At 74.6% G+C, this 111,784-nt stretch carries 116 protein-coding genes and 1 riboswitch (2 of these 117 only partly in view); of the genes, 78 read left to right on the top strand and 38 right to left on the bottom strand.

Annotated features, from left to right (window positions below; genetic code table 11):
- From FJQ57_RS13790 to FJQ57_RS13780, 3 genes are all read right to left on the bottom strand, one after another.
- Positions 1–667 carry the beginning of an Ig-like domain-containing domain gene (locus FJQ57_RS13790; protein ID WP_170219438.1) on the bottom strand. 2,840 nt of this gene lie to the left of the window's left edge, so 667 of the gene's 3,507 nt are visible here — the first part of the coding sequence; it begins with the start codon at positions 665–667; the stop codon falls past the left edge of the window.
- 121 nt (positions 668–788) lie between these two features.
- Positions 789–1,067, bottom strand: coding sequence for an Lrp/AsnC family transcriptional regulator (locus tag FJQ57_RS13785; protein WP_139981195.1), 279 nt, complete (start codon positions 1,065–1,067; stop codon positions 789–791).
- A gap of 4 nt (positions 1,068–1,071) precedes the next feature.
- Positions 1,072–2,832, bottom strand: coding sequence for a DEDD exonuclease domain-containing protein (locus FJQ57_RS13780; RefSeq protein WP_139981193.1), 1,761 nt, complete (start codon positions 2,830–2,832; stop codon positions 1,072–1,074).
- 121 nt (positions 2,833–2,953) lie between these two features.
- On the opposite strand from FJQ57_RS13780, the gene FJQ57_RS13775 reads away from it, so the two are divergent.
- The 3 genes from FJQ57_RS13775 (at position 2,954) to FJQ57_RS13765 (ending at position 5,771) form a co-directional block, all read left to right on the top strand.
- The gene (locus FJQ57_RS13775; protein ID WP_139981191.1) at positions 2,954–3,169 is read left to right on the top strand and encodes a hypothetical protein; all 216 of its coding nucleotides are present in this window, start codon (positions 2,954–2,956) and stop codon (positions 3,167–3,169) included.
- Between the two features lie 146 nt (positions 3,170–3,315).
- A riboswitch (cyclic di-AMP (ydaO/yuaA leader) is annotated at positions 3,316–3,485 on the top strand.
- Positions 3,486–3,496: 11 nt separating this feature from the next.
- The gene (locus FJQ57_RS13770; protein ID WP_139981189.1) at positions 3,497–4,480 is read left to right on the top strand and encodes a C40 family peptidase; all 984 of its coding nucleotides are present in this window, start codon (positions 3,497–3,499) and stop codon (positions 4,478–4,480) included.
- A 64-nt stretch (positions 4,481–4,544) separates the two neighbouring features.
- Complete coding sequence (locus FJQ57_RS13765; protein WP_139981187.1) at positions 4,545–5,771, top strand: hypothetical protein; 1,227 nt, start codon at positions 4,545–4,547, stop codon at positions 5,769–5,771.
- A gap of 19 nt (positions 5,772–5,790) precedes the next feature.
- Here FJQ57_RS13765 and FJQ57_RS13760 read toward each other — a convergent pair whose 3' ends face one another.
- The 11 genes from FJQ57_RS13760 to FJQ57_RS13700 all read right to left on the bottom strand — a co-directional run bounded on the left by FJQ57_RS13760 (position 5,791) and on the right by FJQ57_RS13700 (position 17,880).
- Complete coding sequence (locus FJQ57_RS13760; protein WP_170219437.1) at positions 5,791–5,961, bottom strand: Flp family type IVb pilin; 171 nt, start codon at positions 5,959–5,961, stop codon at positions 5,791–5,793.
- A 113-nt stretch (positions 5,962–6,074) separates the two neighbouring features.
- The gene (locus FJQ57_RS13755) at positions 6,075–6,269 is read right to left on the bottom strand and encodes a Flp family type IVb pilin (RefSeq protein WP_139981183.1); all 195 of its coding nucleotides are present in this window, start codon (positions 6,267–6,269) and stop codon (positions 6,075–6,077) included.
- A 372-nt stretch (positions 6,270–6,641) separates the two neighbouring features.
- Entirely contained in the window at positions 6,642–6,836 is a 195-nt protein-coding gene (locus tag FJQ57_RS13750; protein WP_139981183.1) for a Flp family type IVb pilin, read from the bottom strand.
- A gap of 149 nt (positions 6,837–6,985) precedes the next feature.
- Positions 6,986–7,636, bottom strand: a complete 651-nt coding sequence (locus FJQ57_RS13745) for a response regulator transcription factor (protein ID WP_139981181.1) — start codon at positions 7,634–7,636, stop codon at positions 6,986–6,988.
- Positions 7,637–7,685: 49 nt separating this feature from the next.
- Positions 7,686–9,209, bottom strand: a complete 1,524-nt coding sequence (locus FJQ57_RS13740) for a sensor histidine kinase (RefSeq protein WP_139981179.1) — start codon at positions 9,207–9,209, stop codon at positions 7,686–7,688.
- Between the two features lie 4 nt (positions 9,210–9,213).
- Complete coding sequence (locus FJQ57_RS13735; RefSeq protein ID WP_139981177.1) at positions 9,214–10,128, bottom strand: type II secretion system F family protein; 915 nt, start codon at positions 10,126–10,128, stop codon at positions 9,214–9,216.
- Between the two features lies 1 nt (position 10,129).
- Complete coding sequence (locus FJQ57_RS22575) at positions 10,130–12,076, bottom strand: VWA domain-containing protein (protein ID WP_170219436.1); 1,947 nt, start codon at positions 12,074–12,076, stop codon at positions 10,130–10,132.
- A complete protein-coding gene (locus FJQ57_RS13715) occupies positions 12,073–13,707 on the bottom strand; it encodes a TadA family conjugal transfer-associated ATPase (protein WP_246081804.1) in 1,635 nt (544 codons plus the stop codon). The genes FJQ57_RS22575 and FJQ57_RS13715 overlap by 4 nt, the downstream gene beginning before the upstream one ends.
- On the bottom strand, positions 13,704–14,936 hold the full coding sequence (locus FJQ57_RS13710; RefSeq protein ID WP_139981175.1) for a CpaE/TadZ family protein: 1,233 nt from the start codon (positions 14,934–14,936) through the stop codon (positions 13,704–13,706). Before FJQ57_RS13710 ends, FJQ57_RS13715 begins: the two co-directional genes overlap by 4 nt.
- Before the next feature lie 3 nt (positions 14,937–14,939).
- Positions 14,940–15,782: a Flp pilus assembly protein CpaB gene (cpaB, locus tag FJQ57_RS13705; protein WP_170219435.1), complete on the bottom strand. Its 843-nt coding sequence runs from the start codon at positions 15,780–15,782 to the stop codon at positions 14,940–14,942.
- Between the two features lie 229 nt (positions 15,783–16,011).
- Positions 16,012–17,880 carry an AMP-dependent synthetase/ligase gene (locus FJQ57_RS13700; protein WP_139981171.1) on the bottom strand — a complete coding sequence of 623 codons (1,869 nt, stop codon included), beginning with the start codon at positions 17,878–17,880 and terminating at the stop codon, positions 16,012–16,014.
- A gap of 169 nt (positions 17,881–18,049) precedes the next feature.
- On the opposite strand from FJQ57_RS13700, the gene FJQ57_RS13695 reads away from it, so the two are divergent.
- The 5 genes from FJQ57_RS13695 to FJQ57_RS13675 are packed head-to-tail and all read left to right on the top strand — an operon-like array spanning position 18,050 to position 22,438.
- On the top strand, positions 18,050–18,499 hold the full coding sequence (locus FJQ57_RS13695; protein ID WP_139981169.1) for an SRPBCC family protein: 450 nt from the start codon (positions 18,050–18,052) through the stop codon (positions 18,497–18,499).
- A gap of 19 nt (positions 18,500–18,518) precedes the next feature.
- Entirely contained in the window at positions 18,519–19,703 is a 1,185-nt protein-coding gene (locus FJQ57_RS13690; protein ID WP_139981168.1) for an ArsA family ATPase, read from the top strand.
- Positions 19,703–20,299, top strand: a complete 597-nt coding sequence (locus tag FJQ57_RS22990; RefSeq protein ID WP_211348922.1) for a hypothetical protein — start codon at positions 19,703–19,705, stop codon at positions 20,297–20,299. Before FJQ57_RS13690 ends, FJQ57_RS22990 begins: the two co-directional genes overlap by 1 nt.
- The gene (locus FJQ57_RS13680) at positions 20,296–21,342 is read left to right on the top strand and encodes an ROK family glucokinase (RefSeq protein WP_139981166.1); all 1,047 of its coding nucleotides are present in this window, start codon (positions 20,296–20,298) and stop codon (positions 21,340–21,342) included. Before FJQ57_RS22990 ends, FJQ57_RS13680 begins: the two co-directional genes overlap by 4 nt.
- A 16-nt stretch (positions 21,343–21,358) precedes the next feature.
- Positions 21,359–22,438 (top strand): ROK family protein, encoded by a 1,080-nt coding sequence (locus tag FJQ57_RS13675; RefSeq protein ID WP_425465426.1) that lies wholly within the window; start codon positions 21,359–21,361, stop codon positions 22,436–22,438.
- Here FJQ57_RS13675 and FJQ57_RS13670 read toward each other — a convergent pair.
- Complete coding sequence (locus FJQ57_RS13670) at positions 22,386–22,826, bottom strand: hypothetical protein (RefSeq protein ID WP_139981162.1); 441 nt, start codon at positions 22,824–22,826, stop codon at positions 22,386–22,388. The genes FJQ57_RS13675 and FJQ57_RS13670 overlap by 53 nt on opposite strands.
- A gap of 10 nt (positions 22,827–22,836) precedes the next feature.
- A complete protein-coding gene (locus FJQ57_RS13665) occupies positions 22,837–23,604 on the bottom strand; it encodes an alpha/beta hydrolase (RefSeq protein ID WP_246081803.1) in 768 nt (255 codons plus the stop codon).
- A 42-nt stretch (positions 23,605–23,646) separates the two neighbouring features.
- Here FJQ57_RS13665 and FJQ57_RS13660 point away from each other — a divergent pair, with 42 nt between their 5' ends.
- The 5 genes from FJQ57_RS13660 (at position 23,647) to FJQ57_RS13640 (ending at position 27,654) form a co-directional block, all read left to right on the top strand.
- Entirely contained in the window at positions 23,647–24,393 is a 747-nt protein-coding gene (locus FJQ57_RS13660) for a GNAT family N-acetyltransferase (protein WP_139981149.1), read from the top strand.
- A 60-nt stretch (positions 24,394–24,453) separates the two neighbouring features.
- Entirely contained in the window at positions 24,454–25,185 is a 732-nt protein-coding gene (locus tag FJQ57_RS13655; RefSeq protein WP_139981358.1) for a lysophospholipid acyltransferase family protein, read from the top strand.
- Entirely contained in the window at positions 25,182–26,351 is a 1,170-nt protein-coding gene (macS, locus tag FJQ57_RS13650) for a MacS family sensor histidine kinase (protein WP_211348936.1), read from the top strand. The genes FJQ57_RS13655 and macS overlap by 4 nt, the downstream gene beginning before the upstream one ends.
- On the top strand, positions 26,348–26,875 hold the full coding sequence (locus FJQ57_RS13645) for a flavin reductase family protein (protein WP_139981146.1): 528 nt from the start codon (positions 26,348–26,350) through the stop codon (positions 26,873–26,875). Before macS ends, FJQ57_RS13645 begins: the two co-directional genes overlap by 4 nt.
- Positions 26,876–27,006: 131 nt before the next feature.
- Positions 27,007–27,654, top strand: a complete 648-nt coding sequence (locus FJQ57_RS13640; RefSeq protein WP_139981357.1) for a response regulator — start codon at positions 27,007–27,009, stop codon at positions 27,652–27,654.
- On the opposite strand, the gene FJQ57_RS22985 is transcribed toward FJQ57_RS13640, so the two are convergent.
- The gene (locus FJQ57_RS22985) at positions 27,621–28,082 is read right to left on the bottom strand and encodes a hypothetical protein (protein WP_211348921.1); all 462 of its coding nucleotides are present in this window, start codon (positions 28,080–28,082) and stop codon (positions 27,621–27,623) included. The genes FJQ57_RS13640 and FJQ57_RS22985 overlap by 34 nt on opposite strands.
- A gap of 204 nt (positions 28,083–28,286) precedes the next feature.
- Here FJQ57_RS22985 and FJQ57_RS13625 point away from each other — a divergent pair, with 204 nt between their 5' ends.
- Complete coding sequence (locus FJQ57_RS13625) at positions 28,287–29,177, top strand: hypothetical protein (RefSeq protein ID WP_139981144.1); 891 nt, start codon at positions 28,287–28,289, stop codon at positions 29,175–29,177.
- Here the strand turns inward: FJQ57_RS13625 and FJQ57_RS13620 are convergent.
- Complete coding sequence (locus tag FJQ57_RS13620) at positions 29,174–29,794, bottom strand: acetate and sugar kinases/Hsc70/actin family protein (protein ID WP_139981142.1); 621 nt, start codon at positions 29,792–29,794, stop codon at positions 29,174–29,176. The two genes, FJQ57_RS13625 and FJQ57_RS13620, sit on opposite strands and share 4 nt — an antisense overlap.
- Positions 29,791–30,609: a DUF1028 domain-containing protein gene (locus tag FJQ57_RS13615; RefSeq protein ID WP_139981140.1), complete on the bottom strand. Its 819-nt coding sequence runs from the start codon at positions 30,607–30,609 to the stop codon at positions 29,791–29,793. Before FJQ57_RS13615 ends, FJQ57_RS13620 begins: the two co-directional genes overlap by 4 nt.
- A gap of 44 nt (positions 30,610–30,653) precedes the next feature.
- Here FJQ57_RS13615 and FJQ57_RS13610 point away from each other — a divergent pair, with 44 nt between their 5' ends.
- Both FJQ57_RS13610 and FJQ57_RS13605 read left to right on the top strand, forming a co-directional pair.
- On the top strand, positions 30,654–31,310 hold the full coding sequence (locus FJQ57_RS13610; protein ID WP_139981138.1) for a hypothetical protein: 657 nt from the start codon (positions 30,654–30,656) through the stop codon (positions 31,308–31,310).
- Between the two features lie 91 nt (positions 31,311–31,401).
- Complete coding sequence (locus FJQ57_RS13605) at positions 31,402–32,430, top strand: 6-phosphofructokinase (protein WP_139981136.1); 1,029 nt, start codon at positions 31,402–31,404, stop codon at positions 32,428–32,430.
- A gap of 210 nt (positions 32,431–32,640) precedes the next feature.
- On the opposite strand, the gene FJQ57_RS13600 is transcribed toward FJQ57_RS13605, so the two are convergent.
- Both FJQ57_RS13600 and FJQ57_RS13595 read right to left on the bottom strand, forming a co-directional pair.
- The gene (locus FJQ57_RS13600; RefSeq protein WP_139981134.1) at positions 32,641–34,131 is read right to left on the bottom strand and encodes an MFS transporter; all 1,491 of its coding nucleotides are present in this window, start codon (positions 34,129–34,131) and stop codon (positions 32,641–32,643) included.
- Positions 34,128–34,685: a TetR/AcrR family transcriptional regulator gene (locus tag FJQ57_RS13595; protein WP_139981132.1), complete on the bottom strand. Its 558-nt coding sequence runs from the start codon at positions 34,683–34,685 to the stop codon at positions 34,128–34,130. Before FJQ57_RS13595 ends, FJQ57_RS13600 begins: the two co-directional genes overlap by 4 nt.
- Positions 34,686–34,855: 170 nt before the next feature.
- On the opposite strand from FJQ57_RS13595, the gene FJQ57_RS13590 reads away from it, so the two are divergent.
- The 4 genes from FJQ57_RS13590 to FJQ57_RS13575 all read left to right on the top strand — a co-directional run bounded on the left by FJQ57_RS13590 (position 34,856) and on the right by FJQ57_RS13575 (position 40,058).
- On the top strand, positions 34,856–36,322 hold the full coding sequence (locus FJQ57_RS13590; protein ID WP_139981130.1) for an APC family permease: 1,467 nt from the start codon (positions 34,856–34,858) through the stop codon (positions 36,320–36,322).
- Between the two features lie 70 nt (positions 36,323–36,392).
- Positions 36,393–37,760: a class II 3-deoxy-7-phosphoheptulonate synthase gene (locus tag FJQ57_RS13585; RefSeq protein ID WP_139981129.1), complete on the top strand. Its 1,368-nt coding sequence runs from the start codon at positions 36,393–36,395 to the stop codon at positions 37,758–37,760.
- 109 nt (positions 37,761–37,869) lie between these two features.
- Positions 37,870–38,877 (top strand): threonine aldolase family protein, encoded by a 1,008-nt coding sequence (locus tag FJQ57_RS13580; protein ID WP_139981127.1) that lies wholly within the window; start codon positions 37,870–37,872, stop codon positions 38,875–38,877.
- Between the two features lie 74 nt (positions 38,878–38,951).
- On the top strand, positions 38,952–40,058 hold the full coding sequence (locus tag FJQ57_RS13575) for a hypothetical protein (protein ID WP_139981125.1): 1,107 nt from the start codon (positions 38,952–38,954) through the stop codon (positions 40,056–40,058).
- A 13-nt stretch (positions 40,059–40,071) separates the two neighbouring features.
- Here the strand turns inward: FJQ57_RS13575 and FJQ57_RS13570 are convergent, their stop codons facing one another.
- On the bottom strand, positions 40,072–40,659 hold the full coding sequence (locus tag FJQ57_RS13570) for an RNA polymerase sigma factor (protein ID WP_139981123.1): 588 nt from the start codon (positions 40,657–40,659) through the stop codon (positions 40,072–40,074).
- A gap of 50 nt (positions 40,660–40,709) precedes the next feature.
- Between FJQ57_RS13570 and FJQ57_RS13565 the strand changes: the two genes are divergently transcribed.
- Positions 40,710–41,789 carry a serine/threonine-protein kinase gene (locus FJQ57_RS13565; protein WP_170219434.1) on the top strand — a complete coding sequence of 360 codons (1,080 nt, stop codon included), beginning with the start codon at positions 40,710–40,712 and terminating at the stop codon, positions 41,787–41,789.
- Between the two features lie 7 nt (positions 41,790–41,796).
- On the opposite strand, the gene FJQ57_RS13560 is transcribed toward FJQ57_RS13565, so the two are convergent.
- The 3 genes from FJQ57_RS13560 to pknB all read right to left on the bottom strand — a co-directional run bounded on the left by FJQ57_RS13560 (position 41,797) and on the right by pknB (position 46,356).
- Positions 41,797–42,921 (bottom strand): NADase-type glycan-binding domain-containing protein, encoded by a 1,125-nt coding sequence (locus FJQ57_RS13560; protein ID WP_139981119.1) that lies wholly within the window; start codon positions 42,919–42,921, stop codon positions 41,797–41,799.
- Positions 42,922–42,999: 78 nt separating this feature from the next.
- Positions 43,000–44,037, bottom strand: a complete 1,038-nt coding sequence (aroF, locus tag FJQ57_RS13555) for a 3-deoxy-7-phosphoheptulonate synthase (RefSeq protein ID WP_246081802.1) — start codon at positions 44,035–44,037, stop codon at positions 43,000–43,002.
- A gap of 360 nt (positions 44,038–44,397) precedes the next feature.
- Positions 44,398–46,356 (bottom strand): Stk1 family PASTA domain-containing Ser/Thr kinase, encoded by a 1,959-nt coding sequence (gene pknB, locus FJQ57_RS13550; protein ID WP_139981115.1) that lies wholly within the window; start codon positions 46,354–46,356, stop codon positions 44,398–44,400.
- A gap of 126 nt (positions 46,357–46,482) precedes the next feature.
- Between pknB and FJQ57_RS13545 the strand changes: the two genes are divergently transcribed.
- The 3 genes from FJQ57_RS13545 to FJQ57_RS13535 are packed head-to-tail and all read left to right on the top strand — an operon-like array spanning position 46,483 to position 47,769.
- Complete coding sequence (locus FJQ57_RS13545; RefSeq protein WP_170219433.1) at positions 46,483–46,869, top strand: helix-turn-helix domain-containing protein; 387 nt, start codon at positions 46,483–46,485, stop codon at positions 46,867–46,869.
- A 10-nt stretch (positions 46,870–46,879) separates the two neighbouring features.
- The gene (locus FJQ57_RS13540; RefSeq protein WP_246081801.1) at positions 46,880–47,377 is read left to right on the top strand and encodes a guanyl-specific ribonuclease; all 498 of its coding nucleotides are present in this window, start codon (positions 46,880–46,882) and stop codon (positions 47,375–47,377) included.
- Entirely contained in the window at positions 47,374–47,769 is a 396-nt protein-coding gene (locus FJQ57_RS13535; protein ID WP_170219432.1) for a barstar family protein, read from the top strand. The genes FJQ57_RS13540 and FJQ57_RS13535 overlap by 4 nt, the downstream gene beginning before the upstream one ends.
- A gap of 19 nt (positions 47,770–47,788) precedes the next feature.
- Here the strand turns inward: FJQ57_RS13535 and FJQ57_RS13530 are convergent, their stop codons facing one another.
- Positions 47,789–48,886 (bottom strand): polyprenyl synthetase family protein, encoded by a 1,098-nt coding sequence (locus FJQ57_RS13530; RefSeq protein ID WP_139981111.1) that lies wholly within the window; start codon positions 48,884–48,886, stop codon positions 47,789–47,791.
- A gap of 30 nt (positions 48,887–48,916) precedes the next feature.
- Between FJQ57_RS13530 and metF the strand changes: the two genes are divergently transcribed.
- Positions 48,917–49,804, top strand: coding sequence for a methylenetetrahydrofolate reductase [NAD(P)H] (metF, locus tag FJQ57_RS13525; protein WP_139981109.1), 888 nt, complete (start codon positions 48,917–48,919; stop codon positions 49,802–49,804).
- A 40-nt stretch (positions 49,805–49,844) separates the two neighbouring features.
- Entirely contained in the window at positions 49,845–50,462 is a 618-nt protein-coding gene (locus FJQ57_RS13520) for an SIMPL domain-containing protein (RefSeq protein ID WP_139981107.1), read from the top strand.
- On the opposite strand, the gene FJQ57_RS13515 is transcribed toward FJQ57_RS13520, so the two are convergent.
- The gene (locus FJQ57_RS13515) at positions 50,459–51,799 is read right to left on the bottom strand and encodes a phytoene desaturase family protein (protein ID WP_139981105.1); all 1,341 of its coding nucleotides are present in this window, start codon (positions 51,797–51,799) and stop codon (positions 50,459–50,461) included. The genes FJQ57_RS13520 and FJQ57_RS13515 overlap by 4 nt on opposite strands.
- A 44-nt stretch (positions 51,800–51,843) precedes the next feature.
- Here FJQ57_RS13515 and FJQ57_RS13510 point away from each other — a divergent pair, with 44 nt between their 5' ends.
- A complete protein-coding gene (locus tag FJQ57_RS13510) occupies positions 51,844–52,323 on the top strand; it encodes a P-loop nucleotide/nucleoside kinase family protein (protein WP_139981104.1) in 480 nt (159 codons plus the stop codon).
- A gap of 174 nt (positions 52,324–52,497) precedes the next feature.
- Here FJQ57_RS13510 and FJQ57_RS13505 read toward each other — a convergent pair whose 3' ends face one another.
- Positions 52,498–52,989 (bottom strand): YbaK/EbsC family protein, encoded by a 492-nt coding sequence (locus FJQ57_RS13505; protein ID WP_139981103.1) that lies wholly within the window; start codon positions 52,987–52,989, stop codon positions 52,498–52,500.
- 67 nt (positions 52,990–53,056) lie between these two features.
- On the opposite strand from FJQ57_RS13505, the gene FJQ57_RS13500 reads away from it, so the two are divergent.
- The 7 genes from FJQ57_RS13500 (at position 53,057) to FJQ57_RS13470 (ending at position 57,959) form a co-directional block, all read left to right on the top strand.
- The gene (locus tag FJQ57_RS13500) at positions 53,057–53,542 is read left to right on the top strand and encodes a hypothetical protein (RefSeq protein WP_139981101.1); all 486 of its coding nucleotides are present in this window, start codon (positions 53,057–53,059) and stop codon (positions 53,540–53,542) included.
- Between the two features lie 111 nt (positions 53,543–53,653).
- Entirely contained in the window at positions 53,654–53,974 is a 321-nt protein-coding gene (locus tag FJQ57_RS13495; protein ID WP_139981099.1) for a DUF6504 family protein, read from the top strand.
- A 2-nt stretch (positions 53,975–53,976) separates the two neighbouring features.
- Positions 53,977–54,393 carry an SAV_6107 family HEPN domain-containing protein gene (locus FJQ57_RS13490; protein WP_139981352.1) on the top strand — a complete coding sequence of 139 codons (417 nt, stop codon included), beginning with the start codon at positions 53,977–53,979 and terminating at the stop codon, positions 54,391–54,393.
- A 73-nt stretch (positions 54,394–54,466) separates the two neighbouring features.
- Positions 54,467–55,270, top strand: a complete 804-nt coding sequence (locus FJQ57_RS13485; protein ID WP_139981097.1) for an endonuclease I family protein — start codon at positions 54,467–54,469, stop codon at positions 55,268–55,270.
- Positions 55,271–55,423: 153 nt separating this feature from the next.
- Complete coding sequence (locus tag FJQ57_RS13480) at positions 55,424–56,146, top strand: methyltransferase domain-containing protein (RefSeq protein WP_139981095.1); 723 nt, start codon at positions 55,424–55,426, stop codon at positions 56,144–56,146.
- 33 nt (positions 56,147–56,179) lie between these two features.
- Positions 56,180–57,412 (top strand): DNA polymerase IV, encoded by a 1,233-nt coding sequence (dinB, locus tag FJQ57_RS13475; protein WP_246081800.1) that lies wholly within the window; start codon positions 56,180–56,182, stop codon positions 57,410–57,412.
- 106 nt (positions 57,413–57,518) lie between these two features.
- Positions 57,519–57,959, top strand: a complete 441-nt coding sequence (locus tag FJQ57_RS13470) for a DUF3040 domain-containing protein (RefSeq protein ID WP_139981093.1) — start codon at positions 57,519–57,521, stop codon at positions 57,957–57,959.
- 262 nt (positions 57,960–58,221) lie between these two features.
- On the opposite strand, the gene FJQ57_RS13465 is transcribed toward FJQ57_RS13470, so the two are convergent.
- The 3 genes from FJQ57_RS13465 to FJQ57_RS13455 are packed head-to-tail and all read right to left on the bottom strand — an operon-like array spanning position 58,222 to position 62,952.
- Positions 58,222–60,654 (bottom strand): transglutaminase TgpA family protein, encoded by a 2,433-nt coding sequence (locus tag FJQ57_RS13465; protein WP_139981091.1) that lies wholly within the window; start codon positions 60,652–60,654, stop codon positions 58,222–58,224.
- Positions 60,651–61,946: a DUF58 domain-containing protein gene (locus tag FJQ57_RS13460; protein ID WP_139981089.1), complete on the bottom strand. Its 1,296-nt coding sequence runs from the start codon at positions 61,944–61,946 to the stop codon at positions 60,651–60,653. Before FJQ57_RS13460 ends, FJQ57_RS13465 begins: the two co-directional genes overlap by 4 nt.
- A complete protein-coding gene (locus tag FJQ57_RS13455; RefSeq protein ID WP_139981087.1) occupies positions 61,939–62,952 on the bottom strand; it encodes an AAA family ATPase in 1,014 nt (337 codons plus the stop codon). Before FJQ57_RS13455 ends, FJQ57_RS13460 begins: the two co-directional genes overlap by 8 nt.
- A gap of 328 nt (positions 62,953–63,280) precedes the next feature.
- On the opposite strand from FJQ57_RS13455, the gene mraZ reads away from it, so the two are divergent.
- The 23 genes from mraZ (at position 63,281) to FJQ57_RS13345 (ending at position 86,009) form a co-directional block, all read left to right on the top strand.
- On the top strand, positions 63,281–63,700 hold the full coding sequence (mraZ, locus tag FJQ57_RS13450) for a division/cell wall cluster transcriptional repressor MraZ (RefSeq protein ID WP_139981085.1): 420 nt from the start codon (positions 63,281–63,283) through the stop codon (positions 63,698–63,700).
- Between the two features lie 320 nt (positions 63,701–64,020).
- Complete coding sequence (locus FJQ57_RS22570; RefSeq protein WP_170219430.1) at positions 64,021–64,188, top strand: hypothetical protein; 168 nt, start codon at positions 64,021–64,023, stop codon at positions 64,186–64,188.
- A 1-nt stretch (position 64,189) separates the two neighbouring features.
- Entirely contained in the window at positions 64,190–65,188 is a 999-nt protein-coding gene (rsmH, locus tag FJQ57_RS13445; RefSeq protein ID WP_139981083.1) for a 16S rRNA (cytosine(1402)-N(4))-methyltransferase RsmH, read from the top strand.
- On the top strand, positions 65,185–65,646 hold the full coding sequence (gene ftsL / locus FJQ57_RS22565; RefSeq protein WP_170219429.1) for a cell division protein FtsL: 462 nt from the start codon (positions 65,185–65,187) through the stop codon (positions 65,644–65,646). The genes rsmH and ftsL overlap by 4 nt, the downstream gene beginning before the upstream one ends.
- 107 nt (positions 65,647–65,753) lie before the next feature.
- Positions 65,754–67,475, top strand: coding sequence for a peptidoglycan D,D-transpeptidase FtsI family protein (locus FJQ57_RS13435; protein WP_139981081.1), 1,722 nt, complete (start codon positions 65,754–65,756; stop codon positions 67,473–67,475).
- Between the two features lie 20 nt (positions 67,476–67,495).
- The gene (locus FJQ57_RS13430) at positions 67,496–69,022 is read left to right on the top strand and encodes a UDP-N-acetylmuramoyl-L-alanyl-D-glutamate--2,6-diaminopimelate ligase (protein ID WP_139981079.1); all 1,527 of its coding nucleotides are present in this window, start codon (positions 67,496–67,498) and stop codon (positions 69,020–69,022) included.
- Positions 69,019–70,377, top strand: coding sequence for a UDP-N-acetylmuramoyl-tripeptide--D-alanyl-D-alanine ligase (locus FJQ57_RS13425; RefSeq protein WP_139981077.1), 1,359 nt, complete (start codon positions 69,019–69,021; stop codon positions 70,375–70,377). Before FJQ57_RS13430 ends, FJQ57_RS13425 begins: the two co-directional genes overlap by 4 nt.
- Complete coding sequence (mraY, locus tag FJQ57_RS13420) at positions 70,374–71,483, top strand: phospho-N-acetylmuramoyl-pentapeptide-transferase (protein WP_139981075.1); 1,110 nt, start codon at positions 70,374–70,376, stop codon at positions 71,481–71,483. Before FJQ57_RS13425 ends, mraY begins: the two co-directional genes overlap by 4 nt.
- A 589-nt stretch (positions 71,484–72,072) precedes the next feature.
- The gene (gene murD / locus FJQ57_RS13415) at positions 72,073–73,575 is read left to right on the top strand and encodes a UDP-N-acetylmuramoyl-L-alanine--D-glutamate ligase (RefSeq protein WP_139981073.1); all 1,503 of its coding nucleotides are present in this window, start codon (positions 72,073–72,075) and stop codon (positions 73,573–73,575) included.
- A 51-nt stretch (positions 73,576–73,626) separates the two neighbouring features.
- Positions 73,627–74,916 carry a putative lipid II flippase FtsW gene (gene ftsW / locus FJQ57_RS13410; RefSeq protein ID WP_246081799.1) on the top strand — a complete coding sequence of 430 codons (1,290 nt, stop codon included), beginning with the start codon at positions 73,627–73,629 and terminating at the stop codon, positions 74,914–74,916.
- 45 nt (positions 74,917–74,961) lie between these two features.
- Positions 74,962–76,041, top strand: a complete 1,080-nt coding sequence (murG, locus tag FJQ57_RS13405) for an undecaprenyldiphospho-muramoylpentapeptide beta-N-acetylglucosaminyltransferase (protein ID WP_139981071.1) — start codon at positions 74,962–74,964, stop codon at positions 76,039–76,041.
- Positions 76,038–77,384: a UDP-N-acetylmuramate--L-alanine ligase gene (gene murC, locus FJQ57_RS13400; protein WP_139981069.1), complete on the top strand. Its 1,347-nt coding sequence runs from the start codon at positions 76,038–76,040 to the stop codon at positions 77,382–77,384. Before murG ends, murC begins: the two co-directional genes overlap by 4 nt.
- Positions 77,377–78,156, top strand: coding sequence for a cell division protein FtsQ/DivIB (locus tag FJQ57_RS13395; RefSeq protein WP_139981067.1), 780 nt, complete (start codon positions 77,377–77,379; stop codon positions 78,154–78,156). Before murC ends, FJQ57_RS13395 begins: the two co-directional genes overlap by 8 nt.
- Positions 78,157–78,384: 228 nt before the next feature.
- The gene (ftsZ, locus tag FJQ57_RS13390) at positions 78,385–79,578 is read left to right on the top strand and encodes a cell division protein FtsZ (protein WP_139981065.1); all 1,194 of its coding nucleotides are present in this window, start codon (positions 78,385–78,387) and stop codon (positions 79,576–79,578) included.
- A gap of 6 nt (positions 79,579–79,584) precedes the next feature.
- Complete coding sequence (gene pgeF / locus FJQ57_RS13385) at positions 79,585–80,316, top strand: peptidoglycan editing factor PgeF (protein WP_139981063.1); 732 nt, start codon at positions 79,585–79,587, stop codon at positions 80,314–80,316.
- Positions 80,313–81,020 (top strand): YggS family pyridoxal phosphate-dependent enzyme, encoded by a 708-nt coding sequence (locus FJQ57_RS13380; protein ID WP_139981061.1) that lies wholly within the window; start codon positions 80,313–80,315, stop codon positions 81,018–81,020. Before pgeF ends, FJQ57_RS13380 begins: the two co-directional genes overlap by 4 nt.
- Positions 81,021–81,072: 52 nt before the next feature.
- Positions 81,073–81,630 (top strand): cell division protein SepF, encoded by a 558-nt coding sequence (locus tag FJQ57_RS13375; RefSeq protein WP_139981059.1) that lies wholly within the window; start codon positions 81,073–81,075, stop codon positions 81,628–81,630.
- Positions 81,631–81,921: 291 nt separating this feature from the next.
- On the top strand, positions 81,922–82,209 hold the full coding sequence (locus FJQ57_RS13370) for a YggT family protein (protein ID WP_246081798.1): 288 nt from the start codon (positions 81,922–81,924) through the stop codon (positions 82,207–82,209).
- 166 nt (positions 82,210–82,375) lie between these two features.
- On the top strand, positions 82,376–83,140 hold the full coding sequence (locus FJQ57_RS13365; protein ID WP_139981057.1) for a DivIVA domain-containing protein: 765 nt from the start codon (positions 82,376–82,378) through the stop codon (positions 83,138–83,140).
- A gap of 164 nt (positions 83,141–83,304) precedes the next feature.
- Positions 83,305–84,057 (top strand): TraR/DksA family transcriptional regulator, encoded by a 753-nt coding sequence (locus FJQ57_RS23620; protein WP_139981055.1) that lies wholly within the window; start codon positions 83,305–83,307, stop codon positions 84,055–84,057.
- On the top strand, positions 84,030–84,626 hold the full coding sequence (gene lspA / locus FJQ57_RS13355) for a signal peptidase II (protein WP_139981053.1): 597 nt from the start codon (positions 84,030–84,032) through the stop codon (positions 84,624–84,626). Before FJQ57_RS23620 ends, lspA begins: the two co-directional genes overlap by 28 nt.
- Entirely contained in the window at positions 84,623–85,558 is a 936-nt protein-coding gene (locus FJQ57_RS13350) for an RluA family pseudouridine synthase (RefSeq protein ID WP_281284270.1), read from the top strand. Before lspA ends, FJQ57_RS13350 begins: the two co-directional genes overlap by 4 nt.
- Positions 85,545–86,009, top strand: coding sequence for a GNAT family N-acetyltransferase (locus FJQ57_RS13345; protein ID WP_139981051.1), 465 nt, complete (start codon positions 85,545–85,547; stop codon positions 86,007–86,009). Before FJQ57_RS13350 ends, FJQ57_RS13345 begins: the two co-directional genes overlap by 14 nt.
- An 11-nt stretch (positions 86,010–86,020) precedes the next feature.
- On the opposite strand, the gene FJQ57_RS13340 is transcribed toward FJQ57_RS13345, so the two are convergent.
- Together FJQ57_RS13340 and FJQ57_RS13335 are read right to left on the bottom strand one after the other, a co-directional pair.
- Positions 86,021–87,148 carry a hypothetical protein gene (locus FJQ57_RS13340; RefSeq protein WP_139981049.1) on the bottom strand — a complete coding sequence of 376 codons (1,128 nt, stop codon included), beginning with the start codon at positions 87,146–87,148 and terminating at the stop codon, positions 86,021–86,023.
- A 7-nt stretch (positions 87,149–87,155) separates the two neighbouring features.
- Positions 87,156–87,365 carry a hypothetical protein gene (locus tag FJQ57_RS13335; RefSeq protein WP_139981047.1) on the bottom strand — a complete coding sequence of 70 codons (210 nt, stop codon included), beginning with the start codon at positions 87,363–87,365 and terminating at the stop codon, positions 87,156–87,158.
- Positions 87,366–87,585: 220 nt separating this feature from the next.
- Between FJQ57_RS13335 and dnaE the strand changes: the two genes are divergently transcribed.
- From dnaE to FJQ57_RS13320, 3 genes are all read left to right on the top strand, one after another.
- Entirely contained in the window at positions 87,586–91,143 is a 3,558-nt protein-coding gene (gene dnaE / locus FJQ57_RS13330) for a DNA polymerase III subunit alpha (RefSeq protein WP_139981045.1), read from the top strand.
- The gene (locus FJQ57_RS13325; RefSeq protein ID WP_139981043.1) at positions 91,140–91,742 is read left to right on the top strand and encodes a hypothetical protein; all 603 of its coding nucleotides are present in this window, start codon (positions 91,140–91,142) and stop codon (positions 91,740–91,742) included. Before dnaE ends, FJQ57_RS13325 begins: the two co-directional genes overlap by 4 nt.
- 101 nt (positions 91,743–91,843) lie before the next feature.
- Positions 91,844–93,637, top strand: coding sequence for a DUF3352 domain-containing protein (locus FJQ57_RS13320; RefSeq protein WP_139981041.1), 1,794 nt, complete (start codon positions 91,844–91,846; stop codon positions 93,635–93,637).
- Positions 93,638–93,671: 34 nt separating this feature from the next.
- Here FJQ57_RS13320 and ybaK read toward each other — a convergent pair whose 3' ends face one another.
- The gene (gene ybaK / locus FJQ57_RS13315; protein ID WP_139981040.1) at positions 93,672–94,166 is read right to left on the bottom strand and encodes a Cys-tRNA(Pro) deacylase; all 495 of its coding nucleotides are present in this window, start codon (positions 94,164–94,166) and stop codon (positions 93,672–93,674) included.
- Positions 94,167–94,179: 13 nt separating this feature from the next.
- Complete coding sequence (locus FJQ57_RS13310) at positions 94,180–94,845, bottom strand: LON peptidase substrate-binding domain-containing protein (RefSeq protein ID WP_139981038.1); 666 nt, start codon at positions 94,843–94,845, stop codon at positions 94,180–94,182.
- A gap of 82 nt (positions 94,846–94,927) precedes the next feature.
- Here FJQ57_RS13310 and hisD point away from each other — a divergent pair, with 82 nt between their 5' ends.
- From hisD to FJQ57_RS13250, 12 genes are all read left to right on the top strand, one after another.
- A complete protein-coding gene (hisD, locus tag FJQ57_RS13305; RefSeq protein WP_139981036.1) occupies positions 94,928–96,229 on the top strand; it encodes a histidinol dehydrogenase in 1,302 nt (433 codons plus the stop codon).
- Positions 96,226–97,317 (top strand): histidinol-phosphate transaminase, encoded by a 1,092-nt coding sequence (locus FJQ57_RS13300; protein WP_139981033.1) that lies wholly within the window; start codon positions 96,226–96,228, stop codon positions 97,315–97,317. Before hisD ends, FJQ57_RS13300 begins: the two co-directional genes overlap by 4 nt.
- Before the next feature lies 1 nt (position 97,318).
- The gene (gene hisB / locus FJQ57_RS13295; protein ID WP_139981032.1) at positions 97,319–97,933 is read left to right on the top strand and encodes an imidazoleglycerol-phosphate dehydratase HisB; all 615 of its coding nucleotides are present in this window, start codon (positions 97,319–97,321) and stop codon (positions 97,931–97,933) included.
- Positions 97,930–98,595, top strand: coding sequence for an imidazole glycerol phosphate synthase subunit HisH (gene hisH / locus FJQ57_RS13290; RefSeq protein ID WP_139981030.1), 666 nt, complete (start codon positions 97,930–97,932; stop codon positions 98,593–98,595). The genes hisB and hisH overlap by 4 nt, the downstream gene beginning before the upstream one ends.
- Positions 98,595–98,930, top strand: a complete 336-nt coding sequence (locus tag FJQ57_RS13285; RefSeq protein ID WP_139981028.1) for a hypothetical protein — start codon at positions 98,595–98,597, stop codon at positions 98,928–98,930. Before hisH ends, FJQ57_RS13285 begins: the two co-directional genes overlap by 1 nt.
- Before the next feature lie 5 nt (positions 98,931–98,935).
- Entirely contained in the window at positions 98,936–99,676 is a 741-nt protein-coding gene (priA, locus tag FJQ57_RS13280; RefSeq protein WP_211348920.1) for a bifunctional 1-(5-phosphoribosyl)-5-((5-phosphoribosylamino)methylideneamino)imidazole-4-carboxamide isomerase/phosphoribosylanthranilate isomerase PriA, read from the top strand.
- Entirely contained in the window at positions 99,673–100,446 is a 774-nt protein-coding gene (gene hisF, locus FJQ57_RS13275; protein ID WP_139981024.1) for an imidazole glycerol phosphate synthase subunit HisF, read from the top strand. Before priA ends, hisF begins: the two co-directional genes overlap by 4 nt.
- A gap of 350 nt (positions 100,447–100,796) precedes the next feature.
- Entirely contained in the window at positions 100,797–102,599 is a 1,803-nt protein-coding gene (locus FJQ57_RS13270) for an ABC transporter ATP-binding protein (protein ID WP_246081796.1), read from the top strand.
- Positions 102,596–104,443, top strand: coding sequence for an ABC transporter ATP-binding protein (locus FJQ57_RS13265; RefSeq protein ID WP_139981022.1), 1,848 nt, complete (start codon positions 102,596–102,598; stop codon positions 104,441–104,443). Before FJQ57_RS13270 ends, FJQ57_RS13265 begins: the two co-directional genes overlap by 4 nt.
- Entirely contained in the window at positions 104,440–104,820 is a 381-nt protein-coding gene (hisI, locus tag FJQ57_RS13260; protein ID WP_139981020.1) for a phosphoribosyl-AMP cyclohydrolase, read from the top strand. Before FJQ57_RS13265 ends, hisI begins: the two co-directional genes overlap by 4 nt.
- A complete protein-coding gene (locus FJQ57_RS13255) occupies positions 104,813–105,394 on the top strand; it encodes a Trp biosynthesis-associated membrane protein (protein WP_139981018.1) in 582 nt (193 codons plus the stop codon). The genes hisI and FJQ57_RS13255 overlap by 8 nt, the downstream gene beginning before the upstream one ends.
- A 40-nt stretch (positions 105,395–105,434) precedes the next feature.
- Positions 105,435–105,635 (top strand): HGxxPAAW family protein, encoded by a 201-nt coding sequence (locus tag FJQ57_RS13250; protein WP_139981016.1) that lies wholly within the window; start codon positions 105,435–105,437, stop codon positions 105,633–105,635.
- Between the two features lie 16 nt (positions 105,636–105,651).
- On the opposite strand, the gene FJQ57_RS13245 is transcribed toward FJQ57_RS13250, so the two are convergent.
- Positions 105,652–105,996, bottom strand: a complete 345-nt coding sequence (locus FJQ57_RS13245; RefSeq protein WP_211348919.1) for a DUF4190 domain-containing protein — start codon at positions 105,994–105,996, stop codon at positions 105,652–105,654.
- A gap of 100 nt (positions 105,997–106,096) precedes the next feature.
- Here FJQ57_RS13245 and FJQ57_RS13240 point away from each other — a divergent pair, with 100 nt between their 5' ends.
- On the top strand, positions 106,097–106,546 hold the full coding sequence (locus FJQ57_RS13240) for a DUF2752 domain-containing protein (protein ID WP_211348918.1): 450 nt from the start codon (positions 106,097–106,099) through the stop codon (positions 106,544–106,546).
- Between the two features lie 24 nt (positions 106,547–106,570).
- Here the strand turns inward: FJQ57_RS13240 and FJQ57_RS13235 are convergent, their stop codons facing one another.
- Both FJQ57_RS13235 and FJQ57_RS13230 read right to left on the bottom strand, forming a co-directional pair.
- Positions 106,571–106,957 (bottom strand): DUF2752 domain-containing protein, encoded by a 387-nt coding sequence (locus FJQ57_RS13235; protein ID WP_211348917.1) that lies wholly within the window; start codon positions 106,955–106,957, stop codon positions 106,571–106,573.
- Positions 106,958–107,028: 71 nt separating this feature from the next.
- The gene (locus tag FJQ57_RS13230; RefSeq protein ID WP_139981012.1) at positions 107,029–107,340 is read right to left on the bottom strand and encodes a CD225/dispanin family protein; all 312 of its coding nucleotides are present in this window, start codon (positions 107,338–107,340) and stop codon (positions 107,029–107,031) included.
- 113 nt (positions 107,341–107,453) lie between these two features.
- Here FJQ57_RS13230 and trpC point away from each other — a divergent pair, with 113 nt between their 5' ends.
- The 5 genes in view from trpC to lgt are tightly spaced (at most 22 nt apart) and all read left to right on the top strand, a layout consistent with a single transcriptional unit that may run on beyond the window.
- Complete coding sequence (gene trpC, locus FJQ57_RS13225) at positions 107,454–108,236, top strand: indole-3-glycerol phosphate synthase TrpC (protein ID WP_139981010.1); 783 nt, start codon at positions 107,454–107,456, stop codon at positions 108,234–108,236.
- Positions 108,233–109,450 (top strand): tryptophan synthase subunit beta, encoded by a 1,218-nt coding sequence (gene trpB / locus FJQ57_RS13220; protein WP_139981008.1) that lies wholly within the window; start codon positions 108,233–108,235, stop codon positions 109,448–109,450. The genes trpC and trpB overlap by 4 nt, the downstream gene beginning before the upstream one ends.
- A gap of 10 nt (positions 109,451–109,460) precedes the next feature.
- Positions 109,461–110,261: a tryptophan synthase subunit alpha gene (trpA, locus tag FJQ57_RS13215; RefSeq protein WP_139981006.1), complete on the top strand. Its 801-nt coding sequence runs from the start codon at positions 109,461–109,463 to the stop codon at positions 110,259–110,261.
- Positions 110,251–110,862 (top strand): SCO family protein, encoded by a 612-nt coding sequence (locus tag FJQ57_RS13210; RefSeq protein ID WP_139981004.1) that lies wholly within the window; start codon positions 110,251–110,253, stop codon positions 110,860–110,862. The genes trpA and FJQ57_RS13210 overlap by 11 nt, the downstream gene beginning before the upstream one ends.
- 22 nt (positions 110,863–110,884) lie before the next feature.
- Positions 110,885–111,784, top strand: partial view of a prolipoprotein diacylglyceryl transferase gene (gene lgt / locus FJQ57_RS13205; protein ID WP_246081795.1) — the 5' portion only. It continues 75 nt past the right edge of the window; 900 of the gene's 975 nt are visible here — the first part of the coding sequence; the start codon lies at positions 110,885–110,887; its stop codon lies off the right edge, out of view.

The raw sequence follows: 111,784 nt of genomic DNA, 5'->3' as shown, positions 1-111,784 counted from the left end.
GCGTCGCCAGTGCGCCGACGCTGAAGGAGCGCGCAGCGGAGAACGCTGACTCGATGCCCGTGCTCCGCACAGCCTTGACCCGCCAGAAGTAGTCCTTGCCGGGTGACAACGGGTCCGCAACGACCATCGACCCGGCCTGCGTGTCGTACTCCTTCGCACCAGCGAAGCCGATCTCGTCGTCGAGCTGGACGACGTACCGGACCGCGCCGGGGACGGTCGTCCACTGCAGCAGCGGGGGCTCATCGGGCTGGGGGAGCGGCGCACCGTCGGTGGGGGCCGTCAGCGTCGGGGTCGGGGTGCGGGCGACGGTCAGCTCGTCGGTCGACCAGGCCGAGCCCGACCGGTCGCTACCGACGGCACGGACCCGCCAGTACTGGGTGCCGGCCGCGAGCACCGAGGTGTGGGCGTAGGAGGTGTTTGCGGTTCGTGCGGTGACGTCCGGGGCGCTGAAGTCGGGGTCGGCGTCGATCTGCACCTCGTACGTCGTCGCGGCGGCGCTCGGACGCCACTGGAGCACCGGCAGGCCGGCCTGGACCTCGCCCACGGCTTGGAGTCCCGAGGGGGAGGCCGGCGCAGCCGAGGCCGTGGGGAACGAGACCAGGAGCGAACCGACAGCGACGGTCAAGCTGGTGATGCCGGCGACGGCCGGGCGTGGGGGGAGCGGCACGGGTGATCCCTCGAGAGACGACGCGAACGCCTCACGGTAGGTCGGCCGCGGGGTCCATGGGGGCCCGCTAGTCCCAAAGGACTACGGAAAAGGGCTGGTCGGGCACCGACCGCCCGGGAGCTCAGTCGAGACCGAGGGAGAACGCCGACTCGAGGTCGTGCCGGGAGTAGGCCCGGAACGCGATGTGGGTCTCGGTCTCGCGGACGCCGTCGACCTTGTTGACCCGGTCGGCGACGACGGCGGCGACGTCGTCGTGGTGGCGGACCCGGACCATCGCGATCAGGTCGATCTGGCCGGTGACGGAGTAGACCTCGGTCACGCCGTCGAGGGCCGCGATCGCCTCGGCGACCTCGGGGATCCGGTCGACCGCGGCCTTCACGAACACGATGGCGGTGATCATGGCGTCACCCTAGTGCGAAGGCGGCGGGCTCGACCGCGGCGCGTTGGCCGTGCCGGGGGAGCTCGCGGCCGGCGCCGGCGACGGGGCAGGTCCACTCGCCGTCGACGTGGACCAGCCGCACGCCGGGAGCCTCGAGCCAGCGCAGGACGCGCTCGGTCTCCTCGGCGGTCGCGACGGGGGTCGGCCCGGCCGTGCCGTCGGGCGGGAGCACGGTCTCGGCGCCGTCGCGCAGCGCCGCCACCCAGGCGTGGGCGTCGGCCCCCGGCGGGATGACGCCGGCGGCGGCGAGCCGGCCCCAGCGCACGACGTGGACCGACCAGTGGCCGTCGTCGTCGCGACGGGTGGCGACGAGCTCGGGGCAGCGGGTCAGGGAGGTGAGCCGCTGGGTGCGGGCCGCCGCACGGACGAACGAGGCGAGCCGGTCGCGGTGGACCCCCGCCTCCTCGAACCGCTCCTCCGCGGCCAGCGCAGCCATGCGCTCGTTGACCACGTCGACGACGTCGTCGGGGCGCTGCAGGAGGGTCTCGCGGAGCTGCCGGACGACGGCGGCGTAGGTGTGCTCGTCGACGCTGCCGTCGCAGGGCGACAGGCACCGACCCATCTCGGCGAGCACGCACGGCGCGCGGCTCGGTCGCCGTCCGAGCCGGCCCGTGCACTGCCGGACCGGGAAGGTGTCGTGCAGGGCCGCCAGGCACTTCTCGGCGCTGCTGCGGGAGGAGAACGGCCCGAGGTAGTCGGCGTCGTCGTCGAGGACCCTCGGCACCATGGACAGGCGGGGCCACGCCTCGCGGGTGAGCTTGACGAAGGTGGTCTTCTCCGGGAACTTCGAGCGCCGGTTGTAGGGCGGCTTGTGCTCGGCGATCAGGCGCAGCTCCCTCACCTCGGCCTCGAGGGGCGTGGCGCACTCCACGGCGTCGACCCGGTCGGCGAGACGCACCATCTCGCCGATGCGCGAACGGGTCTCGGAGGCGGTGAAGTAGGACCCCACGCGCTTGCGCAGGTCGCGCGAGGTGCCGACGTACAGGACCTTGGCGGAGGCGTCGCGGAAGAGGTAGACGCCCGGAGCGTGGGGGAGCGCCGCGGCGAGGTGACGCTTGCGCCGCTGCTCCGGGTGGACCCGTGACGAGAACGTCTGCAGCTCCTCCAGCGTGCTCACGCCCTGGGCGCCGACGCGCTCCATCAGCCCGTGGAGCACGTCGACGGTGGCCCGGGCGTCGGAGAGCGCCCGGTGGTTGGGCGTGGTGGCGGAGCGGAAGACCCGCGCCAGCGAGGACAGCTTGTGGTTGGGGGACTCGTCGCGGGTCACCACGCGGCGCGCGAGTACCGCGGTGTCGAGGACGTCGAAGGCCGGCCAGGGGCGCTGCTGCTGCTCGGCGAAGTGGCGCAGGAAGCCGACGTCGAACGGCGCGTTGTGGGCCACCAGCACGCACCCCTGGGCGAACTCGAGGAACGCCGGCAGCACCGACTCGATCGGCGGGGCGTCGACGACCATCGAGTTGCTGATGCCGGTGAGGACCGCGATGAACGCCGGGATCTCGGCGCGGGGGTTGACCAGGGTCTGGAACTCCCCGAGGACCTCGCCGCCGCGCACCTTGACCGCGCCGATCTCGGTGATCATCGACCCGCCCTGGGCCGAGCCCCCGGTGGTCTCGAGGTCGACGACGCAGAAGGTCAGGTCGTGCAGCGGACGACCGAGCTCGTCGAGCGTGCGCTGGGCCTCCCAGCGCACCGCGGCGGCTGCGGAGGGGGCGCTCGCCGTGGTCATGCCCGGGACGGTAGGCGGGACCGCCGACAGTCCTGGTGGCGACACCCCGCTCGGGACGGATGGGGCGGGTGGGACGGCCGTGGCAACGGGTTGTGTCGGAGGTCGGTGCCAGCCTCGGGGCATGACGACGAGGATCGACTGCGACTCCTGCTTGGTCCGGGGCCTGGCCTGCCACGACTGCGTGGTCACGGTGCTGCTCGGACCACCCCCCGAGATCGCGCCGCTGACCATCGACGACGACGAGCAACGCGCTCTCGACGTGCTCGCCGACGGCGGACTGGTGCCGCCGCTGCGGATGGTCCGGCCGGTCGCCGGCCCCGAGGTGGAGTCCGCCTGACCTGGGGTCCGGCCGGTGATCCGTGGGGCTGGTGGGACGTGTGAGGTGGGCCACGCCGACGATGGGACGGACATTTGGCGGGGTCCCGACCGGCGGACTACCGTGCTGCTCCAGGTGTTCGTGGAGCTGGGCCCGACCGGGCCCACGCGGACACCGCGCTGAGTCCCTGGTCGCGAGCGGCCGGGGAGCCGGGGAACCACACTTCTGGGGTGAATCTCCCGCAAGGCACCACCGCGAGCGGTGGTGAGGAGCGGGAGTAGGGCAGGTCGTGCCCGAATCCGTCAGCTCACCCGGTAGGCGTACGACTCGCAAAGGAACCACCACGCTGTGACCAGCCCCCGGGTGCGCCTCGCCTCCGTGGTCTCCGGCCTCGCGGTCGCCGCGACGCTGGGCCTCGTGCCCAGCTCGCCCGCCCAGGCCGAGCCCGACATCGACGACGTGCAGTCGCGCGTCGACCGGCTCTACCACGAGGCCGAGCAGGCCTCGGAGCGGTTCAACGACGCGCGCATCGAGCTCGCCGACCTGCGCAAGGACCTCACCTCGCTCCGGGCCGACGAGAAGCGCGCCGAGGACTCCCTCGACACCCTCCGCACCCAGGCCCGCCGCGCCGTCCTGCGCCAGTACGGCGGCCCCGACCTCGGTGTGCTCGGCGAGGTCGTCTCCGCGGGCAGCACCGACGACCTGCTCGACGACGTCTCGACGATGGCCTCCTTCCAGGAGGTCCAGCAGGGCATGTTCGACGACTACAGCAACGGTCTCGAGGCGCTCGACATCCGTCGCGACGCGACCGAGAAGCGGATCGGCCAGGTCGCCGAGCTCGAGGAGCAGCTCGCGGACGAGAAGGAGACGATCGACGACAACCTCGCCGACGCCAAGGCCCTCCTCGACCGGCTCAAGGAGGAGGAGCGCCGCAAGCTGCTCTCCCGCGGCAGCACCCGTGTCCCCTCCGACGTGCCCGCCTCCGGCCGCGCGGCCGCCGCGGTCGAGTACGCGATGGCGCAGGTGGGCGACGCCTACGTCTTCGGCGCAGCCGGTCCGAGCGCCTTCGACTGCTCCGGCCTGACCATGATGGCCTGGGCGCAGGCCGGCGTCGGCCTCCCGCACTCCTCGAGCATGCAGTACGGCACCGGCACCCGGGTGGCGGCCTCCGACCTGCAGCCCGGCGACCTCGTCTTCTACTACAGCCCGATCAGCCACGTCGGCATGTACATCGGCAACGGCATGATCGTCCACGCGGCCAACCCGAGCAGCGGCGTCCGCGTGGCCCCGCTCAACTCGATGCCGTACGTCGGCGCGGTGCGCCCCGGCTGAGGGTGCCGTCCTGAGCGACACCCCGCCCGGTTCCAGCGACAGGACCGGCCGCCCACGTTGGTGGGTGGCCGGTCCTTCGCTGTTGCTCGTCGCCGTCGTCGGGCTGGTCGCCTGGTGGGCCTGGCCCTCCGACGAGCCGTACGTCGCCGCGCCCCCGCCCCGCGCGGGCGCCGAGGTCGACCCGGCGGGGGCCGCCACCACCCTGCAGCGGCTCGTGGCCGCGATCGGGGACTACGACCGGGACGCCGCCCGGGCGCTGGCGGCCCCCGACGACACGGCAGCCGCCGCCCTGCTGGGCGACCTCACCGACACGGCCGAGTCGACCCGCCTGACCGACCTCACCATGCGCTACGTCGACGCCGACGGGGCGGTCGCGGCCGACGGCACCTGGTCGGCTGCGGTCGACGTCGGCTGGGCCTACGGCGGGTTCGACACCGCGCCGACGACGACCGAGGTGCGCCTGCGTTTCCGGTCCACCCCCGACGGCGTGGCCGTGGCGGGCGTCGGCGGCGGGCCAGCCGGGGGAGGACAGCGCACCCCGGTGTGGATGAGCGGGCCGATGCAGGTGAGCCGGAGCGACGACGTGCTCGTCGTCGCCGCCGCTGGGACCGACCTGGCGACGTACGCCCGGCGGGCGCGGGCGGCCATCCCGACGGTCTCCCGGGTGCTCACCGAGTGGACCCCTCGCCTGGTCGTCGAGGTGCCGGCCGACGGGGCAGCCCTGGAGGCGGCGCTCGGCACCGAGGCGGGCTACTACGCCCAGATCGCGGCGGTCACGGGGTCCGGCGGTGACACCGAGGCCGGCGCCCCCGACCACGTCTTCGTCAACCCGAGCGTCTTCAACGGCCTTGGGCAGCAGGGACAACAGGTGGTGCTCGCCCACGAGGCCGTGCACGTCGCGACCGACGCCCCGCAGAGCCAGGCTCCGACGTGGCTCGTCGAGGGCTTCGCCGACTACGTCGCCCTGCGCGAGACACCCCTGCCCCTGCGGCGTACGGCGCGCCAGGCGGCGGCGCAGGTGCGCGACGAGGGCCTGCCCACGGCACTGCCGACCGCGGCGGAGTTCGACACCCGAGGACCGCACCTCGGGGCCGTCTACGAGGCGTCGTGGGTGTTGTGCACCGCGCTGGCCGACCGGGGCGGCGATGCCGACCTGGTGCGCTTCTACGACGCGGTGAGCGGCGGAGCGCCCGTTGCGGGGGCGCTGCGGGCGGACTTCGGGTGGGACGAGCGGCAGCTGGTGGCGGCCTGGCACGACCGGCTGGCGGCGCTGCCCGGGGCCTCGGCGTGAGCTGGGGAGGCCGGCGGCCCTAGCGGCCCAGGGAGGCGAAGGCTTCGACGGCCGACTCGTAGAAGCCGCGCACGTCGTCGCCGAGGGTGAACACGGTCGCCGCAATCACGACGGCGATGCCGAAGGCCAGGAGGGCGTACTCGGACGCCGTCGCGCCGCGCTCGCCGGCGTTCGGCCGGGTGGGGGTCATGACGCTCCTCGCGGGGGTCTGGCTGTGAGGACAGGGTGGGCTTGAAGACCGACGAGGCGGACCCCCATTGCAGGGTGTCCGCCTCGTCATGACTCGGGGAGAGCGACCTGAGATCAGGGGGTGCGCTCGCCGACCTGGCCCTCGACGCCGTCGAACATCCCGGAGAGGGTGTCGCCGAGGGCGAAGACGGCGATGATGATGGCGATGGCGATGCCGGCGACGAGCAGGCCGTACTCGACGGCGGAGGCGCCGCGGTCGTCGGTGTTGGCGAGGCGGGCGCGGAGCTGGATGCGGGCGTAGTCGAGCATGGTGGTTCTCCTGGTCTGTGCTGGTGGGGGGCGGCCCCGGCGCTGGTGTGCCGGTGTGGCCTGACATGGAGAACTCTGCCGGGTCCGGGGGCTCGTCACATCGGGTCGCCGTACGGACCGGGGTAGCCCCTTCGGGCCATGGGGTGCGTGCGCTTGTCGGGCCTGGCCGGCGCGGGTCTGGCCGGTTCGGGTCTGGCCGGTTTGGGCCTGGCCGGTTCGGGCCTGGCCGGTTCGGGCCTGGCCGGCTCGCTGGCTGGGTCAGGTGGTCGTCGGGCGAGGTTGTGTTGCTGATGTCTGGAAAAACGTCAGGAGGCGGGCCCGGGTGGGGTCCGCCTCCTGGTGGATCTGGTGGATCTGGTGGAGCTGGGTTGATCAGGGGGTGCGCTCGCCGACCTGGCCCTCGACGCCGTCGAACATCCCGGAGAGGGTGTCGCCGAGGGCGAAGACGGCGATGATGATGGCGATGGCGATGCCGGCGACGAGCAGGCCGTACTCGACGGCGGAGGCGCCGCGGTCGTCGGTGTTGGCGAGGCGGGCGCGGAGCTGGATGCGGGCGTAGTCGAGCATGGTGTTCTCCTGGGTGCTGGTGGGGGGCGGCCTGCGGGGCTGGTGTCCCTGGCCTGACATGGAGAACTCTTCCGGTTCCCGGGCCCCGTCACATCGGGTCGCCGTACGGACCCGAGTAGCCCGTCCGGACTACCGTCGCTGCGCGTCCGTCACCGCTCGGTGGGTTGGATCGACGACAGCAGGCCGATGCGCATGGCGGTCACCAGGGCCTGGGCGCGGTTGGCGGCACCGAGCTTCTGGTAGATGCGGGCGATGTGGGACTTGGCGGTCGACTCGCTGAGGTAGAGACGTTCGCCGATGGCCGCCGCGCCGAGCCCGTCGGCCAGCAGGAGGAGGACGTCGTGCTCGCGCTCGGTGAGGCTGGTGGACTCGCCCGACGCCCGCCGCATCATCGCGCCCACGAGGCCCGCGCAGACGAACGCCCGTGGCGACACCTTGGCGTGGCGGGCGGCCTTGACGACCTCCGAGGAGGGCGCGTCCTTGCCGACGAACCCGGACGCTCCGGCCTGCATGGCGGCGAAGATCTGGTCGTCACCCGAGTGCATGGTCAGCACGATGACGCCGGTCTCGTTGCTCGTCTTGCGGATGCTCCGCACGATGTCGAGCCCGGTGCCGTCCTGCAGCTGCAGGTCGGCGATGACGACGTCGGGCGTCAGCGCCTCGTACTGGGCACGGGCCTCGGCCACGGAGCCGGCCGTGCCGACGACGTCCATGTCGTCCTCGAGGTCGATGACGGCGCCCAGGCCGCTGCGGATCAGCTCGTGGTCGTCGACGAGCAGGACGCGGATCGGCTCACTCATGTTGTCACTCTGTCCTCGGGATCCCCTTCAGGGAAGGGGTGGGGGGCGGTCACCGGGGGGACCCGATGCGGACGGCGACGGAGAGCCCGCCGCCGGGGGAGTCGTCGATGGCGAGCTCCGCGCCGACGAGACGGGCGCGCTCGCGCATGATCTTCAGGCCGTGCGAGTCGCTGCGGCCCTTCTGCAGGCCGCGCCCGTCGTCGGTGACGGTGATCAGGGCGGCCGGTGCGTGCACCTGGCAGTTGACCTCGATGGTGCTGCACTGGGCGTGCTTGATGGCGTTGTTCATCGCCTCCTGGGTGATCCGGAACAGCTCGGCCTCGACCTCGGGCCGCAGCCGGGTGGAGTGCTCGTCGAGCGTGACCTGGATGGGGATGCGGGAGGACTCGCTGAGGTGACGGGCCACGGTGCTGATGGCAGCGCCGAGGCTCTCCGACTCGCCGATGCTGGTGCGCAGGGTCAGGACGGACTGCCGGACCTCGGCGACGATCTTGGTGATCCGTTCGCGCAGCATCGCGAACGCCTTGGCCTGCTTCTCGTCGGCCGGACGCGCTGCCAGGGCGTCGACGAGGTAGCCGAGAGAGGCGATGTCCTGCGCGACGCCGTCGTGCATCTCGCGCGCCAGACGCTTGCGCACGTCGGCCGAGGCCGCGTCGCGAAAGTCGGAGAACAGCAGGGCGGTGTCGAGCTGGACTGACTTGGCCCGCAGGTCCTCGGGCAGCCGCAGGATGGTCCGCTCGACCTCGGGGACGTCGAGCTCGGCCTGCTCCGCCAACCGACCCGCGGCCACCACGGAGTCCCCGATCGGGAAGGCGAAGGTGTGGTCGTGCAGCACCGGGGCCGACCGCGCCCACGACTCCACGGCGAGTTCCTCCGCGTCGTCGAGCACGTGGGAGTCGCCGTGGTCACCCGAGACCAGGGGCACCAGGGACTCGCCCCGCGGCCGGTAGATGCCCACCGCAGTGGTCGGCAGGTGGTCGCCGATCTCGGCCAGCAGCGACCCCGCCAGGGTGCTCACGTCGAGGCCCGAGCTGAGGTCGGTGGACAGGTCGAGCAGCTGCCGGATGAGGCGCTGGGCGTCGAGGTACGGCGCCAGCTCGTCGACGGCGGCGCCGACACCTGCGCTGACGAAGGTGCCGATCATGCCCAGCCCCAGGCCCGCCAGGACCCAGGTGAAGATGGCGAAGCCCTGCTCGGCGGTGATGGTCTGGTGAGCGACCAGCGCGGAGACCACGACGGTGACCAGCTCGGCACTGATGGCCAGCCAGGTGCCGAAGAGGCCACGGACCACGCCGCCGACGAACGGCGGCAGGGCGAGGGCCAGGAGGAGCGTCTGCGTGCTGGCCAGCGCCGCCCCGCAGATCACGCCGATGGCCGCCGCCTCGAGGATCGAGACCGAGTAGGTCAGCCCCGGACGGCGCTCCAGCAGGCTGGCCGCCAGCCACACCACCGCCGCCGCGCCGAGGCACGCGAGGCCGACGCCGTCGCGGTACCAGAGGATCGGGCCGACGAGGGCGAGCACCGCGAAGCCGCGTGCCCCCGCGGTGACGACCCAGAGCCGGCTCGTGGTCATCGGCTCAGAAGTTGTCGAGGAACTGGAGCACAGCAGGCCCCAGGATCACGATGAACAAGGTCGGCAGGACGCAGAAGATGAGCGGGACGGTGATCTTGACCGGGACCTGCTGCGCCTTGGTCTCGGCCCGCTGGCGCCGCTTGACCCGGATCTCGCCCGACTGCACGCGCAGGACCTGGCTGATGGGCACGCCGAAGCTGTCCGCCTGCACCATGGCGCCGACGAAGGAGTGCACCTCCTCCACGGTGGTGCGCTCGGCCAGGCTCTTGAGGGCCTCCCGGCGCGACCGGCCGATCTGCATCTCGGCCAGCATCCGGGCGAACTCGTCGGCCAGCGGACCGTCGGTGTTGCGCGCGACCTGCTGGCAGGCCGCGTCGAACCCGAGACCGGCCTCGACCGAGATGGTGAGGAGATCGATGGCGTCGGGCAGGGCCCGCGCGATCTTCTCCGACCGGTCGTACGCCGCCTGGTAGAGGTAGGCGTTGGGGGCGAAGAAGCCGAGCACCAGGCCGCCGAGCGCCATCAGCAGCAAGAGTGGGGCGCTGACCCCGAACACCAGTGCGAGGAGCAGCCCGGCAGGTCCCCCCACGAGTGCGGCCAGCACCTTCAAGGAGGTGACCCGCTCGACGCTCCAGTCGTTGGGGTTGCCCGCGAAGTCGAGCTTGCGCCGAAGCCGCGCGTCGGTGTCGGAACCGGTCAGACGCTTGCCGATGCTCAGCATCTTGGCTTGGACCGGCTCGACGACGCGCTCCGAGAACGGCCGGTCGAGCTCCTTGGTCAGCTCCGCGGGGGCGGCGGTCATGGCCTCCAGGACGGCGAGGGACTTGTTCACCCCGCGGTCCGACTCGGGCGTCATGGCGGCGTAGGCGATCCCGATCGCGCCGATGACGAGGACCATTCCCAGGATGAGGAGCAGCACGTCAGACCTCCACCTTCACCAGGCGACTCATCCAGAAGATGCCGACGCCCAACCACAGCGAGCCGCCGACCAGGATGAACAGCCCGCGGGGGTCGGTCAGGAGGACGCCGGCGTACTCGGGCTGGGTCAGCATCACGTACAGGAGGAACATCGGCGGCAGGCCCGAGAGCACGATCGCCGAGAGCTTGCCCTCCGCGGCCAGCGCGTTGACCTGGCGTCGCATGTACTCGCGCTCGCGCATCGTGCCGCCGACCGTCTCGATCAGGCTGGCCAGGTTGCCGCCCACCTGCCGCTGGATCCGGATGGCCATCACCACCCAGGAGAAGTCGCGGCTGTCGAACCGCGCGGCGACACCCTCGAGCGCGTCCTCCAGCGAGACCCCGATGCGGGTCTCGACCAGCACCCGGCGGAACGCCGAGGCGACGGGCTCGGCGCCCTCGCGGGTGATCGTGTCGATGGCTTGGGCGAGCGACAGGCCGGCCGAGAGCGAGCTCGCCATCATCTGCAGGGTGTCGGGGAGGGCGGCGTTGAACTTCTTGCGACGCCGGGTGCGCTTGAGTCCGAGGTAGACCCACGGGCCCACGACGCCCGCGGCCATGGCGATGAGGCCGACCACCACGTTGCCACGGCCGAGCAGCAGCCCGACGAGGGAGACCGCGACGAAGGTGCCGAAGTGGGCAAGGAGCCACTCGCTGGGCTTCAGCTCGCTCCCGGCGCCCTCCAGGCGGGCGGCGATCTTGTCCTCCAGGCCCCGGTTGCGCTTGAGCACCTCGGCCAGCGCGTCGCTCGCTTGGGCGGCGAGGGGTTGTTCGGGCGCCTTGGAGGGCTGCATCGGATCCGGCCCGCCCCGGGTCGAGGAGGTGTACGTCGTCACCCGCTCCTCGACCGACATCGTGACCGGTCCGCGGGGAACGAGCACGAGCGCGGCCCCGAGCAGGCCGGCGCCGACCAGCAGCACGCCGGCGTACATCAGCCAACCGGGGACGCCAGAGCCGCCCGAGGCTCCGGCGGCCTGGGGGATGTCGCTGAGCGGGTCGGCGGTCTCGGTCGAGGTGATCGGGTCGGGCACCGAGGCGCGGGCGACCACCTCGCCCTGGGGCGAGGGGAGCGTCACGACCACGTCGAAGCCGCCGGCCACCGCGTCGGTGGGGACGTCGATGCTGACCGCGACCTGGCGGGCGAGCACCTCGGCCTGCTGGTCGAAGACCTGGGCGAGCTGCTCGGCGCCGGCGTCGATCACCTCGCCGTCGGGCTGGGTGATCTGCTCGAGCTTGGCGCGGGCCTCGGGGCCCTGGTCGAGCGCGACGACGTCGACGACGACCCCGGGGGCGGCGGCGACGGCGTCGTTGACGACCTGGGGCTCGGCGCCGGAGGTGTCCTCGCCGTCGGAGAGCACGAGCACGGAGCGCTGGCCCTCGGTGCCCGCGAGCTCGATCGACCGGACGACCGCGGAGTACAGCTGGGTCTGCTGGCGGAGCTGCAGGTCGGCGAGCACGCTCTCGGCGGCGCCGCGGTCGGTGGTCGGCTCGAGCTCGGTGGTGACCTCGGAGTTGAAGGTGACGATGCCGACCCGGACGTCGTCGGGCACGGTGTCGAGGAAGGTGCGGGCGGCCTCCTGGGCCGCGGCGAACCGTGCGCCCTCCATCGAGTTGCTGGTGTCGATGGCGACCACCGTGGTGCGCTCGACCCGGGTGTCACCCGCGTCGAACGGCTCCGCCGTCGCGTCGTACGACGTCCCGTCGATGCTCGCGGTGACGCCGTCGAGCTGCACGTCGACGTCGGGGGGCACGTCGACGGAGACGACGAGCCCGGAGCCGGTGCGCTCGACGCCCGCGACGGTGCCGTCGACGGCCGAGGCGCCGGCGGCGGAGGCCAGCAGCAGCAGGCCGGTCGCGGTGACCAGCCCGAGGGCGCGCCTGGCGGCGCGGGGGAGCAGGCCGGCGCTCACAACCGGTCCGCGTGGAAGATCAGCGGGTCGACGGTGACGTTGACGTCGGCCATCTTCTCCAGGAACTTCGGCCGCAGGCCGGTGGCCCGCATGCGGCCGAGGTTGCGGCCCTCGGCGTCGAAGCCCGCCTTGGTGTCGAAGACGAAGACGTCCTGCATGGTGATGATGTCGCCCTCCATGCGCTCCACCTCGGTGAGGTGGGTGATCCGCCGGCTGCCGTCCTTCAGCCGCGTCTGGTGCACGACGAGGTCGACCGCGGAGGCGACCTGCTCGCGGATCGCGCGGATCGGCAGGTCCATGCCGGCCATCAGCACCATCGTCTCCATGCGCGACAGCGTGTCGCGCGGGCTGTTGGAGTGCAGGGTGCAGATGGAGCCGTCGTGACCGGTGTTCATCGCCTGCAGCATGTCGAGCGCCGAGGCGTCGCGGACCTCGCCGACGATGATGCGGTCGGGCCGCATGCGCAGGCTGTTCTTGACCAGGTCGCGGATCGAGACCTGGCCCTTGCCCTCGATGTTGGCCGGCCGCGACTCCAGGCGCACGACGTGGTCCTGCTTGAGCTGCAGCTCGGCGGCGTCCTCGATGGTCACGATGCGCTCGTCGGTGGGGATGAACGACGACAGCACGTTGAGGGTCGTGGTCTTCCCGGAGCCGGTGCCGCCCGAGACGATGATGTTGAGCCGCCCGCGCACGCACGCCTCGAGGAAGTCGGCCGTCTGCGGTGAGAACGACCCGAACGAGATCAGGTCGTCGACCGTCAGGGGGTCGGCGGAGAACTTGCGGATCGTCAGCGACGACCCGTCGATGGCCAGCGGCGGGACGACGGCGTTGACGCGGCTGCCGTCGGGCAGGCGGGCGTCGACCATCGGGCTCGACTCGTCGACGCGGCGGCCGATGCGGGAGACGATCTTGTCGATGATGCGGCGCAGGTGCGCCTCGTCGGTGAACTGGGCGTCGGCCGGCACCAGCCGGCCCTTCTTCTCCAGGTAGATCTGGCGGTGCCCGTTGACCATGACCTCGGAGACGTCGGGGTCGCGCAGGTAGGGCTCGATCGGGCCGTAGCCCAGGATGTCGTCGCTGATCTCCTGGGTGACCCGGGCCCGGTCGCTCGCGCTGAGGGGCCGGTCCTGCGACCCCAGCACGTCGGTCAGCACGACCCGGACCCGCTGGTCGAGGTCGGCCTGGTCCATGTCAGCGTCGTACAGGTGGGGGCCGAGCTGCTTGAGCAGCTCGACGTGCACGCTGCTCTTGAGCTCGTCGAGCCGGTCGGTCTGGCCGGAGGCGAGCGTGCGGCGGCCGTTCTCGGCCCGGGTGCTGGCCACCTTGCTGAGGGTCGGCGAGCCGTTGGCCGGGGCGCCGGCGGGAGCCGGGACCGGGGCAGCGGCCGGGGCAGCGACCGGGGCAGGGGCCGCGGGAGCGGCCGGGATCGGTGCCGCGGTGCCGGGCAGCGGGTCGCTCAGCGGGTCGTGGGGTACGCCGCCCTCGGGCTCGCGCGGGGCGGCGTGGGCCCCGCCGGCCGGGGTCGGGGCGGGCTCGGCGGCGCCAGCGGCGGCCTCGGCCTCGCGGCGGGCCTGCTCGGCCTCCTCGGCGGCCCGGCGGGCGGCGGCGAGGCGCTCGGACAACGTGCTCACGACGAGGCTCCCTTGCGACGGCGGAACAGCCCGCGCTGGCGGTCGTCGGCCGCGTGCGCGGCGCCGGTCGGCCCGGCGGGCTCACCCGGCGCGGCGCGGTCACCCGCGCCGGTCGGCGGCGCCACGGGCTCGCCGGTCAGGGCGGCGGCGAGCGCCTTGATGGCCTGGCTGGAGGGGTGGCGCGGGTCCTGCAGCACGATCGGCGTGCCGGCGTTGGTGGCCGCGGCGATGTCCATGCTGGTGGAGACCTGGGTGGCCACGGGCATCCCGAGGATCGACTCGACCTTGTCGGCTCCGATGCCGACGGCGTCGTCGGCGCGGTTGAGCAGGAGGTGGCGGTGGCCGCTGGCGATGTCGAGCATCTCGAGGGTCTCCAGGGCGACCTTGACGTTCTTCAGCGTCGGCACGTCGAGGGTGGCCACGATGACGCACTCGTCGGTCTCGTCGAGGGCGGTCAGCACCTGGTCGTCGAAGGTCGGCGAGGTGTCGACGACCACGTAGTCGAAGCCCTCGCGCAGCGTCTTGACGATCCGCGAGACCAGGACCGGGCTGACCCGCTCGCGCACGTCGGGGTGCGGGGGCGCGGCCAGGACCATGAGCGAGTCCTGGTGGCGGGTCAGCAGCCCGTCGAGCATGGTCAGGTCGAGGGAGTCCTCCGCCCCGACGGCCTGCTCGATGGAGTGCGTGGGGAAGAGCTGCATGGTGATGGCCACGTCGCCGAACGCGAGGTCGAGGTCGACCAGGCACACCTTGCGGGCGCCGCCCTCGGTGAGCGCGAGCGCGAGGTTGACCGCCATCGTCGTCTTGCCGACGCCGCCCTTGGGCGAGAACACCGTGATGACGCGGCCGAGGTGGCGCGCCCCGGCGGGTCCCCGCAGGGCCTCGAAGAGCTGGTGGGCCTGGCGGACCGCCTGGGCCACCGCGTCGGGGTCGTCGGCCTGGACGACGTCACGGGCGCCGGCCTTCATGGCCCGCGTCAGCAGCGTGGTGTCGAGCGCGCGGGCGACCAGCACGACGCTGACGGTCGGCCGGGCGACCCGCAGCTCCTCGCAGACAGCGAGGGTGTCGTCGAGGGCCAGGTCGGGACCCAGCACGACGACGTACTCGTCGGGGTGCTGGTCGAGCCACGCCTTCATCCGGTCGGCGTTGTGGACCGCGTGGGAGCCCGGCGGCATGGCCTTGAGCAGCGACTCCACCGTGGGGTCGTCGGGTTCGACGAGGACCGGCATCGCTCAGCCGTTCGCGTTCTCGCCCTGGACGGGGGCCAGCTCGAGCTGCTTGTCCAGGCCCTTGAGGAAGTCGTCGCAGACCCGGGTGTTCTGCACCTGGCTGTCGCCGTTGCGCAGGGCGAAGGAGAGCAGGGTGCTGTTCTCGCGCTCGGCGGCGATCTGGAAGCCGACCAGGGTCGAGGCCTGCTTGGAGTCGACGGCGACCGTGATCAGGGCGACGTCGTCGTCGGCGGCGGCCTCGGCCTCCTCGGCCGCCGGGTCGGTCTGCTCGTCGACGGCCTCGGTGCCGACACCGAGGACCAGCAGGTTGTCGTCGATGACGCACGCGGGGGTCACGGCGGCGAACCCGTCGCTCGGCGCGGCCTGGCTGCCGCCGAGCTGGGCCGGGTCGGGAGCGAAGTAGACCGCCACCCGCGAACCGGGCTGGGTGAATGACGAGACCCGTCCGGTGTCGCTGAGGCGGAGCGTGATCGCGGTCTGGCCCTCGGGGATCGGCAGCGTCGAGCGGCCCTCGAGGGCGCCGATGTTGCCGAACTTGTTGGTCGTGACCTGCTCCCCGGGGTAGATCGTGGTCAGCGCGACCGTGTCCGCCAGCGCCTCGCCCTGGTCGACGTGACCCTCGAGCAGCTGGTCGTTGGGCACGTCCTTGAGGAGCAGCTTCTCCTGGTTCGCGGCGTCCGCGGCGCTCTCGCCGGCCTGGATCTCCTGCACGGCGACCAGGACCCGGGTCGTGGCGATGTCGTCGCGGGCGCGGTCCTCCGCACCCTGGGCGTAGACGAACACCAGTCCGGCGCCGAGCGCGGCGACCACGACCGCAGCGACCAACAACAGCTTTCGACGGTCCACAGGACCCGCCCCTCCCTCACGTGTCACCAGCACGCGGCGACGACGACCTCCCAGTCGGTCCTCACCCTAGGGGTGTGGACGGGGCCGGGACGGAGTTCATCGGTTTTGTGCTTGCGTCGGTGCCCTGCCCCCGGGTACGGCGGGGCGGGGCTGCCCGTCCGTACCCGATCGCCACCCGGTCAGACGTGGTCGGACCAGGTCAGCCCGCATGTCGTCCCGCCGGGTGGGGTCAGCGACCGGGACGCGAGCCCTCGTCGTACAGGGCCGCGATCTCGTCGCGGAACTCGCGCAGCACGACGCTGCGGCGCAGCTTGAGGCTGGGGGTGAGCTGGCCGCCCTCCTCGGTCCAGTCGGTCGGGAGGACCCGGAACCGGCGGATCGACTCGGCCCGCGAGACCGCGGTGTTGGCCTCGTCGACGGCGGCCTGCAGGTCGGCGAGCAGCTCGGGGTCCTCGACGAGGTCGGCGGCGGTCGGACCGCGACCCCGTCCGGACCGGCCGTGGGCCTCGGCCCACAGCGGCAGGGCGTCGGCGTCGAGGGTGACCAGCGCCCCGATGAAGGGGCGGCCGTCGCCCACGACGAGGGCCTGGCTGACGAGCGGGTGGGCGCGCAGGCGGTCCTCGAGCACGGCCGGGGCGACGTTCTTGCCGCCCGCGGTCACGAGGATCTCCTTCTTGCGACCGGTGACCCGGACGAAGCCCTCGTCGTCGACCTCGCCGACGTCGCCGGTGTGGAACCAGCCGTCGGGCTCGAGCACGGCGGACGTGGCCTCCGGGTCGTTCCAGTAGCCGGTGAAGACCTGGCCGCCGCGCACCAGCAGCTCGCCGTCGTCGGCGACCCGGACCGCGGCACCGGGCAGGGGTCGGCCGACGGTGCCGACCCGCTGGGCCTCGGGCAGGTTGACCGTGATGGCGGCGGTGGTCTCGGTGAGCCCGTAGCCCTCGAGCACGGTGATCCCGCAGCCGCGGTAGAAGTGCGCGAGCCGCTCCCCGAGCGGCGCCCCGCCCGAGACCGCGAACGTGCAGTCGCCGCCGAGGCTCTCGCGCACGCCGCGGTAGACGAGCCGGTCGAAGGCCGCGTGCCGGGCGCGGACGGCGATGGAGGCGCGCCCGTTGGGGGAGTCCAGCCCCCGCGACCAGGCGATGGCGGCGTCGGTCGCCCTGTCGAAGACCGGCCCGCGGCCGTCGGCGGCGGCCTGCTGCGAGGCGGTGTTGACGATCTTCTCGAACACGCGCGGCACGCCGAGCACGAACGTCGGGCGGAACTCCTGCAGGGTCGGCACGAGGCGGCGTACGTCGGAGCTGTGGCCGAGCCGCACCCGGGCCCGCACCGCGCCGACCTGCAGCACGCGCGCGAAGACGTGGGGCAGGGGCAGGAAGACCAGCGTCGCGGGCTGCCGCCCGCGCTCGCCCTCCTCGTCGGCGGGGGTGGAGAAGAGGGCGCCGAGCTCGGCGACGGTGACCTCGACCTCGGTGCGCAGGTTGCCGTGGGTGACCATGCAGCCGCGGGGCTCGCCCGTGGTGCCCGAGGTGTAGATGAGGGTGGCCAGGTCGTCCGGACCGGCTGCGGCGCGGCGCTCCTCGAGCACGGCGTCGGGCACGTCGGCGCCGAGCCGGGTGAGGACGTCGAGGCCGTGCTCCTCGAGCAGCCAGACGTGCCGCAGGTCGTCGAGCCCGTCGCCGCCGGTCCGCACCGCGGTGACGCGGTCGAGGTGCGCCTGGGTCTCGGCCACCACCGCGACCGCCCCGGAGTCGCGCAGCACGTGCCCGAGCTGGTCGGCGGTGGTCGACTCGTAGACGGGGACGCCGACGGCCCCGGCGAACCACACCGCGTAGTCGAGGACGGTCCACTCCCAGCGGGTGCGCGACATCAGCACGACGCGGTCGCCGGCCTCGACGCCGGCGGCGAGGAGGCCCTTGGCCACGCCGGCCACGAGGGCGAGGAAGGCCGCGGCGTCGACGTCCTCCCACGACCCGTCACCGACCGGCCGGGCGAGGGTGGCGGTGGTCGGCGCCTCCCGGGCGTTGCGCACGACGTCGTCGGTGAGGTTGCCGGTGGCGGGCAGGTCGACCGTCAGCGGCGTCGAGTACTCGCGCACCCGCGGCACGCTACCGGGGTGGCGCGGTGCGGGACGCACCCGTCCAGTAGCCTCCACCGAGGCCCCCGCACGCCGCCGTACGACGGAGCCCGGCGGGCCGCCCGCCATCCACTCCGTCATCCACGCCGCCCGCCACGCCGTCACCTCGCACCGCCGGAAGAGGCCCCCAATGCCCGACCAGACCACCTCCTCGATCGTGGTCGACGCGGCGCCGGCCGCGGTGATGGACGTGATCGCCGACTTCCCGGCCTACCCGGTGTGGGCCAAGGGCGTGAAGGTGGCCGAGGTGCGCTCGTCCTTCGGCCCGGAGCAGGACGGCCGGGCGCGCGAGGTCTTCTTCGCCCTCGACGTCTCGCCGGTCAAGGACGAGTACACCCTCGCCTACCAGTGGGAGGGCGACCGCCAGGTCACCTGGACCCTGGCCGAGGGCAAGATGCTCAAGGCGCTCGACGGTGCCTACGAGCTCGCCGACCTCGGCGGCGGCCGCACCGAGGTCACCTACCGCCTCGCCCTCGACGTGTCCATCCCGATGATCGGGATGATCAAGCGCAAGGGCGAGAAGATCCTCATCGACACCGCGCTGAAGGGCCTCAAGCAGCGCGTCGAGTCGCTGGGCTGAGGCCCGCCCCGGTCCGCTCGTGCGCATCCTCCTGTTCACCGGCAAGGGCGGCGTCGGCAAGTCGACGGTCGCCGCCGGCACCGCCGCGCTCGCCGCGGCCGCAGGTCACCGCACCCTCGTGCTGTCCACCGACGCCGCGCACTCCCTCGGCGACGCCTACGGCGTCGAGGTCGGTCCCGAGCCGACGCCGGTGGCCGACGGCCTGTTCGTCCAGCAGGTCGACGCCCAGCTGCGGTTCGAGCAGTCCTGGGCCGACGTCCAGGGCTACCTCCTCTCGGTCCTCGACGTCGCCGGCGTCGACCCGGTGGCGGCAGAGGAGCTGACGGTCATCCCCGGTGCCGAGGAGGTGCTGGCGCTCCTCGAGCTGCGCCTGCACGCCCTCTCGGACGAGTGGGACGTCATCGTCGTCGACTGCGCACCGACCGCCGAGACCCTGCGGCTCCTCGCGCTGCCCGAGGCTCTCGGGTGGTACATGCAGCGCGTCTTCCCGACCCAGCAGCGGGTCGTCAAGGCGCTGCGGCCGGTGCTGTCCCGAGCCGCGGGCGTGCCGATGCCCCGGGGCACGGTCTTCGACGCGCTCGAGCGGCTGCACCACGAGCTCGGCGAGGTGCACGCGCTGCTCGCCGGGCCCGACGCCAGCGTGCGCATCGTGCTCACCCCCGAGCAGGTCGTGCTCGCCGAGGCCCGCCGCAGCTGGACCAGCCTGTCGCTGTTCGGCTACCGCGTCGACGGCGTCGTGGCCAACCGCGTCTTCCCGGCCGAGGGCGCCGACGACTGGCGTGCGCGCTGGGTGCTCGCCCAGGACGCGGTGCTCGCCGAGGCCGAGGAGTCCTTCGCCGGGCTGCCGTTGTGGCGCTCGGCCTACCGCGCCGAGGAGCCCGTCGGGGTCGCCGCGCTCGCCGGCCTCGCCTCCGCGCTGTACGCCGGCGCCGACCCCTTCGCCCCGCCGGCCGGAGCCGGGCCGTTCCGGGTGGTCCGGACGACCGACGGGGCCGCGCTGCACCTCGCGCTGCCGCTGGCCACCCGCGACGAGGTCGACCTCGCCCGCCACCACGACGAGCTGGTGGTGACCGTGGGGTCCTACCGCCGGGTGCTGTCGCTGCCGAGCTCGCTCAGCCGGCTCCAGGTCGTCGGCGCCCGGGTGCGCGACGGCGAGCTGCGGGTGCGGTTCACCGACCCCGCCCCGGCCGCGAAGGAGGGCTGATGGACGACCCCCATGACCCTCAGGGCCCCCAAGACCCCCAGGGCCCCCAGCCGGGCCGGCCCGACCAGCCCGACCAGCCCGACCAGCCCGACCAGCCCGACCAGCCCGACCAGCCCGACCAGCCCGACCAGCCCGACCAGCCCGACCAGCCCGACCAGCCCGACCAGCCCGACCAGCCCGACCAGCCCGACGTAGGCAGCGTGGGCGAGGAGGCGGCCAAGCTGCTCGGCGCGCTCACCGAGTGGGCGGCCGACTCCGGCAGCGGCCTCGGCGCCGCGGTCACCGGCCTGGCCGGGACGGCCGCGGGCGCGCTGCGCGAGGTCGACGAGCACGTGGCGACCGGTGCGCCGGAGTGCACCTGGTGCCCGGTCTGCCGCACGGTCCACGTGGTGCGCGCCGCCAGCCCCGAGGTACGGGCCCACCTGGCCACCGCGGCCTCGTCGTTCCTGCAGGCGGTGGCGGGCGTGCTGGCCACCCTGCCGCCCCCGGGCGACCAGCCCGCCCCTGACCGCGGCCCCGACCGCAGCCCCGACCGGCCCACGCCCCCGACGGGCGGCGTGCAGCGCATCGACCTGGACGACGAGGACGAGGAATGATCCCCCCGAGCCCCACCACCGGCACCCCGGTGGACACCCCCATCGACTCCTCGGGCGCGGCCCGCCCGGTCGCGGGCTTCCTGCCGCGCGACCCGGCGGTGCTCGCCACCGGCCTGACCTGCGGCATCGACGTCGGCGGCACCAAGATCGCCGGCGCGGTCGTCGACCCCGAGGGGCACGTGGTCGACGAGCACCGGGTGGTCTCGCCGGCCGACAGCGCCGACGCGGTCGAGGACGCGATCGCCGGCCTCATCCTCGAGCTCGCCGGCCGCCACGAGCTCGTCGGCGTCGGCATCGGGGCGGCGGGCTACGTCGACGCGGCCCGCTCGACCGTCATGTTCGCCCCCAACATCGCCTGGCGCGACGAGGACCTCCGCAGCGAGGTCGAGGCCCGCGTGCACCTGCCGGTCGTCGTCGAGAACGACGCCAACGCCGCGGCCTGGGGCGAGTTCGTCTTCGGCGCCGCCTCCGAGGCCCACGACATGCTCATGGTGACCATCGGCACCGGCGTCGGCGGCGGCATCGTCAGCAACGGCGCTCTGTTCCGGGGCGGCTTCGGGGCCGCGGCCGAGATCGGACACCTGCGCGTGGTGCCGGGCGGCCGGATCTGCGGCTGCGGCAACCACGGCTGCCTCGAGCAGTACGCCAGCGGCACCGCGCTCGTCCGCGAGACCCGCGCCCTCGCCGTCACCCCGGCCGCGGCCGACCTGCTCGAGCGCGCGGGCGGCGACCCGGCCCGCATCGACGGCCCGATGATCACCGCCGCGGCCGCCGAGGGTGACGCCTTCGCGGTGGCCCAGGTCGCCGAGGTCGGCACCTGGCTGGGCGAGGCGATCGCGTCCCTCGCGGCCGTCCTCGACCCCGGCTCGGTCGTCGTCGGCGGTGGGGTGAGCGAGGCCGGCGAGCTGCTGCTCGAGCCGGTCCGCGACGCCTTCACCCAGCAGCTCGCCGGCCGCGGCCACCGACCGGTGCCCACCATCGTCGCAGCCTCGCTGGGCAACCGCGCCGGCGTCATCGGCGCCGCCGACCTGGCCCGACGCTGAGGTCCGGCGCGCCATGGTGCTCTACGTCGGCGTCGACGTCGGCGGGACCAAGGTCCTCGCCGGCGAGGTGACCCGCGCCGGCACCGTGCTGCGCACCGCCCGGCGGCAGACCCCCGGCCGCCGGGTCAGCATCGAGCTCGTCGAGGACGCGCTCACCGAGGCCGTGATGGAGGTCGCCGGTGGGCGTCGCATCGCCGGCGTCGGCCTCGCCGCCGCCGGCTTCGTCGACGCGACCGGCGAGCGGGTGATGTTCGCACCGCACCTGCCCTGGGTCGGCGACAAGGTCCGCGACCGGCTGAGCCGACGCTGGGCCGCCCCCGTCGCCCTCGACAACGACGCCAACTGCGCCGCGGTCGCCGAGTCGGCGTACGGCGCTGCGCGCGGCGCGACCTCGGCGCTCGTGGTGACGCTGGGCACCGGCATCGGGGGCGCCTACGTCCTCGGCGGCGAGGTCGTGCGCGGGGTGCAGGGCATGGCCGGGGAGTTCGGCCACATGCGGCTGGTCCCCGACGGCCGGGCCTGCGAGTGCGGCCTGCAGGGCTGCTGGGAGCAGTACTGCTCCGGCAACGCGCTGGTGCGCCTGGCCCGTGCCCGGCTGGAGTCCGAGCCCACGGTGCTGACCCAGATGTGCGAGGGCCGACCCGAACGCCTGACCGGCCCGATGGTGACCGCGGCCGCCGAGGAGGGCGACCTCGTCGCCCGGCAGGCCTACGCCTCGGTCGGGGAGTGGCTGGGGATCGGGGTCGGAGCCCTGACCTCGGCCCTCGACCCGGAGGTGGTCGTCATCGGCGGGGGCGTCTCGGCCGCGGGCGACCGGTTGCTCGCGCCGGCCCGGGCGGTGCTCGAGAGGTCCGTCGTCGGGGCCGGCCACCGCACGCCGCCGCGGTTGGTGCCCGCTCGGCTGGGCCCCGAGGCCGGCCTGGTGGGCGCGGCCCTGCTGGCCCGGGCCGCCCGCTGGTCGGGCTCGGCGCGGGCCGCGCTGACCGCCCAGGGCGTGGTGCGCCCGCGCCCGGGGGCCGCCGCCGGCGACTACCGCACCGGCGTCAGAGCACCGCTCCGTCGTCGTCGGGGTCGCGGGGCTCGCGGTCCATGGTGAGGACGAGGTAGAGGAACCCGCCCACGAAGCCGGCCACGAGCACCGCGATCAGCAGCTCGGGCAACGGCACCTGGAGCAGCAGGCACGCCAGCAGCGCCAGCGGCGAGCCGAGCACACCGGCCCAGGCCACGGTGCGCACCGGGGTCGTGCGCGGCACGGGCGGCGGCGGGGGAGGCACGAACCGGTCGGAGGTCCAGTCGCTGTCGGGGTAGGCGTCGTCCCAGGACGCCGACACGGTCGGCGCCGGGGACTCGCGGGGGCGCGGCGCGGCCGCGTCGCGCAGCCGGGCGTCGGGACCGTCCTCGGGGCCGTCCTCGGGGTCGAGCTCGGCGCGCTCGCCGTAGTTGTCGACGATCGCGCGCCAGGCGTCGTCGTCGTCCGTGGGCACGACTCCGAGGTTACGTGGTCACCCGGGCCACGAAAGCCGCGGTGCGCTCGAAGATGGCCGGGGCGTCGTGGTCGAGCGTCGCGACGTGGTAGCTGTGCTCGAGCGCGACGTCCTCGACGTCGCCGGAGCCGAGGCCCTCGAGCAGGATCGTGCGGGTCGAGTCGTCGACCACGTGGTCCTCGGTCGAGCGCATGAGCAGCACCGGGGCGGACACCGACCCCAGGTCGCCGACCAGCGCCGGCCAGGCCTGCATGAACGAGTGGATCGCCTTGAGCGGGGTGCGGGTGTAGCCACCCTCGGTGACCCCCGGCTTCTTGATGTCGTCGGCGATCCCGGGGAAGGACGGCACGACGTGCTTGAGCACCGGCAGCAGCTTGACGTCGAGGCGCCGGGTGGCGAGCGCGGGGTTGACCAGGGCGACGCCACGCACCTGGTCGGGGTGGTCGGCGGCGAGCCGCAGCGCCAGGGCGCCGCCCATCGAGAGCCCCCCGACCACGACGGCGTCGTGCTCGGCGACCAGCCGCTCGAAGGCGCGGGTGACCTCGGCACACCAGTCCGACCAGCGGTGGGTGTTGAGGTCCTGCCAGGTCGTCGCGTGCCCCGGCAGCAGCGGTACGCCGATGCCGTACCCGAGCGCGGCCAGGTGCTGGCCCCAGGGGCGCACCGAGGCGGGGGAGCCGGTGAAGCCGTGGCTGAGCAGCACGCCGACCCGGCGCCCGCCGGTCAGCTCGGGGCGGGCCTCGACCCACAGGGGCTCGGCGTTCGGGGTGGTCGTCACGGCGCCGATCATGCACGGACGCGGGTGGGGCACGATGACGAGGTGCGCGAGGTGGACGTGGCGGGGCTGCTGGCGGCGAGCGAGGACCCGGTGGTGCACCACCAGCTCGACCACCGGCGCCTGGTGCGGGCGTGGGTCGACGGGCCGGCCGTGGTCGTCCGGCACACCGTCGGCTGGCGGGGCGCCCCCGACGGCGTCGAGGCCGTGCTGGCCCTCGGCCCGGGTGCTGCCCTCGGGCCGCTCGCGGCCCGGGTCGACGCGCTGGTCGGTCCGCCCTGGCGCACCGTCGTCGACGCCCCGGCGCACGACGCCCTGCCGGCCGCGTGGCGGCCCGCCACCGCGCGGGACTGGCACTGGATGACCACACGGGCCGTGCCCGTCCTCCCCGACGCCCCCGCCGTGGTCGAGGTCGGGCCGGTCGGCGATGACGAGGTCTCGGCTGTCCTCGACGTCGCCAACCCCGACTCCTTCGCCCGCCCCGGCGGGGGCCGGGTGGTCGAGCAGTGGCTCGGGGCGCGGGTCGACGGTGACGTCGCCGCGGTCGGGGCGCTGGTGCGCCACCCCAGCGGCAGCGGCGTGCTCAGCGGCATCACCACGCTCCCCGGGCACCGCGGGCAGGGGCTCGGGGCGGCGGTGACCACCGAGCTGACCCGGCGGGCGCTCGCGGTCGGACCCGGCCTGTGCACGCTCGGCGTCTGGACCGACAACCCGGTCGCCGTCCGGCTCTACGAGCGGCTCGGGTACGCCGTGGCCCGCACGTTCGCGTCGGGTGTCACCGGGAGGGTCTAGTCTCTGCTCGTCCGGGTGGGCGTCGTTCGGGTGGGCGAACGGTCTCGAGAGGTGCGTGCGTTGTTCTACTGGTTCCTCAAGCTGGTCGCGCTCGGGCCGGTGCTGAGGTTGGTGTTCCGGCCCCAGGCCGAGGGCGTGGAGCACGTGCCCGACGAGGGGCCGGCGATCCTGGCCTGCAACCACCTCTCCTACGCCGACTGGCTGTTCATGCCGCTCACCATCCCGCGACGGGTGACGTTCGTGGCCAAGGCGGAGTACTTCACCAGTCCCGGCATCAAGGGCTGGCTGCAGAAGCAGTTCTTCTCCGGCGCCGGCCAGGTGCCCATCGACCGCTCCGGTGCCGACGCCGCGGCGGGCGCACTGCTGTCGGCCAAGCGGGTGCTCGGCGAGGGCCACCTGTTCGGCATCTACCCCGAGGGCACCCGCTCCCACGACGGTCGCCTCTACCGCGGCAAGACCGGGGTCGCACGGCTGGCCCTCGAGACCGGCGTCCCGGTCGTGCCCTGCGCGGTCATCGGCACCGACGTGGTGGCGCCCCCGGGCAAGACGTTCGGCTCCTTCACCCGGCCCGTGGTCCGGTTCGGCCGCCCGCTCGACTTCTCCCGCTACGAGGGCATGGAGAACGACCGCTACATCCTGCGCTCGATCACCGACGAGATCATGTACGAGATCATGCGGCTCTCCGGCCAGGAGTACGTCGACAAGTACGCCGGCCAAGCCAAGGCGGAGTCCAAGAGCGCCGAGGCCGCGGCCAAGGCCGAGTCGGCGGGCGAGCAGAAGAAGGCGTCCTGAGCCGCTACGGGGCAGGCGGGGTCCGGGCGGCGCTGGCCGTCGAGGACCGGCTCTTCCGGGCCCTGGCGGTGCTGCGGGCCATCACGCTGGTCAACGCGATCGGCATCAACGTCTACCGGCGCGACGAGCTGGTCCACCCCTGGGGCGGCGTCGCGGTGGTGGCGGCGATCACGGTCTGGAGCCTCGTCGTCAGCTGGGTGTACGCCGACGCCGTGCGCCGCTCGGTGGGCTGGCTGGTCGCCGACGGCGCGGTCGCGCTGGGGGCCCTGGCCGTGACGCCGCTGGTGAAGGGCGCCGACTTCGACGCGACGATCCCGGGGTTCTGGGTGATGTCGGCCCTGCTGGCCTGGGCGATCCGGTTCCGGTTGTGGGGCGGGCTCGGGGCGGCGCTGGTCATCGGGGTCACCGACCTGCTGCTGCGTGCTGACCTCACGATGACCAACTACGGCAACGTCTACCTGCTGCTCATCGGCGGTCCCATCGTCGGCTTCCTGTGCGGGTCCCTGCAGGAGATGGCCGTGGCCCGCGACGACGCCCAGCGGTCCGCCGCGGCCGCCGCGGAGCGGGCCCGCCTGGCCCGGGTGGTGCACGACGGCGTGCTGCAGGTCCTCGCGCTCGTGCAGCGCCGTGGGACCGAGCTGGGGGGCGACGCGGCCGAGCTCGGTCGGCTGGCCGGAGAGCAGGAGAGGCGGCTGCGCACCCTCATCCGGGCCCAGGACGCCGTCCGGGACGACCGGTTCGGGACCGGAGCCGTCGCCGGCACCCTCGACCTCGCCGACGCGCTCGCCCGCCTGCGGGTCCGGGCAGGCGTCGACGTCGCGGTGCCGGGCGGCAGTGTCGACGTCCCGGCCGAGATCGGCGAGGAGGTCGTGGCGGTCGTGGGCGCCTGCCTCGACAACGTCGCCCGCCACGTCGGGGAGGGGGCGCCGGCCTGGGTGCTGCTCGAGGCGTTCCCCGACCGGGTCGAGGTGTCCGTGCGCGACGAGGGGCCTGGCATCCCGACCGGTCGTCTCGAGCAGGCCGAGGCCGAGGGCCGCCTCGGCGTCGCCCAGTCCATCCGCGGCCGGGTCGAGGACCTCGGCGGCACCGTGACCCTGTCCACCGGGTCCTGTGGCACCGAGTGGGAGCTCACGGTGCCCCGGGTGCGCGAACGGAGCACCCGGTGACCATCCACGACAGCCACCCGTTCCCCACCGACGACGACCCCGTGCGCCGGCTGCGCGGCCGGCTCGGGGGGACGGTCACCCTCTGGACCGCGGGCGAGGGCGAGGCACCCCGGTCGCGGGCCGGGCTGACCGTGACCTCGACGATGCTGGCCCACGGCGAGCCCGCCCGCCTCCTCGTGCTGCTCGACCCGGACTCCGACCTGGCCGAGGCCGCCGAGCGCACCGGCCGGGCCGTGGTGCACCTGCTCGGCTGGCGGCACCGGGCGCTCGCGGACGCCTTCGCCGGCCTCGCCCCGGCGCCCGGCGGGCCGTTCCGGCTGGCGCCGTTCGAGGATTCGGCCCACGGTCCCCGGCTGGCCGACGGCGCGACCTGGGCGGCGGTCGAGGTCGAGTCGGCCGTCGAGGTCGGCTGGTCGGTGCTGCTGACCTGCCCGGTCGTGGAGGTCGCCCTGGGTGACGACGCCGACCCGCTGCTGCACCGCCGCGGCAGATACCTCCGCCTGCCCCACGCCTCCTCCGACTAGGGCACGACTCCTCGCTCGGGGTGGATGCCGGCGTCGTCAGGGCGGCGCCGGCGGCGCCCTCCGGGCGACGAGCCATGCCCTAGGGTCACGGCGTGAGCGAGGCCGGTGAGCAGGAGACCCCGATCCGGGTGATGGTCGTCGACGACCACCCGATGTGGCGCGACGCCGTCGAGCGCGACCTCCAGGCCGCCGGCCTCGACGTGGTGGCCGTGGCCGCCGACGGCCACCAGGCGCTGGCCCGCTTCCCGGCCGCCCGGCCGCAGGTGGTGGTGCTCGACCTGCAGATCCCCGGCCCCAACGGCGTCGAGGTCACCCAGCAGGTCCTGCGCACCGACCCCGGCGCCCGGGTGCTGATCCTGTCCGCCTCGGGCGAGCAGGACGACGTGCTCGAGGCCGTCAAGGCCGGCGCCACCGGCTACCTCGTCAAGTCCGCCTCCCGCGCCGAGCTGCTCGACGCCGTACGCCGGGTCGCGCGCGGCGACTCCGTCTTCACCCCGGGCCTGGCGGGCCTGGTGCTGGGCGAGTTCCGCCGCCTGTCCGACCCGGCGACCGCGGGACCGGCGACCGGGGACGACGACCACCCCGAGCTCACCGAGCGCGAGACCGAGGTGCTCAAGATGGTCGCCAAGGGGATGTCCTACAAGCAGATCGCCGAGCGGCTCGTGCTCTCCCACCGCACGGTGCAGAACCACGTGCAGAACACCCTGCGCAAGCTGCAGATGCACAACCGGGTCGAGCTGACCCGCTACGCCATCGAGCGCGGCCTCGACGAGGACTGACCGTCGTCGCGCCCCGGCGGGCCGGGGTCGCGGCTCGACGGCGGCCGCCGACAGGGCAGGGCCGGCCCGCTCGACGCGCCGAACCGCTGGTGCGCCGCCTGCCGGGAGATCCCGAGGGCGTGGCCGACGACCAGCCACGAGTCGCCCGCCCGGAAGGCGGCGCGGACCGCCTCGCGCAGCTCCTCCTCGGCCCGCTCGACCTCGACCGCCGCCGCGACGATCCGGTGGTGGTGCTGGGTGCTGCGTGCGACCAGCGCGGTCGGCGGCAGCTGGTCGAGGCCTCGAGGTGGTCGGCGTGGGGGCGCACCTCGAGGGTGGCCCGGAGCGCGGCTGGTGCCAGCGGCCGACTCCGTCGTCCCCAGGGCCGCCGTCGCCAGGGCCGCCGTCGCCAGGGCCGTCGTCGCCAGGGCCGTCGTCGCCAGGGCCACCGTCGCCGGCTGCGCTCGGGCGCCGTCAACCGGACCTCGACGGCACCCGAGCGCGCGCCGACGGTGCTCGCTCGGCCCGGCGCTCCCGGACGAGCAGGCGCCCGGCCGCGCTCGGCGGGCCGTCCCCGAGGTCCTGGTGGCGCCCGATCACCTGCGGGGACGCCCGGGTGCTCGGCAGGCTACGGTCGTCGCCGTGGGTGGCCGATGAGCGACGAGCCGAGCCTGCTCGAGGTCGCCGACGAGCTCTACGCCCTCCCGCTCGCCGACTTCACGCCCGCCCGCGACGCCCGGGCCAAGCAGCTCAAGGGCACCGACCTGGCCCAGCCGGTCAAGGCGCTGCGCAAGCCGTCGCTGGCGGCGTGGGTGGTCAACCTGTTCGTCCGCCGCGACGCCGGCCAGGTCGAGCAGGTGCTGCAGGTGGGAGCCGCGCTGCGGGACGCCCAGGCCGGGATGTCGGGCGCCGAGCTGCGTGAGCTGACCAAGCAGCGCCGCCAGCTCACCGCCGCCATCACCACGCAGGCCCGGGCCCTGGCCCGGGAGGAGGGTGTGCGGGTCACCGACCCGGTCGCCGAGCAGGTCGAGGCGACCCTGACCGCGGCCATGGTCTCGGAGCGCTGCGGCCAGGCCGTCCGCAGCGGGCTGCTCGTCGCTGCGCTCGTGACGACGGGGGTCGACGAGGTCGACGTCGCGGCGGCGGTCGCGGTACCCGACGCGCTGGGGTTCACCGCCACCCCGCGCGAGGCGGAGGTGCCGGGTCCGCCCGACCTCACCGTCGTGCCCGACCCGGACGCCGGAGAGAAGGCCCGGGCCGCGGCCCAGGAGGCCCTGGACGCGGCGACCGAGCAGGCGGAGGAGGCGCGCGCCGCCCTCGACGAGGCCGGGGCCGAGGTCGAGGAGTTCCGCGCCCGGCAGCTGCAGATCGAGGCCGAGATCGACGAGCTCAAGCGGCGGATCGCCACGCTCGAGGACTCCTACGACGACGTCGACGACGAGCTCGGCGACGCCGAGTCGGTGCGCGAGGAGGCGCAGCAGACCTACGACGAGGCCGCCCGGGAGCGGGACGCGGCCGCCGCGGCGCTGGAGCGACTCTCCTAGCTGGTCGGGGCCAGCCGGACGACGGGCAGGGCGAGCCCGTCGAAGGTGCCGGGGTCGGTGGTCACCCCCGTCAGCTCCGGCCCCGCGGCGAGGTCGGGCAGCGCGTCAAGCGGCACGCCGGGCGGCGGGGCCCAGGCGCCCGTCGCCGGGTCGAGCAGCCCGGTCGCACCGGCGCCGGCCGGGTCGAGCAGGTGCTCCAGCCCGCGGGTGGCGCGGGCCAGCACATAGGAGACGACCGGCCCGACGGCGTACCGGCCCTGCTCCACGAGGGCCCAGGTGTGCGGCTCGTGCTCGGCCAGCCAGGCCAGCCGGGGTCCGAGGTCGGCCGAGCCGGTGCGCCGGTCGTCGGCGGTGATGACCGGGCGCGGGCTGCCGAGGGTCTCCTCGTCCCACAGGGCGCAGGTGGCCGGGTCGCCGCTGAGCGCCACCCGGGTCGGGACGACGCCGGCGGCGACGACCTCGCGGACCGTGGCCAGCACGGCCTGCCACACGTCCTCGGCCCGGATCTCTGCCCAGCCGGGGTGGGGCGCGGCCGGGACGAGCGTCCGGGCGGCCCGGGCGTCGCCCAGGCTCGCGGTGACCTCGGTCGGACCGGCGTCGACGGCGAGCAGGGTCACGCCCCGGTGCCCCGCACGATGGCGAGGACGCGCTCGTCGATCCAGGCCAGGCCGTCGTCGACCCGCATCTCGTAGTTCTCGCAGCCGACCCAGGTGGTGAAGTCGGGCTGGCCCTGCGCCCGCGCGAAGTCCTCCAGCTCGGTGCGCAGCGCGTCGTCGACCGGCAACTTCTCCTCCTCGGTCGAGGCGACGAGGTAGAGGTGGTTGAGCTCGAGGAGCCGGGCCAGCTCGGGCACGGGCGCGGCGTGGTCGTCGACGCGGAGGTCGACCTCGACGTCGTCGCCGGCGTCGTAGCCGGCCTCGTCGCGCACGACCAGGATCGCCGCCGACTGCCGGCCGCGCTTGTCGCCGCCGGCCTCGTCACCGGCCGCCAGCGCGTCGAGCAGCCGCCGGCCGAACGGCGTCCCGGGGCTGCCCTCCCAGGCCAGGCGCATCGCGTCGACGACCTCGGGTCCGGCCAGGCAGTTGCCCTGCACGGCGTACCCCTCGCCGACGTGGCCGCCCGCCCAGTCGATGCAGGCGCGACCGGTGTGCGAGGCCGCCCCGCCGTCGCTGTCGACGATGCCGACCTGGCGGTGGTCGCGGCCCTCGTCCTCCTCGAGCAGCCGCTGGAGGGCGACCTCGGCCGTGGCGCCCTCGTCGAGGTGGGACAGCGCGATGCCCTTGTAGGCGACGTTGGCGTGGGCCTGGGTCGCGAGCGCGCCGACCTGGGCCACGGCGGCGGGGACCACCGAGCCGACCGCCAGGAACTTCGAGGCGACGGCGACGCCCCAGGCCTCGCCGTCCTCCGACCGGGCCACGATGCTGAAGGTCATGGCGCGACGGTAGCCGGGCGCGGCGGGTGGGCATGCTGGCCCCCGTGCTCAACGACATCGCGACCCCGACCCGGCTGCTCGTCGGCGTGATGGGCCTGACGGTCGGTGCCCTGCTGGGCGGACCGGTGGCCGGTGCGAGCCCGCTGGCCATCGGCGTGTCGGTCGTCGTCGCGGCGGCGGTGCAGGTGGTGCTGATGACCGGCGTCGTGGTGTGGCTGCAGCGGGCCGACCGGCGGTTCCTGGCCGAGGTCGAGCGGGGGACCGGCGAGATCGCCCGCGGCGCGGTCGTGCCGCAGCCCGCCATCGGCCGAGTGGTGCGGCAGAAGACGGTCCGGGTCGCCTCGTGGGGGCCCGGGCGGGGGACCCTGCCGCCGCCCACCGGCGCCACCGTCCTCACGGCCGTGGGTGACGGTCCCGCCCGACGGGTCTGCGCCCTGGTGCCGAGCGACCTCGGCCTGCACCACCGCGGCGTGCCGGCCCTGCTCCTGCTGCACCCGGACCGACCGGAGGTGGCGGTCCTCGACGACCGGGCGACGTACGACGGGCTGGTGCGGGTGGACGCCGACCCGCGCTGGCGCACCGAGAGGTTGCCCACCGACCGGACCGTGGTCGGCGGGTACGTCGGGCTCCTGCTGGCCCTGCTCGTCGCGGGTGCGGCCGGGGTCGGGGTGTCGGCGCTGGCCACCGCGGTCCTGGCCTGAGCGGTCGGCGGCTGACCGGCCGGTCGATCCGTGGTTGAGTGTCCCCGACCTTGGATCGATCCAACGACCCACACGGCTGACAGGAGAGGCGATGCGCGTCGGAGTGCTGACCGGAGGCGGCGACTGCCCGGGGCTGAACGCGGTGATCCGCGCGGTGGTCCGCAAGGGGGTGCAGGAGCACGGCTTCGAGTTCGTCGGCTACCGCGACGGCTGGAAGGGCCCGCTGGAGGGGCTGACGATGCCCCTCGGCGTCGAGCAGTGCCGCGGCATCCTGCCCCGTGGCGGCACCATCCTCGGCTCCTCGCGCACCAACCCCTTCGGCATCGAGGGCGGTGTCGAGCAGATCAAGGACAACCTGGCCTCCGCCGGGGTCGATGCCCTCGTCGCGATCGGCGGGGAGGACACCCTCGGGGTCGCGACGCGCCTCGCCGAGCTCGACGTCCAGGTCGTCGGGGTGCCCAAGACGATCGACAACGACCTGTCGGGCACCGACTTCACCTTCGGGTTCGACACGGCGGTCAACATCGCCACCGAGGCCATCGACCGGCTGCACACCACCGCCGAGTCCCACCACCGGGTGCTCGTCGTCGAGGTGATGGGTCGCCACGCCGGGTGGATCGCGCTGCACTCCGGCCTCGCCGGCGGCGCCTCGGCCGTGCTCATCCCCGAGCAGCCCTTCGACATCGAGCGCGTCTGCGCGTTCGTCGAGACCCGCTTCGAGACGCAGTACGCCCCGATCATCGTGGTCTCCGAGGGCGCCGTGCCGATCGAGGGCGGGGAGATGACCCTGGTCTCGGGCGAGAAGGACGCCTTCGGCCACGTCCGGCTGGGCGGCATCGGCGACCGCCTCGCGGCCGAGATCGAGCAGCGCACCGGCAAGGAGGCGCGCGCCGTCGTCCTCGGCCACGTGCAGCGCGGCGGCACCCCCACCGCCTTCGACCGCTGGCTGGCCACCCGCTTCGGCCTCCAGGCCATCGACGCCGTCGCCGAGGGCGACTTCGGCACGATGATGGCCCTGCGCGGCACCCGCATCGAGCGCGTCCCGCTCAGCGAGGGCACCGCCGAGCTCAAGCTCGTCAGCCCCGAGGAGTACGCCGAGGCCATGGTCTTCTTCGGCTGAGCCCGTCGCGCGGAGCGCGACACGTCCGGCGGCGGCGGCGGACGGCGCCCGGAGCCGGCGGTCGTGCGGGGCCGCGTCCGGGTGCGTGGTGGCGACGGCTGGAATGCAGCAGGTCGAGCTTGTGCAGTCGTCCGTCGTCGCCGCGCGCCCAGCGGCCCCGCACGGCCCAGCCGAGCTCCGGGCCCGCCGCCGTCCGCGGGACTGATGGGATCAGTGGTCCAGGTCCGCGAGGTCGAGGTCGCGCGGGATCCAGCGCCAGACGACGACCGCCGCGACCGCGGCGAGCACCGCGCCCACCAGACCGACGGCGGCGAAGGCCTCGGTGAAGGCGTCGGTCGCGGCGGAGGCGACCGGGGTGCCGAGCGCGCCGGCGACCGACTCGGCGGCATCACCGGGCGTCGAGCCCGGGAGCCCGGCGCGGTAGACGACGCCCGCGATGCTGCCGAGCACCGCGACGCCGAGCACGCCGCCGACCTCGTAGGACATCTCCTCCAGCGCCGCGGCCGAGCCGGCCTGGTGCGAGGGGGCGCGGCCCATGATCAGGGCCGACCCGACGCCGAGGGCGGCGGTGCCGAGACCGACGACGAGGAAGGCGACCGCGAGACCGGCGTACGGCATCGGGTGGGGGAGCAGGGCGACGGTCGCGAGGCCGGCCGCGGTGGCGACGAGGCCGGCGACGAGCACCGTGCGCACTCCGATGCGGGCGGCGACGGCGGGGGCGAAGGGCGAGCCGACCAGGCCGCCGACCGCCAGCGGGAGCAGCGCGACGCCGGTGTGCAGCGGCCCCCAGCCCTGCACCAGCTGCAGCCACTGCGAGGCCACGAAGAGCAGGGCCATCATCACGGTGCTGCTGGCCAGGGCGGTGAGGACGCCGGCGCGGAAGACCCGGTCGCCGAAGAGCCGGACGGCGAGCATCGGGTCGTCCCGGCGCAGGCAGCGGCGCACGAAGGCGGCGACCAGGGCCGCGCCGAGCACGAGCAGGGCCAGCGAGAGGGGCTCGGGGCCGTGCTTGCCGAGCTGCTTGACGGCGTACACGACGCCGACCATGCCGGCCACGGACAGGACCACGCCGGCGGCGTCGATGCGGCCGGGGCGGTCGGAGCGGCTCTCGGGCAGCAGCCGGAGGCCGGCGACCACGGCGACGACCATGAGCGGCACGTTGACCAGGAAGGCCGCGTGCCAGCTGAAGACCTCGAGCAGCGCACCGCCGACGATCGGGCCGAGGGCGGCGCCGACCGAGGCCATCGCGGCCCAGATGCCCAGGGCGAGTGCCCGCTCGCGGGGGTCGGGGAAGAGCACGCGGATGAGCGACAGCGTCGCCGGCATGATCATCGCGCCGCCGACGCCGAGCAGCACCCGGACGCCGATGACCTCCAGCGGGGAGTCGGCGACCAGGGCGAGCAGCGAGGCGACCCCGAAGACGGTGAAGCCGGTCAGGAGCACCCGGCGGCGACCGACCCGGTCGGCCAGCGCCGCCAGCGGGACGAGGAGGCCGGCGAGCACCAGGGCGTAGGCGTCGACGATCCACAGCTGCTCGACGGCGGTCGGCCGCAGGTCGGCGGTCAGGTCGGGCAGGGCGACGTTGAGGATCGTCATGTCCATGACGACCACGAGCAGGCTGGCCGCGAGCACGGCCAGCCCGGCCCACGCCGCGCGCGGTGCGCGGGTGTCGGGGCGGCGGGGCTGGGCGACGGCGGTCATGCGGAGGTTCCCTTCAAGAACGTGGTGAGGACGAGGTCGTCGAGGTCGCGGCGGGGGACGTCGCCCTCGCGCACCGCGTCGCGAGCGGCGACGAGGAGGCCGTAGACGGCGTGGCCGAGCCAGCGGGCCGGCAGGTCGTCGCGCAGCACGCCGACCTCCTGGGCGGCGGCCAGCAGCGCGACCTCGCGCTCGGCCAGCCGGTCGGACCGGGCGAGCAGGTCGGGGGCGGAGGTGAGGACGGCGTCGGTGAGCGCGAACCCGAAGTCGTCGGAGTCGGCGAGGTAGCGACCCATCAGCTCGCGCAGGCACGCCTCGATGCGCTCGGGGTCGCGCGAGGTCGCGACCTCGTCGACGCCGACGGCGTCCATGCTCTCCTCCCACCGGTCGTGGGAGCGCGCCCCGAGCTCGTGGAGGAGGTCGTCGCGGGAGCTGAAGTGCCGGTGCAGGGTCGCGCGGCCCACGCCTGCGGCCGCGGCCAGCACGGCCATCGAGGCGCGCGGGTCGACGTTGAGGTGGCGCTGTGCTGCGGCCAGGATCTCCTCGCGCGTGGCCATGGCAGTCGTCTCCTCGTCGTGCGGCGGTGGGGTGAGACATGAATGTCTCACATGAGACATTCATGTCTCAAGTCGATGACGGGGTGGCGCCCGCGGCGCGTGGGGGCAGACATCCGGGGCCCGCGGGTGTTGGGTGGGACCACCGTTCCCGACCCGGAGGTGCCTCGGACATGGCGACGCACGACAGCGCGGCCGACGACCGGCTCGCGAGCGAGGACGGCGGGGAGCCGGCCCTCAAGCGGGTCATGGGACCCAAGCTGCTCCTGCTGTTCATCATCGGCGACATCATCGGTGCCGGCATCTTCGCCATCACCGGCGACGTCGCCGCCCAGGTCGGCGGCGTGGCCTGGCTGCCGTTCCTGGTCGCCTTCGCCGTGGCGGCGCTGACCGCGCTGTCCTACCTCGAGCTGGTCAGCAAGCACGCCCAGGCCGCGGGCGCGGCGTTGTTCGCGCACAAGGCGTTCGGCCTGCACTTCGTGACGTTCATCGTCGCCTTCGCGGTGGTGTGCTCCGGCATCACCAGCGCGTCGACGTCCTCCGGACTGGTCGCGGAGAACCTGCTCATCGGGATCCAGGAGTTCTTCTCCGGGATGCCGACCGGCGACACCGCCACGCTGGTCACCGCACTGGTGTTCATCGGGGTCCTGGCCCTGGTCAACCTGCGCGGCGTCGGCGAGAGCGTGAAGTTCAACGTCGTCCTGACCCTGGTGGTCATCGCCGCCCTCGTCGTCATCATCGGCATCGGCGCCTGGGCCGCGGTCAGCGGTGACGGCGACCCCGGTCGGGTCGTGGTCTTCGAGTCGAGCACCGACCGGTCGCTCTTCGCGGCCGTCACCATCGGGACGACCATCGCCTTCTTCGCCATGGTCGGCTTCGAGGACTCCATCAACATGGTCGAGGAGGTCCGCGAGCCCGACCGCATCTTCCCCAAGGTCATGCTGGCCGGCCTCGGCTTCTGCGCGCTGCTCTACGTGCTCGTGGCGATCTCCGTCGTCATCGTCATCCCGCCCGGGGACGTGCTCGACCCGGTCAATCCCGACGCCGGCATCCTGCTCGACGTGGTGCGCGTCGGGGCCCCGGGCGTCCCCATCGACGACATCTTCCCGTTCCTCACGGTCTTCGCCGTCGCCAACACCGCCCTGATCAACATGCTGATGGCCAGCCGCCTCCTCTACGGCCTCGCCCGCCAGGACGTCCTGCCCCGTCCGCTGGCCCGCGTCCTCCCGGGTCGCCGGTCGCCGTGGGTCGCGATCCTCTTCACCACCCTGATGGCGTTCGGGCTCATCTCCTACGTGCGCAGCGACCCCGAGAGCGACGTCGTCAGCTCCCTGGCCGGCACCACGGGCCTGCTCCTGCTCGGCGTCTTCACCGTCGTCCACGTCTCCTGCCTGGTCCTGCGGCGCCGGGGCGAGGCCGGGTCGTTCAGCGCCCCTTCCTGGACGCCGTGGGTCGGGGCCGTCGCCTGCGCCTACCTCGCCGGGCCCTGGGCGCGCGAGCGCGAGGACTGGATCCAGTACCGCATCGCCGGAGCACTGCTCGCGATCGGTGTCGTCCTGTGGGCCGTGACCTGGTTGGTCAACCGCGGGACCCGCGGGGCCAAGACCGGGTTCCGCGACATCGAGCACCTGGAGGAGTGAGGTCGAGGCGCGGCGCCCACCGCAGGAGCCGCGGTACGGCGACCCCTCGGCCGGGCCGTAACCTTGCGGGGTGGCCCAGCCCGACCTCCCGACCCTCGCCGAGCTGCACGCACGCGGCGCGGCCCAGCAGCCGTCGTACCCCGACCGCGGCGCCGTCGACGACGTCGTCGCCCGGCTGCGCACCTCCCGCCCCCTGGTGCTGCCGCACGAGTGCGACCAGCTGACCGACAAGCTGGCCGAGGTGGCGCGCGGCGAGGCCTTCCTGCTCCAGGGCGGCGACTGCGCCGAGACGTTCGCCGGGGTCACCGCCGACAACACCCGCAACAAGCTCCGCGTCCTGCTGCAGATGGCCGTGGTGCTGACCTACGCCGCCTCCGTGCCGGTGGTCAAGCTCGGCCGCCTGGCCGGCCAGTACGCGAAGCCGCGTTCCTCCGACCTCGAGACCCGTGTCGTCGACGGCGAGAAGACCACCCTGCCGGCCTACCGCGGCGACGCCGTCAACGGCTACGACTTCACGCCCGAGTCCCGCGTGCCCGACCCGGCCCGCCTGCTGGAGGTGCACCGCACCTCGGCGGCCACGCTGAGCATGATCCGCGCGTTCATCGCCGGCGGGTACGCCGACCTGCGCAAGGTCCACCACTGGAACACCGACTTCGTCGCCGACTCCGTGGCCGGCCAGCGCTACGAGGCGATGGCCTTCGAGATCGACCGCGCGATGTCGTTCATGCAGGCCATCGGCGCCGACCCCGACGAGTTCCACCAGGTCGACTTCCACATCAGCCACGAGGCGCTGGTGCTGGAGTACGAGCACGCGATGACCCGCGTCGACGCCGGGGTCGACGAGCGGGCGGCGTACGACCTCTCGGGGCACTTCGTCTGGATCGGCGAGCGCACCCGCCAGCTCGACGGCGCCCACGTCGAGCTGCTGAGCCGGGTGCGCAACCCGCTCGGCGTCAAGCTCGGCCCGACCACCTCCGCCGACGACGCCATCGCGCTCGCCTCGCGCCTCAACCCCGACAACACCCCGGGCCGGCTGACCTTCATCACCCGCTTCGGGGCCGGGAGGATCCGCGACGGCCTGCCCGAGGTCGTCGACAAGGTCACCGCCGCGGGCCTGCAGGTCGCCTGGGTCTGCGACCCCATGCACGGCAACACCTTCGAGGCCTCCTCGGGCTACAAGACCCGGCGCTTCGAGGACGTCATCGAGGAGGTCCAGGGCTTCTTCGACGTCCACCGGCAGCTCGGCACCTGGCCCGGCGGCGTCCACGTCGAGCTGACCGGCGACGACGTCACCGAGTGCGTCGGCGGCGGCGAGGAGCTCCTCGAGGCCGACCTCGGCGACCGCTACGAGTCGGTCTGCGACCCCCGCCTCAACCGAGTCCAGTCCCTCGAGCTCGCCTTCCTGGTCGCGGAGATGCTCCGGGCCCGCTCGACCTGACCGTCGGACCCTGCGGTTGAGTGGTCCCGAGGCAGCCGTCGCCCGACCCACGGTGGTCGAGGAGGGACGGAGTCCCGTCTCGAGACCACACCACCGGAGGACACGACCTGTGATCGACCTGCGCAGCGACACGCTGACCACCCCGACCGAGGCGATGCGGCAGGCCATGGCCCGCGCCGAGGTCGGCGACGACGTGTACGCCGAGGACCCGACCGTCCTGGCGCTGCAGGACCGGGTGGCGGAGACCTTCGGCCACGAGGCCGCGCTGTTCATGCCGACCGGGTCGATGAGCAACGTGCTGGCCGTGCGCTCGCTCGTGCAGCTCGGCCAGGAGGTGCTGTGCGAGAGCTCGGCCCACATCGCCCGTGCCGAGCTGGGGGCCCACGGCGCCTACAGCGGGGTCACCATGCGCACCTGGACCCACCCGCGGGGCCACGTCGACCTCGACGCGGTGCGTGCCCTGCACGCCCCCGACATGGGCCCGTTCTTCGTGCGCACCGCGGCGGTCTCGGTGGAGAACACCCACAACTTCGCCGGCGGCACCGTCCTCCCGCTCGACCTGCTGCGCGACCTGCGTGAATGGGCCACCGGCGTCGGGGTCGGCATCCACCTCGACGGCGCCCGCCTGTGGAACGCCCACGTCGCGACCGGCACCCCCCTCGCGGAGTACGGCGCCACGGCCGACGTCTTGTCGGTCTGCCTGTCCAAGGGCCTGGGCGCCCCGGTCGGCTCGGTCCTGGTCGGCGACGCCGACACCGTGGCCGAGGCGCGGGTGTGGCGCAAGCGGATGGGCGGCGGGATGCGGCAGGTCGGCATCCTGGCCGCCGCCGGCCTGCACGCCCTCGACCACCACGTGGAGCGGCTGGCCGACGACCACGCCCACGCCCGGCTGCTGGCCGAGGCGTGCGGGGTGGACCCGGCGGCGGTGGAGACCAACATCGTCGTCGTGGAGCGTCCCGACGCGGCGAGGTTCGTCGAGGCGGCGGCCGAGGCGGGGGTGCGGGTCGCGACCGTGGGGCCCAGGACGGTCCGCCTGGTCACCCACCTCGGGGTCGACCGGGACGCGGCCGAGCGGGCCGCGGCGGCCCTGGCGCGGATCGGCGCCCCGGCGGCATAACCTTTCCGGCGGCTCGAGCATCGGACCAGCCAGAACCCGCTTCCCAGCGTCCGAACCAGTCCGAAGGACCCGCCATGAACCGCACCCTCACCGCCTTCCTCGCCGCGGCCGCCGTCGTCGGCGCCACCGGCGGCACGGTGGCCGCCACGACGCTCGCCGACGGCCGCGACGACGACCGCACCACGCCCGCCGCCGCCTCGACACCGGCCGCCGCCTCGGACGGGTCCTCCACCGGCGCCTCCACCGGCACCTCCAGCGAGCCCGGTGACGTGCTCTGGGTGAGCCAGCGCGTGCTGCACGACGGCGAGGTCGAGGTGCCCATCCAGCTCCTCGACCAGCCGGCCTCCGTCGAGCGTGCCGAGGGCGGTTGGGTGGTGACGACCGAGAGCAGCCCCCAGGAGCCGGCGTACGAGGTCTACTACGTGACCCCCGACGGGAGCACGCTGTTCGTGGCCGACACCTTGCTCTTCGGCGACGTCAGCCCCGACGGCACCCGCTACGTCGCCCAGAAGGCCGACGGCGCCGGGTACGGCGTCTGGGAGCTGGCCACCCAGTCGCTCGTCGGCAGCGTGGCCGAGGCCCGCGACCCGGCGCTCTACCCCACCGGCGGGGCCGAGTTCCTCGACGGGGGCAGGGTGCTGACCACGTGGGGCGACGACTCGGGCCGGGTCGAGCTGCTCGCGGGCCGGCCGGGCGGCACGGCGACGGATCTCGTCTCCGACGAGGTCGCCGGCCTGTGGGCCGTGTCTCCCGACGGTCGCTGGATCGCCGGCAACGCCGCCGGCACCGTCGACGACGACGGTGTGCCCGTGCCCTGCGCCGTCATCGTGCCCGTCGACCGGTCGGCCCCGGGAGTCGAGGCGTGCGACAGCAGGTTCGTCGACCGGGCGTCCTGGTCGCCCGACAGCCGCACCGTGCTCGCCGCGCCGGTGGAGAGCGACGGGTTCGGCGTCGGGGCCTACGACGCGCTGCGGCCCGATGGGTCGACCCAGGCCACGTTCCAGTTGCCGGAGGCCACGCTGGGCGGCGTCTTCCTCGACGACGGCACCGTGGTCGCCCTGGGCGCCGAGAACTACGACGGCGACGGCACGGTGGTCAGCACCTGCACGCCGAGCGACTGCGAGCAGGTCGCCACGGCCGGCGACGCGGCCGCGACCGCGGCGCTCGGGCGGACCACCTGAGGCCCGCGGCGTCTCAGTCCACCACGCTCAGCAGCGGCCGCACGGCCTTCCGGGCGTGGTGGATGCGCGCCTTGACCGTGCCGAGCGGCAGGTCGAGCACGCGGGCGATCTCGGCGTAGTCGAGCTGCTGCACGTCGCGCAGCACCAGGGGCTCGACGTACTCCGGGTGGTCGGTGCCGACGACCTCGAGCGCCTCGAGCAGGTCGAGCCGGCTGCCCGCGATCACGCTGGTGGTGCGCGGGTCGGCCCGGACCGGCAGGTCGTCGGTCGCCCGCTCGGCCGAACGCCGCTTGAGCGACCGGTAGGTCGAGCGGGCGCTGTTGGAGGCGACGGTGTGCACCCACGTGGTGAACCGGCTGCGGCCGGCGAACTGGTCGATCTTGGTCGCCACGAGCAGCAGCGCGTCCTGCGCCGCCTCCTCGGCGTCCTGGGGGTGCAGCAGCATCCGCCCGCAGATGCGCTGCACGCGCGGCGCGACCACGGCGAGCACGTGCTCGAGGGCCTCGCGGTCACCGGCGGCGGCCGCTAGCGCGAGGGCGTCGAGCGCGTCGGCCCCCTCGGGGGTGTCGGCGGGCTCGGCGGTCGCGGCGGGCTCGGTCAACGGGTCTCCAGGAGGACGGGGGAGCGATGGGCTCTGGCACGATAACGGCCGTGTCCCTCCCCGAACGGCTCGGTCGGCTCCGGCGCGTCCGGCGGCTCGGGTCGGGCGGGTTCGCCACCGTGTGGCTCTACCGCGACGATGAGCTGCGCAGCGACGTCGCGGTCAAGGCGCTGGCCGACAACTGGGCGCAGCGCCACGACGTCCGCGAGCGGTTCCTGGAGGAGGCGCGCATCCTGCGGGCCGCCGACTCCGACCACGTCGTCCGCGTCCACGACATCGGCGAGACCGACGGCACCCCCTGGTTCGTCATGACGTACGCCGACCGCGGCTCCCTCGACACCGGCCTGACCGGGGTGCCGTGGGCCCCGGCGTACGTCGTCCCGGTGGTCGAGCAGGCCGCGGCGGGGCTCGCGGTGCTGCACGCCCGGGGCGTCGTGCACCGCGACGTGAAGCCGCAGAACCTGCTGCTGCGCGGTGACGGCCACGCCGACCCCACCGACCGCCCGGGTCCCGACGTGCTCGCGGCCAGCCGCCTCATGGTCGCCGACCTGGGCGTGGCCAAGGCGATGGTCCACGCCAGCGGCCTGACGCAGGTGGTCGGCACCCCCGCCTACATGGCGCCCGAGCAGGTCACCGGGATCGGCCTCGACACCCGCGCCGACGTGCACGCGCTGGGCGCGGTCGCCTACCACCTGCTCACCGGCCGGGTGCTGCGCGACGGCGGGTTCGCCGAGCTGGTCGAGGCCCGGCCGCCCGTGCCGCCGTCGGCGCTCGCGCCGCTCCCGGCCGCCGTCGACGACGTGCTGCTGCGCGCGGTCCACCCGCGCCCGGAGGAGCGGTGGCCCGACGTCGGCGGCCTGGCCTCGGCGCTGGCCGACGCGCTCGCCCCGCCGGCCGCCCCGCCGGGCCCGCCCGGTCAGCCGGTGCCGGCCGTCGTGCGCACGGCACCCCGGCCTGTCGAGACGCGCGACGTCGTCGGCGCCGACGGCGCTGACGGCGCTGACGGCGCTGACGGCACCGATGGCGCGGAGGCGTCCGTCCGCGGGCCGTGGCTGGCGGTCGTGCTGACCCTGCTCGTGCTGGCCGGGTCGTTCGCGGCCGCGTTCGGCGTGGTCTCGCTGGTGCGCTGAGCCGGGCTCAGGTGGCGCGGCCGAAGAGCACGACCTCGCTGATCGCGGTGTAGTCGCGGCCCTGGCGCCCACCACCGGGCCGGGTGACCGAGACGATGCGCAGCTGCAGGCTGGTGGTCGTCGCGGCGTCGTCGACCGGCACCGACTGCACCTCGCGCGAGTCGCCGAGGCGCTGGTCGACCGTGGTGCCGTCGTCGAGCACCCACTGCACGGCGGTGATGCGCCGGTTGGCGGTGTAGCCGTCGTACCCGGGGTCGGTCTTGGTGTAGCCGTTGATCAGCCCGACCGAGGTGACCTGCACCGGCTCGCCGAAGGTGAACGTGATGACGCCGCCGGTCAGGTCGCCCGGCGCCCGCCAGGCGGTGTCGTTGCGCTCGTCGAGCATGTTGGTCGCGTCGTAGCGCACGGGCGAGCCGTCGACGGCCTGGCCCGGGGGCGCGGTCACCGGGGCTACGGCCTCGGTGCCGGACGCGAGGGAGACCGGCGGCCCCTTCGGGGTGGGCTCGGTCGGCTCGGTGGGCCCGGTCGGCGTGGGCTCCGGGCTGGTCGGCTCCGACGTCGGCTCGCTGCTCGCCCCGCCGCTGTCGGTTGGCGAGGCGCTCTCGCTGGTGCCGGGGTCGGCCGCGGTCTCGTCGTCGTCGCCCCCGCCGAGGAGGAGGAAGGCCCCGAGGCCCACCATCACCAGCAGCACCGCCGCCACCGCCAACCAGGGCAGCAGCGTCCGGTTGCGCCGGGGCTCCGCCACCGGCGCGGCGGCGTACGACGGGGCCCCGACGCCGGGCACCAGGGTCGGCACGTCGAGCCCGGCGTCGGGCGACGAGCCGGAGCCCGCGTCCGAGCCGGGGACCAGGGTGGGCTCGTCGGCGTACAGCGGGTAGCGCGGGCCGCCCGGGGCGCCGTACGCCGGCGGCGGCTCGGCGGGGGGGAGGACCGGCGGCGGGACGGTCGGGCCGGTGGCCGCCCCGTCCCGCACCGCCGGCCGCTCCGCCGTGCCGGTGCGCCAGTCGTCACCGCCGGCCGTGGCCTCGGGGCTCGCGTCGGGCGGGGCGACGGCCTCGCCGCGCGGGTGGCCGCAGTTGACGCAGAACCGGCCGATGCCGAGGACGTGGCCGCAGCGCGCGCACTGGTCCATGGGTGCTCGGTCCTCCTGGCTCGGGTCGGGGGACACCCTAACCAGGCGGCCTCGGGCGTCGTGCGTGGATCGGCCGGGTCAGCCCCGCTGGGCCCGCTCGGCCGATCCGACCCGGCCCACCAGCTCGGGCAGGCGGCGCACGGCCTGGGCCAGCTCGCGCAGGTCCTGTCCGAGCAGCGCCTGCGGACCGTCGCACAGCGCGGTCTCCGGCTCGGGGTGCACGTCGACGATGATGCCGTCGGCTCCGACGGCGATCGCGGCCCGCGAGAGCGGCACGACGAGGTCCTTGCGACCGGCGGCGTGCGAGGGGTCGATGATCACCGGCAGGTGGCTCGTGGCCTGCACGACCGGCACCGCGGAGATGTCGAGGGTGTTGCGGGTCGCGGGCTCGAAGGTGCGGATGCCGCGCTCGCAGAGCACCACGTCGAGGTTGCCGCGCTGGGCGATGTACTCGGCCGCCATCAGCCACTCCTCGATCGTGGCCGTCATGCCGCGCTTGAGCAGCACCGGCTTGCCGGACTCTCCGACGGCCTGCAGCAGGCCGAAGTTGGCCATGTTGCGGGTGCCGACCTGCAGCATGTCGGCGTGCTCGGCGACCACGTCGACGTCGCGGGCGTCGACGATCTCGGTGACGACCGGCATGCCCGTCGCCTCCCGCACGTCGGCCAGGATCTCCAGGCCGCGCACGCCCAGGCCCTGGAAGGCGTACGGCGACGTGCGCGGCTTGTAGGCCCCGCCGCGCAGGATCGTGGCCCCGGCCGACTGGGCCATCCGGGCCGACTCCAGCGTCTGCTCGGGCGACTCGACCGCGCACGGGCCGGCCATGAAGGTGAAGGTGTCGGGGCCGATCGGCACGCGCCGGCCCTCGCGCCCGACCCACACGGTCGAGCGGTCGGGGTGGTGCTGGCGGCTGACGAGCTTGTAGGGGTCGGAGATCCGGTGCACGTCGGCGACGCCGCGCAGCGTGCGCAGGTTGAGGTGGTGGAAGGACTCGATGTCCCCGACCAGCCCGATGATGGTGCGGACGACGCCCTTGCTGACGAAGGCCTCACCGCCGACCGACTCGACCCGCTCGACGACGTGCGCGACGTCCTCGTCGGTGGCGTCCGGCGACATGACGACGACCATGGTGTTCCTCTGTCCTGTGGTGTGGGTGGTGCTCCGGCGTCCGGCCCGGACATGACAAACGCCCCGGGCCATCGGCCGGGGCGTTGACGGGCGGGCGCGCTCCTAGGAGCTCGCCGGCGCTGGTGCTCCGGCTGGGCGTCCAAAGAGATAGGTGCGGGCCACGGGAGCACTGTACGCCGACCGGCCCGGTCGGCCCGCACCGCTCCAGTCCGTGGACCGGGCCCGGCGTCGGGGTGCAGCCTCGACGGCGACCACCGCGGTCAGCACCAGCGGGCCGCCCGCGAGCAGCCGCCCTGGCCAGCAGGGCCGAGGTGGCGAGGGTCGTGGTCCAGCGGTCGTCCGCCGACGTCAGACGACGAAGAGCGTGATGGTGCTGCCCCGGGGGGCGCTCTGGCCCCACTCCGGGTCGGTGCGGACGACGTAGCCCAGGCCGAAGCCGCCGGGGGAGTCCTCGCGGCGGGTCTCGAACCCGGCCTCGCGCATCGCGTCCTCGGCCGCCTCGACGCCGAAGAGGTAGACCTTCGGCACCTCGACGAGCTGGGGGCCGCGGCTGACGGTGAAGCGGACCGTGTCGCCCTCGTACCGCGTGCCGCCGGCCGGCACCTGCGAGATCACCTGGCCCTCGGGCACCTGGTCGTCGAACACCCGGTCGGCGACGACCCGCAGCCCGCGGTCCTCCAGCGTCTGCTGGGCCTCCTCGTAGGAGCGCGCGACCCACGACCCCACCTCGATCGGCTTGCGTCCCTGGGAGACCTTGAGGACCACGACGGTGCCGGGGTCGACCTCGACGTCGGGTCGGGGGGTGCTGCCGACGACGGTGCCGGCGGGGTAGCGGTCGCTGTAGACCTCCACCCGCTCGCCGACCTGCAGCTGCCGCTCGAGGAGGAGGTCCTGCGCGGCGTCCTCCTCGAGCCCGCGGGTCGTCGGCACCAGCAGCTCGCCCAGGGACAGGGTCAGGGTGACGGTGTCGCCGGCCTGCACCCGGGCGCCGCCACGGGGGCTGGCCTCGACGACCTCGCCCGCGGGCGCGTCGCCGTCGTAGACGGGGTCGGCGAAGGCGACCTCGAGGTCGGCGGCCTCGAGGGCCGCCACCGCGGCGTCGCGGTCGTCGCCCACGACCGTCGGGGCGGGGGAGTAGCGGGCCCATCCCCACCAGAACGCGCCACCACCCACGCCGAGCGCCAGCACCAGGGCCAGCACGAGGAGCAGCCGGCCGCGGCGCCGTCGTCGTGGCGGGACGACCGGGGCGTGGACGGGTCCGGGCGGCCCGTCGGCAGGTCGCGGCGGCTCCACCGGCGGCGGGGGCACCCCGGCCGGCAGCACGGTGATCCGCTCGGTCGCGGGCGGGGCGTCCCACGCCGCCTCGAGGTCGGGCAGCTCGCCGGTCGGGGTGGCGCCGTGGGGGAGCAGGTCGAGGGTCAGCTCGGGGTCGTCGGCCACGCCCTCGGCCAGCGCCTGCGCGACCTGGTGCAGCTGGCGGAGCAGCACGCCGGCGTCGGCGGGCCGCCGGGTCCGGTCGCGGGCCGCGGCCCGGGCGACCAGCGCGTCGACGTACGGCGGGAGGCCGGGGGCCAGGCGCGAGGGCGGCGGCACGTCGTGGTGGACGTGCTTGTAGGCCACCGCGATGGGCGACTCGCCCTGGTGCGGCTTGACCCCGGTGAGCATCTCGTGGAGCAGCACGCCCACGGCGTACACGTCGGCGCGGGCGTCGGAGCGGCCGTCGACGACGAGCTCGGGCGCGAGGTAGGACACGGTGCCGATGAGCACGCCCTGGGTGGCGGTGTGGCGGGTGTCGGCGGTGACGGCGCGGGCCAGCCCGAAGTCGGCGACCTTGACGGTGCCGTCGTCGGCGATGAGGACGTTCTCGGGCTTGACGTCGCGGTGCACCAGGCCCGCGCGGTGGGCCGCGGCCAGGGCGGAGACGACCGGCTCGAGCAGGGCCAGGGCACGGGCGGGCCGCATGGGCGCCTCGCGGTCGATGGCCTCGCGCAGCGTGTGGCCGCGCACCAGCTCCATCACCAGGAAGACCGTGCCGTCGTCCTCGCCCTGGTCGTGGACGGCCACGACGTGCGGGTGGGACAGCCGGGCGGCGGCGCGCGCCTCGCGCACGAACCGCTCGGCGAAGTCGTGGTCGCCCGCGGCGCCCGTCAGCGAGGCGTGCATGATCTTGACGGCCACGCGTCGGTCGAGCCGCTCGTCGACGGCCTCGTGGACGCTGGCCATGCCGCCGCGGGCGACGAGGGGACCGATGCGGTAGCGGCGGTCGAGCAGGCGTCCGAGCAGCGCCTCGCTCGCGTGTGCCTGCACCGTCGACCCTCCTGCCGCCCGGCCGGGGAAGGAGGCCGGAGCCGCTCCATCGTACGGGCGCCGGCGCCCCGGCCGGCCCTGCGCGCCCGGCGTGGCGCCGTCACCGGCACCTGGGATGATGGCCCGATGAGCACCGACCCCAGCTCCGCGACGTCCCTGGCCGAGGTCGACCTCGCCGCGCTGGTGCCCTCCTGGCTCGACCAGGACGAGGCCGCCGCGCTGCTCGGGGTGACCCCCGCCAAGGTGCGCACGATGGTCCGCGACCACCAGCTCGCCGCCGCCGTCCCGGTCCCCGGGCAGGGCCCGAAGGTGCCCGCCGAGCTCGTCCAGGACGGCCTGCCGGTCAAGGGGCTGCCCGGCCTGCTGACCGTGCTGCACGACAACGGGTACGACGACCGCGAGTGCATCGCCTGGCTGTTCCTCGACCAGGACTTCCCGGGTCGGGCCGTCGACGCGCTGCGCGAGAACCGCGGCACCGAGGTCAAGCGGCGCGCGCAGGCGCTGGGCTTCTAGGGCCGCCGCCGTGGTCATCCACCGGGTCCCGCCGCCCAAGGACGGCTCGCGCCCGCGCACCTCGAGCGCGGTCGCGATGCTGGTCGTCGTGGCGGTGGCCGTCGCCATCTGGTGGGTCAACGGCGGCGACCCGGGCACCTCCACGAGCGCGGGCCCCGGTGACTACGTCACGGCCCAGGACGGGCCGCCGGAGGCCACGCCGTCCGCGCGCGGCACCGACCCCGACAGCGGCCTGCCGCTCGTCGCCCTGGCCGACCTGCCGCCGGAGGCGGGTGAGACCGTCGACCTCATCGACGCCGGAGGCCCGTTCCCCGAGGACGAGGACGGCTCGACGTTCAACAACTTCGAGGGCCTGCTGCCCGACCGGCAGCGCGGCTACTACGCCGAGTACACCGTGCCGACGCCGGGCTCGCGCGACCGCGGGGCGCGGCGCATCGTCGCGGGCGACGCGGGCGAGCTCTACTGGACCGCCGACCACTACGCCTCCTTCGACCGGATCGAGCGGTGAGCGGGCTCGCCGGACTGCTGGCCGGACGGGTCGCGCCGGGGGCCTGGACCTGGCGCGCGACGTACGACGCCGAGGAGGTGCGCCGCGCCGTGGAGGGCGCGGGGCGGCCCTTCGCCCACCTCGACGGGGTCCGGGTCGAGTCGGTGCCCGAGCTGCACGGCGCGCTGGCCGAGGCGCTGGGCTTCCCGGAGTGGTACGGCCGCAACCTCGATGCGCTGGCCGAGTGCCTGCGCGACGTGCCGGCCGAGACGGTGCTGCTGTGGGACTCCTGGGCGCCGCTGGCCCGGGCCGAGCCGCGGGTCTTCACCCTGGCCGTCGACCTGCTCGGTGAGCGGCTGAGCGTGCTGCTGCGCGGCGAGGGCCCGCCGACGGCGCTGCCCGTGCTCGACTGACCTGTCGGGGGAGCCGAGGTCAGGTCGCGCGCTGGGTGACGTCGAGGGCCAGGCCGCGCAGCACCTCGGTGGCCCCCGGGTCGAGGCCCGCCCCGTCGAGGGCGGCCAGGGCCTGGTCGGCGAGCTCGCTGATGCGGGTCTCGACGCGGTCGCGGGCGCCGCTGCCGTCGATCACCTCGCGCAGCTCGTCGACCCGGGCCGGGTCGAGCGCGGTGCCGAGGGAGCGGTCGAGCAGGTCGGCGCCGGGTCTGCCGGCCAGGGCGTCGAGGGCCAGCGCGACCAGGACGGTCCGCTTGCCCTCGACCAGGTCGTCACCGGCGGGCTTGCCGGTGGTGGCGGGGTCGCCGTAGACCCCGAGCAGGTCGTCGCGCAGCTGGAAGGCCTCGCCCAGCGGCAGCCCGAACCCGCTCAGCCTCGCCAGCCCGGCCTCGTCGGCGCCGGCCAGGGCGGCGCCGACGTGCAGCGGCCGCTCGATGGAGTACTTGGCCGACTTGTAGCGCAGCACCGTCATCGCGGTGTCGACGTCGGCCGCGCCGCGCGCCTGCACCGAGACGTCGAGGAACTGGCCCGCGATCACCTCGGTGCGGCACAGGTCGAGCACCCGCAGCGCCGGACCGACCGACTCCCAGCCGAGCCCGCAGCGCCGCAGCAGCTCGTCGGACCACGCCAGCAGCAGGTCGCCGAGCAGGATGGCCCCCGCGGCGCCGTACTGCTCGGGGTCGCCGCGCCACCGCGCCGCCCGGTGCTCGCCCTCGAGCGCCCGGTGGGCCGCGGGCCGGCCCCGGCGGGTGTCGGAGGCGTCCATGAGGTCGTCGTGGGCCAGCGCGCTGGCGTGCAGCAGCTCCAGCGATCCGCAGGCCCGCAGGAGCGCGGCCCGCTCGGCCTCGTCGGGAGCGGGCCGCAGCGCCCGGTAGCCCCACCAGCAGAACGCCGCCCGGAACTTCTTGCCGCCGGTCACCGACGTGCGCGACTCGGCGACGAGCCGGGCCGCGTCGTCGCCGAGCGGGGCGAGCACCGCCGCCTGCTCGTCGAGGAAGGCCGCCAGCGCTGCGTCGAGGTCGGCGCGGAAGCGGGCGCCCTCGTCCGACTGCGTCCAGGACCCGGCGCCGATGACCATGCGGGAAGGCTAGAGCTCTACGCTTCCGGCATGACCACGGGGCGCGGGCGCAGCATGGCCGAGGTGCTCGGCGAGGGTGGTCGGTCGATCTCGTTCGAGTTCTTCCCGCCCAAGGACGAGGCCGGCACGGCCACGCTGTGGAAGGCCATCCAGGACCTCGAGCCCTACCGCCCGACGTTCGTCTCGGTGACGTACGGCGCCGGCGGGGCCACCCGCGACACCACCGTGGAGATCACCGGGCGCATCGCCCGCGAGACCGCGATGACGCCGGTGGCCCACCTGACCTGCGTCGGCCACACCCGCGCCGAGCTGGAGCGGATCCTCGACACCTACGTCGAGGCCGGCGTCCACCACCTGATGGCGCTGCGCGGCGACCCGCCGGACGGCCCGCGCGCGGAGTGGACGCCGACCGACGGCGGGCTCACCTACGCCCTCGACCTGGTCGAGCTGGCGCGCGAGCGGGGCGACTTCCGCATCGGCGTGGCCGCCTTCCCCGAGGGCCACCCCAACGCCGCCTCCCGCGACGCCGACGCCGACGTGCTCGTCGCCAAGGCCCAGGCCGGCGCGGAGTTCGCGGTGACGCAGATGTTCTTCCGGGCCGAGGACTACTTCGACCTCGTCGCCCGGGTGCGCGACCGGGGCGTCGACATGCCGATCCTCCCGGGCATCATGCCGATCCTCAACGTCGGGGCCCTGCAGCGGCAGGGTGAGCTCATCGGCACCTCGGTGCCCGACGACCTCGTCGAGCGCATCTCCCGCCACGACGACCCCGCCGCCGTCCGCGCCGAGGGCATCGCGGTCTCCGCCGAGCTGTGCGACGAGCTGCTCTCCGGCGGTGCGCCCGGCCTGCACTTCTACACGCTCAACCGGTCGCGGGCCACGCTCGAGATCTTCGAGCGGCTGAGCATCACGGCCTGACCGTCCGGCCCGGACCCACCCCGCCACGTACGGTCGGGGCATGCTCGCCACCCGCACCGTCACCACCACCGGCCGCGGCTCCGTCGCGGTGCCGCGCGACCGCGCGATCCTCCGGCTGACCGCCCGCGGCGCGGCCGCGACGCTCGCGGAGGCGCTCACCCGGTCCGAGACGTCGCGCGCCTCGGTCGTGGAGGTCGCCCGCCGGCACGTCCCCGCCCACGACGTGGCGACCGAGCGGGTGAGCACCTGGCGGCGGCACGACGACGAGGGCGCCCCGGCCGGCTTCGCCGCCGAGCACGCCCTCTCGGTGGCCTGCGCCGACCTCGCGACCGCGAGCGCCGTGCTGCAGGCCGTGGTCGACGAGGTCGGGGACGACGTCGACGTCGAGGGTGTCGAGCTCGCCGCCTCGCCGACCGTCGAGGACCACACGAGCGCCCGCGGGGCGGCCTTCGACGACGCACGGGCCCGGGCCGAGCACCTCGCCGGCCTCGCAGGCGCCACGCTCGGCGGTGTCGTCTCCGTGGTCGAGGGGGGCGGCGTCGGCCCGAGCAGGGGTGGGGGCGGTGAGGTCCTGGCGCTGTCGGCCAAGGCCGTCGACCTCGAGGGGGGCACCAGCCAGGTCGCGGCGGCGGTGACCGTGACCTGGGAGCTCGGCTAGCCCGTCCCGCCGGTCGCGCGGTCGGCCGGGCCGACCGCGGTGGCGACCAGGGCCGCGCCCAGCCCGACGTAGGCCAGACCCGCGCCGGGCGTGGCGTGCGCGCCGGCGGCGTACACGCCGGGGACGGGGGTGGTCGGCCCCAGGCGGCGCCGGACCGTGCCGCGGCCCTGCCACAGCACGCCGTACGGCGACCCGCCCCACGCCTGCACCGTCTCGCGGGGGCTGCGGTCGACCCGGGTGACCACCCGGTCGCGGACGTCGACCTCGGCCCGGGCGAGCACCTTGAGCATGTCCTCGGAGAGCTTGCCGCGGCCGTGCACGGTCCAGGCGGTGTGGCCCTCGGGTGCCTGCCCGCCCGGCCGGACGACGACCATAGGGTCGCCGTGCAGCACCGTCTCGTGGGGCAGGCCGGGGTCGCCCTCGAGGCCGAGGTGCGTGATGACCGGGGGCATCGCGGGCATCGTCAGCTCGACGTGCGGGGCGAGGGTCGGCAGGCGGCGCGGGTCGACGGCGCACACGACGACGTCGGCCGCCACCTCGCCGCTCGCGGTGGTCACGGCCGCGACCCGGCCGCCGCGCACCACCAGGTCGAGCGCCGGGGTGCCGAGCACCACCTCGACGCCGCGGGTTGCGAGCCGTCCGGCCAGCAGGTCGGCGAGCCGGTGCATGCCGCCGGCGAGCGTCCAGGCGCCGAAGAGCTGCTCGAGGTGCGTGAGGACCCCCGCCCAGGCGGGCACGTTGCGCAGGTCGTGACCGTCGGCGACGAACGGGTGCGCCGCCACCGTCGCCGGCCGGTCGTCGCGGAACGCCTTCTTGAGCCGCTTCAGCAGGTGCTCGCGGCTGTCGAGCAGCCGGGACACCTCCCGGGGGAGCGCCTCGCGGGCCCACGGCTCCTCGAAGTAGTGGCGGCGCAGCACGTCCCACACCTCCGCGTACGACGACACGTGGGCGTCCCAGGCCGCTCCGAGCCCCGGCGCCAGGCCGTCGAACGCCTCGACCTGGGCGCTGCGGGACCCCGCCGGCAGGGCGATCGAGGTGCGGTCGGCGAACCGGTGCTCGCGCACCACCTCCAGCGGGACCAGCTCCTCCCCGGTCGGCACGCCGAGCTCGGCCTCCAGGGGCCGTCCGCTCTTGCGGAACAGGTCGCGCACCACGGCAGGCACGTGCAGCATCGTGGGCCCGGCCTCCCAGGTGAACCCGTCGGCCTCGACAGTGCCGAGCGCGCCGCCCACCCGGCCCGACGCCTCGAGCAGCGTGACCTCGTGGCCGAGCTTGGCCAGCCGTGCCGCCGACGCCAGCCCGCCGAACCCGCCGCCGACCACGACCACCTGTGCCATGCGGGCGAGACTAGGCCGTGGCGGAGGTCCCCTACCGTGGGCCCGTGGGCGGAGCCGGGCGCGTGCTGCTGGTGTGCGGGATGCCCGGCGCCGGCAAGACGACGCTGGCCCGGCTGCTCGTGGCCGAGCGTGGCGCGGTGCTGCTCAGCCCCGACGACTGGCTGCTCGCCCTCGACCTCGACCCGCTCGACCCCCGCCTGCGCCGGGCCGTCGAGCGCCGGCTGTGGGACCACGCGGTCGAGCTCGGGAGCCGCGGCCTCACCGTCGTCGCGGACTTCGGGTTCTGGACCCGCCCCGACCGCCGGCGCGCCCGCGACCGGGCCCGCGCCGCCGGCCTGGCCGTCGAGCTGCACGCGCTCGACGTGCCGCTGGCCGAGCGCCAGCGGCGGGTCGCGCTGCGCAACGCCGAGCCGGGGGCGGTGACCGTCACCGCCGCCGCGCTCGCCGGGTGGGAGCGGTGGTGGCAGCCGCCCGACGAGGCCGAGCGGGCGTCGTACGACGCGGCGCCGGGCGGCCCGGGCTAGGGCAAGGTTCTCAAGGCTCTCGATCCCATGGCGCCGGACGACGCCCAGGCGGCACGCTGGCGGCGTTGCCGTCGCTCGGGAGACGACCCGGGTGCCAGCGCTCCGGCGCCTTGCCATCGCACCACCTCGACGCCGCCGGCATCGGCCGAGGATCGAGAGCCACGCCCTGGGCCCTCACTCCACGTCGACCACCGTGGCACCGGTCAGCTCGACCAGCTCGCTCGCGGTCGTCGAGAAGACCGCCGCGGGGTGGCCGGCGGCGGCCCAGACGACGGGGTGGCGCTCGAGCCACGGGTCGAGGTAGGTCGGCACGGGCTCGGGGTGGCCCAGCGGCGAGACGCCGCCGATGACCTGGCCGGTGTGGGTGCGGACGAAGTCGGGGGAGGCGCGCCGCAGGCGCGGGACGCCGATGGTCGCGGCGACCTTGGTCGTGTCGACCCGGTGGGCACCCGAGGTGAGCACCAGGACGGGGGAGCCGTCGGCGTCGAAGAGCAGGCTGTTGGCGATGGCCCCGGGCTCGCAGCCGAGCGCGGCGGCGGCCAGCGCCGCGGTGTGCACCCCGTCCGGCAGAATGACGACCTCCCCGCGACCGCCGCGTCGCTCGTGCTCGGCGCGGAAGCGGCTGATCGAGGGGTGCTCGTCGTGCTCGGGCCCGGTGCTCCTCATGCACCGCACCCTAGGGTCCGGCGGGGACAGCACCGGCCGACCGCCGGACCGGCGAGGAGGAGGACGAGTGGTGGGACGCACGGCGCGACCGGCCGAGGTGACGCGCGTGGTGGTGCTGTCGTGGGTCCTCCTGGGGCTCGCGGCGGCCGCGACCGTGCTGGGCATCGTGCTCGATGACCAGATGGTGCGCCGCTCGGTCGGGTCCGACCCCGACAGCACGCTGTCCCCGCCGTCGTTCACCCCCGTCGTGGTCGTCCTCGACGTCACGGTCACCGCGCTCGTGGCGGTGCTCCTGGCCTTCCTGCGCGGCGGCCACAACTGGGCGCGGCACGGCCTCACGGTGACCTTCGGGCTCACCGCCGTGGCGGCGGTGGGCCTGCTGGTGGCGAGCCCGCTGCCGGTCTTCTCGGCGCTGGCGGTGGCGTGGGTCGTCCTCGTCGTCGTGCTGCTCGTGCTCCTCCAGCGACCCGGCATGGCGGGCCTCGTCGCGCCGGCGGCGTCCGCGGACGACCGGGAGGAGCGCCGGGAGGAGGGTCGCGCGGCCCGACCTTGACGAAGTGTCGGAGGCCCGCGCTACCGTTCTGCTCGGTCGAACACGTGTTCGATCACGGTGGGGGCCCGGTGACGCGGGCCCCACCGGACCGAGCGGTGGCAGGAGGTCCAGGTGCGGCACTACGACGACCCGGTGGAGGTCCGACGGGCGAGCCCGGCGGAGGTGTCCGACCCGGCGGGACGGCAGGGCGACGGTCCGCCCACCGACGCCGGCCCCGAGCAGTTCCTGTGGCGCGGCCGGTTGTGGAAGGTCCGCTGCGTCCTCGACCACTCGCGCGAGTCGATCGAGCGCGAGCGGTGGCGCGTCCGCGCCGGCCGTGGCGGGCTCGAGCGCGACGGCGACTTCGACCTCGCCCTCGACAGGGCCGACGGGTCCTGGCGGCTCGTCGGGGCCGTCGACCGACCCCGCCCGCTCGAGGAGGCCCGGCCGTGACGATGCTGCCCGCCACCACCCACTCCTACCTCGCCCGCGCCGCGGAGTCGCTGGCCGAGGCCACCGCCTCCACCGACGTCCCCACCCGCTACGCCTGCGCCCACGTCTCGGCCCTGCGCAGCGCGGCTGCCCTGCTCGCCGCTCGGGCGCGGCCGGCCCCCACGACCCGGCGCCGGCCGCAGAAGAACGCCTGGGTCCTGCTCGCCGAGGTGGCGCCCGAGATGGGGGAGTGGGCCACGTTCTTCGCGGCCGGCGCGGGCAAGCGCGCCGCGGCCGAGGCCGGATCGACCCGCTCGGTCACCGAGCGCGAGGCCGACGACCTCGTCCGCGACGCCGACCGCTTCCTGGCCGTCGTCGAGCAGGCACTGGGCCTCGTCCCGCACGTCTCGCCGCGAGAGCACCTCGTCCGCGTCTCGTGATGTTCACCGGCCGGTCGCCGACGCAAGGGGTTCCCTGGTGGTCGGCGGGCGGGCGGCCCGCCAGGGTCGAGCCATGAGACTCCGTCCCTCCGGTCGTGCCCGCGCCGCGCTCGGCGCCCTCCTGCTCCTCCCGGCCCTGCTGGTCGGCCCGCACGCGCCCGCCGTGGCGGCCCCCTCGCCGCAGGCGGCCGTCGAGGCCGCCGGGTACTGGGACTCCGCGACCGGCCTCGGCGGCGCGGCCCTGGCGCGCGAGGTGCACCACATCATCGCCACGGGCACGACGCGGCTGAGCTACGACCAGGTCTGGTCCGCCCTCAAGGTGACCGACCGGTCGCCGAGCGACCCGTCGCGGGTCGTGCTGCTCTACCAGGGCACCACCATGCCCGCGAGCAACAACGGCGGCGGCGTCGACCAGTGGAACCGCGAGCACGTCTGGGCGCAGTCCCACGGCAGCTTCGGCACGACCCCCGGGCCCGGCACCGACCTCCACCACTTGCGGCCCACCGACGTCACCGTCAACAGTGCCCGCGGCAACCTCGACTTCGACGAGGGTGGCGCCCAGAACGCCGAGGCGCCCGGCAACTACGCCGACAGCAACTCCTGGGAGCCCCGCGATGCCGACAAGGGCGACGTGGCCCGGATGGTCCTCTACATGGACGTCCGCTGGGACGGTGGCGACGGCTTCCCCGACCTCGAGGTCGACGACGTCGCCGGCGGCACCGGCCCGCGCCACGGCCGACTCTCGGCCCTCCTGCGCTGGCACGCGGAGGACCCCGTCACGGCGGCCGAGCGGGCGCGCAACGACGCCGTCCAGGACCTGCAGGGCAACCGCAACCCGTTCGTCGACCACCCCGAGTGGGTCCAGAGCATCTGGTGAGGTCCGCCGCCTGGCGTGGGCCGAGGCGGTGACCTACGCTGGGACCGCGATCGAACACCTGTTCGGTCGCAGTCCTCGTCGGGACCCACTCGAGCCGGAGGCCGCCGTGCCCGACCCGCACCCCCGCCCGCCCGTCCTACTAGGGTCGGACGCATGTCCGCGAGCGAACGTCGAGCCGCCCCGCGCACCGCGGTCGTGTGGGACGACCTCGACCCCGTGCTCGCGGCCGACCGGGCCCCGCTCGACGTGGTCGACATCGGTGGCGGCACGGGCGGTTCCGCCGTTCGCGCCGCGGCCCTGGGCCACCGGGTCACCGTCGTCGACCCCAGTCCCGACGCGCTCGCCTCGCTCGACCGGCGCGCCCGCGAGGCCGGCGTCGACGTCAGCGGCCGCCAGGGCGACCTGTCCGACCTGCCGACCCTCGTGGGCGAGCACAGCGCCGACGTGGTGCTCTGCCACGGCGTGCTCGAGGTCGTCCCCGACCCCGCCGCGGCGCTCGCGTCCCTGCGCACCGTCCTCCGCCCCGGGGGCCACCTGTCCCTCCTGCTGGCCCAGCGCCATGCCGCCGTCGTCGCCCGCGCGATGGCCGGCCACTTCGCCCAGGCCGCGGCCCTGCTCGACGGCACCGACCAACCCGGGCGCGGTGGCCGCACGGGTCGGCGCTTCGCCGCCGACGAGGCGGCCGTCCTCCTGGCCGGCGCCGGCTTCACGCTGGTCTCCACCCACGGCGTGCGCGTCTTCGCCGACCTCGTCCCGGGCTCGCTGCTCGACCTCGAGCCCGGTGCGACCGCGGCCCTGGTCGATCTCGAGCGCGCCGTGGCCGCCCGCCCGGAGTACCTCCCGCTGGCCACCCAGCTGCACCTGCTCGCCACCTGACCCGCGCCCGGCTCCAGACCCGGCGGTCGGGCGGTGACCACCGACGCGGCAGGCTGCCGCACCCCGGTGCTGCACGTCGACATGGACGCGTTCTACGCCTCCGTGCTGCTCCGCGACCGCCCCGACCTGCAGGACCGGCCGGTGATCGTCGGGGGTGGCCACCGCGGCGTGGTGCTCGCCGCCAACTACCCCGCCCGCGCCTTCGGGGTCCGCTCGGCCATGAGCGGTCCCCAGGCTCGCCGACTGTGCCCGCAGGCGGTCTCCCTCGCGCCCGACTACCCCCTGTTCAGTGCCGTCTCGCGCTCGGTGATGGCCCTGTTCCGGCAGGTGACCCCGCGGGTCGAAGCCGTCTCCCTCGACGAGGCGTTCCTCGACCTCCGCGAGGCGGGCCCGGGGTGGGGGAGCCCGGTCGAGGTGGCCGAGACGCTGCGCGCCGCCGTCCACGACGAGCAGCGCATCACGTGCTCGGTCGGCATCGCGGCGTCGGTGTCGGTCGCCAAGCTGGCCAGCCGCCGTGCGAAGCCCGACGGCGTCACCGTCCTCGCGCCGGAGGACCTGCCCGCCGAGGTGCACCCGCTCGACGTCGGCGTCCTGTACGGCGTCGGCGAGAAGACCCGGGCCCGGCTGCACCGCCTCGGCCTGGTGACCGTCGGCGACGTCGCCCGGCAGTCGGTGCCCGACCTGCAGCGGCTGCTGGGGCGCCACCTCGGGCTGCACCTGCACCACCTCGCCTGGGGCACCGACCGGCGCGAGGTGACGCCGGGCGGGGCGGGCGTGTTCGGAGCCGGTGAGGGCGAGCCCGACCGATCGATGGGAGCCCAGGAGACCTTCGGCCGCGACACCGCCGACCGCGAGGAGGTCCTGCGCGAGCTGCTCCGGCTCACCGCCAAGGTCTGCGCGCGGCTGCGGGCCAAGGGCGTCGTCGGGCGCACCGTCGCGCTCACGGTGCGCTTCACCGACTTCACCACGGTCAACCGCAGCCGGACCCTCGCGGAGGCGACCGACGTGACCCAGGAGGTCTACGCCGCCGCCGCGGCGTTGTACGACGTCCTCCAGGCCCGGCCGCGCCGGGTGCGCCTGGTCGGTGTCCGGATCGAGGGCCTCGTCGACCGCGAGCGGGTCCAGCGCCAGGGCGTCCTGGGCGAGCGCGACCACGGCTGGTCCGAGGCCGACCGGGCCGTCGACCAGGCCGTCGGTCGGTTCGGGGCGGCGGCCGTGCGGCCCGCGTCGCTGCTCGGTCCGGGCGTCGGGCGGCGCGGGGCCTGACCCCTCACCCGAAGGATTTTGTGAACGCGGCTACCGTCCCGTCGAACGCCTGCCTAGACTTGCTCCACTGCCCGCCAACGCGACAGCGTCGACCCCTGGAGGACCGGTGCCACTCTCCGAAGAGGAGCTGCGACTGCTCGAGCAGATGGAGCGCGCCCTCGTCGAAGAGGATCCCAAGTTCGCCTCCACGCTGCGGGGCACGACCGCGCGGGCCTCGGCCCGTCGCAAGGCCATCCTCGCCGGCGTCGTCTTCGCGGTCGGTGTCGCGCTGCTGTTCGTCGGGGTCCTCACCACGTGGTACGTCGGCATCGCCGGCTTCGTGCTCATGCTCGGCGCGGCGACGCTCGGCCTGAGCACGATGCGCACCCGCCAGGCCGCGGGGGCCGACCCCCTGGCCGCCACCGCGCACCCGTCCGGACTGACCTCGATCGACGGCGGTCGTCGTGGCCGTCGCCCGCGTGGCCGTGGTCGCGGCTCCTCCCGCGCTCCCCTGATGGAGCGGCTCGAGGAGCGCTGGCGCCGCCGCCGCGAGTCCGGCGGCTTCTGAGCCCCACCCGGCTCCTTCCTCCGCACAGCCCCACGCCCGGTCGTCCCTCGGACGGCCGGGCGTCGTCGTGCGTCCACCCGTCGTGGCTCCGCGACGGGTCGGCGTGGCCGGTCCGCCGGGGCCGCGAGGACGGGCCCGCACGCACCCGGGCGAGCTCGCGTCGGCCCGACCAGCGCCGGGCCGACGGGCTCTCCGGCGCGGGGGTGACGGGCTGATGGCGTGCCGACCAGTGCGGGGGTGACGTGCCGACCCCGCGCCGGGCTCAGAGCGTGTCGCTCTGGGCGCCGACGAGCTCGGCGTCCTCCACGGGGGACGGCTCGACGACGCGGCGGCGCTGGAAGGCCGAGCGGGGGAGCCAGGCCGCGCGCCGGCGGGTCCGCGGGGTCGAGCCCGCGGCGAGGGCGCGCGCGCAGGCGAGCACGTCGTGGCGCAGCTGCCCGGCCTCGACCTCGTGGTGCCGGGCGTAGCGCGACCGCTCCAGGTGGTCGGCGAGCCGGGTCAGGGCCTCGGTGGCCTCGGGGTCGCGCTCGGGGCCGCGGGCAGGGCGGTCGGCGGTGTCGCCGGGCTGCCCGAACCAGTCCGCGACGAGGTCGCGCGTCTCGCGCGGGGAGCGGCCCTCGGGCCACCACAGCCGCAGGTCGACCGCCGTGGCCCGCAGCTCGTCCCAGGCCGACTCGGGTCCGCCGGCCAGTCGGCGCTCGCGCTGGCGGGCACGCAGCGTGCGGGGCGCCAGGGCCAGCAGCACGACCAGGCCGACGACCACCAGCACGAGGAGGACGGTGAGCCAGGGGAACGACGACCCGCCGGCGGCAGCCGGGTCGTCCTGCTCGCCGTCCTCGGGCGCCGCCGTCGGCGCGGTCTGGTCGGGGCGGGGCGCCTGCGTCTCGGGGACCGTCGGCGCGCTGGTCGAGGGCGCGGCACTGGGCTCCTCGCCGCGCACCCGGGCGTCCTGGTAGCCCGGCCGCGGGTCGGAGCGCACGCCGTCGGGCGGCGTGGGGTCGAAGAGCACCCACCCGGCGCCGGGGAAGAACAGCTCGGTCCAGGCGTGCAGGTCGTGGGCGCGGTAGACGTACTCGTCACCGTCGCGCTCCGACGGCGCGAGGAAGCCGACGGCCACGCGCGCCGGGATGCCGAGCGTGCGGGCCATCACCGCCATCGCGGCGGAGTACTGCTCGCAGTAGCCGATCCGGCCGGTCTGCGGGTCGAGGAAGTCGACGAGCTGGTCGGACCCGCTGGCGTCGCTCGGCTCGTCGGGCAGCTGGTAGCGGAAGCCGCCGGTGGACCGGAAGAACTGGTTGAGCAGGACGGCACGCTCGAAGTCGGTGGTGCCCGCGGTGGTCTCGCTGCGGGCCAGCTGCTCGATGCTGACCGGCAGGTCGGCCGGCAGCTCGGTCATCTCGGGGTCGTCGACGACGGCGGGCGAGGTGTCGAGCCGCAGCAGCCGCTCCTGGCGGTACGACGGCAGCGCAGCGACCATCTGGTAGTCCAGCCCTGCGGTCGACAGGTCGTCGTCGCTGGCCAGGAAGTCCATCGTGCGGTCGTCGTAGCGCCAGTCGCCGGCGGCGTCGACCGACTGCACCGGCGCCTGGGTCGGCAGCCAGCGGGAGGAGAAGTCGTCGGAGACCTCGACGTCGTACTGGGCGTCGGTGAACTCCACGACCGAGGGGTCGGCGCCGAAGACGGGCGGCACCACGCCGTCGGCGAGGTTGCCTGTGGGCACGCTGCGGTCGCCGGCCGACCACTGCTCGTCGGTGTAGCGGTTGAGCACCGAGATGCGCAGGTGGTCCGGGTCGGGGTCGTCGGTGCGCACCCGCACCAGCTCGATGTTGTCGCCGCGCACGAGGTCCTGGCGCAGGTCGACCATCGGGTTGGTGACCTCGATGTCGCCGTCACCCCCGTCGCCGGCGCCGACGTCGAAGACCGAGAAGCTGAAGGTCGGCACGACCAGCGGCACCGCGATCGCCGCCGCCGTCGCGATCGAGCCGACCGCGATCGCGTTGGCCCGCACCGCGTCGCTGAGCCGGCGCACCGGGGCGGTGCTGCCGTCGAGCGAGCGCCCCCAGCGCGAGAGGTGCTCCTCCTCCTGCAGGAACAGCAGCACCAGGAAGCCCGCGGCCGTGGCGGCGAAGACGAACCACGACAGGCCGCGGTCGAGCAGGCTGATCGGCACGCTGTAGACGGTGAGCAGGGGCAGCCCGGCCAGCGGGACGCGTCGCAGGCCCCCCGCGCACAGGTCGACGGCGAGGATCGCGACGAACCCGCCCAGGACGAGCAGCGGCTGGACCGAGGTGTCGGCGTCGAAGGGGACCGGGGCGGCGAAGGTGCTGGCGGCGTCGTTGGCCGCGCCCAGGGCGGCCCCGAGCTCGGCGTCGGGCAGCGGCCGTCCGGCGGCGGCCAGGCAGGTGGCGACGCCGCCGACGACGAGCTGCAGCACGAGGACGGCGTACGCCGGCAACCGCCGCCACCGGCCGAGGGCGCCCACGCCGGCGACGACCAGCGCCACCAGCGCGAGGTGCACCGAGACCCGGCTCGGCACCTCGGTGAAGCCGCGCCAAGACAGCAGCGCGGCCCACGCCGTGAAGGCGGCCAGCAGCGAGAACCGCAGGTGGGCGCCGAGGCCGGGCCCGTCCTGCCGGTCGGAGGGGAGCACGATGTCGGCGGAGCCGGGCGCGGCGGGGGCGACGGGCGCGCTCATCGGACCACCGTCCGGGAGCGGTCCGCCTCGTGGGCCGGGGCGACGCCGCTGCGGGCACCCGCGCGGCCCAGCTCCTGCCACACGGCCGCGAGCCGGTCGCGCGGACCGAGCGTGGCCGCGCGCCAGCCTGACCGGGCCAGGTAGGACGCGCTCCCGCCGGTGCCGTCGGGACGGCCGGCCCAGGCCTCGACGTCGAGGGCCACCGCCAGGGCGGCGGAGGTGTGGTGGACGACCCGGCGCAGCGCGGGCGCATCGCCCTGGTCGAGCGAGCCGAGGACGGCGACGACCAGGCCGCCCGCCGCCTGCTCGCCCATCCAGGAGGTGTCGAGCCGGCTGCGCTGCTCGTGCTGCACGACCGCGAGCTGCTCCAGCAGGGCCCGGGCGCTGAGCTCGGCGTCGCCGCGCTGGTGCCACCGCCCGCTCGGCGCGTCGCCCTCGCCGCCGGCGGTGACGAGCCGGACCGCGAACCCGCGGCGGCCCAGGTGCACCGCGACCGACGCGGCCACCGACACCGCGGTCTCGAGGGAGGAGGCCACACCCTGCCCCCGGTGGGAGGTGAGGCGGTTGTCGAGCAGGATCGTCGCGCGGGCCTGCCAGGGCTGCTCCTCGCGGCGCACCATGAGCTCGCCGCTGCGCGCCGAGCTCGGCCAGTGCACCCGGCGCAGGTCGTCGCCCTGCCGGTACTCGCGGACGGTGACGTCCTCGGCGGACCCGACGGCGAAGGCGCGGGGCCGGTTGTCGCCCGAGCCGGTCCAGCCGCCGGAGACCGGGATCGAGGGCAGGTCGACGGTGCGGGGGGTGACGACCAGCGGGACCGTCATGCGGAAGGCGCGCCCGAGCTCGACGAGGCCGAACGGGTCACCCACGCGCACCGTCATCGGGCCGATCTCGAACCGGCCGCGGACGTCGCTGCGCACCTGGTAGCCGACGGTGCGCCGCCACCCGTGCCCGATGCCGTCGAGCACGAACCGCGGCCGGGTGCCGAGCACGTAGGGCACGTGGTCCTCCAGGAGCAGCACGCCGCTGGGGGTGCGCCCCTCGTTGGTCAGGGCGAGCTCGACCCGGGCGGGCTGGCCGGCGGCGACCAGCTGGGGGGTCACGGTGCGCACCAGCGCCAGCTTGTAGCGCGACCGGCCGATGACGAGCGCGGTCAGCAGGGGCAGGAGCGCGACGAGGACGCCCACCCGGGTCAGGGCGGGCTGGCCGAGCAGCACCGCACACACGATCGCGGTGATGCCGGCGGCCAGGAACGCCCGTCCGCGGACGGTCAGGCCGGCGAGGGCCTCACGCACGGCGCCGGCCGACGGGGGCGCCCGCCCCGCCCGGGGCCTGCGGCGCCGGCACGGGTACGCCGGCGAGGACCGACTCGAGCACGGCGGTGGTGCTCCGTCCGCTCATCGTCGCCTCGACGCTCGGCACGAGGCGGTGCGCGAGCACGGGGCCGGCCAGCAGCTGGACGTCGTCGGGGACGACGTAGTCGCGGCCCTGGATGGCGGCGTGCGCCTTGGCCGCGCGCACGAGGTGCAGGGTCGCGCGCGGGGAGGCGCCGAGCACGAGGTCGTCGGAGCGGCGGGTGGCACCGACCAGCGCGACGACGTACTGCTGGATGGCGGGGGAGACGTAGACCTGGCCGACGATGCCCGAGAGCTTGCGGACCTCGCCGGCGTCGGTGACGGGCTCGAGGTCGTCGAGCGGGCGGCGGTCGGTGTGGGTGTCGAGCATGGCGATCTCGGCCGCCTCGACGGGGTAGCCGACCGAGACGCGCGCCATGAAGCGGTCGCGCTGGGCCTCGGGGAGGGCGTAGGTGCCCTCCATCTCGATGGGGTTCTGGGTCGCGATCACCATGAAGGGCGTCTCGAGCTGGTAGGTCGTGTTGTCGACGGTGACCTGCCGCTCCTCCATGCACTCCAGCAGCGCCGACTGCGTCTTGGGCGAGGCGCGGTTGATCTCGTCGCCGACCACGATGTTGGCGAAGACGCCACCGGGCCGGAACTCGAACTCGCGGGTGTTCTGGTTGAAGACCGAGACGCCGGTGACGTCGGAGGGCAGCAGGTCGGGTGTGAACTGGATGCGCCGCACCGAGCAGTCGATGCTGCGCGCCATCGCCTTGCTGAGCATGGTCTTGCCGACCCCGGGGACGTCCTCGATGAGCAGGTGGCCCTCGGCGAGCAGCACGACGAGCGCAGCGTGGACCACGTCGGGCTTGCCCTCGATGACGCGCTCGATGTTGGCGCGGACGGCCCCGACCACCCGGGCCACGGTCTCGAGGTCGGCTGCTCCGGCGCTCGGTGTCTCCACGTCTCGAGGTCCTTCCTGACCCAGTGCCCACGGCGCGGTCGGCCCGCCCGTGCTGGTGCCCACCGTAGGGCGTGGCGGCAACTCCGGCCGCGCCGAGCGCGCCCCGCCCCGGCCCCCGGGGCGCCCGCCGAGGCCCCCTCGGTGGGGGATCGGGGCGCGCCGGGGTGCGCGGGGGAGGGAATGGGAGCGTCGGTGGTTGACGGTGGGGGAAAGTGGCGTAATGTGGGGGAAAGTGGAGCAGGCGAGCAGTCAGGTGGTGCGTGATGGCGGCGAGAGCAGCTGTCCCGGCTGACCCGGCGGTCCCGGTGGCGGAGACAGGAGGTGCCCGATGCGCTTCATGGGCACCTTCCGGCCGAAGCTGGACGAGAAGGGACGGCTCTTCCTGCCCGCGAAGTTCCGGGAGGCACTGGCGGAGGGGGTCGTGGTGACGCAGGGGCAGGAGAACTGTCTCGTCGTGTGGCCCCCCGAGGTCTTCGACGTCGAGGCCGATCGGGCGGCCGAGCGATCCATGACCGACAAGGCCGCCCGCGGCTACCAGCGCATGTTCTTCTCCGGTGGCGACGAGGTGGTGCCCGACAAGCAGGGCCGCGTCTCGATCCCCGCCGCTCTGCGCGAGTACGCCGGCCTCGAGAAGGACGTGGTCGTCATCGGCGTCCGCAACCGCCTCGAGATCTGGAACCCCACCTCCTGGGAGGCCTACCAGGCCGCCGAGCTCGAGCGGTTCGCCAACCTCGACGAGTCCGACTGACCGCCCCACCCCAACCCCGCCCCACCACCCCCCACAACTCAACACCGATCCGCAGGACGAGGTCTCTGCCCGCTCCTGTCCCGCCGGCGTCTGGGGCACCTTCCCCGGTTCCAGAAGCCAGCACCTTCCCCTCCACCGGCACGGCACCAGCCCGCACCGGTGGCGGGAGCGGGAGGGACCTGGCCCTGCGGCTCCACCCGGCACCACCGGCACCCCCGGCAGCACCGGCACACCGGCAGCACCGAGCGCGACCGCACCACCGAGCAGCACCCCCCACCACTTCCCAGCACTTCCCGAGCACCGATCTGGGGTCGAGACCGATGAGCACCACCCACACCACCCGTGTCCCGGGACCCGCGGTGGCGGAGGACGCCCCGCGGCGGGTCCGCCACCAGGCCCGCGACGTCGTGGTCCTGATGGGGTTCTCGCTGGGTGTCTCGGTCGCCCTCGCCGCATCGCTGCTCCTGCTCGCCGGCCTGGGTCGCTGAGGTGGACCGCCCCCAGCACGACCCGGTGCTCCTCGACCGGGTCGTGGCCCTGCTGCGTCCCGCGCTCGACCGCGACGGTGCCGTCCTCGTCGACGCCACCCTCGGCCTCGGTGGCCACACCGAGGCCGTGCTGGCCAGCTGCTCCCTCGCCCGGGTCGTCGGCATCGACCGCGACCCCCGCGCCCTCGACCTGGCCCGCGAGCGCCTCGCGCCCCACGGCGACCGGTTCGCCGGCGTCCACGCGGTGTACGACGAGATCCCAGACGTCCTCGCCGACCTCGGCCTCGACGCCGTCGACGGCGTCCTGTTCGACCTCGGCGTCTCCTCGATGCAGCTCGACGTCGCCGACCGCGGCTTCGCCTACGCCGTCGACGCGCCGCTCGACATGCGCATGGACGGCGGCCCCGACGACCACCGGCCCACGGCCGCCGACGTCCTCAACACCTACTCCGCCGCCGAGCTGACCCGGGTCCTGCGCGACTACGGCGAGGAGAAGTTCGCCCGCAAGATCGCCGCCGCCGTGGTCCGCCGCCGCGAGCAGGAGCCCTTCACCACCAGCGCCCGCCTCGTCGAGCTGCTGTACGACGAGATCCCGGCGCCCGCCCGGCGTACCGGGGGACACCCGGCCAAGCGCACCTTCCAGGCCCTGCGCATGGAGGTCAACGACGAGCTGGCCGTGCTCCGCCGCGCCGTCCCCGCCGCCATCGACGCGATCAGCGTCGGGGGCCGCGTGGTCGTGGAGTCCTACCACTCCCTGGAGGACCGGCTCGTCAAGCAGGCGTTCACCGCCGCGACCCGCAGCGAGGTGCCGCCCGACCTGCCCTTCGTGCCCGAGGGCAGCGAGCCGGCGCTGCGCCTGGTCACCCGCGGCGCGGAGAAGGCCGACGCGGCCGAGACCGCCGCCAACCCGCGCGCCGCCTCGGTCCGGCTGCGCGCCGTCGAACGTGTCCGTCCCCGCCCCGACGCCCGCACCGACAGCAGGACAGGAGCCGCCTCGTGAGCAGTCCCGCGCCGCAGCGCCGCACCCGGCTCGCCCCGCACCTCGCGGGGGCCGCCGTCGGGCGGGCGCGCCTGGCCGTCGTCCCCCGGCTGCGCAGCCGGGCGCCGCGGGTGCCGTTCGTGGTCCTCGTCAGCATGCTCCTGCTCACCGGCGTGGTGGGGCTGCTGCTGTTCAACACCTCGATGCAGCAGGCCTCCTTCACCGCCGCGCGGCTGGAAGACCAGGCCGAGGTGCTCGCCGCGCGCGAGCAGGCCCTCACCCTGCAGCTGGAGGAGATGCGCAACCCGACCGAGGTCGCGCGCCAGGCCTGCGCGCTGGGCATGGTCATCGGCCCGCCGGCGGCGTTCCTCGACCTGCGCACCGGCACGGTCGAGGGCAAGCCCGGCGCCGCCGACGCCAGCACCCCGGCTCCCTGCCCCGGCGCCGCGCGCCCCGCGGCCCAGCGGGGCGTCCGCTAGTGGCCGGCCCCCGTCGTCCCGCCCCCGGGCGCGGGCCCGCCCGACGGCCCGCCCGACGGCCCGCCCGACGGCCCGCCCGCCTGCGCCGCGGCTCCGCGACCCTGCGGATGCGCGCCGGGTTCGTGGTGGTGGCGATGGTGCTCTCGCTGTTCGGGGCGCGCCTGGTGCAGCTGCAGGGCGTCGACCCCCACCAGTACGCCGCGATGGCGGCCGCCGAGGGATCGGTGAGCGTGATCCTGCCGGCCGAGCGGGGCGACATCCTCGACCGCAACGGCGAGCCCCTCGCCGACTCCATCGACGGGCTGATGGTCGTCGCCGACCCGTCGCTGACCAGCGCCGACGCACCCAGGCTCGCGGCCTTCCTCTCCCACCGGCTCGACGTCGACTACCTCGTCGCCCTGCGCCGGCTGCGCGAGCCCGACAGCCGCTTCCAGTACATCGCCCGGCAGGTGCCGGCGGCCAAGGCCCGCGACGTGGTGGCCGCGGCCGAGGACAAGGGCTTCCGGGGCCTCTTCACCCGCGAGGACCCGGTGCGCACCTACCCCGCGCGCGACGTGGGCGCCAACCTCGTCGGGTTCCTGGGCACCCCGCGCAAGGACGGGTCGACCCGGCCGCTGGCCGGCCTCGAGACGTCGTTCAACCGCTACCTCTCCGGCCACGACGGGGAGGCGCGCTACCAGGTCGGCGCCTCCGGCAGCCGGATCCCGCTCGGCGACAACACCGTCGACGAGCCGCGCGACGGCCAGGACCTCACCCTCACGATCGACCGCGACCTGCAGTGGTACTGCCAGCAGGTGCTCGCCCAGGCCGTGAAGAGCTCGCGCGGCGACTCCGGCCTGGCCACGGTGATGGACACCCGCACCGGTGAGGTGCTCTGCCTGGCCGACTACCCGACGTACGACGCCTCGCGGCCCGACCTGTCACCCGAGAGCCTCTACAGCAGCCGCGCCCTCACCGACCCCTACGAGCCGGGCTCGGTGGAGAAGGCGCTGACCATGGCCGGGCTGCTCGACGCCGGCAAGGTCACCCCGCGCCAGAAGTACAAGGTGCCGGGCCAGCTGCTGCGCCAGGACCGGCCGATCAACGACTACTTCGAGCACGGCACCATCAAGCTGACGCTGGCCGGGATCCTGGCCAAGTCGTCCAACATCGGCACCGTGATGGCCGCCGACACCTACGGCCGCGGCCAGCTGCGCTCCTACCTGGAGAAGTTCGGGCTCGGCAAGCGGACCGGTGTCGGCCTCGGCGGCGAGAGCCCGGGCATCCTGCCCGACGGCAGCATGTGGACCAGCCAGACCGGCGACCGCATCGCCTTCGGCCAGTCGCTGTCGGTCACCGGCCTGCAGATGACGGCCGCCATCAACACCATCGCCAACGGCGGCGAGCGCGTCGACCCCAGCCTGGTCCGGGGCACCGCCACCCTCGACGACGGCACCACGGTCGGCACCGGCGTCGCGAACCGCGAGCGGGTCGTGAGCGAGGAGGCCGCCCGCCAGACCTCCGAGATGATGGAGCGGGTGCTCGACCCCGAGGAGGGCGTGGCCAAGGGTGCCGCCGTCCCCGGCTACCGCGTCGCGGGCAAGACCGGCACCGCCCAGCGCGTCGTCGACGGCGTGTACGACGGGTCGTTCTCGGTCTCGTTCGCCGGCTTCGCGCCGGCCGACGACCCGCGGTTCACCGCCTACGTCGTCGTCCACAACCCGCGCAACGGCGGGGGCGGCGGCTCGGTCGGTGGACCGGCGTTCGCCAAGATCATGGGCTACGCCCTGCGCCGCTACGCCGTGCCGCCCACCGGCACCCCACCCTCGCGGCTGCCGATCACGTGGTGATGGTCGAGGATGGGCCGGTCATGAGCACCGCACCGTCCTCCCGCCCCGCCCGTCCCACGGCCACCCCGCTCGCGACGCTCGTCGAGCAGCTCCCCGGCGCCCGGGTCGAGGGCGACCCGGCCGGCGTCGAGGTCACCGGGCTCACCCTGAGCTCCCAGCGCGTGCAGCCGGGCGACCTGTACGCCGCCCTGCCCGGCGCCCGCGTCCACGGGGCGCAGTACGCCGACGGGGCGGCCGCCGCGGGCGCGGTCGCGGTGCTCACCGACGACGCCGGGCTGGAGCGCGCCCGGGTCACCGGCCTGCCGGTGGTCGTGGTGGAGGGTCCGCGCGCCCTCCTGGGCGGCCTCGCCGCGCGGGTGCACGGCGCGCCTGCGACCGCGATGCGCATGGTGGGCGTGACCGGCACCCAGGGCAAGACCACCACGACGCGCCTGGCCGAGTCGGCGCTGGAGGGGGCCGGCGTGCGCGCCGCCGTCGTCGGCACCGTGGGCACCCGCATCGCGGGTAGCGACGTGCGGACCACGCTGACGACGCCCGAGGCGCCCGACCTGCACGCCCTGTTCGCGGTCATGCGCGAGCACGACGTCGCGGTGTGCGCGATGGAGGTCTCCAGCCACGCGCTGGTCATGGGCCGCGTCGACGGGGTCGTCTTCGACGTCGCCTGCTTCCTCAACCTCGGCCGCGACCACCTCGACTTCCACGACTCCGTCGAGGACTACTACCAGGCCAAGGCCTCGCTGTTCACGCCCGAGCGCGCCCGTCTCGCCCTGGTCAACGCCGACGACGAGCACGGCCGGCGCCTGGCCGCCGAGACCGCGCTGCCCGTGCGCACCTTCTCCCTCACCGACCCCGACGCCGACTGGCGCGCCGTCGACGTCGTGCCCGAGCGCGAGGGGTCGACCTTCACCGTGCTCGGCCCCGACGGCGTGCGGGTCGCCGCGGGCGTCCCGCTGCCCGGCCGCTTCAACGTCGCCAACGCCCTCGCCGCGGTCGCCGCCTGCGCCGAGGCCGGGCAGGACCCGGCCGCCGTGGCCGCCGCGCTGGCCCGCTCGGGCGGCGTACCGGGTCGGCTGGAGCGGGTCGAGGCCGGCCAGGACTTCCTCGTCGTCGTCGACTACGCCCACAAGCCCGACGCGGTCGAGGCGGCCGTGGGCACACTGCGCCCGCTGGCCGAGGCCGCGGGCGGCCGCGTCGTCGTGGTGCTCGGGGCCGGCGGCGACCGCGACCCCGGCAAGCGCCCGATCATGGGCGAGATCGCCGCCCGGCTGGCCGACGTGCTGGTCGTCACCGACGACAACCCCCGCACCGAGGACCCCGCGGCCATCCGCGCCGCCGTCCTCGCCGGGGTCGACCCCGCCCACCGCGACCGGGTGGTCGAGGTGGGTGAACGTCGCGCGGCGATCGCCCACGCCCTCGACCTGGCCCGCCCCGGCGACGTCGTCCTCGTCGCCGGCAAGGGCCACGAGACCGGCCAGGAGGTCGACGGCGTCGTGCACGAGTTCGACGACCGCGTCGTCGCCCGCGAGCTGCTCGAGGCCCGCCGGTGATCCCGCAGCGGCTCTCCGAGGTCGCCCGGCTCCTCGGCGGCGAGCTCCACGGTGACGACGTCCTGGTCGACGGCCCGGCGTACGTCGACAGCCGGGCGCCCGAGCCCGGTGGCCTCTTCGTGGCCATCGCGGGGGAGCGAGTCGACGGCCACCGGTACGCCGACGGCGCCCACGCGGTGCTGGGCAGCCGCCCCACCGCGGCCCCGACCGTGGTCGTGCCCGACGTGACCGTCGGCCTGGGTCGCCTGGCCCGCGCCGCGGTCGACCGGCTCGGCGTCCCCGTGCTCGCCGTGACCGGGTCGCAGGGCAAGACCGGCACCAAGGACCTGCTGGCCTACGTGCTCGGCGCGAGCGCCGTGGCCACCCGCGCCAACAACAACAACGAGCTGGGCGTCCCCCTCACCGTGCTCCGCGCCGACGCCGCGACCCGCGAGCTCGTGCTCGAGATGGGGGCCCGCGGCATCGGCCACATCGCCTACCTGTGCGAGGTCGCCCCGCCGACCGTGTCGGCCGTCCTCAACGTCGGCACCGCCCACGTCGGCGAGTTCGGTGGCGTCGAGGCCATCGCCGCGGCCAAGGGCGAGATCGTCGAGGCCCTCGACCCCGACGGCACCGCCGTCCTCAACGCCGACGACCACCGCGTCGCCGCCATGGCGTCGCGGACCCGAGGCCGGGTGCTGACCTTCGGGCAGGAGGGCGACGTGTGCTGGCGCGGCCTCGCCCTCGACGCACTCGGCCGGCCGTCGTACGAGCTGGGCCACGCGGGCGCCTGGGCCGCCGTCGCGATGCGCCAGACCGGCGCCCACCAGGTGCTCAACGCCGCCGCGGCGGCCGCCATGGCCCTCGCGGTCGGGCGCGGGCTCGACGAGGTCGCCGAGCGGCTCTCGACCGCCGAGGCGTCCTCGCCGTGGCGGATGGAGCTCACCGAGCGCGCCGACGGCCTGCTCGTGCTCAACGACGCCTACAACGCCAACCCGGGCTCCATGGTCGCCGCCCTCGACGCGCTGCGCGCCCTCGGCCGCGACCGCCCCGGCCGCACCGTCGCCGTCCTGGGCGAGATGAAGGAGCTCGGCGACGACCACGACCGCGGGCACGACGAGGTCGGCCGCGCCGCCGGCGGCCCCGAGGCCGTCGACGCGGTCGTCGTCGTGGGCGAGGCGGCCCGCGGCATCGCCGAGGGCGCCCGCGCGGCTGGCGTCGGTGAGGTGATCGTCACGGCGGGGCGGGACGAAGCGGTCGCCTGGGTGCGGGAGAATGCCGGGGCCGGGGACGCCGTCCTCGTGAAGGCCTCGCGCGCCGCCGCGCTCGAGGTGCTGGCCGCAGCACTGCTCGAGGAGGGGGACGACGCGCGATGAGAGCCATCCTCCTCGGCGGCGGTCTCGCCCTCCTGCTGTCGCTGCTCGGCACCCGGGTCGCGATCGGGCAGTTCACCAAGCTCGGCTACGGCCAGGAGATCCGCGACGACGGACCGACGTCCCACCACACCAAGCGCGGCACCCCCACGATGGGCGGCGTCGCCATCATCGGCGCGGTGGTGCTGGCCTACTTCCTGGCCAAGCTCATCACCCTGACGCCGCCCTCGGCGTCCGGCCTGCTGCTGCTGTTCCTCTTCGTCGGGTGCGGGCTCGTCGGCTTCCTCGATGACTTCATCAAGATCTACAAGCAGCGGTCCCTGGGCCTGCGCAGCAAGGCCAAGATGGTCGGCCAGACCCTGGTCGCCGTCGTCTTCGGCGCTCTCGCGCTCAGCCCGTGGTTGGGCGACGAGAACGGCCGCACCCCGGCCAGCGAGAAGATCTCGTTCTTGCGCGAGATCCCGTGGGCCACCCTGCCGATGGTCCTCGCGGTCATCCTGATCTGGCTCATCGTCACGGGCACCAGCAATGCGGTCAACCTCTCCGACGGCCTCGACGGCCTGGCCACCGGCTCCTGCGTGATGGTCTTCGGCGCCTACATGCTGGTGAACATCTGGCAGTCGAGCCAGTCCTGCGAGAACAGCCCCGGCGCCCAGTGCTACGACGTCCGCGACCCCCTCGACCTCGCGATCATCGCCGCAGCCATCACCGGCGCCTGCTTCGGGTTCCTGTGGTGGAACGCCTCGCCCGCCCGCATCTTCATGGGCGACACCGGCTCCCTCGGCCTCGGCGGCGCGCTCGCCGGCTTCGCGATCCTCACCCGCACCGAGCTGCTGCTGGTGATCCTCGGCGGGCTGTTCGTCCTCATCACCCTCTCCTCGATGATCCAGACCACCGTCTTCAAGGCTAGCCGCAAGAGCGCGCTGTTCCGCAAGGTCTTCCGGGTCCAGGCCCAGCACCGCGTCTTCCGCATGGCCCCGCTGCACCACCACTTCGAGATGATGGGGTGGGAGCAGGTCACCGTGGTCATCCGGTTCTGGATCATCACCGGCCTCTTCGTGGCGACCGGTCTCGGCATCTTCTACGCAGAGTGGGTCGCCCGGTTGTAGCCGGCTCCGGGGCTGGTGTCCGGGGGTGGGTCGGGTGGCCGCGCGCGTGGCAGGCCGCGTCTCGGCGTCAAGGACGCTCGCTGCGCTCGCGCCGGCTCCGCCGGCCGCCTGCGGCGGTCCTTGACCCCGAGCCTCTCGCGGCCCGCCGACCTGCGCGCTGTCGGCGACGCCTCGTGTCCCGTGCCCGGCGCGCCGCCGCTGGCGCGGCCACCCGCCCCGCAGGTCACGGGTGACCCGGTGGCACCACTCATGGGCCAGATCTCTCACTCCTGGTCGGTAGTTCCCCGTCAGGAGTGGGAGATCGGCGTCAGGAGTCATCGGGGGCGGCCGCGCCAGCGGCGGCGCGGGCGGAGCCCGTGCCGTCGAGCGCGCCGTCAGTCGATCGGGCGAGGCTGCGGGTCAAGGACCGCGAAGCGGCCGGCGGAGCCGGCGCCGCTTCGCGGTCCTTGACCCGGAGACCCGATCGACTACGCGCGCGGCCGCCACACCAGCCACCGGGACCAGCCCCCGGCAGGACGACACGGAATACTGCACCCCGCAGCATGGTCAGCACGGTCAGCGCGGCAAGTCCAGGGGAGAGGAGCACCAGGTGGGTGCACGAGACGTCAGCTCGCTCGGGCGCGAGACGTCGTGGGACGGCGTGCGCGCGGTGGTGCTCGGGTTCGGGGTGTCCGGGTTCGCCGCGGCCGACAACCTGACCCACCTCGGGGCGCAGGTGCACGCGGTGGCCGACCGCGCGACCGCGGCGCAGCAGGAGAAGGCCGAGCTGCTCGAGGTCCTGGGCGCCCGCGTCGACATCCACGAGGGCGCCACGCAGGCCCTCCCCGACGACGTCGACCTCGTCGTCACCTCGCCGGGGTTCCGCCCCGACAGCCCGCTGCTGCGCCAGGCCGGGACGCGCGGGGTGCCCGTGTGGGGCGAGGTCGAGCTGGCCTGGCGGCTGCGCGCACCCGGCCCGTCGGGCACGCCCGCGCCGTGGCTGTGCGTCACCGGCACCAACGGCAAGACCACGACCACCCAGATGCTCGACACGATCCTGCGCACCGCCGGCCTGCGCAGCGTGGCCGCCGGCAACGTCGGCCTGCCGATCGTCGAGGCCGTGATGGACCCCGCGCCGTACGACGTGTTCGCGGTCGAGCTCTCCAGCTTCCAGCTCCACTACACGCACTCGATGGGCGCCCAGGCCGCCGTGGTGCTCAACCTCGCCGAGGACCACCTCGACTGGTACGACGGCGACATGGCGTCGTACGCCGCCGACAAGGGCCGCATCTACGCCGGCGTCGAGCGGGCGTGCGTCTACAACGTGTCCGACCCCGCCACCGAGGAGCTCGTGCGCGAGGCCGAGGTGGTCGAGGGCGCCCGCGCCGTGGGCTTCACCCTCGGCATGCCGGGCGTCGGGATGCTCGGCGTCGTGGAGGACCTGCTCGTCGACCGCGCCTTCATCGAGGAGCGGGCCACGAGCGCCGCGGAGCTGTGCACGCTGGCCGACCTGGCCCCCGACGGCGGCGAGCCCGCCCCCCACGTCGTGGCCAACGCCCTGGCGGCCGCGGCCCTGGCCCGCGCCCACGGGGTCAGCCAGGCTGCGGTGCGCGACGGGCTGCGCGGGTTCCGGCTCGACGGCCACCGCATCGCCCCGGTCGCCACCGTCGCCGGCGTGACGTGGATCGACGACTCCAAGGCCACCAACCCGCACGCCGCCCAGTCGTCCCTGCAGGCCTACGACCCCGTCGTGTGGGTGGCGGGCGGGCTCGCCAAGGGCGCCGCCTTCGACGAGCTCGTGCGCTCGGTCGCCTCGCGCCTGCGCGGGGTCGTGCTCATCGGCCGCGACCGCGACGTCATCGCCGGCGCGCTTTCGCGACACGCGCCGGATGTACGGGTCATCACCGTCGACGCGCCCCAGGATGGGACCGCTCCAACCATCGACGGCGGACCCGACCTCATGGCCCGGGTCGTCGCGGCGGCCGCCGACCTGGCGGTCCCGGGCGACACGGTCCTGCTGGCCCCCGGGTGCGCCTCGCAGGACCAGTTCACCGACTACGCCGCACGGGGAGACCTGTTCGCCGCAGCGGTGCGCGGCACCTCTTCCCCCTAGTGCTCCGCGCGGGCACTCGACAGCCAGCACCGAGCGCCGAGGAGACCCCGGGTGACGATCGCGACGTTCAAGGGCGACGCCCCCGCGCGCACCGGTCGGGCCGGTCGGACTGGTCGGACCGGTCGGGCCGCCCGCCCCGCCGCCGTACGACGCACCTGGATCGGGTCGGCCCGCGAGGCGCTCGACCGCCCGCTGACGACCTACTACCTGCTGCTGACCTCCGCGGCGCTGCTGCTGACCATCGGCCTGGTCATGGTGCTCAGCGCCTCGAGCGTCTTCTCCTTCCGCGCCACCGGCGACTCCTACACGATCGTGCGCCGCCAGGTGGTGTGGGTGCTGGTCGGCTGCCTCGGCGCGTTCGCGGCCAGCCGGGTCAACACCCGCTGGGTCCGCCGGCTGGCCTACCCGGCGTTCGGCCTGTCCCTGGTGCTCCTCGGCCTGACCGCGATCTTCGGCGTCGAGATCAACGGCAACCAGAACTGGCTGGCGATCGGCCCCCTCCAGATCCAGCCGTCCGAGATCGCCAAGCTGTCGATGATCGTGTGGGCGGCCAACATCTACGCCAACAAGGAGCGCCGCCTCGACGAGGTGCACCACATGGTGGTGCCCGTCGTCCCCGGCCTGCTCATGGCCGTGGCCCTGGTGGTCGTCGGGCGCGACCTCGGCACCGCCCTGGTCCTGGCCGCCATCATGATCGGGATGCTGTGGATCGTCGGTGCCCCGGCGCGGCTCTTCGTCGCCCTGACCGGCTTCATCGGGCTCGTGGCCGCCGGGTTCGCGCTCACCGACTCCGAGCGCCTGGGGCGCGTGACGACCTTCCTCGACCCCTTCCAGGACTTCCACGGCACCGGCTGGCAGCCGGCGCACGGCCTGTACGCGATGGCCTCCGGGGGGATCTTCGGCCAGGGCATCGGGGCGAGCCAGCAGAAGTGGGGCGCGCTGCCCGAGGCCCACACCGACTTCATCTTCGCCGTCCTCGGCGAGGAGCTCGGCCTGGTCGGCACGCTGCTGGTGATCGCGCTCTTCTTCACCCTCGCCTTCGCCGCGCTGCGGATCGCCCGGCAGAGCACCGACCCGTTCGTCCGCTACGCCGCCTTCGGCGTCATGGTCTGGCTGCTGTTCCAGATGATGATCAACGTCGGCATGGTCCTGGCCATGCTCCCGGTCATCGGCATCCCGCTCCCGCTCGTCTCCTACGGCGGTTCGAGCCTGCTGCCGACGATGGCCGCCCTCGGGATGCTGGTCGGGTTCGCCCGCCGCGAGCCCGCCGCCGCCCGGGCGCTGGCCCAGCGCCGTCGCCAGCGCTCGGCGGGCATCGCCGGCCGCTCGGCGCGCCGCTGAGGCGCCGTCGTCCGGGCCACGAGGCCCGGTAGTTTCGGAACCCTCATGCGCGTCCTCCTCGCCGGCGGCGGCACCGCCGGCCACACCTCGCCCCTGCTCGCCACTGCCGACGCCCTGCGCCGGCTCGACCCCGACGTCTCGATCACGTGCCTCGGCACGCCTCGCGGCCTGGAGAACCGGGTCGTCCCCGCTGCTGGCTACCCTCTCGAGCTGGTGCCGCCCGTCCCGCTGCCGCGGCGCCCCGGCGCCGACCTGGCCCGGGTGCCCGGCCGGCTCCGCGGCGCGGTCAAGGAGACCCTGGCGATCATCGACCGGGTCCGCCCCGACGTGGTCGTCGGCTACGGCGGCTACGTCTCGATGCCGGCGTACGTCGCGGCGCGGCGGCGCAAGATCCCCCTGGTCGTCCACGAGCAGAACTCCCTGCCCGGCATCGCCAACAAGGCCGGCGCGCGCGTCGCCACCCGGGTCGCGGTCAGCTTCCCCGGCACGCCGCTGCGCCGCGCCGAGCACGTCGGCCTGCCGATCCGGCGGATGATCTCCACCCTCGACCGCGCCGCGCTGCGGGCCGAGGCGCGGGAGTTCTTCGACCTCGACCCCGACCGACCCACCCTCGTCGTCACCGGCGGCTCCCAGGGCGCCCGGCGGCTCAACCAGGCCGTCTCCGGCGCGGCCCGCGCCCTCGGCGAGGCCGGGGTGCAGGTGCTCCACGTGGTCGGGCCCAAGGGCGAGGCCCACCCCGAGGCCGTGCCGGGCGGGGCGCCGTACGTCGTCGTGCCGTTCGTCGACCGCATGGACCACGCCCTCGCCGCCGCCGACCTGATGGTCTGCCGCGGGGGTGCGTCCAGCGTGGTCGAGGCCGCGGCCACCGGCACGCCCGCGATCTTCGTGCCGCTGCCCATCGGCAACGGCGAGCAGGCCATGAACGCCCGCACCGTCGTCGACGCCGGGGGAGCGCTCCTGGTCGACGACGCCGACCTGACCGCCGACTGGGTCGCCGCGACCGTGCCCGACCTCGCCCGCGACACCGACCGGCTGGCGGCGATGGGCGCGGCCGCGGCCGACCTCATGCCGCGCGACGCCGACGACCGCCTCGCCGCGATCATCGCCGAGGAGGCGCGCCGGTGAGGGTGCCGGTCCCCGAGCAGGTCCCCGACGTCACCGAGCTCGGTCGCGTCCACCTCGTCGGCATCGGCGGCGCGGGGCTGTCGGGCATCGCCCGGTTGATGCTCGGCCGCGGCGTCACCGTGAGCGGCAGCGACGGGTCGGACTCGCCCACCCTGCAGGCCCTGCGCGACCTCGGGGCCACCGTCCACCTCGGCCACGCCGCCGAGCAGGTGCACGGGGCCGACACCGTCGTGGTCTCCACCGCCATCAGCGAGACCAACCCCGAGCACGCCGAGGCCACCCGCCTGGGCCTGCGGGTCCTGCCCCGCTCGGCCGCGCTGGCCTCGCTCATGGGCGGGCAGCGGGTCGTCGCCGTCGCCGGCACCCACGGCAAGACCACGACGACCTCGCTGCTCACCGTCGCCCTCCAGGCCGCCGGCGCCGACCCGACGTACGCCATCGGTGGGGACCTGGCGGCCACCGGCACCAACGCCGCCGTGGGGTCGGGCGGGGTCTTCGTGGCCGAGGCCGACGAGAGCGACGGCGCGTTCCTCGTCTACCCCGCGCACGCCGCGATCGTCACCAACGTCGACGCCGACCACCTCGACCAGTGGGGCACCCCCGAGGCGTACGCCGCGGCGTTCGACGAGTTCGCCGACGGCGTCGACCCCGACGGGTTCCTCGTGTGCTGCGTCGACGACCCCGGTGCCGCCGCCCTGGCCGAGCGCCAGCGCGCGGCCGGCCGCCACGTGGTCACGGTCTCGGCCGCCGACGACGGCGCGCTCGGCGGCGCGAGGCTGTGGGCCCCCGGCGACCACTACCGCGCCGACGCGCTGGCCGCGCTCGCCGCGGGGGAGGCCCTCGGGCTGCCGCGCGCCGACCTGGTGCGCGGCATCGCGTCCTACACCGGCACCCGGCGGCGCATGGAGCCCAAGGGCGAGGCCGGCGGCGTCCGCGTCTACGACAGCTACGCCCACCACCCGACCGAGATCGACGGCGACCTGCAGTCGGCGCGGGCCCTGGCCGGCGACGGCCGGCTCGTCGTCGCCTTCCAGCCCCACCTGGTCTCGCGCACCCGGATCTTCGGCGAGGCGATGGGACGCGCCCTCGGCGCGGCCGACGAGGTGGTCGTGCTCGACCTCTACCTCGCCCGCGAGGAGCCCGACCCCGCCGTGACCTCGGCGCTCGTCGCCGACGCCGTCCCGCTCGCGCCCGAGCGCGTCGGCCGCGCCGCGCTCGAGGGGGCCGCGGCCGCGCTGGTCGACCGAGCCCGTCCCGGCGACCTCGTGCTCACCCTCGGCGCCGGCACCGTGACCACCGTCGGCCCGCAGGTCCTGGCGCTGCTGGGTGCCGGGGATGGCTAGGGCGCGGGCCCGTGCCCGCCGGAGCGAGGAGGAGCGCTCCCGGCGCCGCTTCGCCCGGCGCCAGTGGGCCCGCCGCTGGCTCACCCTGCGCTACGTCGCCGCCGCGCTCGTGCTGATCCTCGTGGTCGGCGGCGGCACCTGGGCGGTGTACTTCTCCGACCAGCTCTCCGTGCACGACGTCGAGGTCGTCGGCGCGCGCACGGTGCCGGCGGCCCAGGTGGCCCAGGCCGCCGACGTACCCCTCGGCGGGCCGCTGGCGACCCTCGACCTCGACGCCGTGCAGCGCCGGGTCGAGAGCAAGCTCCCGGTGGTCCGCACGGTCGAGGTCACCCGGCAGTGGCCCGACGGCGTGCTCATCACGATCCAGGAGCGCGAGCCCGTCGCGGTCGTCGAGCAGGGCGGGGGCCAGCTGCGCGCCGTCGACGCCGACGGCACGGTGTTCGGCTCCTTCAAGCGCCAGCCGTCCGGCCTGCCCCGCATCGAGACCGCCTCGGGCCCGGCGATCGCCGACCGTGACGCGCTGCGCGAGGCAGTGACCGTCATCGCCGCCCTGCCCAGCGAGGTCGCGGTGCTGGTCGACCACGTCGACCTGCGCGGCGTCGACGAGATCGACCTGGTGCTCCGCGATGGTCGGCTGGTGCGGTGGGGGAGCGCCGACGGATCGGCCGAGAAGGCCGAGGTGCTCCTCGTGCTCCTGTCCCGTCCCGCCGAGGTCTACGACGTCTCGGTGCCGGCCCAGCCCACGACGAGCGACCGCACCGACCAGCGCTAGTCCCGCACGACCCTGGGGCCCGTGGCCCCCTCGGCTCGAAATTCACCAGGGACTGCGGCGCCCGGCGGCGTGTCACCCCGGATCGGGGCGCGCCGGTGCCTACTGTCGTCACCACGGCGAGGTTGACATAACTATAACCCTCAGCCTGAGGGTCAGAGTTCCTGACACGCCGGCCGTCTTCCCCGGGCACCGCCCCAACCCCCAAGCTCTTCGAGAGGTGAAGCCGTCGTGGCTGCAGCACAGAACTACCTGGCGATCATCAAGGTCGTGGGCATCGGTGGCGGTGGCGTCAACGCCGTCAACCGGATGATCGAGGTCGGCCTCAAGGGCGTCGAGTTCATCGCGATCAACACCGACGCCCAGGCGCTGCTGATGAGCGACGCCGACGTCAAGCTCGACATCGGCCGCGAGCTGACCCGTGGCCTCGGCGCCGGCGCCAACCCCGACGTCGGGGGACAGGCCGCCGAGGACCACGCCGACGAGATCGAGGAGGTGCTCAAGGGCGCCGACATGGTCTTCGTCACCGCCGGCGAGGGCGGCGGCACCGGCACCGGCGGCGCGCCCGTCGTGGCCCGGATCGCCCGCTCGCTCGGCGCCCTGACCATCGGCGTCGTGACGCGGCCGTTCGCCTTCGAGGGTCGCCGCCGTGCCGGCTCCGCCGACGAGGGCATCGCCAAGCTCCGCGAGGAGGTCGACACCCTCATCGTCATCCCCAACGACCGGCTGCTCTCGATCAGCGACCGCAACGTCTCGGTGCTCGACGCCTTCAAGCAGGCCGACCAGGTGCTCCTGCAGGGTGTCTCCGGCATCACCGACCTCATCACGACCCCCGGCCTGATCAACCTCGACTTCGCCGACGTCAAGTCCGTCATGGCCAACGCCGGCTCCGCCCTCATGGGCATCGGCTCGGCCCGGGGCGACGACCGCGCGGTCGCCGCCGCCGAGATGGCGGTCTCCAGCCCGCTGCTCGAGGCCAGCATCGACGGCGCCCACGGCGTGCTGCTCTCCATCGCCGGCGGCTCCGACCTCGGCCTGTTCGAGATCAACACCGCGGCCGCGCTGGTCGCCGACGCCGTGCACCCCGAGGCCAACATCATCTTCGGCGCCACCATCGACGACGCCCTCGGTGACGAGGTGCGCGTCACCGTCATCGCCGCCGGCTTCGACGGCGGTACGCCGAAGCGCCGCGTCGAGGGCAGCGGCCTGCGCCAGTCCCAGCCGGCCGCCGCACCCGAGCCCACCCCGGCCCCCGCCGCCGTCGCGGCCCGGGGCGAGTCCCGTCCCGAGGCCGAGCGCGCCGCCGCCCCGCAGCGCACCGACGCCCCCGCCGAGCCCGTCCGGGAGCAGTCCCGCCCGGCCGTCCCGGCGACCCAGGTCGTCTTCGACGACGACGACCTCGACATCCCCGACTTCCTGAAGTAGGCCGGGCTGTACCACCACCGCTCCACCCTCGGCCCCGTCGAGCTGGCCTTCACCGACCGGCACGGCGGGGTCAGTGGCGCGCCCTGGGACAGCCTCAACCTGGCCTTCTTCGAGGACGGCGAGCGCACGGTGCCGCAGCGCAACCTGCGGCTGCTGCTCGACGACTTCGCGCCGGGGTGCGGGGTCAGCGACCTCAGCCAGGTCCACGGCGACGCCGTGGTGCGCGCCGAGCGCCCCCACGACCCCGAGGTCGCCGGCACCCGACCGCGGGCCGACGGGCTCGTCACCGACCGGCCCGACCTGGTGCTGCTCGTCCGCGCCGCCGACTGCGTCCCGGTCCTGCTCGCCGACCCGCGGGCACGGGTGGTCGGCGCCGCCCACGCCGGCCGGCAGGGCGTGGCCGTGGACGTCGTGACCCGCACCGTCGAGGCCATGCGCGACCTCGGGGCCCGCGACGTGACCGCCTGGATCGGGCCCCACGTGTGCGGCTCGTGCTACGAGGTGCCCGCCGAGCTGCGCGACGAGGTCGCCGCCGCCGTGCCCGCCACCCGCGCCACGACGTCGTGGGGCACCCCTGCCCTCGACCTCGGGGCCGGGGTCCGCGCCCAGCTCGAGCAGGCAGGTGCCACCGTGGTCGACGTGTCCGCCTGCACCCTGGAGTCGCCCGACCTCTACTCCTACCGCCGCGACGGCGCCGGCTCCGGCCGCCTGGCCGGCCTGGTGAGGACCCGCTCGTGAGCGCCGACGCGCGCCGCGACGAGCTCGCCGACCGCCTCGCCGAGACCCGGCGTCGCATCGCGGCCGCTTGCGCCGACGCCGGCCGCGACCCCGACGAGGTCACGCTCGTGGCCGTCACCAAGTTCTTCCCCGCCTCCGACGTCCGCCTGCTCGCCGACCTCGGCGTGCGCCACGTCGGCGAGAACCGGCACCAGGAGGCGGAGGCCAAGGCCGCCGAGTGCGCCGACCTCGGCCTGGTCTGGCACTTCATCGGCGGCCTGCAGAGCAACAAGGCGGCCGCCGTGGCGTCGTACGCCGACGTGGTGGAGTCGCTCGACCGGGCCAAGCTCGTCAGCGGGCTCGAGCGGGGAGCCGCAGAGCGCGACGCGCCCGTCGACGTGCTCCTCCAGGTCAGCCTCGACCCTCCCGGGGCGGACGGGCGCAGCGGCGCCGACCCCGGTGACCTCGACGCCCTGGCGGCCCGCGTCGCCGAGGCCGAGCACCTCCGGTTGCGCGGCCTGATGGCCGTCGCGCCGCTGGGGGAGGACCCCGCCGAGGCCTTCGACCGGCTCGCCGCCGTGCGCCGCGAGGTGCTCGACCAGCACCCCGAGGCGACCGTGCTCTCGGCCGGCATGAGCGGAGACCTCGAGCACGCCGTGCGCATCGGCGCGACACACGTGCGTGTCGGGTCCGCGGTCCTCGGATCCCGGCCCTCGGTCAAGTAGCGTGCTGACCCAGGTTCCCCGGTAGTTCCCTGAGCGAGATGAGTGGTGTGGCATGAGCGGCGCGATGCGCAGGATCGGTGAGTACCTCGGCCTGCTCGAAGACACCGGTCGCTACGACCAGTACGACGACGACTACGACCGCTACGACGGTCCCCACACCCAGGAGACCGAGCCGGTCGCGGCCCGCGCGGCCGGCCGTCCCGACCAGGGGCCGGTGCGCACCGAGCGCCTCGAGACCCGCGCCACCGTCGCCGACCTCGCCGAGCGCCGCCGCACCTCCCCGGTCGCTGCCGCCCCGGTCGCCGTCGCCGACCCCTCGGTCGCCGAGCTGTCCCGCATCATCACGCTGCACCCGCGCACCTACAACGAGGCCCGCGTCGTCGGCGAGAACTTCCGCGACGGCACGCCCGTGATCATGAACCTCACCGAGATGGGCGACGACGACGCCAAGCGCCTCGTCGACTTCGCCGCCGGCCTGGTCTTCGCCACCCGCGGCCAGATCGAGCGCATCACCGCCAAGGTCTTCCTGCTCTCCCCGCCCAACGTCTCCGTCGCCGCCGAGGACAAGCAGCGCATCGCCGAGAGCGGCGCGTTCTTCAACCAGAGCTGAGTTGATTGGTCGCGGATCGGGCCCGACCGGGCCGCGGTCCCGCGCCGCCTGGGTTCGCTGCCGCCGGCCTGGTACGGCGGGCCCGACCGGCCCCCTGTCGGGCCCGGCCGCTCCGTGCGCCCTCGGGCCCGGCATGAGTGTGGCCCGGGCGCCTGTGCCCCCGTGCCGCCGGTGGTCGACCTCGCACCACGCCGCCGCTGCCGATGCGTGTGCGTCGTCCACCCCTGGGGGCAACCGGGTGACCGATAGTGTTCCGTTGTCCCGACCCGAACGAGAGCCAGGACCCCGACCTTGATCGCCGCACAGATCCTCTACGGCCTGATCCTGCTGTTCATCGGCTGCATGTGGGTCCGCTTCATCGTCGACTGGGTGCAGGTCTTCGCGCGCTCCTGGAGCCCGCGGGGCGTGCTGCTCGTCGTCCTCGAGGCGGTCTACTCCGTGACCGACCCGCCCATCAAGGCGCTGCGCAAGGTCATCCCGCCGCTGCGCCTGGGCAACTTCGCGCTCGACCTGAGCTTCCTCATCGTCTTCATCGGCGCCTACGTGCTGCTGCAGGTCGTCCGGTCGACCCTGCTCTGAGGGCCGTCCGTCGGAGCGGCGACTTGCCCCCGACGCCTCGGTCGCGCCACGGTAGACACTCCTGGTCACAGGGGCACCACCCAAGCGCTAGGGTTCACGGGATGCGTCCAGGACCTTCCCGTCCCGCGCAGCCGTGCACCACCACCGACAAGAATCGAGCGAAGTCATGCCGCTGACGCCTGAGGACGTGAGCAACAAGCGTTTCACGCCCGTCCGGCTCCGTGAGGGCTACGACATGGGCGAGGTCGACCAGTTCCTCGACGAGGTCGAGGCCGAGCTCGCCCGGCTCACCCGCGAGAACGACGACCTGCGCACCAAGCTCTCCGCCGCGCAGTCCGGCGCCTCCTCGGCCCCGTCCGCGCCGGAGCAGGCCCCGCTGACCTTCGAGAAGGCGCCTGAGCCGCCGGCCCCGACGCCCGCCCCGGTGGCGGCGCCCGCGCCGGTGCCCGCCGCTGCCCCGGCGACCTCCGAGGTGCGGACCATCCGGGTCGAGACCGTCCCGGAGGCCTCCAACGCGGCCGCGCGTCTGCTCGAGATCGCCACGCGCAACGCCGACGAGCTCGTCGAGGACGCCAAGAACGAGGCCGACAAGGTCATCGGCGAGGCCCGCACCAAGGCCGAGCGCCTCGAGAGCGAGTCCAAGAGCAAGGCCGACCGGCTCGAGTCCGACGCCCGCACCCGCGCGCAGATGCTCGATGCCGAGACCGCCGAGCGCCGTACCCAGCTCTTCGGCGACCTCGAGAAGGAGCGCGACAAGCTCAGCGTCGAGGTGGAGAACCTCCGCTCGTTCGAGCGCGAGTACCGCTCCCGCCTCAAGAGCTACTTCACCCAGCAGCTCGAGGCCCTGCAGGCCGGCGGCGACGCCGAGCCCTCCGGCGAGGCGCCCGCTCCCAAGCGGCTCCGCTCCATCCTCGGCGAGGAGGAGGGCTGAGGCCCTCGCCCCTGCTCAGCACGCGGCCGCCCCTCGGGGCGGCCGCGTCATTTTTGTCCTCACGACCGCGGGCCGGCTCGTTGTGACGCCCCGGGCCACGGGCTAGCGTTCGTGCCGCCCGTGGCACCCCCAGCGGCCATGGCACGAGGGAAGGCCGTGGTCCGATGGTTCGCAGCACCACCCGCAAGCTCGCGCAGGTCGCTCGCAAGCTGACCCGCTCCCGCGGCAACGACGCCGAGGCACCCGTGGACACGACCTCGGGAACGGGCCCGGCGAAGAAGGCTCCGGCGGCGAAGAAGGCTCCGGCGGCGAAGAAGGCTCCGGCGGCGAAGAAGGCTCCGGCGGCGAAGAAGGCTCCGGCGGCGAAGAAGGCTCCGGCGGCGAAGAAGGCTCCGGCGGCGAAGAAGGCCCCGGCGGCGAAGAAGGCCCCGGCGGCGAAGAAGGCCCCGGCGGCGAAGAAGGCCCCGGCGGCGAAGAAGGCCCCGGCGGCGAAGAAGGCCCCGGCGGCGAAGAAGGCCCCGGCGACCAGCCTGGTCGTCCTGCAGGAGGAGTCGTCCTGGACCGACGCCGAGCTGCAGGAGGTCCTCGACGAGCTGCACGAGCAGCGCGACCACAGTGCGCGCATCGTGGCCGAGCTCGAGGTCGAGCTGGCCGGCCTGCTCCGCGACTCCGGTGACGGCGCCGGGCAGGACCAGGCCGACCTGGGGGCCTCCACCTTCGAGCGCGACCACGAGCTCAGCGTCCTCGGCAACGAGCGCGACAAGCACGCCCAGGTCGAGCGGGCCCTGGCCCGCATCGACGACGGCACCTACGGCGTCTGCGAGTCCTGCGGGGAGCCCATCGGCAAGAATCGGTTGATGGCGTTCCCGCGTGCGACACTGTGCCTGACATGCAAGCAGCGCGAGGAACGTCGGTAGCCACTCGCCGCCTCTCCCTGCTGTTCGCCGGCGTCGCCGGCACGGCGTACGCCGTCGACCAGGTCAGCAAGGTCCTGGCGGTCGAGCACCTGACCGGTCGCGACGACAACGTCCCCGTCGTGGGTGACTTGCTCACCCTCCACCTGGTCTACAACCCGGGCGCCGCGTTCAGCGCCGGCACGGGCATCACGCCGGTCATCAGCGTGGTGGCGATCCTGGCCACCCTCGGCGTGCTGTGGTTCGCGCGCCGCATCGGCGACCGCGTGTGGGCCGTCGCACTGGGACTGCTGCTCGCCGGCGTCGTCGGCAACCTCACCGACCGGCTCCTGCGCGACCCCGGCTTCCTGCGCGGCCACGTGGTCGACTTCCTGCGGCTGCCCAACTGGCCGGTCTTCAACGTCGCCGACATCTGCATCAACATCGCGGCCGGTCTCATCATCGTCCAGGCCCTGCGCGGCGTGCGGCTCGACGGGACCCGCGACCGCGACCACGAGCCCGACCGGTCCGGCGACCGGCCCGACGACCAGTCCGACGACCAGCCCGCACCGGTGGAGGGGAGGAGCGAGTGAGCGCCTCGGAGCACCGCGAGCTCTTCGTGCCCGACTCGCTGGCGGGGGAGCGGGTCGACGCGGCCATGGCCCAGCTCTTCGGCCTGTCGCGCACCCGCTCGGCCGAGCTGATCTCCCAGGGGCTGGTCCAGGTCGACGGCGCCGCGGTCAGCAAGAGCGAGCGCGTGCTGCCCGGTGCCCGGCTGCAGGTGACGATCCCCGAGGAGCACGACCCGCTCGAGGTCGTGCCCGAGGTCGTCGAGGGCATCGGGATCATCCACGACGACGACTCGATCGTGGTCATCGACAAGCCGGTCGGCGTCGCCGTGCACCCCTCGCCCGGCTGGACCGGTCCGACGGTCGTCGGCCACCTGGCCGGCGCCGGCTTCCAGATCGCGACGTCCGGCGCGTCGGAGCGGCAGGGCATCGTCCAGCGCCTCGACGTCGGCACCTCCGGGGTGATGGTCGTCTGCAAGTCCGAGCACGCCTACTCCGTGCTCAAGGACGCCTTCCGCCAGCGCACCGTCGAGAAGACCTACCACGCCCTCGTGCAGGGCCACCCCGACCCGCTGGAGGGCACCGTCGACGCGCCCATCGGCCGCCACCCGGGGGCCGACCACCGCTTCGCCGTCCTCGAGGGCGGTCGCCCGAGCGTGACCCACTACGCCACGCTCGAGGCCCACCGCTTCGCCAGCCTGCTCGAGGTCCACCTCGAGACGGGCCGCACCCACCAGATCCGCGTCCACATGTCCGCGCTCAAGCACCCGTGCGTCGGCGACCTCACCTACGGTGCCGACCCGACCCTGGCCCGGCGGTTCCGCATCGAGCGCCAGTGGCTGCACGCGGTGAAGCTCGGCTTCAGCCACCCCGACTCCGGCGCCTGGGTCGAGTACGAGTCGGCCTACCCCGACGACCTGGCCCGCTCCCTCGAGCTCGTCCGTGACGCCTCCTGACGAGGACACCGACGTCCTCGTCCGTCCGGCGGCGCCCGACGACGCCCCGGCGGTCGCCGCGGTGCACCTCGCCGCGCGTCGTACGGCGTCGATGCCGCCGAGCCCGCACCCCGACGACGAGGCGCTGACGTTCCTGCGGGGCCGGATGGCCCTCGACGAGACCTGGGTCGCCGAGGTCGCGGGCGAGGTCGTGGCCTACCTGCGGATGACCGACACCTGGCTCGACGACCTCTACGTCCACCCCGACCACGCCGGGCACGGGGTCGGGTCGACCCTGCTCGACGTGGCCAAGGCCCGGCGCCCCGACGGGTTCTCGCTGTGGGTCTTCGAGGTCAACACCCCCGCCCGGGCCTTCTACGCCCGGCACGGCCTCGTGGAGCGCGAGCACACCGACGGTCGCGACAACGACGAGCAGGCCCCCGACCTGCGCATGAGCTGGGGCCAGGAGTAGCACCGGGGCGCTCAGGCCAGCGCGGCCTCCAGGTCCTCGGCCCGCCCCACGAGTGCGGCCGCCTCCCGCACCCGGGCGCGTGCGGCGGGCCTCATGCGCTCCACCAGGTCGAGCAGCGGGGCGCGCGCCGCGTCGTCGTCGAGCGCCCGCTCGACCACCGGCGCCAGCACCTCGGGGTCGAGGCGACCCGCGGCGGCGGCCGCGCGGGTCCGGGCGCGGGCTGGCAGCGCCGCGAGCAGGGGCGCGAGGTCGGGCCACAGGCCCTCGGTCGCGGCGGTCTCGACGATGCCCTCCAGCGCCCGCTGCGTGGTGAAGGCCGGCGCTGCCGCCAGCCGTCGGCACGCCTCCGGGCTCGCGTGGCGCACGACGGGCAGCAGGCCGGCCCACAGCCCACCCGCGCACGCGGCCTCGACGAGCCCCGCGACGACGTCGTCACCGAGCCCGGCCAGCTGGTCGGCGATCGGGCCGAGGCGCTCCTCGGACAGGTGCCCGAGCAGGTCGAGTGCCTCGGGCCAGAGGTCCTGCTCGGCGGCGCACCGCAGGATGCCGGGCAGCCGGGCGGGGTCGAGCAGCCCGACGGCGTGGTCGAGGCGGTCCTTGTGCTCCAGGACGAACGCGACCCGCAGCATGGTCTCGTCGTCGAGCACCCCCATCGCGGTGCGCAGCGGCTCGTCGGGCACGTAGGCCAGGAACCGGCCCATCGTCACGTGCTCACCGCGGCGGGCCAGCTCGGTCGCGACCGGCACCGTCAGCGACTCGGGCACACCCGCGATCATCGGGGCGACCCGGCGCGGGTCGAGCTGGACCGTCACGTCGGCCAGGAACGGCGCCGGCAGCCGCGACCCCACGTCGATCGCCTTGTCCGGGTCGATGGCCGCGGCGGCCCGTGCGCACAGCAGCGGTCCGAAGACCTTGGTGGCGACGCCCGCCACGATCGGCGAGGGGACGAGGCGCGACGCCGCGGCGACTCGCCCGAGGACGCGGGTGCTCTCGTCGAAGAGGCGGTCGGTGAGCCGCTCCCGCAGCTCGGCCAGGTCGGCCGCGGGCGCGCCGGTGAGCGGGGGCAGCCGGTCGACGTCGACGTCGAGCAGCCGGGCCAGCTTGAGCCGCTCGGCGCGGTGCTGCAGCACCTCCGTCATCGGGGCCTCACCGCAGGAGCACCGCCTTGACCGGCCCCCGCAGCAGCCGCGGCAGGAACCGCAGCCCCTCGTCGGTGGCCCGGGCCAGGTCGGCCGCCTGGGTCCGGCGGGCGTCGCGGACGAGGTCGGCCAGCACCGCCAGCTCCGCGGCCGGGAGCGCGGCGACGCCGGCCGGCAGCTCGGCGCCGAGCTCGGCGGCCAGTCGCTGTGCGGACACGATCGCGACCCTAGCCATGCCGGCGACCGCCCGCCCGGGAATGTCGGTGGTGGGTGCCACGATCAGCGGCACGGCTCGCGTAGGCTGGCGTTCCTTCCCCGACGGCTGGACGTCTTCCCCCGCCCGCCGCGGCTCGACCCGCTCGGCCCCGACCGGGCCTGCGCGAGCCTGCCCGCACCAGCGCCAGCACCAGCACCGACCCCGAGGAGCCCCGAGCCCGATGTCGACGTCCTCTGGAGACTTCGCGCACCTGCACGTGCACACCGAGTACTCCATGCTCGACGGCGCCTCGCTCCTCGACGGGCTCTTCGCCCGCGTCACCGACCTCGGCATGAGCTCGATCGCCATGACCGACCACGGCAACCTGCACGGCGCCTACGACTTCTGGTCCAAGGCGCGCAAGCACGGCGTCCGGCCGATCATCGGCATCGAGGCCTACCTCACCCCGGGCACCGACCGGGGCGAGCGGCGGCGGGTCCGGTGGGGCAAGGGCGGCACGGCCGAGGAGGGCGGCGACGACGTCGCGGGCGGCGGCGCCTACACCCACATGACGATGTGGGCCGAGACGACCGAGGGCATGCACAACCTCTTCCGGCTCTCCTCGCGCTCCAGCCTCGAGGGCTTCTTCTACAAGCCGCGCATGGACAAGGAGATCCTGGCCGAGCACAGCAAGGGCCTCATCGTCAGCACCGGCTGCCCCAGCGGCGCCATCCAGACCCGGCTGCGCCTGGGCCAGTGGGACGAGGCGGTCCAGGAGGCCACCGAGCTGCAGGACATCTTCGGTCGCGACAACGTCTTCCTCGAGCTGATGGACCACGGCATCTCCATCGAGAAGCGCGTGCGCGACGACCTGCTCAGGCTCGGCCGCGAGCTCGGCATCCCGCCGCTGGCGACCAACGACTCCCACTACAACAACCCCGAGGACGCCGAGGCCCACGACGCCCTCATCTGCGTCGCCTCCGGCAAGCGCCTCGCCGACACCAACCGGCTCAAGTTCGACGGCGGCGGCTACTACATCAAGTCGGCCGCCGAGATGCGCGAGCTGTGGGCCGACCGCTTCGGCATGCCCGAGGCCTGCGACAACACCCTGGCCATCGCCGAACGGTGCGAGGTCGAGTTCACCGAGTCCACCGGCGGCTACATGGCCCGCGCCGACATCCCGGCCGGCGAGACCGAGGAGAGCTGGTTCCGCAAGGAGGTCTGGCGCGGCATCGAGCACCGCTACCCCGGTGACCGGCTGACCCAGGAGGTCAAGGACCGCGTCGAGATGGAGCTCGCGGTCGTCGCCCAGAAGGGCTACTGCGGCTACTTCCTCGTGGTCGCCGACTTCATCCAGTGGTCCAAGGACAACGGCATCCGTGTCGGCCCCGGCCGTGGGTCCGGCGCCGGGTCGATCGCGGCCTACGCGTTGCTCATCACCGACCTCTGCCCGCTCGAGCACGGCCTGTTCTTCGAGCGGTTCCTCAACCCCGAGCGCCCCTCGATGCCCGACTTCGACATCGACTTCGACGACCAGCGGCGTGGCGAGGTCATCCAGTACGTCGCCGACAAGTACGGCAGCGACCGCGTGGCCATGATCGCCACCTTCGGCCGGCTCAAGGCCAAGGCCGCCATCAAGGACGCCGCCCGCGTGCTCGACCACGGCTTCGCCATCGGCGACCGCATCACCAAGGCCCTGCCGGCCGACGTCATGGGCAAGGGCGTCCCGCTCAAGGAGCTGTTCAACCCCGACCACAAGCGCTACGGCGAGGGCGGGGAGTTCCGCCAGCTGCACGACTCCGACCACGACGTCCGCACGATCTACCAGACCGCCCTCGGCCTCGAGGGCCAGATCCGCAACTGGGGCGTGCACGCGGCCGGCGTGATCATGTCGAGCGAGCCGCTGGTCGACATCGTGCCGATCATGATGCGCCCGCAGGACGGGGCGATCATCACCCAGTTCGACTACCCGATGTGCGAGTCGCTCGGGCTGGTCAAGATGGACTTCCTCGGCTTGTCCAACCTGCGCATCCTGGAGAACGCGCTGGCCAACATCAAGGCCAACCGCGACGAGGACGTGGTCCTCGAGGAGCTGCCGTTCGACGACCGGCCCACCTACGAGCTGATGGGTCGCGGCGACACGCTCGGCGTCTTCCAGCTCGACGGTTCGGGCATGCGCTCGCTGCTGCGCTCGATGCAGCCCGACGAGTTCGCCGACATCACCGCCGTCAGCGCGCTCTACCGCCCCGGCCCGATGGGCGCCGACTCCCACAACAAGTACGCCCGGCGCAAGAACGGCCGCGAGGAGATCGAGCCGATCCACCCGGCGCTGGCCGAGGCCCTCGAGCCGGTCCTGGGGGAGACCTACGGCCTGATCGTCTACCAGGAGCAGGTCATGGCGATCGCGCAGGTGCTCGCCGGCTTCACCCTCGGCGCCGCCGACAACCTGCGCCGCGCGATGGGCAAGAAGAAGAAGGAGGAGCTCGACAAGCAGTACGCCGGCTTCCAGGCCGGCATGCTCGAGCGCGGCTTCCCGCAGGCCGCCATCGACACGCTCTGGGCGATCCTGCTGCCGTTCTCCGACTACGCCTTCAACAAGTCCCACTCCGCGGCCTACGGCGTCATCACCTACTGGACGGCCTACCTCAAGGCCAACTACGCCCCCGAGTACATGGCCGCCCTGCTGACCTCGGCCAAGGACGACAAGGACAAGCTGGCGATCTACCTCAACGAGTGCCGCCGGATGAAGATCCAGGTGCTCCCGCCCGACGTCAACGAGTCGGCCGCCGACTTCACCCCGGTCGGCCGCGACATCCGCTTCGGCCTGACCGCCATCCGCAACGTCGGCTCCAACGTCGTCGACCAGGTCGTGGCCTCCCGCGAGGAGAAGGGCCGCTTCGCCGACTTCGGCGACTTCATGTCCAAGGTCCCGGCGCTGGTCTGCAACAAGCGCGTCATCGAGTCGCTCATCAAGGCCGGCGCCTTCGACGACATGAAGCTGCGCCGCCGCGCGCTGGTGGCCATCCACGAGTCGGCCGTCGACCAGTACGTCGACATCAAGCGCAACGAGGCCATCGGCCAGGACTCCCTGTTCGCCGGCCTCGACGACGGCGACGACGGCGGGTTCGGCGTCAGCGTCGCCATCCCCGACATCGACGAGTGGGACAAGATGACGCTGCTCGGCCACGAGCGCGACATGCTCGGCCTCTACGTCTCCGACCACCCGCTCCTCGGCCTCGAGCACGTGCTGTCCTCCGGCACCGACTGCACCATCGGCCAGCTGATGCTCGACGAGGACCGTCCCCACGGCAGCACGCTCACCATCAGCGGCCTGGTCACCGCGGTCAACCGCCGCATCACCAAGCGCGGCGACGCGTGGGCGACGATCACGCTGGAGGACCTCGACGGCGCCATCGAGGTGCTGCTGTTCCCCAGCTCCTACCAGCTCGCCGCGCCCTACCTGCAGGAGGACGCCATCCTCCGGGTCAAGGGCCAGCTCTCCCGCGACAAGGACCAGCCCGAGCTCCGCGGCCAGGAGGTCTCGGTGCCCGACCTGACCGAGGGCGGCGGCGGACCGGTCACCATCAGCCTGCCGTCCACCCGCTGCACGGCGCCGGTCATCGAGCAGCTGCGGGACGTCCTCGGCACCCACCCCGGCATGACCGAGGTGCGCCTGCGGCTGCTCTCGCGCCACTCGACCAAGGTGATGCGCCTCGACGACCGGCTGCGGGTCACCCCGACGCCCGCCCTGTTCGCGGACTTGAAGCAGCTCCTCGGACCCGGTTGTCTGGCCGGATGACCAGTCGCGGGCGGACCCGCCGCCTCCTCGTCGACGTCCCGGCCGTGCTGGTCGGCGCGGCGCTGCTCGGCCTGCTGGGCGGGTTGCTGTGGGTCACGCTGTGGGACCCGCCGCAGGGCGTGGTCCAGGACGGCTCGTGGCTGTTCCTCGACTTCCCCACGATCGAGCGGATCTTCTCCGCGACCGGCCTGTACGTCGTGATCGGGCTGCTCGGTGGCCTCCTGCTCGGGGTGGTCGCGGCGTTCTGCTGCCGCTCGCCCGAGCTCGCCGTCCTCGCCGCCGTCACCGTGGGTGCGGCGCTCGCCGCGTGGCTGGCCCACCAGGTCGGCACCGCCGATTCGCCGGTCAACCCCCGGCTGCTGGCCCTGGTCTCCGAGGAGGGCACCCGCCTGCCGGGCAGCCTCGAGACCCCCGGCCGCGTCCAGTACGTCGCGTGGCCGATGGGCGCGCTGCTCGGGCTGGCCATGACCTACCTCCTGAGCGGTGCGGCCACGGCGGGGTCGGCCGCCACCGAGGTCTTCGACCGCCGGGCCCCGCAGCACCCGACCGCGCACGCTGCCCCGTCTCCCTCGGCCCGCCTCGAGCGCCCGCAGGAGTGAGGCGGAACCGAGGCGGGTAGGAACGCGTCGGATCGCAGGACGCCCCCTCGGGACGGGCGTCGCGCCGCCAGCCTCCCCCTCTGCGAAAGCGGGTCACGCCCATGTCCAGCAACCTCCCTCCCTCCGGACCGCCCAGCGGCCCCCCAGGTGGGCCCGGCTGGGGTCCGCCGACCGGACCGCCGCCCCCGCCGCCGTACGCCCCCGGTGGGCCGGAGACCCTCGCCAGTGGTGGTGGGGGCCCGATCCCGCCCGGCCCCCCGCCGAGCGGCGCCCCCGGTGGTCGCGGCCGCCGCAAGGGCCTGCTGGTCGGCGGAGGACTGCTGGGGCTGCTCGCGGTCGGCGGTGGCGCCTTCGCCGTCTACCAGGTCGGCTTCGCCACCGGACCTCAGCCGGCCGAGGCGCTGCCCGCCTCGACCGTGGGCTACGTCAGCGTCGACCTCGACCCCAGCGGCAAGCAGAAGCTCGAGGCTCTGCGGGTGCTGAACAAGTTCCCCGCGTTCGCCGACCAGGTCGGGGTCGAGGAGGGCGACGACCTCCGCCAGCGGTTCTTCGAGTACGTCCAGGACGAGGGCGGCTGCCCCGACCTGTCCTGGAAGGACGACGTCGAGCCGTGGCTCGGCGACCGGTTCGCGGTCGCCGCCGTCGACGTCGGTGACGCCACCGACGACGAGTCCGGTGTGGCCGCGGTCGTCGTGGCCCAGGTCGACGACGGCGACGCGGCCACCGAGGGCCTGGACAAGATCACCGGCTGCGCCGAGGGCGACGACGCCGGCGCCGCGGTCGACGTCGACGGCGGCTGGGCCGTCCTCGCCGAGGACCAGGAGGTCCTCGACGCGGTGACCTCGGCCCGTGACGACGGCACGCTCGCCGACGACGACGACTTCCAGCGCTGGACCGGCGAGACCGGTGACGCCGGCATCCTGACGGCGTACGCCGCCCCGGAGGCCGGCGAGTTCCTCGGCCAGCTCGCCGAGCTCGGCAACGCCCTGGGCGGCGTCGCGTGCGCCCAGCCCGTCCTGCCGGACCCGACCACCGGCGCCCCCGCGCCGTTGCCGCCCGAGTGCACCGACACCACCGAGCAGGACGACCCGCCTGCGTCGTCGGCCTTCGACGACTTCCCGGGTGCGGCCCTGACGGTCCGCTTCGACGACGGCGGGCTCGAGCTCGAGACCGCCACCGGCGTGCAGACCCTCGACGGTGCCGACGGCGGGCTCAGCGACCGGGGCGGCGACGTCGTCGCCTCGCTGCCCGAGGACACCGCGATCGCGCTCGGCGCCGGGTTCGAGGACGGCTGGTTCGACGTCCTCACCGGCGGTCTGGAGACCTACGGCGGCGGTGGGTTCGACATCGAGGGCGGGCTGTCGACCTTCGAGGAGCAGACCGGGCTCTCGCTGCCCGAGGACGCCGAGACGCTCTTCGGGGACGCCTCGGCCGTCGCGGTCAGCGGCGACCTCGACGCAGCCACGCTCGAGGAGGGACCCGCGGGCCAGCCGATCGGGCTCAAGGTCGAGGGCGACCCCGACGCGGTCGCCAGGGTCATGGACCAGCTGCTCGAGGACCCCGGTCTCCAGGAGGTCGTCGGCGAGGAGTTCGGCTACGCCACGGGCGACGGCGAGGTCGCGGCCTCGTTCTCGCAGTCCTGGCGCGACCAGCTGCTCGAGGACGGTGGGCTCGGCGAGACCGACGACTACCGCGACGTGGTCGCCGGGTCCGACGACGCCGCCGGGGTGCTCTTCGTCAACTTCGACGCCGGCAACTGGCTGACCAGCGTGCTCGACGCCTCGGACGCCCCCCAGGAGGTCCGCGACAACCTCGAGCCGCTGGCCGCCGCGGGCCTCTCGGGGTCGATCGACGGCGACGTCTCCCACGGCGTCCTGCGCATCACCACCGACTAGCGGCACCAGGTCGCCCGGTCCTGGCCCGTCGGGGTCAGGGCCGGGCGATCGCCGCGGTCGTGGCCGAGGTCAGCCCGACCAGGTCGGCCGGGGCGAGCTCGACGTCGAGCCCGCGGCGGCCACCGGAGACCAGCACCGTCGGGTGGTCCAGGGCCGAGGCGTCCAGCACGGTCGGGTGCGCGCGCTTCTGCCCGAGCGGCGAGATCCCGCCGACGACGTACCCGGTCGCGCGCTCGGCGGCCGCCGGGTCGGCCAGCTGGGCCCTCCGGCCGCCGACCGCACGGGCCAGGGCCTTGAGGTCGAGCTGCCCGGTCACCGGCACGATCCCGACGACCAGCCGGCCGTCGACGTCGGCCAGCAGCGTCTTGAGCACCCGCGCCGGGTCGGCGCCGAGCGCCTCGGCCGCCTCCAGGCCGTACGACGTCGCGCGCGGGTCGTGGGTGTACTCCCGCGCGGTGAAGGCGACCCCCGCCCGGGTCAGGGCCAGCGTCGCGGGCGTGCCGGCGGCCGGCTTGGGCTTCTTGGCCACGGTGGTGCCGACGTCAGTTGGGCGACCAGCGGGTGCGGGCGACCTCGGTGGCGGGCAGGGAGGCGATGACGTTCATCGCGCGCAGCTCCGAGCGGAGCAGGTCGGTGACCAGGTGCAGCCGGTCGGAGGCGTCGTCGGCCTCGAGCAGGGCCTGGCGCTCGGGCAGCGGCAGCGGCGCGCAGGCCGCGAGGGTCCACGACAGGTAGGTGGGGTCGCGGGGGAGTGCGCCCTCGTAGGGGTCGGAGCGGATCTCGGAGAGGGCCAGCCGGTAGGCGGTGAACGTCGCACGCGAGCGCTCCAGCAGCTCGGGGTCGACGTGGACGTCGCCGTCGGGCAGGTCGGTGACGTGGCCCACCGGGAACGGGCCCGCCGTCTCGAGCCGGTCGAGCTGCACCCGGCTCAGGCCGACCGCGACCACGTCGAAGGTGCCGTCGGCGTGCGCCTCGACCTCGGTCAGCAGGGCCTTGCAGCCCACCCGGAACAACGACTGCGCGCCGTGGTCGCCGACCTCGTAGCCCTCGCGGATGCCGACCGACCCGAAGACCCGCTCGGTGGGGTCCTCGATGCGGAGCAAGTGGTGCACCAGGGCGCGGTAGCGGTCCTCGAAGACCCGCAGCGGCACCGTGAGCCCGGGGAACAGGACCGAGTTCAGCGGGAACATCGGCAGCGTCTGGCTCACCCGGCCAACCTAGTCCCACCCCGCGCGTCCACGTCACGCCGTGAAGTGGGGGTCGCGCAGCCCTCCCGCCTAGAATTGCGCCATGATCCGCCGAATCGACCTGCGCGGACGGGTCCTGTCCCCCGACGACTACCGGTCCGTCGTCCCGCGCGCCGACTTCGACGTCGAGGCGGCCGTCCCGGCGGTCCACGCGATCTGCGAGGACGTGCGCACCCGCGGCCTCGAGGCGGTGCTCGAGGCCGGCCGTCGCTTCGACGGCGTCGACGCCACCGACGTGCGCGTGCCCGCCGCGGCCATCAGCGAGGCCCTCGAGCAGCTCGACCCCGACGTGCGGGCGGGGCTGGAGGAGTCCATCGCCCGGCTGCGGGCGGCCAGCGAGCGCGAGCTCGAGCACGACGTCGTCACCGACTTCGGCCCTGGCGCCCGGGTCACCCACCGCAAGGTCGCGATCGGCCGCGTCGGCCTCTACGTCCCCGGTGGGCTCGCTCCGCTGGTCTCGACCGTGCTGATGAACGTCGTGCCCGCGCAGGTCGCCGGCGTGCCGTCGATCGCGCTGACCTCCTCGCCGCAAAAGGAGTTCGGCGGCCTGCCGCACCCGACGATCCTGGCCGCCTGCGCCCTGCTCGGCATCGACGAGGTCTACGCCGTCGGCGGGGCCCAGGCCATCGCGATGTTCGCCTACGGCGTCGGCCCGTGCGCCCGCGTCGACCTCGTCACCGGCCCCGGCAACATCTACGTCACCACCGCCAAGCGCCTGCTCAAGGGCCAGATCGGCATCGACTCCGAGGCCGGCCCGACCGAGGTCGCGATCCTGGCCGACGACGCCGCCGACGTCGAGTACGTCGCCGCCGACCTGGTGGCCGAGGCCGAGCACGACCCGCTGGCCGGGGCGGTCCTCATCACCGACTCCGAGCGGCTGGCCACCGAGGTCGAGGCCCGCCTGGAGACGATGGTGGCCGCCACCAAGCACAGCGAGCGCGTCACCGAGGCGCTGTCCGGCCGCCAGTCGGGCGTCGTGCTGGTCGACGACCTCGACCAGGCCGTCGCCGTGGCCGACGCCTACGCCGCCGAGCACCTCGAGATCCACACCGCCGACGCCGCCGCCGTGGCCGCCCGCATCCGCAACGCCGGCGCCATCTTCGTCGGCCCGCAGGCGCCGACCGCGCTCGGCGACTACTGCGCCGGGTCCAACCACGTGCTGCCCACCGGCGGGTGCGCCTGCCACAGCAGTGGACTGTCGGTCCGCGCGTTCACCAAGTCCGTCCACGTCGTCGACTACTCCCACGAGGGCCTGCGCGAGGTCGCGGACCACGTGGTCGCCCTGGCCGAGGCCGAGGACCTGCCCGGCCACGCCGACTCGGTGCGGGTGCGGTTCGCGCGATGACCTTCCCGCCGCTGCGGGAGGAGCTGCGCGGCGTCGAGCCCTACGGCGCGCCGCAGCTCGACGTCCCCGTCTGCCTCAACACCAACGAGAACCCCTACGGACCCTCGGCGGCCTGTGCCGACGACATCGCCGCGTCGGTGCGCGCCGCCGCGACCGGGCTCAACCGCTACCCCGACCGCGAGCACGTCGCCCTGCGCGAGGCGCTGGCGGCGTACCTGGCGGCCGACACCCCGCACGGCGTCGACCCCGCGCAGGTCTGGGCGGCCAACGGCTCCAACGAGGTCATGCTGCAGCTGCTGCAGGCTTTCGGCGGCCCGGGCCGCACCGCGGTCAGCTTCGCGCCGACGTACTCGATGTATCCCGAGTACGCCCGTGACACCCACACCCGCTGGGTCGCCGGCCGCCGCGCCGACGACTTCGGGCTCGACCTCGACGTCGCCCGCGCCCTGGTGGAGGCGGAGCGGCCGCACGTGGTGCTGCTGCCCTCGCCCAACAACCCCACCGGCACCGCGCTCGAGCCCGCCGCCGTCGCCGACCTCTGCCGGATCGTGGGGGAGCAGGGCCTGGTCGTCGTCGACGAGGCGTACGGCGAGTTCCGCCGCGCCGGGGTGCCCTCGGCCCTCGAGCTGCTGCCCGAGCACCGCAACCTGGTCGTCACCCGCACGATGAGCAAGGCCTTCGCCGCCGCCGGTCTGCGCCTGGGCTACCTCGCCGCCGACCCCGCCATCGTCGACGCCGTGCGCGTCGTGCGCCTGCCCTACCACCTCTCGGCCGTCACCCAGGCCGTCGCGCTGGCCGCGCTGCGGCACGCCCCCGAGCTGCTCGGCAACGTCGCCGCGCTGCGCCGCGAGCGCGACGACCTGGTGACCTGGCTGCGCGAGCAGGGGTTCGAGGTCGCCGACTCCGACGCCAACTTCGTGCTGTTCGGCCGGTTCGCCGACCGGCACGCGGTCTGGGAGGCCCTGCTCGCCCGCGGGGTGCTGGTCCGCGAGACTGGGCCCGACGGGTGGCTGCGGGTGTCGGTCGGCACCCCCGAGGAGATGACCGCGTTCCGCGACGCCCTGACCGTCGCGACCAAGGAGGCATGAGATGACCACGACCCGCACCGCCCGCGTCGAGCGCACCACGAGCGAGTCGAAGGTCGTCGTCGAGGTCGACCTCGACGGCACCGGCCGCCACGACATCGCCACCGGGGTCGGCTTCTACGACCACATGCTCACCGCCTTCAGCCGCCACGCCCTGGTCGACCTGACCGTGCGCACCGAGGGCGACGTGCACATCGACGCCCACCACACCGTCGAGGACACCGCGATCGCGCTGGGCCAGGCCCTTCGCGAGGCACTGGGCGACAAGGTGGGCATCCGCCGCTTCGGTGACGCCACGGTGCCGCTCGACGAGGCGCTCGTGCAGGCCGTCGTCGACGTCTCCGGCCGTCCCTACTGCGTGCACACCGGCGAGCCCGAGGGCCAGCAGTACGTCGCCCTCGGCGGCACCACCCCGGCCTACCTCGGCTCGCTGACCCGCCACGTCTTCGAGACGCTCGCCTTCCACGGCCACCTCGCCCTGCACGTGCGGGTGCTGGCCGGCCGTGAGCCGCACCACGTCGTGGAGACGCAGTTCAAGGCCGTGGCCCGCGCGTTCCGCGACGCCATCGCCCTCGACCCCCGCGAGACGGGCATCCCCTCCACCAAGGGCGCCCTGTGAGCCCGTCCCGACCAGGCGTCGTCGTCCTCGACTACGGCTCGGGCAACCTCCGCTCGGTCGTGCGCGCCGTCGAGCGCGCCGGCGCCGAGGTCACCCTGACCCCCGACTTCGAGGCCGGGCTGGCCGCCGACGGCCTCGTCGTCCCGGGTGTCGGCGCCTACGCCGCCTGCATGGCCGGCCTGCGTGCGGTCAAGGGCGACCGGCTCGTCGGCCGCCGGCTGGCCGGGGGACGGCCAGTGCTCGGCATCTGCGTGGGCATGCAGGTCCTCTTCGAGCGCGGCGTCGAGCACGGCGTCGAGTCCGCGGGCTGCGACGAGTGGCCCGGCACCGTCTCCCGGCTCCAGGCCGACGTCGTGCCCCACATGGGCTGGAACTCCGTCGAGGCCCCCGCGGGCACCGAGCTGTTCGCCGGCGTCGAGGACGAGCGCTTCTACTTCGTGCACTCCTACGCCGCCCGCTCGTGGGACCTCGTCACCACCGGCCACACCCGCGAGCCCCTCGTCACCTGGGCCGAGCACGGGGGCGACCGGTTCGTCGCCGCCGTCGAGAACGGGCCGCTGTGGGCCACCCAGTTCCACCCGGAGAAGTCCGGCGACGCCGGCGCGGCCCTGCTGCGCAACTGGGTCGCCACGCTCCGCACCGCGGACCACACCGCCGCCTGATGGCCGCGGGCGAGCGGGCCCGCCGCCGCGCCCAGCGGGAGCGGGTGGCGGCGGCCGAGGCGGAGGCCCGGCGCGTCGAGGCCGAGCGGCGCGCGCGTCGGGCGGCACGGCGCGAGCTGCTCACCCGCTGGCTGCCCGCGCGCGGCCGCTCCGGCTCGCAGACCGGGCGCCTCGCCGTACGCCGGCGGCAGCAGACCGTGCTGCTCGTCTCGGCCGTGGTCGCCCTCAACGTCCTGCTCTGGCTCGGCACGTCCGACCCCGCGGCGCGGGCGCTGCTCGTCCTGCTCTCGTTGCTCGTCACCCCGATCGCCCTGCACCTCGTCACCCGGAAGTGAGTCCCGTGTCCTACCTCCAGCTGCTGCCCGCCGTCGACATCACCGAGGGCCGCGCCGTCCAGCTCACCCAGGGCGTCGCCGGCTCCGAGCGCGCCTACGGCGACCCGGTCGCCGCGGCCCGGCGCTGGCAGGACGCGGGGGCCGAGTGGCTCCACCTGGTCGACCTCGACGCCGCCTTCGGCCGCGGCAGCAACCGCGAGCTGCAGGCCGAGATCGTGGGCGCGCTCGACATCGACGTGGAGATGAGCGGCGGCATCCGCGACGACGCCTCGCTCGAGGCCGCTCTCGCCACCGGGTGCCGCCGCGTCAACATCGGCACCGCCGCGCTGGAGTCGCCGGAGTGGTGTGCGCGCGTCATCGCCGAGCACGGCGACCGGGTGGCCATCGGCCTCGACGTGCGGGGCCGCACCCTCGCCGCCCGCGGCTGGACCCAGGAGGGCGGCGACCTCTACGAGACCCTCGAGCGGCTCGACCGCGAGGGCTGCGCCCGCTACGTCGTGACCGACGTCAACAAGGACGGCATGCTCCAGGGCCCCAACCTGCAGCTGCTGCGCGACGTCTGTGCCGCGACCGACCGCCCGGTGGTCGCCTCCGGCGGCGTCACCACCCTCGACGACCTGCGCGCGCTGATGGACCTCGTGCCGCACGGCGTCGAGGGCGCCATCGCCGGCACCGCGCTCTACGAGGGCCGGTTCACCCTCGAGGACGCCCTGGCCCTCACCAAGCCCGGGGGAGCCGCGTCGTGAGCCTGGCCGTCCGGGTCATCCCGTGCCTCGACGTCGACGCGGGCCGCGTCGTCAAGGGCGTCAACTTCGTCGACCTGCGTGACGCCGGCGACCCCGTCGAGCTGGCCCGCACCTACGACGCCGAGGGCGCCGACGAGCTGACCTTCCTCGACATCTCCGCCTCCCACGAGGGCCGGGCGACGACCATGGAGATCGTCTCGCGCTGCGCCGAGGAGGTCTTCATCCCGCTCACCGTCGGCGGCGGCGTCTCCTCCGTCGACGACGTCGACCGGCTGCTGCGCGCCGGGGCCGACAAGGTCGCGGTCAACACCGCCGCGATCCACCGGCCCGAGCTGGTCGCCGAGATCGCCGACCGCTTCGGCAACCAGGTGCTCGTCCTGTCGGTCGACGCCCGTCGTGTGCCGCCGGGAGGACCCTCGACCGACTCCGGCTTCGAGGTGACGACCCACGGCGGCCGCAAGAGCGCCGGTCTCGACGCCGTCGCCTGGGCCGCCCGCGCCGCCGAGCTCGGCGCCGGCGAGATCCTGCTCAACGCGATGGACGCCGACGGCACCCAGGACGGCTTCGACCTCGACCTGCTGCGCCTGGTGCGCGCGGCCGTGTCGATCCCGGTCATCGCCTCGGGCGGCGCCGGCCGCGCCGACCACTTCGCCCCGGCCGTCGACGCGGGTGCCGACGCCGTCCTCGCCGCCACCGTCTTCCACTTCGGCACCCTGCGCATCGGCGAGGTCAAGGACGCCCTGTCGGCCGCCGGCCACCCCGTGCGCTGAGCCCCGGACCGCGGGGAGCGAGGAATCCCCGGTTGACCGGGGATTCCTGCGGTTGCCAGGCCTTTTCGACACCGACCGGCACCGGCCGGCACCGACCGGCAACGACCGACACCGGCCGGCACCGACCGGCACCGCCGTACGACGACCGGGACGGCCCAGACCCGCGCTGCGCGGCTTGACCTCGACCACGCTCGAGGTCGTGCACTGGTGCGCAAGGGGCGTACGTGCCGCCCCCGGGGTGGCCAGGATCGTCGGTGCCGGGGAATAGCCTGCCTTCGTTGCCGGGTTCAACCACCCGGCCGCCGCACCGCGGGCCGCCACCCCTGGCCCGCCGCACCGACAGGAGACCCGTGACCAGCTCTGCCCCCGACGTGCAGGAGCACAGCCGCCTCGGCAAGGGCTCGACGACCGCGGGGTTCGGCGTCTTGTGGGTGGCCATCAAGCGCGAGCCCTGGATCTTCACCCTCTCCACCCTCGGCAGCGTCCTGTTCGGCGCGCTCACCGTGGCCGACGCCTGGGTGCTGGGCTGGTCGACCGACCACGTCGTGCTGCCGGCGTTCCGCGACGGCGAGATCGGCGCGTCCATGCTGTGGGCCGTGCTCGGGCTGTTCGTCGGCGTGGCGATCCTGCGCGCCGTCGGCATCGTGGCCCGGCGCCTGGGGGCCGGCGTCATGCAGTACCGCATGCAAGCCCACTACCGCCGCGCCGTCACCCGCCGCTACCTCGCCCTGCCCATGGAGTGGCACCAGCGCCACCCCACCGGCCAGCTGCTGTCCAACGCCAACGCCGACGTCGAGGCCGCCTGGGGACCGATCGCGCCGCTGCCCATGGCCGTCGGCACCCTGGCGATGATGGTCATCGCCGTCGCGCAGATGCTGGTGGCCGACGTGGTCATGGCCGTCGTCGGCCTGCTCGTCTTCCCGGCCGTCGTCGCGGTCAACCTGGTCTACCAGCGCTGGTCGCAGGCCCTGGCCACCCGTGCACAGCAGCTGCGGGCTGAGGTCAGCGAGATCGCCCACGAGTCCTTCGACGGCGCGATGGTCGTCAAGACCCTGGGCCGCGAGCCGGAGGAGGCCGCGCGCTTCACGCGCAAGGCCCACGAGCTGCGCGACACCAACATCCGGCTCGGCCGCATCCGCGCCGCGTTCGACCCCGCGCTGGCCGCGCTGCCCAACCTCGGGGTGCTCGTGGTCCTCAGCGTCGGCGTCTCCCGCGTCCTGGCCGGCCAGACCGACCCCGGCGACGTCGTGACGGTCGCCTACCTCCTCACCATCGTCTCCTTCCCGATCCGCTCCATCGGCTGGCTGCTCGGCGACTTCCCGCGCAGCGTCGTCGGCTACGACCGGGTCGACGCCGTGCTGCGCACCACCGGCGAGATGCCGTACGGCGCCGCGTCGGCCCCCGCGGCCGCGTCCGGTGCCCGCCTCGAGGTCGACGGCCTCGCCTACGGCTACGAGCCCGACCGGCCGCTGCTGCGCGACCTCAGCTTCGCCGTCGAGCCCGGCCGCACCGTGGCGCTCGTGGGCGCCACTGCCTCCGGCAAGTCGACATTGACCTCGCTGCTGACCCGGCTCGTCGACCCCGACGACGGGGCGATCCGGGTCGACGGCGTCGACCTGCGCGACCTCGCCCGGGGCGAGCTGGCCCAGGTGGTCGCGATCGTCCCGCAGACGCCGTTCCTCTTCGACGACACCGTCCGCGGCAACGTCACCCTGGGCGCCGACGTCAGCGACGAGGACGTGTGGGCGGCGCTGCGCACCGCCCAGGCCGACGGGTTCGTCGCGGCCCTGCCCGAGGGGCTCTCGACCCGGCTGGGGGAGCGCGGCACGTCGCTGTCCGGCGGCCAGCGCCAGCGCATCTCGCTGGCCCGCGCGCTGGTGCGCCGGCCCCGCCTGCTGGTCCTCGACGACGCCACCTCCGCCGTCGACCCCGAGGTCGAGGCCCGCATCCTCGCCGCGCTGCGCGAGGGCGGTCACGAGTCCACCCTGGTCGTGGTGGCCTACCGCAAGGCCACCATCGGCCTGGCCGACGAGGTGCTGCACCTCGCCGAGGGCCGGGTCGCCGACCGGGGCACCCACGCCGACCTCCTCGTCCGCTCGCCCGACTACGCCCGGCTCGTCAACGCCTACGAGCAGCAGGAGGCCCCGGCATGACCCAGGTAGCCGCTCCCCGTGCCGCGTCCGCCTCCGGCACCACGATGACCACGGGCGAGGAGCTCGGGGCCATCGCCACCATCAAGCGCGGGCTGCACCACTCGCCCGAGCTGACCGAGGGGTTCCGCACCACGCTCCTGCTGGCCGTGCTCGCCTCGGCCGGCCAGGTCGTCGTCCCGATCGCGGTCCAGCAGACCCTCGACCGCGGCATCAACGGTCCCGGTGGGCCCGACGTGTCCTTCACGGTGCTGATGGGCGTCGCCGCCGCGGCCGCCGTCCTGCTGACCAGCCTGGCCAGCTACGGCATGACCCGGCGGCTGTTCACCACCGCCGAGCACGGCCTGGCCACGCTGCGCACCAAGGCGTTCCGCCACGTCCACGACCTGCCGCTGCTCACCCAGAACACCGAGCGTCGCGGCGCCCTGGTCTCGCGCGTCACCAGCGACGTCGACCAGGTCAGCCAGTTCCTGGTCTTCGGCGGCCTGCTCTTCGTCGTCAGCATCGGCCAGGTGCTGATCGCGACGATCGTCATGGTCGTCTACTCCTGGCAGCTCGCCCTCGTTGTGTGGGTCTGCTTCGCGCCGCTGTTCCTGTCCCTGCGCTACTTCCAGCGCAAGCTGTCGGCCGCCTACGGCATCGTGCGGCGCCAGGTCGGCGTCATGCTCTCCGCGATCTCCGAGCCCGTCGTCGGCGCCGCGGTCGTCCGCTCCTACGCCGTCGAGACCCGCACCCAGGCCCGCATCGACGAGGCGGTGCTGACCCACCAGCGCGCCAGCACCCGGGCCCAGGGGTTCACCGCGGTCTCCTTCTCCCTCGGCGGGCTGTCCGCCGGCCTGGCCAACGCCGGCGTGCTCATCGTCGGCATCTGGCTCGGCTTCGCGGGCGACATCACCGCCGGCGAGGTGCTGGCCTTCGCCTTCCTCGTCACCCTGTTCGTCGGACCCGTGCAGATGGGCACCCAGATCCTGACCGACGCCCAGAGCGCCATCGCCGGCTGGCGCCGGGTCATCGGCATCCTCGACACCCCGGCCGACCTCGTCGACCCCGGCCCCGACGGGCACCGGCTGCCCCGCGGGCCGGTCGACGTGCGCTTCGACCGCGTCGACTTCGCCTACCCCGGTGGCCCGCCGGTGCTGCGCGACGTCGACCTGACCATCGACGCCGGCCGCCGCGTCGCCATCGTCGGCGAGACCGGGTCGGGCAAGTCCACCTTCGCCAAGCTGCTGACCCGTCTGATGGACCCGAGCGCGGGCGCGGTGCTGCTCGACGGCATCGACGTGCGCGACATCGAGCAGGCCGGGCTGCGCTCCAGCGTCGTGCTGGTGCCCCAAGAGGGCTTCCTGTTCGACGACACCCTGCTGGCCAACGTGCGCTACGGCCGGCTCGACGCCTCCGAGGACGACGTGCGCGCCAGCGCCGCCGAGCTCGGCCTCGGTGACTGGTTGGCCGGCCTGCCCGCCGGCCTCGACACCCGGGTCGGGCAGCGTGGTGAGTCCCTGTCAGCGGGGGAGCGGCAGCTGGTCGCCCTGCTGCGGGCCCACCTCGCCGACCCCGACCTGCTGGTCCTCGACGAGGCCACCAGTGCCGTCGACCCCCAGCTGGAGATGCGCATCGGCCGGGCGCTCGAGCGCCTGATGAACGGGCGCACCAGCGTCACCATCGCCCACCGCCTCTCCACTGCCGAGCAGGCCGACGAGGTCGTGGTCGTCGACCAGGGCCGGGTCGTGCAGCGCGGCCCCCACGCCGTCCTGGTCACGCAGGCCGGCAGCGTGTACGCCGGCCTGCACGCCTCCTGGGTGGCCCAGGGCTCCTCGCAGCCCGGCCCGGGGACAATGGCCCCGTGAGCCTCGACCCCGCGATCGCCGCCCGCCTCAAGCGCATCCCCGACCCCACCCCCCACGGTGACGGCCGTGGTCTGGTGTCCGCGGTGGCCCAGCAGCACGACACGGGCGAGGTGCTGATGGTCGGCTGGATGGACGACGAGGCCCTGCACCGCACGCTGACGACCGGCCGGGCGACCTACTGGAGCCGCTCGCGCCAGGAGTACTGGGCCAAGGGCGACACGTCCGGGCACGTCCAGTCCGTGGTCGAGGTCCGGCTCGACTGCGACGGCGACACCGTGCTGGTCAAGGTCGACCAGACCGGCGCGGCCTGCCACACCGGCGACCGCACCTGCTTCGACGCCGCCCGTCTCGACGTGACGCTCGACGCCCGTGGCTGAGAGGTCCGCCGACAGACGCTCCTTCGGGCCCACGGTCCTGGCCGGGCTCGCCACCGCCGGCGGCGCCGCGGTCGCCGGCAACCGGGACTGGGTCGTGCTCCGGGGCGGCGAGGGCGAGTCGGCGTTCGCGGCCTCCCTGGGCGCCGGTGACCTGAGCGCGCCGCCGGTGACCGCGACCGCCCTGGTCCTGCTGGCCTCCTGGGGCGTGCTGCTCGTCACCCGCGGCCGCGTGCGACGCGTGGTGGCCTGGCTCGGGCTGGCCACGGCCGTGGCCACGACCGCGTTGGCCGTGGCCGCCTGGCTCACGCTGCCGGGGGACACCGCGGCCGAGGTCTCCACCCTCGACCTCGACGTCGCCCGCACGTGGTGGGGCCACCTCGGCGTGCTGGCCGGCGTGCTGTCCGTGGTCGCCTCGGCCGCGGCCGTGCGCACCGTCGGCGGGTGGCCGGAGATGGGCCGGCGCTACGACGCGCCGGCCGGCCGTGCTCTCGAGCCGGCCCGCGACCTCGACCCCGAGGACCGGCAGCGCGAGCTCTGGAAGGCCCTCGACGAGGGTCGCGACCCCACCGACTAGGATCGGGGTCGACGTCCTGCACCGACCCGAGGAGCCCCGCATGAGTGACAACCACGGCAACACCCCGGCTGCCTGGACGGCGGTCTCGGTGGCGCTCGTCGGCTTCGTCGTGGGCGGGGCCGGGTTGATGCTCGAGCCGATCAGCTACCCGATCTTCGCCATCGGCGTCGGGCTCAACGTCGTCGCCGGCCTGCTCTACGTCGTGATGGGCAAGCTGGGCCTCAACGGCCCCTCCCACTGACGTCCGAGGTGCCGGGTCAGCTCGAGCTGGCCCCCAGCACCACGACGATGACGACCACGTAGAACAGCACGGCCACGATGGCCAGGATCGTGGCGATCATCCCGCAGATCTGACCGGCTCGGACGCTGCCGCGGTTGGTGTAGGTCATCGGCGAGCTGTCGATCTCGCGCAGCGCCTTGTTGCCCATCACCCACGCGGCGATGCCGAGCGGCATGCACGCCACGAGGCCGATGATGCCGAGCACCAGGATGGTCGTGCCCTGCGGGTGCTCGGCGGTGCCGCCGCCGTAGCCCCCGTAGGGGCCGCCGCCGTACGGCGACCCGCCGTACGGCGAGGAGGGCGGGGGTGCTCCGTAGCTCATGTGTCGTCCTTCGCGTGGGGCGCCCGGTGACCCGGGCGGTGGCGGAGGAGTTCATTGCCCGTGGCGGTGCGGCCAAACCCGCCGGTGGCACACTGAGCCGGTGAGCGAGACCCGGACCCCGACCGCGCCGCCCGGTGCCGTCGACGTCCGGCCGAGCCGGGCGCGCCGCATGGTGCGGCCCGCCGTGGTCCTCGGCGGCCTGGCCGCGGCCACCGTGGCAGTCGCGCTGCGCGACCCGCACGTGCAGGGGTCCTGGGGCGTGTGCCCGAGCGCGGCCCTCGGGTTCAGCTGCCCTGGCTGCGGGTGCATGCGCGCGGTCCACGACCTGACCCACCTGAGGTTGGCCGACGCGGTGTCGAGCAACGTGCTGTTCGTCGCCCTGCTGCCGGTGCTGGTCGGCCTGCTGGGCTGGTGGACGGTCGACCGCTGGCGCGGCGTGGAGCGGGGGAGCACGGTGCTCACGACCCCGTTGCTCGTGGTGGGCGCCATGGTGCTGCTCGGCTTCGCCGTGCTGCGCAACCTGCCGCAGTTCTCCTACCTCGCGCCCTGAGTGTCCTGAGGGCCCCGGCGAGCCTCAGGCGGGCGAGAGCCAGGTCCAGCCCGGCACGTTGCGCAGGACACCGAAGGCGACGACGGCGGCCAGGAAGGCCCAGATCCACGGCGCCGGCACCTGGACCGGGTGGGGGGCGTTGCGACCGGCGGTGCGCAGGGCCCAGCAGACCCAGGCCAGGGCGAGCAGGACGACACCGACGAGGGCCAGCGGGTTGCGGGCGGCGGCGCCCGCGAGGTCGAGGTGCACCAGGTCGTGCAGCGCGCGCAGCGAGCCGCACCCGGGGCACCAGGCGCCGGTGAGCGCGAGGAAGGGGCACGTCGGGTAGTGGCCGGGCTCGTTGGGGTCGACGGCGAACAGGACGGCGCCCGCGGCGGTGGCGGCGGCCGCGGTGGCCGCCAGTCCGAGCACGCTCCGCCGTCCCGGTCGGGTCGACCGGGACGGCGGACGGCTCACGACGAGGTCGGGCCGGGGCTCGACGCTCAGCTGTTGCCCGCGGCGACGGCCACGACGATGATGTAGAGCACGATGCCGATCGCGCCCACGGCCGCGCTGGCGATCGCGAACTGCTTGGCCTTCTTGGCCGAGTTGTAGGCACCGCTGGTGTCGCCGGAGGCCCACTTGCCGTTGACCTGCGCGGCGAACACGATCGAGGCGACGCCCAGCGGCAGGCAGCACAGGACCGTGGTGAGGATCGCCCACACCAGGTTGTTGTTGGGCGGCGGGCCCGCGGGCTGGCCGTAGCCTCCGGCGCCGCCGTAGGGGTTGGGGGGCGGGGGTGCGCCGTAGCTCATGTGGTCGTCCTCTCCTGGGGCCTCGGTCGGTCCGAGGGGTCGGGCCTGACCCTATGGGTCGCCGTGCCAGACTTCCTAGGAGAAACACCCGACTCCGAGTGGAGGAAACGGCCGTGTCCGTGCTCGACGAGATCGTCGCCGGAGTGCGCCTCGACCTCGACCGACGGGCGTCGCAGACGCCGCTGGCCGACGTGCGCGCCGCCCTGGCCGACGTCGACCCGCCCCGCGACCCCATGCCGCACCTGCGCGCACCCGGGTCCAGCGTGATCGCCGAGGTCAAGCGCCGCAGCCCCAGCAAGGGCGACCTGGCCGCGATCCCCGACCCCGCGGTCCTCGCCTCGTCGTACGCCGCGGGCGGGGCCGCCGCGATCAGCGTGCTGACCGAGGAGCGACGGTTCGGCGGCAGCCTGGCCGACCTGCGGGCCGTGCGGGCCGCCGTCGACGTGCCGCTGCTGCGCAAGGACTTCGTCGTCGAGACCTACCAGGTCCTGGAGGCCCGGGCTGCGGGCGCCGACCTGGTGCTGCTCATCGTGGCTGCCCTCGACGACGAGACGCTGCGCCGGCTGCACGACGAGGTCCGCGAGCTCGGCATGGTGCCGCTCGTCGAGGTCCACGACGAGGCCGAGGCCGAGCGGGCCGTCGACCTGGGGGCCGAGCTGGTCGGCGTCAACGCGCGCAACCTCAAGACCCTCGAGATCGACCAGGACACCTTCGGCCGGCTGGCCCCCCTGCTGCCCGACGACCGCGTCAAGGTCGCCGAGTCCGGGGTCTTCACCCCGGTCGACGTCAAGCGGCACGTCGCCGAGGGCGCTCGTGCCGTCCTCGTCGGCGAGGCCCTGGTCCGCGACGGCGACCCCGAGGCCGCCGTCCGAGCAATGACAGGAGTGGAGTCGTGACCGCACTCGAGACCGGCACCTTCGAGGCCGACGACCAGGGGTGGTTCGGTGACTTCGGCGGGCGCTTCATGCCCGAGGCCCTCGTCGCGGCCCTCGACGAGCTGACCGCGGCCTGGAAGGAGGCCGTCGCCGACCCGGCGTTCCAGGCCGACTTCGACGCCATCCTGCGCGACTACGCCGGCGTCCCCAGCCTGCTCTACGACGCCCGGCGGCTCAGCGACCACCTCGGCGGCGCGCGCATCCTGCTCAAGCGCGAGGACCTCAACCACACCGGGGCCCACAAGATCCGCAACGTCCTGGGCCAGGCCCTGCTGACCAAGCGGATGGGCAAGCAGCGGGTCATCGCCGAGACCGGCGCCGGCCAGCACGGCGTGGCCAGCGCGACCGCGGCGGCGTACTTCGGGCTCGACTGCACCGTCTACATGGGGGCCGTCGACACCCGGCGCCAGGCCCTCAACGTCGCCCGCATGGAGCTGCTGGGCGCCGAGGTCGTGCCGGTCGAGTCCGGCAGCGCGACGCTCAAGGACGCGATCAACGAGGCCCTGCGCGACTGGGTCAGCACCGTCGACCACACCGCCTACCTCTTCGGCACCGCCGCCGGGCCGCACCCGTTCCCGAGCATGGTGCGCGACTTCACCCGGAGCATCGGCGACGAGGCCCGGGCCCAGTGCCTGGAGCTGACCGGGCGGCTGCCCGACGCCGTCGCGGCCTGCGTGGGTGGCGGGTCCAACGCCATCGGCCTGTTCACCGCCTTCCTCGGCGACCCCGACGTCCGCATCTACGGCTTCGAGCCCGGCGGCGACGGGGTCGAGACCGGTCGGCACGCCGCGACCATCCACGCCGGCGCCTCCGGCGTCCTCCACGGCGCCCGCACGTTCGTCCTGCAGGACGAGGACGGGCAGACGGTCGAGTCCCACTCGATCTCGGCCGGTCTCGACTACCCCGGCGTCGGCCCGCAGCACGCCCACCTGGCCAAGAGCGGGCGCGCCGACTACGTGCCCGTGACCGACGCCCAGGCCATGGACGCCATGGCGCTGCTGGCCCGCACCGAGGGCATCATCCCGGCCATCGAGACCGCGCACGCGCTCGCCGGCGCCTACGACGTCGCCCGCGAGCTGGGGCCCGACGGCATCGTGCTGGTCAACCTCTCCGGCCGCGGCGACAAGGACATGGAGACCGCGCGCACGTGGTTCGGTCTCGGGAAGGACACGTGAACCGGCCCCGATGAGCGTCTCCACCGCCTTCGACCGGGCCCGCGCGGAGGGCCGCGCCGCCCTGGTCGGCTACCTGCCTGCCGGCTTCCCCGACGTCGACGGCGGCATCGAGGCCATCCGCGCGATGGTCGACGCCGGCTGCGACGTCATCGAGGTCGGCCTGCCCTACAGCGACCCCGTGATGGACGGCCCCACGATCCAGGCCGCCGCCCAGCAGGCGCTCGACCGCGGCGTCCGCACCAGCGACGTGCTGCGCACCGTCGAGGCGGTCGCGGCCACCGGCACGCCGACGGTCGTGATGACCTACTGGAACCCCGTCGAGCGGTACGGCGTCGAGCGGTTCGCCCGCGACCTCGCCGCCGCCGGGGGAGCGGGGCTGATCACCCCCGACCTCACCCCCGACGCCGACCCGCGCTGGCCGGCCGCGGCCGACGAGCACGGCCTCGACAAGGTGTACCTCGTCGCGCCGTCCTCGACCGACGAGCGGATCGCGATGACGACCAAGGCCTGCCGCGGCTTCGTCTACGCCACCGCCGTCATGGGCGTCACCGGCGCCCGCGACACCTCCAGCGACCTCGCCGACCCCCTGGTCAAGCGCACCAAGGCCGCGACCGACCTGCCCGTCTCGGTCGGCCTCGGGGTCAGCAACGGCGGCCAGGCCGCCGAGATCGCGGCGTACGCCGACGGGGTGATCGTGGGGTCGGCCTTCGTCCGCGCCCTGCTCGACCACCCCGACGACCGCTCCGCCGCCCTGGACGCGCTGACCGCCCTCACCGCCGACCTCGCCGCGGGGGTGCGCCGTGGCCGCTAGGACCCGCACGTGGACCCTCCTGCGCCGGGCCACCGCCGCCGCGGCCGCGGTGGCGCTCGCCGCCGGCCTGGCCGGCTGCGGCGGCGACGCCGAGGCGCTGCCCTTCTCCGGCACGGTGCTCGACAACCCCTACACGGTGCCGGCGACCCAACTCACCGACACCGACGACCAGCCGTTCTCGCTGGCCGACGACACCGACGAGCGGCTGACGATGGTCTTCTTCGGCTACGTCAACTGCGTCGACATCTGCCCCGCGGTGCTCAACCACCTCGCCTCGGCCATGACTCGCCTCGACGAGGACGACCGCGACCAGGTGCAGGTCGTGCTGGTCAGCAGCGACCCGGAGAACGACACCCCCGAGACGCTGCGCACCTACCTCGACCGCTTCGACCCGTCCTTCGTCGGGCTCGACGGCGACCTGTCCACCGTCATCGACATCGGCCGCGAGCTCTCGGTCGGCATCGACCCCGACGACCCGGGCGGCCACACGACGTACGTCATGGGCGTCGACGCCGCCGACGAGGTCCCGGTCTTCTGGGACGCCCAGACCACGCCCGCCCAGTTCGCCAGCGACATCCACAGCCTGCTGCAGGACGGCTAGTGCGCGCGCCTAGGGTGGGCCCGTGATCGCGACCGACCTGCTGGTGCCGCTGTCGATCCCGAGCCCCGACAACGGGGTCTGGCACCTCGGGCCGCTGCCGATCCGGGGCTACGCCCTGTGCATCATCCTCGGCATCGTCGCCGCCATCTGGCTCGGCGAGAAGCGCTGGCAGGCCCGCGGCGGGCGGCCCGGCGAGATCCAGGACCTCGCGGTCTGGGCGGTGCCCTTCGGCGTCGTCGGCGCCCGGCTCTACCACGTCGCCACCGACTGGAAGCGCTACTTCGGCGAGGGCGGCAGCCCCATCGAGGCGCTCTACATCTGGAAGGGCGGCCTCGGCATCTGGGGTGCCGTCGCGCTCGGCGCGGTCGGCGCGATCCTGTGGGCGCGTCGCAAGAACGTCCGGCTCGGTCCGGTCGTCGACACCCTCGCTCCGGGGGTGATCCTGGCCCAGGCCATCGGCCGCTGGGGCAACTGGTTCAACCAGGAGCTGTACGGCAAGCCGACCGACCTGCCCTGGGGCCTGGAGATCGACCCCGTCAACTGGCCCGACGGACTCGTCTTCCCGGCCGGCACGACCTTCCACCCGACCTTCCTCTACGAGTTCTTGTGGAACCTCGGGGTCCTGGCCCTGCTGCTGTGGGCCGAGAAGCGCTACCGCCTCGGCCACGGCCGGGTGTTCGCGCTGTACGTCATGGGCTACACCCTCGGCCGCGGCTGGATCGAGTACCTCCGGGTCGACTCCGTCCAGCTCGACGACGTCTACGGCCTGCGGTTCAACGTGTGGACCTCGATCGTGCTGTTCCTCGTCGGCCTGGCCGGGTTCGTCTGGAGCGCCCGGCGCCACCCCGGGCGCGAGGAGTCGGTCTACCGCGACGGCCACGTCGAGGGCGCCGACCAGCCGGAGGACGAGGAAGGCGAGGCG

The organism is Nocardioides litoris (genome assembly GCF_006346315.1).
Taxonomy (GTDB): Bacteria; Actinomycetota; Actinomycetes; order Propionibacteriales; family Nocardioidaceae; genus Nocardioides; species Nocardioides litoris.
This window is presented reverse-complemented; position numbering and strand designations above follow the sequence as displayed.

What these genes read in the sequence shown, in the direction of transcription:
- FJQ57_RS13430 (WP_139981079.1), top strand. Translation starts at nt 67,496, where the DNA reads ATGAGCACCGCACCGTCCTCCCGCCCCGCCCGTCCCACGGCCACCCCG.
- FJQ57_RS13365 (WP_139981057.1), top strand. Translation starts at nt 82,376, where the DNA reads ATGCCGCTGACGCCTGAGGACGTGAGCAACAAGCGTTTCACGCCCGTC.
- FJQ57_RS13745 (WP_139981181.1), bottom strand. Translation starts at nt 7,636, where the DNA reads ATGAGTGAGCCGATCCGCGTCCTGCTCGTCGACGACCACGAGCTGATC.
- FJQ57_RS13575 (WP_139981125.1), top strand. Translation starts at nt 38,952, where the DNA reads ATGAACCGCACCCTCACCGCCTTCCTCGCCGCGGCCGCCGTCGTCGGC.
- metF (WP_139981109.1), top strand. Translation starts at nt 48,917, where the DNA reads ATGACCACGGGGCGCGGGCGCAGCATGGCCGAGGTGCTCGGCGAGGGT.
- FJQ57_RS13485 (WP_139981097.1), top strand. Translation starts at nt 54,467, where the DNA reads ATGAGACTCCGTCCCTCCGGTCGTGCCCGCGCCGCGCTCGGCGCCCTC.
- FJQ57_RS13265 (WP_139981022.1), top strand. Translation starts at nt 102,596, where the DNA reads ATGACCCAGGTAGCCGCTCCCCGTGCCGCGTCCGCCTCCGGCACCACG.
- mraY (WP_139981075.1), top strand. Translation starts at nt 70,374, where the DNA reads ATGAGAGCCATCCTCCTCGGCGGCGGTCTCGCCCTCCTGCTGTCGCTG.
- FJQ57_RS13505 (WP_139981103.1), bottom strand. Translation starts at nt 52,989, where the DNA reads ATGAGGAGCACCGGGCCCGAGCACGACGAGCACCCCTCGATCAGCCGC.
- FJQ57_RS13325 (WP_139981043.1), top strand. Translation starts at nt 91,140, where the DNA reads ATGACCAGTCGCGGGCGGACCCGCCGCCTCCTCGTCGACGTCCCGGCC.
- FJQ57_RS13340 (WP_139981049.1), bottom strand. Translation starts at nt 87,148, where the DNA reads ATGACGGAGGTGCTGCAGCACCGCGCCGAGCGGCTCAAGCTGGCCCGG.
- FJQ57_RS13320 (WP_139981041.1), top strand. Translation starts at nt 91,844, where the DNA reads ATGTCCAGCAACCTCCCTCCCTCCGGACCGCCCAGCGGCCCCCCAGGT.
- FJQ57_RS13515 (WP_139981105.1), bottom strand. Translation starts at nt 51,799, where the DNA reads ATGGCACAGGTGGTCGTGGTCGGCGGCGGGTTCGGCGGGCTGGCGTCG.
- FJQ57_RS22990 (WP_211348922.1), top strand. Translation starts at nt 19,703, where the DNA reads ATGGACGACCCCCATGACCCTCAGGGCCCCCAAGACCCCCAGGGCCCC.
- FJQ57_RS13245 (WP_211348919.1), bottom strand. Translation starts at nt 105,996, where the DNA reads ATGAGCTACGGAGCACCCCCGCCCTCCTCGCCGTACGGCGGGTCGCCG.
- FJQ57_RS13520 (WP_139981107.1), top strand. Translation starts at nt 49,845, where the DNA reads ATGCTCGCCACCCGCACCGTCACCACCACCGGCCGCGGCTCCGTCGCG.
- FJQ57_RS13785 (WP_139981195.1), bottom strand. Translation starts at nt 1,067, where the DNA reads ATGATCACCGCCATCGTGTTCGTGAAGGCCGCGGTCGACCGGATCCCC.
- mraZ (WP_139981085.1), top strand. Translation starts at nt 63,281, where the DNA reads ATGCGCTTCATGGGCACCTTCCGGCCGAAGCTGGACGAGAAGGGACGG.
- FJQ57_RS13590 (WP_139981130.1), top strand. Translation starts at nt 34,856, where the DNA reads ATGGCGACGCACGACAGCGCGGCCGACGACCGGCTCGCGAGCGAGGAC.
- FJQ57_RS13490 (WP_139981352.1), top strand. Translation starts at nt 53,977, where the DNA reads ATGCTGCCCGCCACCACCCACTCCTACCTCGCCCGCGCCGCGGAGTCG.
- FJQ57_RS13760 (WP_170219437.1), bottom strand. Translation starts at nt 5,961, where the DNA reads ATGACCCCCACCCGGCCGAACGCCGGCGAGCGCGGCGCGACGGCGTCC.
- FJQ57_RS13755 (WP_139981183.1), bottom strand. Translation starts at nt 6,269, where the DNA reads ATGCTCGACTACGCCCGCATCCAGCTCCGCGCCCGCCTCGCCAACACC.
- FJQ57_RS13750 (WP_139981183.1), bottom strand. Translation starts at nt 6,836, where the DNA reads ATGCTCGACTACGCCCGCATCCAGCTCCGCGCCCGCCTCGCCAACACC.
- FJQ57_RS13780 (WP_139981193.1), bottom strand. Translation starts at nt 2,832, where the DNA reads ATGACCACGGCGAGCGCCCCCTCCGCAGCCGCCGCGGTGCGCTGGGAG.
- hisB (WP_139981032.1), top strand. Translation starts at nt 97,319, where the DNA reads ATGACCACGACCCGCACCGCCCGCGTCGAGCGCACCACGAGCGAGTCG.
- FJQ57_RS13250 (WP_139981016.1), top strand. Translation starts at nt 105,435, where the DNA reads ATGAGTGACAACCACGGCAACACCCCGGCTGCCTGGACGGCGGTCTCG.
- FJQ57_RS22570 (WP_170219430.1), top strand. Translation starts at nt 64,021, where the DNA reads ATGAGCACCACCCACACCACCCGTGTCCCGGGACCCGCGGTGGCGGAG.
- lspA (WP_139981053.1), top strand. Translation starts at nt 84,030, where the DNA reads ATGCAAGCAGCGCGAGGAACGTCGGTAGCCACTCGCCGCCTCTCCCTG.
- FJQ57_RS13640 (WP_139981357.1), top strand. Translation starts at nt 27,007, where the DNA reads ATGGTCGTCGACGACCACCCGATGTGGCGCGACGCCGTCGAGCGCGAC.
- FJQ57_RS13605 (WP_139981136.1), top strand. Translation starts at nt 31,402, where the DNA reads ATGCGCGTCGGAGTGCTGACCGGAGGCGGCGACTGCCCGGGGCTGAAC.
- FJQ57_RS13530 (WP_139981111.1), bottom strand. Translation starts at nt 48,886, where the DNA reads ATGGTCATCGGCGCCGGGTCCTGGACGCAGTCGGACGAGGGCGCCCGC.
- FJQ57_RS13285 (WP_139981028.1), top strand. Translation starts at nt 98,595, where the DNA reads ATGGCCGCGGGCGAGCGGGCCCGCCGCCGCGCCCAGCGGGAGCGGGTG.
- dnaE (WP_139981045.1), top strand. Translation starts at nt 87,586, where the DNA reads ATGTCGACGTCCTCTGGAGACTTCGCGCACCTGCACGTGCACACCGAG.
- FJQ57_RS13230 (WP_139981012.1), bottom strand. Translation starts at nt 107,340, where the DNA reads ATGAGCTACGGCGCACCCCCGCCCCCCAACCCCTACGGCGGCGCCGGA.
- FJQ57_RS13695 (WP_139981169.1), top strand. Translation starts at nt 18,050, where the DNA reads ATGCCCGACCAGACCACCTCCTCGATCGTGGTCGACGCGGCGCCGGCC.
- FJQ57_RS13560 (WP_139981119.1), bottom strand. Translation starts at nt 42,921, where the DNA reads ATGGACCAGTGCGCGCGCTGCGGCCACGTCCTCGGCATCGGCCGGTTC.
- hisD (WP_139981036.1), top strand. Translation starts at nt 94,928, where the DNA reads ATGATCCGCCGAATCGACCTGCGCGGACGGGTCCTGTCCCCCGACGAC.
- FJQ57_RS13600 (WP_139981134.1), bottom strand. Translation starts at nt 34,131, where the DNA reads ATGACCGCCGTCGCCCAGCCCCGCCGCCCCGACACCCGCGCACCGCGC.
- FJQ57_RS13680 (WP_139981166.1), top strand. Translation starts at nt 20,296, where the DNA reads ATGATCCCCCCGAGCCCCACCACCGGCACCCCGGTGGACACCCCCATC.
- FJQ57_RS13545 (WP_170219433.1), top strand. Translation starts at nt 46,483, where the DNA reads ATGAGCACCGACCCCAGCTCCGCGACGTCCCTGGCCGAGGTCGACCTC.
- FJQ57_RS13300 (WP_139981033.1), top strand. Translation starts at nt 96,226, where the DNA reads ATGACCTTCCCGCCGCTGCGGGAGGAGCTGCGCGGCGTCGAGCCCTAC.
- FJQ57_RS13465 (WP_139981091.1), bottom strand. Translation starts at nt 60,654, where the DNA reads ATGAGCGCGCCCGTCGCCCCCGCCGCGCCCGGCTCCGCCGACATCGTG.
- trpA (WP_139981006.1), top strand. Translation starts at nt 109,461, where the DNA reads ATGAGCGTCTCCACCGCCTTCGACCGGGCCCGCGCGGAGGGCCGCGCC.
- FJQ57_RS13740 (WP_139981179.1), bottom strand. Translation starts at nt 9,209, where the DNA reads ATGACCACGAGCCGGCTCTGGGTCGTCACCGCGGGGGCACGCGGCTTC.
- FJQ57_RS13435 (WP_139981081.1), top strand. Translation starts at nt 65,754, where the DNA reads ATGCGCGCCGGGTTCGTGGTGGTGGCGATGGTGCTCTCGCTGTTCGGG.
- FJQ57_RS13480 (WP_139981095.1), top strand. Translation starts at nt 55,424, where the DNA reads ATGTCCGCGAGCGAACGTCGAGCCGCCCCGCGCACCGCGGTCGTGTGG.
- FJQ57_RS13395 (WP_139981067.1), top strand. Translation starts at nt 77,377, where the DNA reads ATGGCTAGGGCGCGGGCCCGTGCCCGCCGGAGCGAGGAGGAGCGCTCC.
- FJQ57_RS13595 (WP_139981132.1), bottom strand. Translation starts at nt 34,685, where the DNA reads ATGGCCACGCGCGAGGAGATCCTGGCCGCAGCACAGCGCCACCTCAAC.
- FJQ57_RS13625 (WP_139981144.1), top strand. Translation starts at nt 28,287, where the DNA reads ATGAGCGACGAGCCGAGCCTGCTCGAGGTCGCCGACGAGCTCTACGCC.
- aroF (WP_246081802.1), bottom strand. Translation starts at nt 44,037, where the DNA reads ATGTCGCCGGACGCCACCGACGAGGACGTCGCGCACGTCGTCGAGCGG.
- FJQ57_RS13375 (WP_139981059.1), top strand. Translation starts at nt 81,073, where the DNA reads ATGAGCGGCGCGATGCGCAGGATCGGTGAGTACCTCGGCCTGCTCGAA.
- murG (WP_139981071.1), top strand. Translation starts at nt 74,962, where the DNA reads ATGCGCGTCCTCCTCGCCGGCGGCGGCACCGCCGGCCACACCTCGCCC.
- FJQ57_RS13710 (WP_139981175.1), bottom strand. Translation starts at nt 14,936, where the DNA reads ATGCCGGTCCTCGTCGAACCCGACGACCCCACGGTGGAGTCGCTGCTC.
- FJQ57_RS13775 (WP_139981191.1), top strand. Translation starts at nt 2,954, where the DNA reads ATGACGACGAGGATCGACTGCGACTCCTGCTTGGTCCGGGGCCTGGCC.
- FJQ57_RS23620 (WP_139981055.1), top strand. Translation starts at nt 83,305, where the DNA reads ATGGTTCGCAGCACCACCCGCAAGCTCGCGCAGGTCGCTCGCAAGCTG.
- FJQ57_RS13615 (WP_139981140.1), bottom strand. Translation starts at nt 30,609, where the DNA reads ATGACCTTCAGCATCGTGGCCCGGTCGGAGGACGGCGAGGCCTGGGGC.